The organism is Kitasatospora sp. NPDC001527 (assembly GCF_040298605.1).
In the GTDB taxonomy this organism is placed as follows: Bacteria; Actinomycetota; Actinomycetes; order Streptomycetales; family Streptomycetaceae; genus Kitasatospora.
Genome location: NZ_JBEPAM010000022.1, coordinates 1 through 113,429, shown reverse-complemented (window position 1 = coordinate 113,429; position 113,429 = coordinate 1). Strand labels below are relative to the sequence as shown.

Sequence of the window (113,429 nt, the reverse complement as noted above, 5' to 3'; positions counted from 1 at the left end):
GACCACTTCAATTGGTCAACCATGCGGACGAAAGTCACTCGGTCGGATGACCACCACGCGCCCCGGAGGACCACGGCGCAAGGGCCCGCTTCCCCACGTCACCGACATTCGAGTTCGCCGGGGCGCACTGGGACACTTCCGGGATGCTGTTGACATGGATCGCCGAGGTGGCGGACGAGCCACTGGTGCTGGATCCGGCCGACCGGCCGGTGGAGTGGGAGACCAACACCTGGTGGCTGGGCGGGCAGGGCGACGACCGGCAGGACCTGTCCGTGCCGGAGGTGGTCGCCGCCTTCGAGCGGACCGCCGAAGCCCTCCGGCTCCGCATCCTCGGAACGGGCTACGCGGGGGTGGCGACGTTCTACGTCTGGCACGACGACCGGGCCGGGCAGCTCCGCTGCTCGACCGGGTCGGTGGCCGCGGACGACCTTCCCTTCGGCGGCGCCTACGTGCCGTGCGACGATCTGGGCGCGGTGGTCGAGGGGTTCCTGAGTGACCGGAACCCGGGCGTGGTGGTCTGCTCGGACGTCGAGGAGGAGGACCTGCCCGAGCCGGAGGCCGTGCCCTTCCCCGTGTGGGTTCGCGGCGTCGGGCCGGTCCCGCGCTGACCGGTCCCCCGCCCGCCGGCACGGCCGAGGTCGACGGCAGTGGCGGGGGCAGGGACAGGGGCGGGCCACAGGACAGAATCGAGGGTATGAACGACAGCTTCACGCACCTCGGGACCGTCACCGCCCCCTCCGGCGTCCTCGTCTTCGGGATGTCGCTGTGGGTGGACCACTGGCCGCAGGTCGGCCGGCCGCTCTCCGAGCGGGCCCGGGAGGCGGCGGCGCGGGGTGCCGGGGGCGGGCACCTCATGGAGGATCCGGCGGAGGCCGTGGCCGTCGCCGTCGACCGGACGCGGGCGCTCGCGGTGCGGGCCCGGACGGCGCCGTCGCCGTTCGACGACGAGCCGGCGATCTCCGTGCTGGAGGTCGAGCTCGCGATCCCGTGGCCGGAGGGGCGGGAGGCCCCCGTGCCGCTCGGGGACCTGCCGGTGGACCGGGGCGGGATGCTGCTCGGGGACGCGGTCGGGCTGGACTCCTGGATCGGCCTCGACGGCGAGCCGGCCGACGGGCTCGCCGACGTCACGTACTGGGGGCGCGACGAGGACGAGGCGCACGAGCGGTTCGGCGGTGAGCGGATCCCGCAGTTCGAGGGTGACGAGCGGGGCAGCTACGGACTGCTGGACCTGCCCCTCGACAGGGCGAGGGCGCTCGCCGCCGAGATCGAGAACCACGGCGCGGGCGTGGTCTCCTCCGTCGCCCCGCACACCGACTTCCACCGCCTGGAGTGCGCCGGCCGCACCCGCCCGCTGACCGTCGGCGCGATCGAGGTCGGCGGCTGCCCGGTGCTCGGCTTCGGCTGGTGCCAGGGCGACCACGCCGTTCGGCACCACGGCGAACGGGCCTGGGGCCGGGTGTACCCCGTCACCCTCGACCGCGACGCGAACGGCGGGACGGTGCTGCGCTGGAGCATCCCCGCGTGGGACGAGGAGGACGAGGGAGACGAGGTCGGCGAGGGAGGCCGGGCGGCGTAGCCCTCCTCAGCGGAGAGGGAGCACGGGGCGGGTGGAGAGGCAGTCGGTGAGGTCGTCGCCGTTCTCGCCGAAGACCATCTCGGCGAGGTCGGGGTGCCGGTTGGCGGTGGCGAGCGGGAGCCAGGCGAGGACGGTGCCGTAGCCGCCGCAGACGGACTCGCCGCCGTCTCCGCCGTAGATGGACCCGGGCTCGCTGGTGATCTCCGAGCGGTAGGTGTCATGGGCGATGTGCAGGCCGAAGGCGTTGGGGCCGGCGTGCGGGCCGGTGTCGTCGCCGTACGGGATGCGGTCGAGCGGGCACTCGTCGCCCCAGCGGAACAGCGTGTGCGCGCCGGCGCCGCAGGCGTGCTCCCACTCGTCGGGGGTGGGCAGGCGCAGGCCGTCCTGGGCGAGGACGGCCGGCATCTCGGCGGGCTCCTCGTCCAGCGGCTCGTCCTCGACGGCCATCAGCACCGTCGGCACGGTGACGGTCCGGCGCGGGCTGAGCACCCGGGCGAGGTGGGCGCGCAGGTCCCCGTCACCGAAGCCCTGGCTGACGCTCTCCTCCCGGTAACAGGCGAGGAGTTCGGCGGACGGCTGCCAGCCCGCCGCGTCGAACCCGACGGTGACCCGCCCGCCCGGTATCAGCGCGAACGTCCGCCCGCCGCGCTCGACCAGCACGCGGTGCAGCGGCGCGCCCAGGTGCTCGACCTCCTCGACACGGTCGAGCCGACCGCCCACGCTGCCCGCGACCTGGGCGGCGAGGCGGGCGGCGGCGGCGCGGTCGAAGCGGCGCCAGGCGGCGAAGGTGAGGGTGGCGAGCGGTTCGGGAGCCATGCCGGGAGTCTGGCACGGGCCACCGACAATTGTCCGGCAACGGGCGGGCGACCATCCGAACGGGCTCGGGTCGGCGCACCCCGGGGCGGGCCAAGGTCCCCCCGCCGGTGGCGATTTGACGCGGATGCTCGCGGCCCCGGAACCCGACCTCCTCGGGCCCGTCCTCCCCGACGACTCCCTCGCCCTGCCCCGTGCCTCCATGGGGGTGTGCCGGTTCGTCACATCCGGGATCTCAGCACGTCGACCTCGCAGCCCGGCGCGAAGGGGTCGAAGCCGTGCTCGATCAGCCAGCGGACCGCCAGCAGGCTTCGCAACGACCACCACGCGTGGATCACGTCGAGGTCGATGTCGGCGCCGTATCCGGCGATGACGTCGTCGAGGTGCTCCTCGTGCCCGAGCGTGAACGTGGCGAGGTCGTACAGGGCGTCGCCCCGGCCCGCCTCGGACCAGTCGATGATGCCGGTGACCTCGCCGCCGTCGACGAAGACGTGCGCGATCTGCAGGTCGCCGTGCGTGAACGCCGGGGTCCACGGCCGGAGCGCCGCCTCGGCGACCCGGCGGTTGCGGGTGACCAGGTCGGCGGGCAGGAGGCCGTTCGTCACGAGCGTCCCGCACTCGTCGTCGAGTTCCGCCGCCAGCGCGACGACGCTCCGGCCGGCCCGGCCGGGCCGGGGCGGCAGCGGCGCGTCGTGCAGCCTCCGGATGGCGGCGCCCGCCGCGGCCCACGCCGCCGGTGACCCGGTCGACGGCCCGCCGAGGCGCCCGAGCGTCGTCCCCGGGAGCGCGGCGATCGCGAGCACGGGCGGCTTGCGCCACAGGACCTTCGGGGTCGGGACCGGAGCGAGGGACATCGCCTCGACCTCGGCGTCGATGCGCGCCTGATCGGCGTCCACCTTCAGGAACACGTCGCCGACGCGCAGGGTCGCGCGCTCGGAATGGGCGACGACGACTTCGACCTCATCCATGGGCCACCAGTATCCCGGGAACGACCGCCGGCGTCGCCGGGTTTACCGCCTGGGAGGTCACCCCCCGACGGAGCGGCGAGGGGGCACCGCCGGCGCTGCGGCCGGCGGTGCCCCCTCCGCGGAACCCGGTCCCGCCTACGGCTGCGGGAACTCCTCCTCGTCCACGTCGCTGGTCTTCGCGTTGCCGCCGACCTGCGCGGTCAGTGTGATCGACCAGGTCGAGTAGGTCGTCCGCTTGGTCTCGAAGGCCATCGTCTCGTCGAACTTCGTGTAACTGCAGTTCTGGGTGAACATCTTCAGCGACGGGTCCCAGTCGACGCCGTCGGAGAAGAAGACGTCGTAGGTGCCGTCCTCGATGCCCTGGATCGACGCCTTCTTGCCCTTGCCGACGTACAGCGAGTGCACCGCCTTGCCGTTCTGGGACAGCGAGACGACGGAGTCGGTGGTGCCGTCGGAGTTGTCGACGCTCAGCTCGCCCAGACCGCGCAGCCGGCCCTTGGTGACGAAGGTGTCGTTCTCCTTCGAGCGGGTCTGCAGCGGCGGCGTCTGCGGGACGGTGAAGGTGGTGGGGTACCCCGCGGCGGCCAGCTCGGCGAGGATGGCCGGGATCGCCTTCAGGCCTTCGGACAGGCCGACCTGGGCGTAGGCCGAGCCGGTGGTGCAGAAGGTCTTGGCCTTGATGTCGCTGCGGATCTTGGTCAGGTCGGTGGCGAGCTGCGACAGGGCCGTCGTCAACTGGCGCTTGGTGGTGCCGACGGCCGCCGGGGTGTCGCTGAGGCCGAGCCCGCTGCTCGCGGAGTTGGCGGCGCTGGCCGCCTCCTGGAGGCCGATCATGAAGTTGTTCATGTTGGCGGCCGGGTTGATCTTGCCCAGCGCCGCGCCGACCGGGTCGATGTAGCCGGCGAGCACGGGCCCGTACGGCGTCGGTGTCGGCGTGGGCGTCGGCGTCGGCGTCGGGGTCGACGTCGGGGCGGGCAGGGCGGTGAAGCGGTCCGACGGGCCGGACGAGGACGAGTCGCCGGAGGCGCTCGAACCGCCGGACCCGCCCGAACCGCCACTCGAACAGGCCGCCAGCAGCAGGGCGGTTCCCACCGCGACGCCGGCCTTGGTGAAGGACTTCATTTGCCGCTCCCCCGGGGTGTTCTCTCGGTACCGATGCATGCACACTCCGTGCCATCCGCTGTCCCCGCCGACATGATCCCGATACGACAAAGCACGGTCAACAGGGCGTACTTACAGCGCACTGAAGCGTAGCGGGGGCGTACGACGGAGCGCACGGCGCGGTCCCCGGCGTCAACTACGATCAGGAGGTGCTCAGCCTCACGGGTCTTCCCCTCCAGATCATCGCCTCCGTCATCGCGATCGGCGTCTTCGCCGCCACGATGTGGCTCTGGCCGAGATTCGGTGGCCGCGGCTGGAAGTCCTGGACCGGCCGGATCGGCGCGTTCCTCGCCACCCAGGTCTCGGTGCTCGTCGCCATGGGGCTGATCGCCAACGGCTACTTCGGCTTCTACAGCTCCTGGAGCGACCTGCTCGGCACCAACGGCAAGCCCGGCACGGTGGTCGACCACCAGCCGAACGCGGCCGCCGCGCTCGCCGTCACGGGCGAGAAGAACATGTACTCGGCGCAGGGCTCGGCCCGCGACCGCTCCGGGCTGATCCAGGAGGTCTCGGTCCGGGGCAGCGCCAGCGGCCTGAGCAGCGACGCCTTCGTCTACCTGCCGCCGCAGTACTTCCAGCCGGAGTACGCGCAGCGCAAGTTCCCGATGGCCCTGGTGCTGGCCGGCTACCCGGGCTCGGCGGAGAAGCTGATCACGCTGATGCAGTACCCGGCGTCCGCGCTCACCGCGATCGAGCAGAACAAGCTGCCGCCGACCGTCCTGGTGCTGATGCGCCCGACCCTGTCCGGCAACCGCGACACCGAGTGCATGGACGTCCCCGGCGGGCCGCAGGTGGAGACCTTCTTCACCAGCGACCTGCCGACGGCGCTGGCCGCCAACTACCGGATCGGCACCGACCCGGCCAACCGCGCCGTGATCGGCAACTCGACCGGCGGCTACTGCGCCCTCAAGTTCGCGCTGCGCAAGCCGGACGCCTACCGGTCCGCGGTCTCGCTCTCCGGCTACTACACCGCGCCGATCGACGAGACCACCGGCGACCTCTTCGCGGGCAACGCCCAGCTGAAGCAGGAGAACGACCTGGTCTGGCGCCTGAAGAACAAGCCCGCCGCACCGGTCGCGCTGCTGCTCGCCACCAGCTACGACGAGAACAACTACGAGGGCACGCAGGCGATGGTCAACGCCTTCAAGGCACCGACCAAGCTCTCCACGATCACCCTCGACACCGGCGGCCACAACTTCCACACCTGGACGCGGGAGATCCCGCCCGCCCTGGAGTGGCTCGGCAAGCACCTGACGATGCCGCAGGCCGCGTGACGGCGACGCGGGCCACCTGACCGAGCTCGCGGCCAGGATCACAGGCCGCTCATACGCGGCTCTCACCCTTCTCTCAGCCGGGCGCCCGAACGTAGCGCCCATGACGACGACCAGCCACATCCCACCGGCCGGCGAGCCCTGGCCGGAGGCCGGTGACTACCCGCCCCCGGTCCTGCCGCCCGCCCCTCCGCCGGAGGGAACGGCACCCCGGCGGCCCGCCGAGCCGCCGCTGTACCCGGAGTTCCCGCTGCCGCCGACCGGCCCCGAGGGCCCGGCCTCCTGGGCGCGGCGGCTGCGCACCCTGCCGGGCCGGACCTGGCGCGGGCGCGCCGACGACCCGCGCTGGGTGCGGCCCGCGCTGCTCGCGCTGCTGGCCGCCACGGCCGTGCTCTATCTCCGGGGCCTGTCGGCCTCCGGCTGGGCCAACGCCTTCTACTCGGCCGCCGCCCAGGCGGGCAGCGAGAGCTGGAAGGCCTTCTTCTACGGCTCCTCGGACGCCGGGAACTTCATCACCGTCGACAAGCCGCCGCTGGCGCTCTGGCCGATGGCGCTCTCGGCGCGCCTGTTCGGGCTCTCCTCCTGGTCGGTGCTGGCTCCGCAGGCCCTGATGGCGGTGGCCACGGTGGCCGTGCTGTACGCGACGGTGCGCCGGCGCTTCTCGCCGCTCGCCGGTCTGCTGGCGGGTGTGGTGTTCGCGCTGACGCCGGTGGCGGCGCTGATGTTCCGCTTCAACAACCCGGACGCGCTGCTGGTGCTGCTGCTCACGCTGGCCGCGTACGGCCTGCTGCGGGCCGTCGAGGTGGCCGGCACCCGGTGGCTGGTGTTCACCGGGGTGATGTTCGGGCTCGCCTTCCTCACCAAGACGCTCCAGGCGTTCCTCGTGCTGCCGGCGTTCGCGCTGGTCTACCTGGTGGTGGCGCCGACCGGGCTGTGGCGCCGGGTGCGCCAACTGCTGGCCGGCGGGCTGGCCATGGTGGTCGCGGGCGGCTGGTGGGTCGCGGTGGTCGAGCTGGTCCCCGCCTCGGCGCGGCCGTACGTCGGCGGCTCGCAGGACAACAGCTTCCTCTCGCTCACCTTCGGCTACAACGGGATCGGCCGGCTCAACGGCAACGAGACCGGCAGCGTCGGCGGCGGACCGGGCCGGCTCCCGGCCGGGCTGGAGGGCGCGTTCGGCAACGCGGCCGGCGGCGCGCCGGCCGGGGCCTCGCCCGGCGGGATGCGCGGCGGGGGCGGCTGGGGCCGGACCGGCATCACCCGGCTGTTCGACGGTGACATCGGCGGGCAGATCGCCTGGCTGATGCCTGCCGCGCTGATCCTGCTGGTGTTCGGCCTGTGGGCCACCCGGCGGCTCGCCCGGACGGACACCGCGCGCACGGCCTTCCTGGTCTGGGGCGGCTGGCTGCTCTGCACCGCGCTGACCTTCAGCTTCATGTCCGGGATCTTCCACCAGTACTACACGGTGGCGCTGGCCCCGGCGGTCGCGGCGCTGGTCGGCATGGGCGTGGACGGGCTGTGGCGGGCGCGGCACCGGCTGCCGTACGCGGCGGTGCTGGCCGGCACGCTCGCGGTGACGGCGGTGTGGGCGTACGTCCTGCTCGGGCGCAGCACGGACTTCCTGCCGTGGCTGCGGCCGACAGTGCTGGCGGGCGGGCTGCTCGCGGCGGTGGCGCTGGCGGTGGCCGGACCGCTGGCGGCACGGCCGGCGCGCCGGGCGGACGGGCTCGCGGACGGCGGCGCCCCGGCCGGGCGCTCGCGGCTCGCCGGGCGGCTGACCGCGGTGGCGGGTCTGGTCGGTGCGGCGGCGGCGCTGGGCGGTCCGGCGGCGTACGCGGTGGAGACGGTCGACACCCCGCACCAGGGCTCGATCGTGCTGGCCGGTCCGGCCGTGCAGGGCGGCTTCGGGCCGGGCGGCGGGCGACGAGGCCCCGGTGGCGCGGATGGCGGACCGGTGCTGTGGCAGATCACGCCGCAGCAGGACGGTGCTCCGGACGGCGCCCCGGGCCTCGGCCTCCCGCGGCAGGACGGCGGCCGAGGCGGCCGTACCCCGAACGGCGGCGGCGGGCCGGGCCCGTACGCCTTCACCGGCGGCCCCGTCGGCATGAACGGGCTGCTCAACGGCGCCAAGGTGAGCGACGAGGCGGCCGGTCTGCTGAAGGAGGGCGCCGACGGCTACCGCTGGGCCGCCGCGACCAGCGGTTCGCAGAACGCCGCCAGCTACCAACTCGCCTCCGGCGTCCCGGTGATGGCCCTCGGCGGCTTCAACAGCAGCGACCCCTCGCTCAGTCTGAGCGCCTTCCAGCAGTACGTGCAGGAGGGCAAGGTGCACTGGTTCATCGCCGGCGGCTCGTTGCGCGCCGCCGGCGGCGAGGCGGGCGGCACCGACACCGGGCCCGGCGGCCCGGGCGGCGGGTCGGGCCGGTCGCAGACCGCCGAGATCGAGGAGTGGGTGACGAGCCACTACACCGCCAGGACGGTCGGCGGCTCGACCTTCTACGACCTCAGCCAGTCCCCGACTTCCTGACCGGCGGCGGGGCGCGCCACGGTGGACGACCGTGGCGCGCCCCGCCGCCGTCGGCCCTCCCGCTACTGGGCGGGGTCGCTCGCGCAGCGCGTCCCGGCGGCCGGCGCGGTGCCTTCCAGCAGGAAGGTGTCCACCGCGGTCCTGATGCAGGCGCTCCAGCCGTACCCGGTGTGCCCCTCGCCGTCGCGAGTGAGCAGCACGGCGTTGCCGAGTTGGGCGGCGAGCTTCTCGGCGTTGGCGTACGGCGTGGCCGCGTCGCCGGTGGAGCCGACCACGACGATCGGTGCCTGGGCCTTGGAGGTGATGGCGTGCTGCCGCTCGGTCGAACGGAACGGCCAGGTCCGGCAGTCCGGATCGAAGATGGCCGCGCTCGGCTCGTGCCGGCTGATCAGCGGGGCCTTGGCGGCCAGTTCGGCGTACGCGGCCTGGAGCGCGTCGCCGGCCGGGACGTCGGTCGCCCCGTCGGCGCAGTGGATGGCGGTGTAGGCGTCGGCGGAGACGCTGTAGTGGCCTTCCTTGTCGCGCCGGTTGTAGGAGTCGGCGTAGGCGAGCAGGTGGTCGCCCTTGCCGTTGACCATGGCCTGGGTCACCACGGTCCGCAGCTCGTCCCAGGCGCTCTCGTCGCCGTACAGGCCCTCGATCATGCCGGTCCACGCGGCGGTGGCGGTGACGACGCGGCCGGTCGACGTGGGGAGCGGCTTCTGCTTGAGCCCGTCGAGGAAGTCGGCGAGCTTGCCCGCGGCCTTGTCGGGGTCCTTGCCGAGCGGGCACTGGGCCTTCTTGGCGCAGTGGGCGGCGAAGGCGTTGAGCGAGCGCTCGAACCCGGCGTACTGCTCGATGTTGTGCTGGGCGAGCGGCAGGGACGGGTCGACCGCGCCGTCCAGGACGAGCCGGCCGACGCGGTCGGGGAACTCCTCGGCGTAGACGCTGCCGATGTAGGTGCCGTAGGAGAGGCCGAAGTAGGTGAGCTTCTGCTCGCCGAGCGCACCGCGCAGCACGTCCATGTCGCGCACCGAGTTGCGGGTGCCGATGAAGGGCAGCAGCTTGCCGTACTTGGCCTGGCAGGCGTCGGCGAGCACCTTGCCGTGGTCCGCGCCGGGGTTGTCGGTGCTGACCCAGTCGTCGCGGACCTTGTCGTCGAGGCAGTTCACCGGGGAGGTGCCGCCGACGCCGCGCGGGTCGAAACCGACGGTGTCGAAGCGCTCCCGGACGCCCTTCTGGAAGTAGTCGGAGTTGCGCTGGACGAAGCCGACGCCGGTGCTGCCGGGGCCGCCGGGGTTGACGACGACGGAGCCGATCCGCTGGTCGGGCTTGGTGGCGGGCCTGCGGACCACGGCGACGTCCAGGGTCTCGCCGGCCGGGTTGGCGTAGTCCAGCGGGACCTTGAGGGTGGTGCACTGCACCGCCGACTCGTCGATCTTCTCGGTCTTCGGGTCGTCCTTGCAGGCCGCCCAGCCGAGCTGCTGGCCGTAGAAGGCCTGGAGGGCCGGGTCCGCCTGCCCGGTGGGCTTCACGGTCGGCGTCGGCGTGGGCGTGGCGGTCGGGGTGGGCGCCTCGGTCGCGCCGGGCGAGGGCGCGGTGGTCGCGGCGGTGGACGGCGCGCCGGAGGCCGCGCCGGTGGTGCCGCCCGAACTGCTGCAGGAGGCCAGCAGGGTGACGGCGGCGACGGCGGGCAGGGCGCGTCGCGAGAACCGGGTGATCATCGAATGCACCGCACACGAATACCACCTGACGATCACACGGTTGACGGCGCCCCAGCCGCCGCGCCCCGCCCGCCGCGCACACTTCGTGACAAAGAGCGGCGAACCCTCCGGAGAATCGATTCCTCAGCCGCCCGTCAGCCGCCGCACTGCTGCAGCATCGCCTTCTTGTCCGCCTCCGTCACCGGCAGCTGGTACTTCAGCGACACCTGCGCGAAGCGCACCGCGTACGCGCAGCGGATCTCCGGATCGGCGGGCAGCCAGGCGGACGGGCCGGAGTCGCCCTTGGAGGCGTTCTGCGAGCCGTCGGCCGGGATGAGGTTGAGCGGGTCGTTGGCGATCTGCACCCGCTTCAGCTTCTCCCACTTGCTCGCGCCCATCTGCCAGTCGTAGGAGAGCGGCATCACGTGGTCGATCTGGATCTTCGAGGCCTGCTGCTTGTTCCACTGCACCGCCTTGCCGGTGTACGGGTCGTGGATGGTCATCGAGGTGACCGTGCACTTCGAGCCGTCCTTGTACTCGACGGCCGAACCGTCGCGGGCCAGCAGGTCGTTGCGGGTGTCGCAGCTGTTGTGGCCGCCGGGTATGCCGTCCACGTTGTCGGTCCAGGCCGGGCCGAACTCGTTGCGGTCGTAGCCGTCCTTGGGGCCGGCCGCGGCGGTGGCGACCTTGGCGATCAGCGCGCGGCCCGCCTTCTGCTCCTCGGGCGTGGCGAGCGGCGCCAGACCGGGCTTGGTGCCGTCGGGGTTCTCCAGGGGGCTGGTGCCCCGGCCCGCGGCGCCCGCCGCCCCGGCCCCGGTGGAGGCGGCGCCGCCGTCCTTCTTCCCGTCGTCCGAGCAGCTGCTCAGCACCAGGGCGGATATCAGGAAGACGGCGGCGGCGGACAGGGTGGTGCGACGGGCGGGCACGGGGACTCCCCAGGTGGGCGGGCGGCTGACGGCGCACCAGCAGACCAGCCGCCCCGCAGGGGGTCAAGACACCACAACAGGGACCATTTCGATCATGGCGAAGCTCACACCCGCAGGTCCCGGACGATCTCCTCGACCACCGTCTCCAGCGGCGTCGCCGCCACCCCCAGCACCTCCCGGGTGACCGCCGAGTCGAGCAGCAGCGGCCGGTCGTAGAGGTAGCCCATCTCCTCGACCTCGGCGAGGATCTCGTCCCCGGACCGGGCCAGCTCCGCCGACGCGAGCGCGGTGAGCGCCGGCTCCGGCGCGCCGGCCGCCTTCGCCAGCAGCCCGGCCAGCTCGCGGGCGGACTCCTCGCCGGTGCTGGGCACGTGCCAGGCCCGGCCCCAGGACGCCTCGTCGCGCGCCGCGGCGACCAGGGTGTCGGCCACGTCCCCGACGTAGCTCCAGCTGTGCGGCGCGTCCAGGTCGGCGGGGTAGCCGACCGGCTCGCCCGCCACCACCGCGGGCGCGACGGTGAAGGCGAACAGGGAGGTCGCGGTGCGCCCGAGGAAGTCGCTGGCCCGCACCTCGGTGACCCGCGCCCGGCCCGCCTCGTGGGCGGCCAGCGCGTCCGCCCACAGGGCCGCCCGCAGCGCGCCCTTGCGGCTGCTCGGGGCGGCCGGCAGGTCCTCGGTGAGCGGGCCGTCCACCGGGCCGTAGCCGTACACGTTGCCGAGCATCACGTAGCCCGCGCCGGTCCGTTCGGCGGCGGTCAGCAGGGCCGCGGCCAGCGGCGGGAACTCGGTCAGCCAGCGGTGGTACGGCGGGGCGGCGCAGTTGATCAGCGAGGCCGCGCCGTCGACCAGGGCGGTGAGGGCGTCGGCGTCGGTGGCGTCGGCGGCGACCCGCTCGACGGCCGGGTGCTCGGGGCCGGTGCCGCGCCGGGTGACGAGGCGCACCCGCTCACCCGATCCGGCCAGGCGCAGGGCGGTGGCGGTGCCGGTCGGGCCGGCGCCGGTGACGACGTGGAAGGACATGGAAGGCTCCTGGGTTGGCCGAGGGGTGGTGGCGTCCGACGGGGCGGCGCCGTGATCAACTCTCGGCCAGGGCCCGGCCGCACGGCAGGGCTCCGGCTGCCAAGGTTCCGGAGGTTCTGGCCATGTCCCCAGCCGCGCGCCCGCCCGCCTGCGCCCACCGCGCCGACGACGTCGTCCGCGTCGCGGACGTCCACCGGGTCGCGGTCGTCGCCGTGCCCCCGGTGACCGCCTTCGACCTCACCATCCCCGAGATCGTCTTCGGCTCCGCCGAGCTGGACGGCCGCCCGGCCTACGAGGTGCGGGTCTGCACGATCGAGCCGGGCCCGGTGGCGAGCACCAGCAGCCTCCAGGTGATCGTCCCGCACGGTCTGGAGGCGATCGCCACGGCCGACACCGTCCTGGTGACCGGATCGGCCTCCCGCGCCGACGCCGACGAACGGATCCTCACCGCCCTGCGCACGGCGGCCGAACGGGGCGCCCGGATGGCCTCGATCTGCACCGGCGCCTTCGTCCTGGCCCAGGCCGGGCTGCTCGACGGGCACAGCGCCACCACCTACTGGGTGCAGGCGGGCGCGCTGGAGCACCGCTTCCCCAAGGTGCGGGTGCTCCCGCAGGCGCTGTTCGTCGACGACGGCCCGGTGCTCACCTCGGCCGGGCTCACCGCCGGCATCGACCTGTGCCTGCACATGGTCCGCACCGACCACGGCGCGGCGGTGGCCAACGCGGTGGCCCGGCTGGCGGCGCTCTCGGCGGTCCGCGACGGGGGCCAGGGCCAGGTCCTGCCGTCCCCGGTGGCCGCCCCGGACGGCAGCTCGCTCACCGCCACCCGCGCCTGGGCCCTCGCCCGGCTCACCGAACCGCTCACCCTGGCCGCCCTCGCCGCCCACGCGGGGGTGAGCGTGCGCACCCTCAACCGCCGCTTCCAGGCCGAGACCGGGACCACCCCGCTCCAGTGGCTGCTCACCCAGCGCCTCGAACAGGCCCGGGAGCTGCTGGAGTCCACCGCCCTGCCGGTCGACCAGGTCGCCACCCGGACCGGCTTCGTCACCCCCGACTCGCTGCGCCGCCACCTCCTCCAGCGCGTCGGCATGACCCCGCGCGCCTACCGCGCCCACTTCACCCGCCCCACGCCCCGCGGGAAGGGCTGACGGCCACCCGGACCGGACGGCCCCCCGGACCGGACGGCCGAACGGACCGGACGGCCGAACGGCCGGGCGGGCTGCGCGGCGGCGGCCGGGGCGGGCACGCTGGGCGCATGGGACGAAGCGATGCGGTGGCCGCCCTGGTGCTGGCCGCCGGGGGCGGGCGGCGGCTGGGCGGGCGGCCGAAGGCGCTGCTCCGGTACCGGGGCCGGCCGCTGGTGGAGCACGCGGTGGCGGTGGCCCGGGCGGGCGGCTGCCGGGAGGTGACGGTGGTGCTGGGCGCGGACCGGGAGCGGGTGCGGTCGACGGCCCACCTGCCGGGCTGCCGCCTGGTCGCCAACCCGGACTGGGCGCGGGGCATGGGCTCCTCGCTGCGGGCCGGCCTGGCCGCGCTGCCGGCCCGGTCCTCGGCGGCCCTGGTGATGCTGGTCGACACACCGGGGGTGAGCCCGGCCGCGGTGGCCCGGCTGCTGGCCGCCCACCGGGCCGGGGCGCAGCTGGCCGCCGCGGCGTACAAGGGGCGGCGCGGGCACCCGGTGCTGATCGGGGCCCGGTACTTCGCCGAGGCGGTGGAGGGCGCGCGCGGGGACGCGGGGGCGCGCGCCCTGCTGGCGGCGCATCCGGACGACCTCATCCTGGTCGAGTGCGCCGACGTCGCCGCCCCGGACGACCTGGACACCCCGGACGACCTCGCCCGGTGGGGCGCGGAGTGACTCACGGGCCGCACCGGGCCGCAGGTGTCCGCCCCGTCCGACCGGGTCGGGGATCCGCATCCCACGCAAGGGGGAGGCCTCTCCTCCTCACCGCCGATCGGTCGAGCGCACACCCCTGATTCCTCCCTGAGGATTGCCGCATTCCGCGCCGCGCCTCCCGGGTTTCGGGGAGCATGGAACGCGTCACCCACCCCCGACTCGAACGGACGGTGCCCGCGATGCCCGGACTGCCCGACGACTTCACCGGACACGACCCGGCCGGCCGCGGCCCGGGGGCGGCGGGTGGCGCCCGGGCGATCCGCTGCCCCGCCTGCCGGCGGGAGCACCTGTACGAGCCGCCGTCGCTGCCCTGCCCGTGCGGTGCCTCGCTCAAGGTGCCGCTGCTGCGCGGCGGGGTGCCGGTGCAGGTGCGCTTCCGCTCCTGGGAGGACTCCTGGCTGAGCATGCGCTGCCCGCACTGCGGGCGCTCCGACCAGTGGCCGCAGCCCGAGTTCACCTGCAACTGCGGGGCCACCGTGCGGCTCCCGGTGGACCGGACGACCCGGCTGGGCGGCGGCTCCACCGCCGGTCCGCTGGGCGCCACCGCCGGTCCGCGGGCCTCCCACCCGTACCCGGCGCGTCCCGCGCAGTCGCTGGACGCGCCCGCCGCGGCGCCGCCGGTCGCGGGGGCGGGGGCCGGCGCCCCGTCGGCACCGTGGCGGCGGCGCGCGCCGTTCCGTCCGCACCCGGTGCGGACCTCGCAGGACGCGGTGTTCACCGCGGCCCGCTACCTGGAGTGGCTGGGCTTCGACGACCTGGAGCTGACGGAGGCCCAGGAACGCGACGGGGTCACCCTGTTGGGCAGCCGGATGGTCGCGCAGGTGGACACCTGGACCGAGCCGGCCGACGTGAAGTCGGTCGAGTGCCTGTGGCTGCAGACCCTGCACGCGGAGGAGATGGCCGCCGCGATGTTCACTCTTGCGGGCTATTCGCACCAGGCCACGGTGCGCGGCGAACAGCTGCTGGTGGCCCTGTTCAGCCTGGACCTGGCGGGGGTGCCGCAGCCGGCGAACGGCGCCGCGGAGGCTCTGATGGAGACCGGCTGGACGTCCTGAGGCCCCGCCCCGGGCCCGTCCGGCCGGGCGCTGATCGTTTAGACGAAAACCCGCCCGGGCGCAACAACCTCCGCTCGTGATCTGGTGCACAAGCTCGCCCCCGTGTTGAATTGCCGCCACAGCGCGGGCCTGTGGCGCGTCATGCCACGTCCGGGGAGGGGCCCGCTTCCTGCTGGATGGCGCGCACAAGGAGGTGGCGTTGTCGGAGCACGGATGGGGCCCTAGTGGCCGGGACGCACGGGGGCCGGCGGCGCCCCCGGAGCCGGGGGACACCGTGTGGCGACTGCGGTCCCGGGCGTGCTGGCGGGAGGCCGCGGAGTTACTGCGGCCGGCCGCCGAACGCGATCCGGCGGCGGCGCTCGTCAGAGCCGAACTACTGATCGAGCAGTGCCTGTTCACGGCCGCCCACTGGGGCCAGGCCGAGCAGGCGCTGCGCCTGGCCGAGGCGGTCGCGGCGACCACCGAACAGCGCGCCTCGGCCGCCTGCGCCCGGGGCTTCCTGGCCTACGTGGCCAGCGTGCTCGGCGCCCGCGACCGGCTGGACGAGGCACAGGCCGCGCTCGGCCGCACCTCGGCCCTGCTGCCGCCGGACGCACCGGGCCGGCCCCTGCTGGACTTCCGGCGGGGGCTGGTCGCGGAGAACCTGCTGCGCGACCCGACGGCGGCCTGGATCGCCTACCGGCGGGCGCACGAGGGCGCGGCCGAGCGGGGCGACGAGCTGCTCCGCTCGTCGACCTGGCGGCACCTGGCCGCGCTGGCGCTCGCCGCCGGGGACCGCGAGCGGGCGCGGGAGGGCTTCGACGCCTCGCTGCGGCTGCGCGAACAGCTGGGGTTCACGGTGGGGGTGGCGCCGGCGCTGGCGGCGCTGGCCGAGGTGTCCGAGCCGGCCGAGGCCGCCCGGCTGCGGGCGGAGGCGGCCCGGCTGGTGCAGGCGCTCGGGGGCGTGCCGGTCTGGCTCGCCCGGCAGCTGGGCGCGGCCCGCGCGTCGGGCGCGCCCCCGGACGAGCGCGTCGAGAGGCAGGCCCAGGGCCCGATCAGCTAAGGTGACCCTAACCTGGCCGGGTCGAGCAGTGCCCCGGCCAGGTTCACCTTGCCGGTTCCGGACTCCGCCGGCCCCCGGCCGGCGGGCCCGGACGTTCCGCTCGACGGCGCCACCGTTGCGCCGGCGCGCCGGAGTGCGCGCCCTTCACGCCGGGCGGCGGGTTCACCGCCCCGGCGTCCGGCGCCCCGGCGCACCTCGGACACTCCGGGCGCCGCCGGACCGGCCGTCGCCTCGTCCACCCCCGCCGCGGCCCCCGGAATTCCCGCCTCCCCTTTTCCCCATACAAATACGACGATGAGATTTATCCCTCGTCAGAAATCCCTCTCGCCGGTGCATTGACAGGAAATCAGCCATCCTCCGGCCGGGCATCCGCCATGATGGTCCCCGCCATCACGACGCAGGAATTGCGGCGCAGGAAAGCGAGGCTGGTCCAGGCGATGAAATTGTCCGACATACCGCTGGGTTGGGCCGTCACCGGCGTTGCGGTGCTGCTGGTCAGCGCGCTCCTGGTGGCCCTGGCCCGGAACCGGGGCACCACGGGCGGCGGGAGCGCCGCGGATTCCTGGGAGCGCTCGGAGGAACGCCGCCGCCGCAAGGAGTCCCTGTACGGCGGGGCCTCGTACACGCTGCTGTTCTGCTGCGCGGCCGTGGCCGCCGCGCTCTCCTTCCACGGCCTGGTCGGTTTCGGGGTGCAGAACCTCAACCTGTCCGGCGGCTGGGAGTACCTGGTCCCGTTCGGCCTGGACGGGGCGGCGATGTTCTGCTCCGTGCTCGCCGTCCGCGAGGCCAGCCACGGCGACGCGGCGCTCGGCTCCCGGCTGCTGGTCTGGCTGTTCGCCGGGGCCTCGGCCTGGTTCAACTGGGTGCACGCCCCGCGCGGCTTCGGCCACGCCGGCGCGCCGCAGTTCTTCGCGGGGATGTCGCTCTCGGCCGCCGTGCTGTTCGACCGGGCGCTCAAGCAGACCCGCCGGGCCGCGCTGCGCGAGCAGGGACTGGTCCCCCGCCCGCTGCCGCAGATCCGGATCGTCCGCTGGCTGCGCGCCCCGCGCGAGACCTACGCCGCCTGGTCGCTGATGCTGCTGGAGAACGTGCGCAGCCTGGACGAGGCGGTCGACGAGGTCCGCGACGACAAGCGCGAGAAGGCCCGGGAGAAGGAGCGCCGCAAGCTGGCGGGGCGCCGCGAGCGGGCCGAGATCCGGGCGATCAACCGCACCAACAGCGTCTGGCGCCCGCGCGGCGGCGGACCGCCCCCGGCGCCGGCCGCCCGGCAGCTGGAGTCCGGCCCGGAGTCCGCCATAGCGACCGCCCCCGACGGCGGCGCCGGCGGCCCCGGAGCCGACCGGCCCGCCGTCGAGGGCACCGTCACCCAGCCCGGCCTGCCGGCCAGGCCCGAGCGGCGCACCATCGACCTCACGACGGAGGACGACACCGTGACCCTGCCGCGGCTGGAGGACCTGGAGCGGAAGCTGAAGGACCTGGAGCAGCAGTTCGGCTGACGCCCGGGCGGTCACAACTCGACGGTCACACCTCGACGGTCACCGCCGGACGGTCGTCCGCGGGCGTCACGCTGAGCTCGAACCACATCCGCTTGCCCGACCCCCGGGGCTCCACGCCCCAGCCGTCGGCCAGCGCCTCGACCAGCATCAGCCCACGCCCGGAGGAGGCCTGCTCCCCCGGCGTGCGGCGGGTCGGCCAGAGGTCCGACTCGTCCTCCACCTCGACCCGCAGCCGCGCCCGGCCGCCGTCCGCGGCCGGCTCCCGGTAGAGCCGGGCGGTGAACATGGCGTCCCGGTCGGTGTGCCGGATGGCGTTGGTGACCAGCTCGGAGGAGAGCAGCTCGGCGGTGTCGATCAGCTCGGCGACCCCCCAGCGGCGCAGCGCGTCGCGCAGCTCGGCGCGGACCTCGGAGATCCGGGCGAGGTCCGCCTGGCCGATCCGCCGGCGCAGCTGCTGGGCGGCCAGACCACCCTCGGGGCCGTCCCAGCGCAGCAGGAGCAGCGCTATGTCGTCCTCGCGCTCGCTGGAGTCGGCGGCCTGCGAGGCGATCCGGTCGGCGAGCTCGTCCAGCGGGTCGCGGCCGGTCTCGGCGGGGTCCGCGAGCGGTTCGGAGAGCACCGAGGTGAGCCGGGCGATGCCCTCGTCGAGGTCCATGCCGCGCGCCTCGACCAGGCCGTCGGTGCAGAGCAGCACGGTCTCGCCGGGATCGAGGCTGAACCGGGTGACCCGGTACTCCTCGTCCGGGGCGATGCCGAGCGGCAGCCCGCCCGCCACCGGGACGGCGGTGGCGGTGCCGTCGCCGCGCCGCACCACCGGGTCGAGGTGGCCGGCCCGGACGGCGTAGACCACGCCGTAGTCGACGTTGACCTCGGCGTAGGTGCAGGTGGCGAAGTGATCGGTGTCGAGGTCGGCGAGGAAGCGGGAGGCCCGGGCCATCACCGCGGCGGGCGGGTGGCCCTCGGCGGCGTAGGCGCGCAGGGCGATCCGCAGCTGGCCCATGATGCCGGCCGCGTGCACGTCGTGGCCCTGGACGTCGCCGATCACCAGGCCGACGTGGCCGCCGGGCAGCGGCACCACGTCGTACCAGTCGCCGCCGATCTGCAGACCGGAGCCGGCCGCCAGGTAGCGCACCGCGGTGGTGACGCCGGGCACGGACGGCACGGTGCGCGGCAGCATGACGCGCTGGAGGCCGGCCGCCAGCTCGTGCTCGGCGTCGTGCAGCCGGGCCCGGGCCAGTGACTGGGCGACCAGGCCGCCGAGGGTGGAGAGCAGGGTGCGCTCGTCGGCGTCGAGCCGGCGGTCGTCGTCGAAGCTGACCACGCAGACGCCGATCGCCCGGCCGCTGGCGACCAGCGGCAGGAAGGCCCAGGAGCTGCGGCTGGTGCGGCGGGCCTGTTCCCAGACGTCGGGGTAGCGCTCGCGGTACTCCTCGCGGCTGGTGCAGAACACCGGGGCGCGGCCCCGCAGCGCCTCGGCGGCGGGGTGGCTGGGCGGCAGCACCGAGCGGTCGTAGCCGGCCAGCTCGTCGGTGCGGTAGCCGGAGGCGCCGAGGATCTGCACCCGGCCGGCCTCGTGGGAGGCGAGCACCAGGCCGTCCGGCGGCAGGCCGGGCAGCGGCAGCTCGGTGAAGACCCGGGCGACGTCCCGCACGGTGACCGCCTCGGAGAGCGCGCGGGCGGCCTCCTTGATGAAGCGGGAACGCTCCTCGCGCAGCAGGGCGAGCCGGTCGGCGCGGTCGCGCTTGTGCAGCTCGACGGTGGCGTCCCAGACGAAGCCGACCATCCGGGAGGCGCGGCCGAAGGCGTCGGCGAGGACCCGGCCGCGGAAGCGGACCGCCCGCATGGCGCCGCCCTGGCCGACCGTCCGGTAGTAGGCGCCGCACTGGCCGAGCTCGGCGACGGCGCGTTCCACCCGGCGGCGCACCACGGGGGCGTCCTCGGGATGGAGCAGGGCGAGGAAGGAGGCGGAGGAGCGGTCGAAGCGGCCCTTCTCGACGGCGTCGAGGCCGACGATGGTGCAGGCGCGCTGGTCGCCCTCCAGGATGTCGCGGCGGATGTCCCAGTCGAACGAGCCGATGCCGTTGGCGGCCATCGCGGGCTCCAGCCAGTCCGGCGTGGAGTCGCCCGGGGAGAGCGGCAGACCGCCGGAGAGCATCGGCGCGAGCCGGCCGGCCGCGAGGCCGGGAGCGGTGCGCAGCGAGTGCCGCCGGGCCGCCTGCGCGGGCGGTCTGGCCCGCCCGGAGCCGGTCGTGGACGGACCGGCTGGGAGGGCCGGCCCCGGTGACTCGGGCTCTGTGGGCATGCTGCTCCTGCCGCTGCCGTGGCGGACCGCGCCGACCGTCCGGACGGGCCGCGTGGCGGGTGATGGGTGGTGCTCGACGGTCGCGCGCCAACGGGCGGTCATCGGTCGAGGTGGTCATTCCCCGCCGCTTCTCGCACGTGGGCACACATTCCCACCATCCTGGCCAATGTTCGGCCGAGCGGCAATGGCAACGGGCCGGGAATCTTGCCTTCCGCCTTCGCTTCCGGGCATCGTTCGGCAGCGAACGGTGCTCGTACGACAAACGGCGGCCGAGTGCGCCGGACGGCCTCAGGCGCCGACGGTGGCCAGTTCGAACCAGGTGACCTTGCCGTCGCCGCGCAGCTGGACGCCCCAGGAGTCGGCGAGCGCCTCGACCAGCTGCAGTCCGCGGCCGGAGGTGGCGTACTCGGCCTCCGGTTCGCGGCGGCGGACGGGCAGCCGGGCCGTGCCGTCCTGGACCTCGATGCGCAGCCGCTGGTCACCGGTGATCACCGCGTCGAAGACCGCGCCCTGGCCGGTGTGCTGCAGCGCGTTGGTGACCAGCTCGGAGGTGAGCAGCTCGGCGGTGTCGGCCAGCTCGGGCACGCCCCACAGGCCGAGCGCGGCGCGCAGCCGGCGGCGGACCGCGCCGACGGCCACCAGGTCGGCGGCCTCCAGGGCCAGGTGGAGCCGGCGGTTGAGCGCGCATCCGGGCGACGGTGCGCCCGGCCGGGTGACGCCCGCCGGGTTCACGTGTCCGGCGCCGGGGGCCGCCGTGCCCGCCGGAGCCCCCTGGCCGGTTCCGGTCACCCGGAAGGCTCCTCCCGAACTTGTCCGCTGCCGCGGGAATCGCGACTGACCGTCCATCACCCCTGCCCCCGCCCTCGTTCCGGGCCGCCGGTCCGGATCCCCCGCCGGCCGGTCGGCCCCCTTGGTACTGACCAATCTTCGTCATGCCCAGCTTTCGGCATTTGGAACAGTGCCCAGGCGATCACCTGGGGTGAAAGGGGCACGGGACGCTTCACGTGATCCAACTGCCCGCGCCGGACGGGTTTGCGAAGCGTACGGGCGGTTTTCGACCTCCGGCGCCACCGCCCGGGCCCGTCGACGGGCCGATCGCCGCGGGAGCGGCAAGGCTGGACAGGGCGGGCGGCTCCGGGTTCAATGGCCGGAGATGTTTGAACGCCGTTCTAACAACCCTCACCCCCCTCTCCCGGCGACCGCGAGCGAGGAACCGTGCGACTGACCCCCACCGAGCGGGACCGGCTGCTGATCTTCACAGCAGCCGAGCTGGCCCGCGCCCGCCGCGCCCGAGGCGTCCGCCTCAACATCCCCGAGGCGACCGCGCTGATCGCCGACGCCGTCTGCGAGGCCGCCCGGGACGGCCGGCGCCTGGCCGAGGCGATCGAGGCCGGCCGCTCCGTGCTGACCGCCGACGACGTGCTGCCCGGCGTGCCCGACGTGGTCACCGTGGTGCAGGTCGAGGCGGTCTTCGACGACGGCACCCGGCTGGCCGTCGTCAACGACCCGTTCAGGGGCGCCGGCTCGCTCGGCGACGAGGCCCCCGGCGGGGCGCTGCTCGGCGACGGCGCCGGCTACGACCCGGTCGAGGAGACCGTCGTCCTGCCGGTCCACAACACCTCCGGGGTGCCGATCTCGGTCACCTCGCACTTCCACTTCTTCGAGGCCAACCCGCGCCTGGCCTTCGACCGCGCCGCCGCCTACGGCACCCACCTGGCGATCCCGGCCGGCTCCTCGGTGCGCTTCGACCCGGGCGCCACGGTCGAGGTCGGCCTGGTGCCGATCGGCGGCGAGCGGGTCGCCATCGGCTTCGCCGGCCTGGTCGACGGCCCGCTGGACGCCCCCGGCGCCAAGGAGGCCGCCCTGGCCAAGGCCCGCGCCACCGGTTACCTCACCCAGTTCGACGACGCGGAGGTCGAGTCGTGACGTCCATCACCCCCCACGACTACATCTCCGTGCACGGCCCGCGCGCCGGCGACCGGATCCGGCTCGGCGACTCCGGGCTGATCGTGCGCGTCGAGTCCGACTCGCAGGCGCCGGGCGACGAGTTCCTGGCCGGCTTCGGCAAGACCGCCCGCGACGGCCTGCACCTCAAGCCCGCCGCCGTCCGCGACACCTGCGACGTGGTGATCAGCAACGTCCTGGTCATCGACGCGATCCAGGGCATCCGCAAGACCTCGATCGGCCTGATCGGCGGCCGGATCGCCGCCATCGGCCGGGCCGGCAACCCCGACACCCTGGACGGCGTCGACGTGGTCGTCGGCACCGGGACGACGATCGTCTCCGGCGAGGGCATGATCGCCACCGCCGGCGCCATCGACACCCACGTCCACCTGCTGTCGCCGCGGATCATGGAGGCCTCGCTCGCCTCCGGCGTCACCACCATCATCGGCCAGGAGTTCGGCCCGGTCTGGGGTGTCGGCGTCAACTCACCGTGGGCGCTGCGGCACGCCTTCAACGCCTTCGACGCCTGGCCGGTCAACATCGGCTTCCTCGGCCGCGGCTCCTCCTCCGACGAGGCCCCGCTGATCGAGGCGCTGGCCGAGGGCGGCGCCTCCGGCTTCAAGGTGCACGAGGACATGGGCGCGCACACCCGCGCCCTGGACACCGCGCTGCGGGTCGCCGAGGAGTACGACGTCCAGGTCGCCCTGCACACCGACGGCCTCAACGAGTGCCTGTCCGTCGAGGACACCCTGCGCGTCCTCGACGGACGCACCATCCACGCCTTCCACATCGAGGGCTGCGGCGGCGGTCACGTGCCCAACGTGCTGAAGATGGCGGGCGTGCCGAACGTCATCGGCTCCTCCACCAACCCCACCCTGCCGTTCGGCCGGGACGCGCTGGGCGAGCACTTCGGCATGATCGTCTCCGCGCACGACCTCAAGGTCGACCTGCCCGGCGACGCCGCGATGGCCCGTGACCGCATCCGGGCCGGCACGATGGGCGCCGAGGACGTCCTGCACGACCTGGGCGTCATCGGCATCACCTCCTCCGACGCCCAGGGCATGGGCCGGGCCGGCGAGACCGTGCGCCGCACCTTCGCCATGGCCGGCAAGATGAAGGCCGAGCTCGGCCCGCTCGGCGGAGGCTACGGGACGACCGAGGGCGGCGACGACAACGAGCGCGTGCTGCGCTACATCGCCAAGCTCACCATCAACCCCGCCATCGCCCACGGCCTGGCCCACGAGGTCGGCTCGATCGAGATCGGCAAGCTCGCCGACATCGTGCTGTGGCGCCCGGACCACTTCGGCGCCAAGCCGCAGCTGGTCCTCAAGGCCGGCTTCCCCGCGTACGGCGTGGTCGGCGACCCCAACGCCTCCACCGACCGCTGCGAGCCCCTGGTGCTCGGCCCGCAGTTCGGCGCGCACGGCGCCACCGCCGCCGACATCTCGGTGGCGTTCGTCGCCCAGGCCGCCGCCGACGGCGCCTACCTCGACCGCCCCGCCGACGGCCTGCCCACCCGGCGCCGGCGCGTCGGCGTCCGGGGCACCCGCGGCATCGGCCCGCGCGACATGGTGCGCAACGCCCGGGTCGGCCAGGTCGAGGTCACCGAGACCGGCCTGGTCTCGCTCGACGGCGCCCCGCTGCGCTCCGAGCCCGCCGAGAGCGTCTCGCTCAGCCGCCTCTACTTCCTCTGACCCTCCCCGCCCACCGAAGGACGCCGCGATGACCACCCCCACCCCCGCCTCGCTCGGCTACCGGATGCCCGCCGAGTGGCATCCGCACGACCGCACCTGGATGGCCTTCCCGACCGACAACCCGACCTTCGACACGCCCGAGCACCTGCACGCGGCGCGCGAGGCCTGGGCGAACGTCGCCAACACCGTCGTCCGGTACGAGCCGGTCACCCTGATCGTGAACACCGGTGAGAGCGCGGAGGCCCGCAAGTACGTCGCCGACGCGGTGGAGATCGTCGAGCGCCCGCTGAACGACGCCTGGATGCGCGACATCGGCCCGAGCTTCCTGGTCGACGGCGAGGGCGGGCTGGCCGCCGCCGACTGGATCTTCAACGGCTGGGGCGCGCAGTCCTGGGCCCGCTGGGACAAGGACCAGCACATCGCCGAGCACATCGGCGAGCTGACCGGGGTCCGGCGGTTCGCCTCGAAGCTCATCAACGAGGGCGGCGGCATCCACGTCGACGGCGAGGGCACCGTGCTCGTCACCGAGACCGTCCAGCTCGGCGAGGGCCGCAACGCCGACTGGACCAAGGAGCAGGTCGAGGCCGAGCTGCACGCCTTCCTCGGCACCACCAAGGCGATCTGGCTGCCGCGCGGGCTCACCCGCGACTACGACGAGTTCGGCACCCGCGGGCACATCGACATCGTCGCCTCCTTCGTGCGCCCCGGCGTCGTCGTCGCCCACGTCCAGCCGGACCCGGCTCACCCCGACCACGAGGTGTGCAAGGAGCTGGTGGCGATCCTGCGCGCCTCCACCGACGCCCAGGGCCGCCCGCTGGAGGTCGTCGAGCTGCCCGCCCCCACCGTCCTGCTGGACGAGGAGGGCGAGCCGGTCGACTACTCGTACATCAACCACTACGTGGCCAACGGCGCCGTGGTGCTGTGCGCCTTCGACGACCCGCGCGACCAGGAGGCCGCCGCGATCCTGGCCGAGGCCTACCCCGGCCGCACGGTCGAACTGGTCGACGCCCGCGAGATCTTCGCCAACGGCGGCGGCATCCACTGCATCACCCAGCAGCAGCCGAAGGCCTGATCCCGCCCGGACCCGCGGGCGGCCGGCGGCCGGTGCTACCGGTGGTACCTCCCCAGGTCGTCGGTGGTGAGTCCGTGGGAGCTGTGCATCGCGATCGAGCTGTAGGAGGAGCGCAGGGCCCGCAGCTGGGCGAGCCGCTCCTGCTCGGCCAGCACCCCGTCGAGGTTCTCGGTCGGGCCGCTGCGGCGCCGGTGCAGGTGCACCGTCAGGCCGGTCACCAGGACGGCGAGGCCGGCGAACAGGGCGATCATCGTGGCCATGGCCACCCCCTCGGGTCGGCGGCGTTCCAACCGGTTCGTACCCGCAGGAGCGGGGCGCCGAACCGTCCGGCGTCCCGCTCCGTGGCCGCCCGGCCACGGCCGGTATCGTGAAGGCCCCCTTGAACCCGGAGGAGCAGCACCGATGGCCGACGCCCGCCCGCGCCGACCGGCCCGCCCCCGCGAGGAGGTCTTCGCCACCGCGCGCGCCGCGATCGCCGAGCACGGGCTCGCCAAGCTCACCATGGCCGGCCTCGGCAAGCAGCTCCAGATGAGCGCCGGGCACCTGCTCTACTACTTCGGCAGCAAGGACCAGCTGCTGCTGGAGACCCTCCGCTGGAGCGAGGAGCAGCTCGGCGCCCGGCGCCGGACGGTGCTCGCCGACGGCGGCCGCGACGTGCGGCAGCGGCTGGACGCGTACACCGCGCTCTACCTCCCGGAGGGCCCGGGGGACCCGCGCTGGATCCTCTGGGTCGAGGTGTGGGGGCGCTCCCCCGCCAGCGAGGAGCTGCGGCAGGGGCAGCTGGAGATCGAGGCGCCCTGGCAGGCCGACCTGGTCGCCCTGATCGAGGAGGGCACGGCCACCGCCCGGTTCGCCCCCGGCGACGCCACCGAGCGCGCCATCCAGATCCGCGCCCTCCTCGACGGCCTCGCCGTCCCCCTCGCCCTCGGCCTGCCCGGCGCCGACCGCCCCCGCGCCCACCACCTCGCCGCCACCGCCTGCACCACCCTCCTCGGCTCCGACGGGGATTAGGCGGCTATCCCTGCGCCGGATTGCCGAGCAGCTTGCGCCGTTCTCGGCGGTTGGGGTGGCGGACGGTCACGCCCGCCATGCCGCCGGACCCGGTCAGCCGGATCAGTGGAGTCCCCGGGAGCCGGTCGGGAGTGGTCTTGTCCTTCAGGCCGCCGATACCGGGATCCATGCCGCCGGTGTCCACGGCCCAGGCGTCCGGGACGACGATCGTGACGCCGGCCATCTCCCCGTAGGCCTCCACCACGACCTCCGTGAGGTGGCACTCGACCCGGGTGAAGTCGAGCTTCACACCCCCGAGACCTCCGCGCGCGATCACGTGCCCGGGGACCTCCCAGCGCCCGGGGCCGTACGACACGCCGGACATGCCGCCCTTGAGCACCAGCGGCTGCCGGCCCTCCCCGGGATTCCGGCCGGGCAGGTCGGCGGTCAGCACGGCCAGCTCGCCGTGGGTCCTCGACTTCAGCGCCCGCTCCAGGCGGTCGTCCAGTTCCTCCAGATCGATCCGCCCCTCGGCCGCCGCGTCGCGCAGGCGCGCCACCACGGCCTCCCGGTCGTCGTGGGAGGCGCGGATGTCGCCTGGGGGCACGGGGCCCGGAGAGCTCTCCGGAGGCTGGACGGTCATGGCCGCAAGGATAAGGAGCCGGGGGGCTACTCGGTCCAGATGGCCGCGGCGGTGCGGTCGTCGGTGTAGCCCTTGGCGCGGACCTGGACCTGGCGCAGGAAGTCGACGGTGCCCGGCGGGTGGGGGTGCGCCCAGTGGGAGGCCAGGAAGTGGGCGACGGCCGGTTCCTCGGCGACCGGGCGGGCCAGCCCGGGGGTGCAGAGCAGCAGGATGTCGCCCGGGGTCGCCGGGACCATCCGGAAGCGGAACGGGCGGGGATCCGCCGGGGTCTCCGGCGCCGGCGGCTGACCGTCGGGCTGGTGCAGCAGCCGGGCCGCGTACGCGTCGATCCAGTGGCCCGAGCGCAGCAGGTACAGCCCGCCCGGGCCGACCCCGAACGCCGCCCGGTAGCCGGCCCGCGGATCGAGCGAGACCAGCAGGCAGTGCAGCGAGGCCGGGGACGGGTCCGCGTCCGCCGCGTCCGCCGCGCCCCCCGGGGCCAGCGCGCGGAGCGGGGCGACGGCGCTCAGCGCGAGCCGCTGGAGGCCGTAGCGGAGCCGGTCCCGGGCGCCGTCGCGCAGGTCGGCGGAGAGGCTCTCGCGGCTGCGGCCGACGGCGCCGGCGAGCTGGCGGCCGGCCTCGGCCGCCGCGGTGGCGACCGCCTCGGCGGTCGGGCCCGCGTGGTCGAAGCCGCCGAGCACCGCGAGCAGCACGCCCTCCGCCCCGTCGCCGAACCGGGTCACCAGCAGGGAGTCCCGCCGGGGCTCGCCCCGGTGGCGGGCGGAGTCGCCGCGGACGGAGACCGCCCGCAGGGTGGTGGCGGCGTACTGGGCGCCCTCCAGCACGGTGTCGGCGACCACGCCGCCGAGCGCGCCGGGGTCGGCCTCGGGGACGGCGGTCGGCTCGGGGCCGTAGGTGGGCGGGCGCTCGCCGACGTGCGGCACGGCGGGCGCGGCCTCGGCCCGCCCGGGCCGGGGCGCCGGGCGCGGCGCGGGGGGCGGCGCGGGGGGCTCGACGGGCGCCGGTTCGGGGGCGGCCGGCTCGGGCTCGGCCTCCTCGGCGGCGGCCGGTTCCGGTGCGGGAGCGGGCTCGGGAACCGGCTCGGGCTCGGGCTCGGGTTCCGGCTGCGGCTGCGGCTGCGGCTGCGGAGCGGCCTCGGCCACGGGCTTGGGGCGCGGTTCCGGCACCCGGGCGTCCGCCGCCCAGGAGGGGGCGGGGAAGCGGTGCGTCTCGTCGGCGGCCGGGGCCTCGACGGCCGGAGCTTCGGCCGCCGGGCCCCGCGGGGAGATCACGCCGACGGCGGTGTCGAACCAGTCGTCGATGCTGTCCCGCCCCGGCACCTCCTCGCCGCCCCCGTCCTGCGGCACCTCCTCCGCCACCGCCTCGGCCGCCCCGGCCACCGCCTCCTCCTCGGGCGCGCCGCGCTGCTGCCCGATGAGTCCGGCCGCCGTCTCGAACCAGTCGTCGACGCTGCCCTCCCCCGACTCGGCGTCCGGGGTGTCGGGGAGGGTGCCGGCCGGGCCCGCGTAGACCGTGTCCCACCAGCCGTCCTCCGGCCGGTGCTGCTGCTGCGCGGGTGCACCCTGCTTGGTCATCTGGCGGCTCCTGGTCGCTGGCTCGACGTCATTGTCCCCAAGCGCCGCGGCGCTGTCCGGGTTTCGGCGACAACCGCGCGCACATCGGCCGATATCGATCACCGGGTTCGCCGCCCGTTTCGTTTCTGTTCCTCCCGCAGTCGACCGAACCGCCCCGACCAGGGTGTTTCCGGGGTATTCCGGTAACTCCGCACCGGAAAATGAGGACCGAGGAGGGGGCTCGCTTCACTCGTTCGGCTGATTAAATGTGCGCATGACCGCGTCGGCCCCCAGCAACCCCCGACCGGGGAGGGCCGCACTCGCGGTCCGCCCGGTGGGCGCGCTGTGGATCCTGCTGCTGGTCGGGCTGCTGATGGCGCTGCCGTGCGCGGCGCACGCCAAGGCGGCCACGGCCGAGCGGCCGGGCTTCCCGGTGACCGTCCCGGCCGACCCCCCGGTCGGTCCCCCGACGGGTCTCGTCGCCGACCTCGCGGCCGGCGCACCGGTCCACCCGCACGGCTCCGCCGCCACCGGTCCGGCCACCGTGCCGCAGACCCTCGGCGACCGGATCCGGGCGGAGAGCCACCGGCACTGGACCTGGTGCTCGGTCGACGGCGATCCGCCGCACCGCAACAACGGCTGCTCCAGCCACCCGTACTGCGCCCAGGACGCCCAGCTCCCCAACCCGCCGCCGCACCCGCAACCCGCGGCGGCGCCCCTGACCCCGACCCCCGAGGCGCTGCCCCGGGTGGTGCCCGCCGGGCTGCTGGTCGGCCCGCACCCCGCGCCCGACCTGCACGAACTCCAAGTACACCGGTCCTGAGTGGAACCCACCGCCGGCCCTGACCCAGCGCCCGCCGACCACCGCGTCGCCGGGCGGACGGGACCGACGGATCCGCCCCTTCCCACCACTTCTTCAGACCGCCGCGCCCGATGCGCGGTGGGGACAAGGACACCGCATGGGTTCCGCCTCCAAGCAGTCGAACAAGTCGCAGGGCAACAAGCCGAGCGGCAAGCAGGCGAGCAACGACCGCCGCGCCCGGATCGCCGAGCTGCGTGCCGCCGAGCAGCGCCGCGACCGCCGCAACAAGATCATCGCCGGTTCGGTGGCCGGCGTGCTGGTGATCGCGGCGATAGCCACCGGCACCTGGATCGTGGTCGACGCCAACAAGGACAAGAAGGCCAAGCAGGCCGCCGCCGCGGCCCCGATCGACGGCGTGCAGACCTTCGGCGACCTGAGCCGCAACCACGTCAAGGAGAAGGTCACCTACCCGCAGACCCCGCCGGTCGGCGGCGACCACAACGCGATCTGGGCGGACTGCATGGGCACCGTCTACGACCAGCCGGTCGAGAACGAGCGCGCCGTCCACTCGCTGGAGCACGGCGCGGTCTGGGTGACCTACAACGGCAAGGCCACCCCGGAGGACATCAAGACCCTCTCCGACAAGGTGAAGGCCACCCCGTACTCGCTGATGAGCCCGTACCCGGACGAGCAGGGCACCATCACCCTGAGCGCCTGGTCGACCCAGCTCACCGTGGACAGCGCCAGCGACCCCCGGGTGAACCAGTTCTTCACCAAGTACGTCCAGGGCAAGCAGACCCAGGAGCCGGGCGCCTCCTGCAGCATGGGGTCGATGTGACCGCCGCCGAGGAGACCCCGGCCGAGGCCGGCTCCGCGGACGCCACGGACGCCGCGGAGGGGGCGGACCGCGCGGCCTCGCGCCGGCGGATCTGGTGGCCGGCCGCGCTGGCCGCCGCGCTCGCCCTCGCGCTCGGCGTGCCGGCCCTGGTGGCGGGCGGGACGTCCGCCTCCGGGTCCTCCTCGTCGCTCAGCGCGCCGGCGGACGACTCGCCGGAGGCCGGGTTCGCCCGCGACATGTCGACCCACCACCAGCAGGCGGTGGACCTGTCGTTCATCGTCCGCGACCGGACGTCGGACGAGCCGACCCGGACCCTGGCCTTCGACATCATCAACACCCAGGCCAACCAGCGCGGCATGATGATGGGCTGGCTCGACCAGTGGGGGCTGACCCAGCACTCCCCGGCCAAGCCGATGGCCTGGATGGCGATGGGCGGCCACGGCCACGGCGCCGACTACCAGGCGCACGACGGCTCGCTGATGCCCGGCATGGCCACCACCACGCAACTCGCCAAGCTCCGGTCGCTGAGCGGGCGGGACGCCGAGGTGTTCTACCTGCAGCTGATGCTGGAGCACCACAAGGGCGGCGTGGAGATGGCCCAGGGCTACGTCGACGTGGCGCGCAACCCGGCGGAGAAGCGGCTCGCGGAGTCGATGGTGGCCGGCCAGACCTCGGAGATCGGGCTGATCACCGACATGCTCAAGGATCGCGGCGCCGCCCCCGGCGTGCCCGCCTCCTGACCCGCGCACCTCGCACGGCACCCTCACGGCCGGGGCGGTGGACGGAGTTCCGTCCACCGCCCCGGCCGTTGCCGTCCGCCCGTCGCCGGCCGACGCCCCGGCCGCCCGGCCGCTCAGCGCCGCCGCACCGGCCGGGTGAGCAGCACGGCCAGGGCCGCGACGGCGGCCAGCGCCAGCAGCACCCCTCGGCCAGCCGGCACCGGACCGGCCAGGTGGACGCCGAGCACCGGCAGCGCGGTGCCGAGGGCCGTGCCGAGGCTGCGGGCCATGTTGACCATGCCGCCGCCCACCGCCGAGCACTCGGCCGGGATCGCCCGCATCACCAGGGCGTTGTTGGCGGGCAGCAGCAGGCCGAGGCCGAAGCCGGCCACCAGCAGCGGGACCGCCGCCGCCAGGGCGGGCGCGCCCGCGGCGGGCAGCAGCGCCCAGCCCAGCAGCCCGGCGCCGGCCAGCGCCGCGCCGAAGCGGCAGCGGGCGACGTCCGACCAGCCGCGCGGCAGCAGCACGCCGCCGGCCGTCGCAGCCACCGCGAAGGCCGCCGGGAGCACGGTGATCACCAGAGCGGCGCGCCCGGTGGACAGGCCCGCCTCGGCGAACAGCACCGGGCCGAGCACCAGCGGGCAGAACAGCAGCAGGTAGCCGATCAGCGAGACGGCAAGGCCCGGGCGGACACCGGGGGTGTTGACCAGGCCGGGGGCGAGGATCGGCCGCGCGGCGCGGCGCTCCTGGCGGACCAGGCCGAGCCCGCTCAGCACGGAGGCGAGCAGCAGGGCGGCGACGGCCCAGCCGGGCAGCGGCAGGCCGGAGGCGGCGGAGAGGGCGAGCAGCAGCGCGGTGGTGGAGCCGGCGAGCAGCAGCAGGCCGGCCAGGTCGAAGCGTCCGTCCTCCGGGTCGGGCCGGGCGGCCCCCCGCCGTCGGGGCAGCGGGCGCGGCACCGGGCGGGCGTCCGGGCCGGCGTCGGGGCGGTGGGTGCGGGGCAGCAGGAACCACCCGGCCAGCAGGCCGACCAGGGCGACCGGCACGTTGATCCAGAACACCCAGCGCCAGGAGGCGTGCTCGACCAGCAGCCCGCCGAGGCTGGGACCGAGCGCCAGGCCGAGGCCCTGGGCGGCGGCCTGGATGCCGAGCGCCCGGCGCATCGCGTGCTCCGGCACGCCGCGGGCGACCAGCGCGACGCTGTTGGCCTGCATCATCGCGCCGCCGACGGCCTGCACGGCCCGGCAGGCGACCAGGGTGCCGAGGTTCCCGGCGAACCCGGCGCCGAGCGAGGCGAGGCCGAAGAGGGCGAACCCGCCGAGGTACACGGTCTTGCGGCCGACCAGGTCGGACAGCCGGCCGACCGGCGCGAGCAGCGCCACCAGGACCAGCAGGTAGGCGAGGGCGACCCATTCGACGGCGGCGAAGCCGGTGCCGAAGTGGCGCTGGAGCGCCGGGTAGACGAGGGCGGTGACGCTGGCGGTCAGCTGGCCGAGGAAGGCCCCGAGGCAGACCGTGCCGACGGCGAGCCAGTGGGCGTACCGCCGGCTGGCTATGCCGCGCGGCCGGGGGCGCTCGGTGAGCAGCCGGGTGGCGAGGGTCGACGGCGCGTTCATACAAGGAAATATATCGGATACAGATATGTTCTATCTACGATCTGATCTGCATCCGAGCGGCCCGCCCCGCGCTCGGGCCGTTCGCCCCCGACCCGTCCCCGGCGTTCGGGCGGTGTCCGGACCAGGCGCTACGCTGTCGGCCATGCCGTCGTCACCCTCTGTTCCCGAACCCGCTGCCGATCCGCAGGCTCCGGAACCGGACGCGATCGAGCGCGCCCGGCGGCTCACCGACGCGGTCACCCGGCTCCGCCGGGCGCTGCGCAGCAGTATCCGCACCGACTACCCGTGGGAGTCCCTGCCGATGGCGCAGGTCGAACTCCTCCAGACGCTCGCCGCCGCCCCGCTGCGGGTCGGCGAGCTGGCCACCCGGCAGCGGCTCGCCCCCAACACCGTCAGCGGCCTGGTCGGCAAACTGCTGGACGCCGGGTTCGTCGACCGCCAGGCCGACCCCGGGGACCGCCGCACCGCGCGGATCGCGCTCACCCCGGCCGGGCGGCGCCAGCTCGACGACTGGCAGCGGGCGCACGAACGCCGGATCGCTTCCGCGCTCGACGCCCTCTCCCCCGCCGACCGCGACGCCGTGGTGCACGCGCTGCCGGCCCTGGAGAACCTGGCCCGCGCGCTCGGCGGGACGGCCAACGGCTGAGCGGCCGCCGGCTGGACGGCGGACGGCCGAGCGGCCGCCGGGCGGGGAAAACCGGTACCGCGCCGGACACCGGTCCGGCTAGCGTCCCGCCATGGACCCCGCGCTGATCCGCCTCGAAGCCTGGACCGACGCCGACCTCGCCCTGCTGCGCCTGGTCAACACCCCGCAGATGCGCCGGCACGTCGGAGGCCCGGAAAGCGAGGAGCGGACGCTCCTGCGGCACCGGCGCTACCTGGACTTCGTCCCCTCCGGCACCGGCCGCATGTACCGCGTCGTCCTGGAGCCGGCCGGCGTGGCGGTCGGCACGGTCGGCTACGCCGAGCGCGAGTGGCGGGGCGGGACCGTCTACGAGATGGGCTGGAACGTCCTGCCGCCGTACCAGGGGCGGGGCATCGCCGCGGCCGCGGCCCGGGCCGCCGTCGGGGCCGCCGCCCGCACGGCCCGCCACCGGTACCTGCACGCCTTCCCCTCGGTGGGCAACCCGGCCTCCAACGCCGTCTGCCGCCGGGCCGGCTTCACCCTCCTCGGCGAGACCGACTTCGAGTTCCCGCCCGGCCGTCCGATGCGCAGCAACGACTGGCGGGTGGACCTGCGGGCGCTCCCGGACGGCCCGACCGGGAGCGCCTGACCCGGAGCGTGCGCGGGCGAGGGGACGCGGGTGACGCGGCGGCGGCTCAGAACAGCGAGGTGCCGCGCTCCAGGTCCAGCAGCCGGCGCTTGTTGTCGACGCCGGCGGCGAACCCGGTGAGGGAACCGTTGGCGCCGAGCACCCGGTGGCAGGGGCGCACGATCAGCAGCGGGTTGGCGCCGACCGCCCCGCCCACCGCGCGCACCGCGCGCGGGGACTCCCCCGCCAGGTCGGCGAGCTGCCCGTAGCTGACGGTCTCGCCGTAGGGGATCTTGTCGAGGACGGCCCAGATCCGCCGGCGGAACTCGGTGCCGACCGGGGCGAGCGGCAGGTCGAAGCCGGTGCGCTCGCCCGCGAAGTACTCGGTGAGCTGGGTGACCGGCTCCGCGAGCGCCTCCGGGTCGTGCACCCAGTCGTCGGCGGGCTCGGCGAGCGCGTAGCGCTGGCCGGGGGCGGTGACGGTGGCCAGCGCGGCCGGGCCGCCGCCGTCCGGGACGATGCCGCTGAGCATCAGCCGGCCGAGCGGGCTCTCCATGAAGGTGAAGACGGTGGTGCTCATACTGGGGTGTTCTCCGTTCCGGTGCTGGGGTCGGCGGCCGCGGCCGCCCAGAGGCGGTGCACGGCGTAGGAGCGCCAGGGGGCCCAGGCCTCGGCCGCGAGGGCGGCGGACTTCGGGTCCCCCGGGGCGCCGAGCCGGATCAGTCCGTGCTTGACGCCGATGTCGCTCGGCAGGAAGACGTCGGGGTCGGCGAGGGCGCGCATCCGCAGGTAGCCGACCGTCCACGGGCCGATGCCGGGCAGGGCGAGCAGTCGCGCGGCCGCCTCCTCCCGGTCGACGCCGCCGTCCAGCCGCACGACGCCCTCGGCGAGGGCGGCGCACAGGCCGGTGAGGGCGCGGCGCCGGGCGGCCGGCATCGCGAAGTCCTCCGGGTCGGCGGTCGCCAGGGCGGCGGCGGCCGGGAAGAGCAGCCGCAGCCCCCCGCTGGGTTCGGGCAGCGCGGTGCCGTACTTCTCGGCGAGCCGGCCGGCCAGGGTGCGGGCCGCGCCGACGGTGATCTGCTGACCGAGGACGGCGCGCACGGCCAGTTCGTGCGGGTCGACGTGGCCCGGCGAGCGCAGTCCGGGGCGGGCCCGGACGAGCGGGCCGAGCAGCGGGTCGGCGCCGAGCTGTTCGTCGACCGCGACCGGATCGCCGTCCAGGTCGAACAGGACGCGCAGGCGCTGGACGGCGGTCGGCAGGTCGCGCAGGTCGGCGAGCAGCAGCCGGCAGTCGAGCCAGCCGCGGGTGACCGGCGTGCCGGGGGCGAGGCCGTCCACCTCGGCGATGCCGTGGCCGTACGGGAGCGCGAGGGTGCGGCGGTAGGTGCGCACCCCGGGGCGCGGGCCGGGCACGACCTCCTCCACGCCGGGGACGGCGCGCTGGGCGAGGAAGTCGATCAGGTGGTCGCTGTCCAGGGCGCCCCGGTAGGCGAGCCGCAGCGCGAGGCCGCCGGCCGGGGTGGCGGTGCGGCGGCCGGCCGCGACCTCGGCGCGCAGCCCGCTGGGGGTGCGGTCGTAGACCTCGCGGACGGTGTCGTTGAACTGCCGCACGGAGGCGAAGCCGGCGGCGAACGCGATGTCGGTGACCGGCAGCTCGGTGGTCTGCAGCAGCAGCCGGGCGGTCTGGGCGCGGCGGGCGCGGGCGAGCGCGATCGGGCCGGCGCCGAGTTCGGCGGTGAGCTGGCGCTGGAGCTGGCGGGAGCTGTAGCCGAGGCGCTGGGCCAGGCCGGCCACGCCCTCGCGGTCCACCACGCCGTCGCCGATCAGCCGCATGGCCCGGCCGACCAGGTCGGCCCGGTGGTTCCACTCGGGCGAGCCGGGGACGGAGTCGGGGCGGCAGCGGCGGCAGGCCCGGAAGCCGGCGTTCTGCGCGGCGGCGGCGCTGGGGTAGAAGGTGCAGTTGACGCGCTTCGGGGTCACGGCCGGGCAACTCGGCCGGCAGTAGATGCCGGTCGAGGTGACGGCCGTGAAGAAGACGCCGTCGAAGCGGGCGTCCCGGCTGTCCACGGCGCGGTACCGGATGTCGTCGTCGATCACGCTGTCCAGTCTGCGGCACCCGGCGGCCCTCGACTGGCGGGAATCGGACACGGGCGTCATGGACCGGGCGGGCGGAAAAATCGCGCGCCCCGGCGTCCGCCGGCCGGATAGCCTGCGCACGGCCCCGCCCCCCGATCCCAGGAGGTCCCTCCCGTGTCCGAGCAGCCCTACACCGGTGCGGACGACCCGCGGGTGACCGCCCTGCGGGTCGAGGAGTTCGCCTTCCCCGGCCCGCTGCGCGACCGGCTGGTCGACGCCGTGCTGTCCGGCGCGAAGACCAGCACCACCGGTCTGCTCACCGAGTACGAGCGGGAGGGCGAGCCGCTGCCGGCGGCCGGCACCCGCGGGGCGGTGGTCGACTCGGCCGGGCGGGTCGTCGCGGTGACCGAGACCACCGAGGTCAGGGTCGTCCCGCTCGGCGAGGTCGACCTGCGGCACGCCCTCGACGAGGGCGAGGGGTACGCGTCGGTCGCCGAGTGGCGGGCCGGGCACGAGCGGTTCTGGCACAGCGAGGAGCTGCGCGCCGCGCTGGGCGAGCCGGCGTTCACCGTCGACGACACCACGGCCGTCGTCCTGGAGCGCTTCCGGCTGGTGGCCGACTTCCGCTGACGCCAGGTGCGCCGGGGCGCCGGCGGCGGGGCGGGCGCCCCGCCGCCGGCGGCCCGGTGGTCACCACTTCACGGTTCCGCCCGCCGCGCGCATGGTCTTGGTGATGGTCTTCCACTTCTTCACCCGGGCCGAGGCCAGCCGGGCGTCCGAGCGGGAGGCGATCCACTCGTTCTCCCGCTGGAGCTTGCGGTAGCTCTCCATCCGGCGCTCCGGCAGCGAGCCGTCCGCGAGCGCCTCCCGCACCGCGCAGCCGGGCTCGCTCTCGTGGTTGCAGTCGTGGAAGCGGCACCGCTCGGCCAGCTCCTCGATGTCGGCGAAGGCGAGCGCCACGCCCTCGCCGCCGTAGAGGCCGACCTCGCGCAGCCCGGGGGTGTCGATCAGCACCCCGCCGCCGGGCAGCGGCACGAGCTCGCGGGTGGTCGTGGTGTGCCGGCCCTTCTGGTCGCCGGAGCGGGCCTCCTGCACGGCCATCACGTCGACCCCGGCGAGCACGTTGGTCAGGGTGGACTTGCCGACGCCGGACTGCCCGAGCACGGCGGTGGTGCCGGGGGTGCAGGCGCGCAGCACGTCGATCCCCTCGCCGGTCTCGGCGCTGACCACCAGCACGGTGACGCCGGGCGCGGCGGCCTCGACGTCGGCCCGGATGAAGTCGGCGTCGTCGACCAGGTCGGCCTTGGTGAGCGCGACCAGCGGCTCGGCGCCGGACTCCCAGGCCAGGGCGAGGAAGCGCTCGATCCGCCCGAGGTCGGGCTCGGCGGCGAGCGAGGCGGCGACCACCACGGTGTCGACGTTGGCGGCGAGCACCTGGCCGTCGGAGCGCTTGCCGGCGACCTTGCGGATGATGGCGGTGGAGCGCGGCAGCAGGGCGGCGACCGCGGGCATCGGCAGCCCGTCGGAGAGGTCGACGGCGGCCCAGTCCCCGGTGCACGGGCAGTTGATCATGTCGGCGTCGCCGACCTGCCGGGTGTCGGCCCGGACGGTGCGCAGCTCGCCGGTCGCGGGATCGGCGAGCACGACGTCGCACTGGCCGCGGTCGACCCGGACGATCCGGGCCGCGGCCAGCCCGGCCTCGGCGAGCGGCGCGAACAGCTCGTCGAGCTCGGCCGTCCAGCCGTAGCCGGCGAGCGGGGAGACGGCGTCCGGAGAGCCGTCGGTGGAAAGGGGGGAGGAAGACGGAACGGAGGCAGCGTTGAACAACGCAGTGGGCCCTTCGGGAGGAAATGATCCCGCCGGGCTGCTGCGGCTGCGTGCGCGAAGGGCTACGTCAGCCGGCGGCCGGCAGGGAGAGGAGGACGCGGGTGCTGCCCAGGGCAGCCGTCATGACAGTCGTGGTCACGAGGCTCACCTCCTGCTTTCTCTCCTCGGCGCGGCGCCGACGCCGCCCGAACCGGACGCTCACACGCTAGCGGGCCCGCGCGGTGCTGCCAACCGGTTTTTCACCCGCGGTTCCTTCCGCCCCACGGCTCAGCGCTGGTCCCACGGGGGCCGCGGCGGGCGGGTCGGCAGGGGGTACTCGGGCGGCGGCGCGGTGGGGCGGTCGCTGTCCGGCGGCGGCGGGGCGGGGCGGTGGTGCGGTCCGCCGCCGCGGGCGGTGAGGCGGCCGCGGACGTTGTCGGCGGCGAGCACGTCGGCCCACCGCTCGGGGTACTCGGAGGGCACGTCGACGTCCTCGCCCTCGTCCTCCCAGTACTCCTCCTCGCCGCCCTCGGCCAGGCCCAGCTCGCGTGCCCGGCGGGCCCGCTCGACGGCGCGCCGGGCGGCCACCTCGCGGACCACGGCGGCGGCCGCCTCCTCCTGGGCGCGCTCGTTCTCGGCGCGGGCGTCGGCGGTCTCCAGGGTGGGCCAGCGGCGGTCTATGGCCGCGTTCATGGCGGCGCCGATGAGCACCGCGAGCGCCACCACGAAGATCCACAGCAGCACGGCCACCGGCGCGGCCAGCGAGCCGTACACCGAGTGGCCCTCGATCGAGCTGACCAGGTACAGCCGCAGCGCCACGCTGCAGAAGACCAGCACCACCAGGGCGACCAGGGCGCCGGGGATGTCCTCGCGCCAGGGCGTGGAGACCGGCACCGCCAGGTGGTAGAGCGTGGTCAGCGAGACGATCAGCAGCAGGATCGCGAACGGCCAGTAGATCGCGTTGAGCAGCCCGGCGCTCTCCGGCACGGCGTTGGTCACCAGTTCGGGGCCGGTCATCAGCAGCGGCAGCACCAGCGAGCCGATCACCAGCGCGCCGAGGTAGAGGCCCAGCGACATCAGCCGGGTCTTGACGATGCCGCGCCGGCCGTCCAGCCCGTACATCACGGTGATGGTGTCGATGAAGATGTAGAGCGCCCGCGAGCCGGACCAGAGCGACAGCAGGAAGCCGATCGAGATCAGGTCCGGCCGGGTCTGGTCGAAGACCTGCCGCAGCAGCGGCTGGACGACCTCGGTGATGGAGGAGTCCGAGAGGACCGTGCCGGCCGCCCTGACGATGTCGGCCTTCAGCTTGTCGATGGTGCCGGCGCCGAGGAAGTCGTCCAGGTAGCCGAGCGTGCCGGCCAGGCAGAGCAGCAGCGGTGGGATGGAGAGGAGGGTGAAGAACGCCGCCTCCGCGGCGAGTCCGGTGACCCGGTACTCGACGCAGGTGTTGGTGGTGTCCTTGACCAGGGCCCAGGCGGTGGTCCGCCAGGTGATCTGCTTGGCCGCCCTCCGGGAGCCCTTGCCCCGACGACGGGAGGGCCGCTCGGGGTTCGGCCTGGTCGTTTCGCCTGCTGCTTGCACAGGGGTAACGGTATCGGGCCGGAACCGGTCGGCCGATCTCCCGGGGTCCGCACGCCGCGTGGAGGTCCCGCGGGGCCCGGATCGGCGGGAGCGGCGGGAACGCTCGGGCATCTCATGATCCGAAACCAGGGCATCCAGAATACGGACGTTAGTGGACCGCGAGTCGTGCGCCGTGCGAATCTCTTGCCATGCCGAGCGCCGGAACCACCCTAGTAGGTCGACTCCACGTCGATCTCCTTCGCGTGTCCAGCGCCATCTGTCCGGTGACCTGAGCCCGACCCCGCCGCCTCCCACGCACCCGGCGCCACCTCCCCCCGCCATCCCCGCCGAAGCGGATGCGCAGGCGCCCGCCCGGCCACCGCCACTGCTCGTCCGGCCTTGAGAAATCCGCAGGTCACAGCAGCACCGCACCGCCGAGCACGCCCCGCGACCCACCCGGCGTCAGAGCCACCTGCCCCGAAGGACTTCACCATGGCCACCACCCCCGAGACCGCCGAGCCCACGGCCGACAGCGCCCCCGCGCGCCGCCCCGCCGCCGCTCGCAAGGTGACCCGTCACCGCGGCGAGGGCCAGTGGGGCATGGGCCACTACACCCCTCTGAACGCCAACGAGCAGTTCAAGAAGGACGACGACGGTCTCAACGTGCGGACACGTATTGAGACGATCTACGCGCACCGGGGCTTCGACTCGATCGACCCGGCCGACCTGCGCGGCCGGATGCGCTGGTGGGGTCTGTACACCCAGCGCAAGGAGGGCATCGACGGCGGCAAGACGGCGATCCTGGACCCGCACGAGCTCGACGCCGAGTACTTCATGCTCCGCGTCCGGATCGACGGCGGCCGGCTGACGGTCGCCCAGCTGCGCGCGATCGCCGAGGTCTCCGAGCAGTACGGCCGCAACACCGCCGACCTGACCGACCGCCAGAACGTCCAGTACCACTGGATCCGGATCGAGGACGTCCCGGCGATCTGGCAGAAGCTGGAGGCCGTCGGCCTGTCCACCACCGAGGCCTGCGGCGACACCCCGCGCGTCATCCTCGGCTCCCCGGTGGCCGGCATCGCCGAGGACGAGATCATCGACGGCACCTCCGCCATCGAGGAGATCCAGCGACGCTTCATCGGCAACAAGGACTTCTCCAACCTGCCGCGCAAGTTCAAGTCCGCCGTCTCCGGCTCCCCGCTGCTGGACGTCGCCCACGAGATCAACGACGTCGCCTTCGTCGGCGTGGTCCACCCCGAGCACGGCCCGGGCTTCGACCTCTGGGTCGGCGGCGGCCTGTCCACCAACCCGAAGCTCGGCGTCCGGCTCGGCGCCTGGGTCCCGCTGGACGAGGTCGCCGACGTCTACGGCGGCGTCATCGGCATCTTCCGCGACTACGGCTACCGCCGGCTGCGCAACCGCGCCCGGCTGAAGTTCCTGGTCGCCGACTGGGGCAGCGAGAAGTTCCGCCAGGTGCTGGAGGACGAGTACCTCAAGTACAAGCTGATCGACGGCCCCGCCCCCGAGGAGCCCAGCGGCCGCTGGCGCGACCACGTCGGCGTGCACCGGCAGAAGGACGGCAACTACTACGTCGGCTTCGCGCCGCGGGTCGGCCGGGTCGACGGCGCGCTGCTCGGGCGGATCGCCGACCTCGCCGAGGCGCACGGCAGCGACCGCCTGCGCACCACCGCCGAGCAGAAGATGATCGTCCTCGACGTCCCCGGGGACCGGGTCGAGTCGCTGGTGGCCGGCCTGGAGGAGCTGGACCTGCGGGTCACCCCCTCGCCGTTCCGCCGCGGCACCATGGCCTGCACCGGCATCGAGTACTGCAAGCTCGCCATCGTCGAGACCAAGGAGCGCGGCCGCACCCTCATCGACGAGATGGAGAAGCGGCTGCCCGACTTCGACGAGCCGCTGACCATCAACATCAACGGCTGCCCGAACGCCTGCGCCCGCATCCAGGTCGCGGACATCGGTCTCAAGGGCCAGCTGGTGACGGACGAGCAGGGCAACCAGGTCGAGGGCTACCAGGTGCACCTGGGCGGCGCGCTCGGCCTGGAGGCCGGCTTCGGCCGCAAGGTCCGCGGCCTCAAGGTCACCAGCGAGGGCCTGCCCGACTACGTCGAGCGGGTGCTGACCCGGTACCGGGAGGACCGCGCCGAGGGCGAGCGCTTCGCCCAGTGGGCGGCCCGGGCCGGCGAGGAGCAGCTGTCGTGAGCGAGCGTGCGGCCCCCTTCTTCTGCCCGTACTGCGGGGACGAGGACCTGCGCCCCTCCGAGGCCGGGCACGGCGCCTGGGAATGCCACGGGTGCCGCCGGGCCTTCCAACTGAAGTTCCTCGGCCTGCTGTCACCGACCAACGGGGGTAACCGGAGTGACCGGCACGACGACTGACCACGAGGAGCTGGCCACCCGGGCCGGCCGTGAGCTGGAGGAGGCCACCCCGCAGGAGATCCTGCGCTGGGCCGCCGACACCTTCGGCAAGCGCTTCTGCGTCACCTCCTCCATGGAGGACGCGGTCGTCGCCCACCTGGCCTCCTCGGTCTTCCCCGGCGTGGACGTGGTCTTCCTGGACACCGGCTACCACTTCGCCGAGACCATCGGCACCCGGGACGCGGTGGCGGCGACCATGCCGGTCAACGTCATCACGCTCACCCCGGCGCTGACCGTGGCCGAGCAGGACGCCCGGTACGGGCCGCACCTGCACGACCGCGACCCGGACCTGTGCTGCTCGCTGCGGAAGGTCGAGCCGCTGAACCGCGGCCTCGGCGGCTACGACGCCTGGGCCACCGGACTGCGCCGCGACGAGTCCCCGACCCGCGCGAACACCCCGGTGGTCGCCTGGGACGCCCGGCGCCGCAAGGTCAAGATCGCCCCGATCGCCCGCTGGACGCAGGAGGACGTGGACGCCTACGTCGCCGCCAACGGTGTGCTGCTCAACCCGCTGCTGTGGGAGGGCTACACCTCCGTCGGCTGCTCCCCGCTCTCCTGCACCCGCAAGCCGGGCGAGGGCGAGGACGCCCGGGCCGGACGCTGGTCCGGCTCCGGCAAGACCGAGTGCGGCATCCACCTCTGAACCTGGACGACCCGCACCGCCCGCACGGCCCGCACCGCCCGAACACCCGTCAACCCCGTTCTAAGGACTTCAAACGTGACGACAGCCGACACCCTGGCCGCCGCCGGAGCCGCAGAGGCGGCCCGCGCGGCCGGCCCCTGCGAGCGCGGCGCCACCGTGTGGCTGACCGGGCTGCCGAGCGCGGGCAAGACCACGCTCGCCTTCGCCCTGGCCGAGCGGCTGCGCGCCGAGGGCCACCGGGTCGAGGTCCTGGACGGCGACGAGATCCGCGAGTTCCTCTCCAAGGGCCTCGGCTTCAGCCGCGAGGACCGGCACACCAACGTCACCCGGATCGGCTTCGTCGCCGAGAAGCTCGCCGCCAACGGCGTCAAGGTGCTCGCCCCGGTGATCGCGCCCTACGCCGACTCCCGCGCCGCCGTGCGCGAGCGGCACGCCGAGCACGGCACCGAGTTCCTGGAGATCCACGTCGCCACCCCGGTCGAGCTGTGCGCCGAGCGCGACGTCAAGGGGCTGTACGCGAAGCAGGCGGCCGGCGAGATCTCCGGCCTCACCGGCGTCGACGACCCCTACGAGGCCCCCGAGCACCCGGAGCTGCGGCTCCAGACCCAGGGCCGCGCGGTCACCGAGTCCGCCGCCGAGCTGCACGCCTTCCTGACCGAGAGGGGCCTGGCATGACCACCGCGACCCAGAGCCTGGTGCAGGCCGAGGACCCCAACGGGAATTCCGGGGGGCCCTTCGCGCTGTCCCACCTGGACGCGCTGGAGGCCGAGTCGGTGCACATCTTCCGCGAGGTCGCGGGGGAGTTCGAACGCCCGGTGATCCTGTTCTCCGGCGGCAAGGACTCCATCGTCATGCTGCACCTGGCGCTCAAGGCCTTCTGGCCGGCCGCCGTCCCCTTCTCGCTGCTGCACGTCGACACCGGCCACAACTTCCCCGAGGTCATCGCCTACCGGGACCGCGTGGTGGCCGAGCACAACCTGCGGCTGCACGTCGCCTCGGTGCAGGACTTCATCGACCGCGGCGTGCTGCGCGAGCGCCCCGACGGCACCCGCAACCCGCTGCAGACCGTCCCGCTGCTCGACGCCATCGAGAAGGGCCGCTTCGACGCCGTCTTCGGCGGCGGCCGCCGCGACGAGGAGAAGGCCCGCGCCAAGGAGCGCGTCTTCTCGCTGCGCGACGAGTTCGGCGCCTGGGACCCGCGCCGCCAGCGCCCCGAGCTGTGGTCGCTCTACAACGGCCGGCACGCCGTCGGCGAGCACGTGCGCGTCTTCCCGCTCTCCAACTGGACCGAGCTGGACGTCTGGCAGTACATCGAGCGCGAGAACATCGAGCTCCCCGGGATCTACTACGCCCACGAGCGCGACGTCTTCGCCCGCGCCGGCATGTGGCTGACCGCCGGCGAATGGGGCGGCCCCAAGGAGAACGAGCCCGTCGAACGGCGGCTGATCCGCTACCGCACCGTCGGTGACATGTCCTGCACCGGTGCCGTCGACTCCGACGCCACCACCATCCAGGCCGTCATCGCCGAGATCGCCGCCAGCCGCCTCACCGAGCGCGGCGCCACCCGCGCCGACGACAAGCTCTCCGAGGCCGCGATGGAAGACCGCAAGCGCGAGGGATACTTCTAATGAGCACCACCCAGACCGGCACGCCCCAGACCGGCACCGCCACCTCGCTGCTGCGCTTCGCGACCGCCGGCTCCGTCGACGACGGCAAGTCCACCCTGGTCGGCCGCCTGCTGCACGACTCCAAGTCGGTGCTGGCCGACCAGCTGGAGGCCGTCGAGCGCGTCTCCCTGGGCCGCGGCCAGGACGCGCCCGACCTCGCGCTGCTCACCGACGGCCTGCGCGCCGAGCGCGAGCAGGGCATCACCATCGACGTCGCCTACCGCTACTTCGCCACCCCCAGGCGGCGGTTCATCCTCGCCGACACCCCCGGGCACGTGCAGTACACCCGGAACATGGTCACCGGCGCCTCCACCGCCGAGCTGGCCGTCGTCCTGGTCGACGCCCGCAACGGCGTGGTCGAGCAGACCCGCCGGCACGCCGCCGTCGCCGCCCTGCTGCGGGTGCCGCACGTGGTGCTGGCCGTCAACAAGATGGACCTGGTCGACTACGCCGAGCCGGTCTTCGCCGCCATCGCCGCCGAGTTCACCGCCTACGCGGCCTCGCTCGGCGTCAAGGACGTGGTGGCCGTCCCGATCTCCGCGCTCGCCGGGGACAACGTCGTCGAGCCGTCCGCGCACATGGACTGGTACGGCGGCCCCACCCTGCTGGAGCACCTGGAGACCGTGCCGGTCGGCAGCGACCCGAGCGTCGAGCCGGCCCGCTTCCCGGTCCAGTACGTGATCCGCCCGCAGACCGAGGAGCACCCGGACTACCGCGGCTACGCGGGCCAGCTGGCCTCCGGCGTGCTGCGCGTCGGCGACGCCGTCACCGTGCTGCCGTCGGGCCACACCACCACCGTCACCGGCATCGACGCCCTCGGCCGCGCCACCGACCTCGCCTGGGCCCCCCAGTCGGTCACCGTGCGCCTCGCCGACGACATCGACATCTCCCGCGGCGACCTCATCGCGGCCGGCGCCGCGCCCGTCCCCACCAAGGACATCGAGGCGACCGTCAGCCACCTCAACGAGCGGCCGCTGCGGGCCGGCGACAAGGTGCTGCTCAAGCACACCACCCGCACGGTGCGCGCGATGGTCAAGGAGATCACCTACCGGATCGACATCGACACCCTCGAACAGCGCTCCGGCGCCGAGGGGCTGAACGTCAACGACATCGGCCACGTGGTGCTGCGCACCGCCGAGCCGCTGGCGCTCGACGCCTACACCGACAACCGCCGGACCGGCTCGTTCCTGCTGATCGACCCGGCCGACGGCACCACCCTCACCGCCGGCATGGCGGGCGAGGCCTTCGAGACCGTACGCACCACCGACGCCAACGAACCCGACGAGGAGGACTGGGTCTGATGCCCAGCGAGGCGTTCTCGGGCATGGACAAGGAAGGCGGCCGCATCGGCAGCGGCGTCCTCGGCAGTGGCCAGGGCGGCCTGACGCGATGTGTGGGCCGACAGGGCTGAGAACGCCCTGTCACCGGGCCGACGCAGCTGTTCCGCCCCCCACAGCAGGCGCAGCAGCGCCCCGGCCCGGCTTGCCCGGCACCCCGCACGGTGCCGCAAGCACGACCTTGACCGAACGTCCGCCCGGGACCGCTTCCTGACGGTCCGTCCGCGAACAGGACTCACCATGGCACCGAACCAGGCACTTCCGCATACCTCCGCACGCCCCGGCGCCGGCCGGATCAGACGCTCCGCCGCGACCGCCGTGGCCGGCCTCACCGCCGTCGCGCTGCTCTCCGCCTGCGGGTACGGCTCCAAGGACGACGACAAGAAGTCCAACACCGCCGCCCCCGCCGGTGATTCCGCCTCCGGCGCCAAGCTGTCCGCCGACACCGTGAAGATCGGCTACTTCGCCAACCTGACCCACGGCACCCCGCTGGTCGGCCTCCAGGACGGCATATTCCAGAAGGAGCTCGGCTCCACCCAGATCAAGACCCAGGTCTTCAACGCGGGCCCGGCCGAGATCGAGGCGCTGAACGCCGGCTCCATCGACATCGGCTGGATCGGCCCCTCCCCGGCGATCAACGGCTACACCAAGTCCGAGGGCAAGTCGCTGAAGATCATCGGCGGTTCGGCCTCCGGTGGCGTCAAGCTGGTGGCCAACCCGGACAAGGTCGCCTCGCTGGACGACCTCAAGGGCAAGAAGATCGCCACCCCGCAGCTGGGCAACACCCAGGACGTGGCGCTGCTCAACTACCTGGCCGGCAAGGGCTACAAGGTCGACGCCCAGTCCGGCGCCGGCGACGTCAGCGTGGTGCGCAGCGACAACAAGGTCACCCCGGACGCCTACAAGCAGGGCTCCATCGACGCCGCCTGGGTGCCCGAGCCGACCGCCTCCAAGCTGGTCACCCTCGGGGCGAAGGTCCTGCTCAACGAGAAGGACATCTGGCCGGACAAGAAGTTCGTGATCACCAACATCATCGTCTCGCAGAAGTTCCTCACGGAGCACCCCGACGTGGTCGAGGCCGTGCTGCGCGGCTCGGTGAACACCAACGCCTACATCAAGGCCAACCCGGAGAAGGCCAAGGCCACCGCCAACGAGGCGATCAAGAAGGAGGCCGGCAACGCGCTGGAGCCGGCCATCCTCGACCCGGCCTGGGCCGACATCGACTTCCTGGACGACCCGCTGGCCGCCACCCTGCAGACCGAGGCCGACAACGCCGTCACCGCCGGCCTGCTCAAGAAGCCGAACCTGAACGGCATCTACGACCTCACCCTGCTCAACAAGGTGCTCAAGGACAAGGGGCAGAGCCCCGTCGCGGACGCCGGTCTCGGCGCCAAGTAGCGCCCACAGGACCGCACCACCGCGCCCGGAACCCCGCGGTCCGGCCCCCGCCCCGCCCGAACCGATGCCCGCTCGATGCCCCGAGCCCGGGCCGGGCGGGGGCCCGGACCCCGGCCCCTCTCCCTGACACCAGATGCCAGACCACACCACGCAGGAGGTGCCCGGAATGACTCCGGCACTGACCACCTCGGACGACGCCCCCGGCGTCGGCACTCGCGACGGCTCCCCCGCCGTCCGGATCTCGCACGTCCACAAGTCCTTCGGCCGCCCCGGCGCGCAGACCCACGTCCTGGACGACATCAGCCTCGATGTCGCCCCCGGCGAGTTCGTCACGCTGCTCGGCGCCTCGGGCTGCGGCAAGTCCACCCTGCTCAACCTGGTCGCCGGCCTCGACAAGCCCAGTTCGGGCAGCATCGAGGTGCCCGGAGGACGCCCCGCGCTGATGTTCCAGGAACACGCGCTCTTCCCCTGGCTCACGGCCGGCAAGAACATCGAACTCGCCCTCAAGCTCGCCGGCGTCCCCCGCCCCGAGCGCCGCCCCGAGGCCGAGCGGCTGCTCGAACTCGTCCGGCTCCAGGACTCCTACGGCAAGCGGGTGCACGAGCTGTCCGGCGGCATGCGCCAGCGCGTCGCGCTGGCCCGCGCGCTCGCCCAGGGCAGCCAGGTGCTGCTCATGGACGAGCCGTTCGCCGCGCTCGACGCCATCACCCGCGACGTACTGCACAACGAGATCACCCGGATCTGGGCCGAGCGGAACCTGTCGGTCCTCTTCGTCACCCACAACGTGCGCGAGGCCGTCCGGCTCGCCCAGCGCGTGGTGCTGCTCTCCTCCCGCCCCGGCCGGGTCGCCCGCGAGTGGCGCATCGACCTCCCGCAGCCCCGCCGGATCGAGTCCTCCGGCGTGGCCGACCTGTCCATCGAGATCACCGAAGAACTGCGTGGGGAGATCCGCCGCCATGGCCAGCACTGACACCACCACCAAGACGGCGTCGGCCCACGGCGGCACCGTCGCCGACTTCGCGAGCGTCGGGTCGGGCCTGGACGCGCTGGACGCGGTCGTCACCCAGCGCAACTCCACCACCGAGACGCTGCGGCAGAAGGTCCTGCCCCCGCTGCTCGGAGTCGTCCTGGTGCTCGCCCTGTGGCAGGGCGCGTACAGCCTGCACGTCACCAGCGAGTACAAGCTCCCCAGCCCGCTGGACGTCTGGCGGGCCGCCGAGGACCTCTGGTACCAGGGCACGCTGTTCTCGATCATCTGGACCAGCGTCTGGCGCGGTCTGTCCGGCTTCCTCGTCGCGCTCGTCATCGGCACCCCGATCGGCCTGCTCGTCGCCCGGGTCAAGCCGGTGCGCGCCGCGCTCGGCCCGGTGCTCTCCGGCCTCCAGTCGCTGCCCTCGGTCGCCTGGGTGCCCGCCGCCGTCATCTGGCTCGGCATCAACGACTCGATGATGTACGCCGTCATCCTGCTCGGCGCCGTCCCGTCCATCGCCAACGGCCTGGTCGCGGGCATCGACCAGGTCCCGCCGCTGTTCCTGCGGGCCGGCCGCACCATCGGCGCCACCGGCCTCACCGGCGCCCGGCACATCCTGCTGCCCGCCGCCCTGCCCGGCTACCTGGCCGGACTCAAGCAGGGCTGGGCCTTCTCCTGGCGCTCGCTGATGGCCGCCGAACTCGTCGCCTCCTCCCCCGACCTGGGCCTGGGCCTGGGCCGGTTCCTGGAGAACCAGCGCGAGTTCTCGGACATGGCGGGCGTGCTGCTCGGCATCATCCTCATCCTGTTCGTCGGCATCGCCATCGAACTGCTCGTCTTCACCCCGGTCGAGCGCCGGGTGCTGCGCAACCGCGGCCTGCTGGGCACCGGTAAGTGAGGCTCCCCGCATGACCGAACGCCGGCTGCCCGCCGCCCCCGCCACCCCGGTGGCGGCGGGCAGCCCCGCCCTGCTGCTGATCGCCCACGGCAGCCGCGACCCGCGGCACGCCGCGGCCGTCGCCGCGCTGGTCGCCCAGGTGCGGGCGCTGCGGCCCGGCCTGGACGTCGCCACCGCCTACCTCGACCACTGCGCCCCGCGCATCCCGCAGGTGCTGGACCGGCTGGGGCCGGGCGCGGTGGCCGTGCCGCTGCTGCTCAACCGGGCCTTCCACGCCAAGCACGACATCCCCGCCGCCCTGCGCGCGGCCGGCGCCGACCTGCCGGTGGCCGATGTGCTGGGGCCGTCGCCGCTGTTGCTCGCCGCGCTGGACCGGCGGCTCACCGAGGCCGCGCCGGAGCTCGCCTCCCCCGCCGCGCGCGCCCGCACCGGCGTCGTGCTCGCCGCCGCCGGCTCCTCCGACCCCGCGGCCGACGCCGCCACCCGGGCGGTCGCCGCCGAGTGGCGCCGCACCCGCGGCTGGGCCGCCGTCGAGGTCGCCTACGCCTCCGCGAGCGGCCCGCGGGTGCCCGACGCCGTCTCCGCCCTGCGCCGTTCCCCCGCCGTCGACCGGGTCGCCGTCTCCCCCTACCTGCTCGCCCCCGGCCTGCTCCCCGACCGCATCGCCGAAGCCGCCGGGGCGTCCGCCGCCGACCACCTCGCCGCCACCCTCGCCCCCACCCCCGACCTCGCCCGCCTCCTCCTCACCCGCTACGACGAGGCCCACGCGGCGGCCAGGACCACCCCGGCCCTCACCGCCTGAACACTCAGGAGGCCCTGCGGTGCTGGTACTCCGCCACCGCCGCGGTGATCACACTGAGCGGGACCACCGCCTCCTGGTCCGCAACGGCCGCCTCGATCCACTCCCGCATGATCACCGTCGGCTTGATCCCCCGGGCCTGCGCCCGCCGCCGGACCTCGTCCATCACGGGCTTCGGCAATCTGAGCGAAGTCGTGATCATCACCGACTCGGCGGGCAGCGGCTCCGCCGGCTCGGCCGCCATGATCTCGTCCTCGGTCAGTTCGTGCGTCTCGTAGAACTCGGCCAGCGCTTCGAGGTCCGCACCGCTGTCCGTCATCTGCCACCCTCAACTCGTCCGCTTGAGGAACAAGCGCCGCTCGGAGCCGGTCATGTCCCGCGCTGTGACGCAGTACCGTCCGGACCTCACCGCGGCGCTCACCACCAGCACCACCACCAGGTGACGCCCGGCATCCGTCACCCCGAGGCAGAGCGTCGTCCCTTCACGCCCCGAGGTGAACCACCTCGGCCGCGTGAACAGCGAGCGTGTCTGAAAGATCGTGTAAGTCCGTGATGTGACAGGCTGGCCGAGGCTCGGTCTCGGGTCTTGGCCGGCCGGAACGGACGGACATGACTACTGACAGCGAGAACCCGGTCGTCGAGACGGTCGGGGACGAGTTGGTGGACGAGGTCGTCGAGCGTCTGATGGACCGGGCCGATGCCTCCGGGGCGGCCCTGCTCGGCGAGGGTGGCCTGCTGACCCGGGTCACCAGGACCGTGCTGGAACGGGCCCTGGAGGCCGAGATGACCGAGCACCTGGGCTACGAGAAGCACGACCCGGCCGGCCGGGGCTCGGGCAACAGCCGTAACGGCACCTCGACGAAGACCGTGCTGACCGATGTCGGGGCGGTGACGGTCGCGGTGCCCCGGGACCGCAACGGGGACTTCGAGCCGCTGCTGGTGCCGAAGAACGCGCGGCGGCTGGCTGGGTTCAACGAGCGGATCCTGTCACTGTACGCGCGCGGCATGAGCGTGCGCGACATCCGCTCCCACCTGGCCGCCATCTACGGCGTCGAGGTCAGTCCGGACCTGATCAGCAAGGTCACCGACGCCGTCACCGACGAGCTCGCCGCGTGGCAGAACCGGCCGCTGGACGCGGTCTGGCCGATTATCTACATCGACGCCCTGTGGGTGAAGATCCGCACCGGCTCGGTGAGTTCGAAACCGGTCTACCTCGCGGTCGGGGTGGACATGGACGGGCGCAAGGACGTACTTGGGCTGTGGGCCGGTTCCGAGGGTGAGGGCGCGACCACGTGGATGGCCGTGCTGTCCGAACTGCGCAACCGTGGTGTCGAGGACGTGTGCATCGTCGCCTGCGACGGGCTGAAGGGCCTGCCCGAGGCGGTGACCGCGACCTGGCCCCGTGCCACGGTCCAGACGTGTGTGATCCACCTGATCCGGGGGTCTCTCAGGCTGGCGGCCAAGCGGGACCATCCCAAGCTGGTGCCGGCGCTGAAGGCCGTCTACACGGCCGCGACCGAGCAGGCCGCCGAGCACGCGCTGGAGGAGTTCGCCGATTCCGAGCTCGGCGCCCGCTACCCGGCGATCGTCCAGACCTGGCAGCGGGCCTGGCCCGAGTTCACGCCCTACCTGGCGTTCCCGCCCGCAATAAGGAAGGTCGTCTACTCGACGAACATGGTCGAGTCGATCAACTCCCGACTGCGGAAGGCCACCCGCAACCGCGGCCACTTTCCCTCCGAACAGGCCGCGTTGAAGGTGCTCTACCTCGCCGTCCGAGAGCTGATCGCTCCCCGGGCACGCGACGTCAACCACGTCGCCGCACACTGGAAGGAGGCGCTGAACCAGTTCTCACTCTTCTTCGAGGACCGGCTCAGCATCCAATGACCACAAGGGGCTTACACAAGATCCCTTACACGCCCTGAACAGCCTGCTCCACTTCGTCCGGAGTCACCCCGTGCCTGGCGATGTGCTCCTCGGACCGGTCGGTCCAGTAGGTCTCGGCCTGTACGACAAAGAGCGTGTTGCAAACGCATTGCATTCGGCCAATCGGTGTCACCCTGGCGGGCTACGCGCGCGCATGCGTTCGACCGGCGCGCGGTGGGTTCGCGCGCCGGTCGGCGGCCGTCGCACCGTTCCCCGGGGTCGTGGCGCGACGTGGGTCCCGGGGTGCCGGCGCGGCGGGGTCAGGGGGTGGTGGTGCCCAGGTGGACGGTGATGAGGCCGGCGGTGATCAGGGTGAGGCCGGCCAGGGCGGTGAGGGACGGGACTTCGTGGCGGACGGCGAGGGCGGTCAGGACGGTGCCGATGGTGCCGATGCCGGTGAAGACGGCGTAGGAGGTGCCGACCGGGAGGTCCTGGAGGGCGCGGGAGAGCAGGTAGACCGCACCCAGCATGAGGACGAGGCACAGGGCGGTCTGCGGGAGCCGGGTGAACCCGCGGGTCGGCTCGATGGACTGCGCCCAGGCCACCTCCACCACCCCGGCCAGCAGCAGCCAGATCCACGGCACGGCGCTCAGTCCTCCCTCGGGATGCGGTAGCCGACCAGCTTGGTGCCCAGCTCGCCGGCCCGGTGCAGCGCGTCGGCGAGGGACTCCCGGTGCTGCCCGACCCGCCCGGCCAGGGCGGGGTCGACCAGGGAGTTGACGAGCTCGGCGGCGATCACCTCGGTATCCTCGACCGCGTAGTGGCCGCGGACGAAGTCGCTCAGGTAGCGGCCGTTGTGGTCGTAGGGCTCGCGCGGGGTGCCGGGCCCGTAGGCGCCGCCGCGCGCGGCGACCACCACGAACTTGCGCGGGGCGAGCACCATCTTCGGGAAGGTGACCTGGTCGATCCAGGCCTTGAGCGCGGCGGGGATGCCGAAGTTGTACATCGGCGCACCGATCAGCACCGCGTCCGCCGCGACGAGTTCGTCGAGCAGCGGCCGGACGACCGCCCAGGCCTCGCGCTCCTCCCCGGTGCGGACCGCCTCGCCGTAGCGGGCGATGTCGGTGATGCCCTCGCGCAGCAGGGTGTCGCAGATCCGGGTCCAGCCCTCGCGGATCGGCGGCAGGGGGTCGGCGGCGAGGTCGCGGTGGGTGACCTCGCCGCCGCCGGCCTCCCAGGCGTCGGCGAAGGCCGCGCCGAGGCGGCGGGTGAAGGAGTCGGTGCGCGCGCTGCTGTCGAGGTGCAGGAGGTGGGACACGGTGAACCCCCGGGAACGGTTGGGCGGGACGGAGCCGCCGAAACAAGCGGACATCACGTCCACTTGCTGGCACCGCCTACGCTAGAGGGAAGTGGACAGCATGTCCACTTCCCTCTAGTGCCCACTTCCCTCTACCGTTGCTCCCCATGACGACGGAACTCCCGCTGGCCGACGGCCCGCCGCCCCGCGAGCGGGCCGACGCGGCCCGCAACCGGGCCAAGGTGCTCGCCGCCGCCGAACGGCTCTTCGCCGAGGGCGACCCGACCGCCGTCACCATGGACGACATCGCCCGGACGGCCGGCATCGGCCGCGGCACGCTCTACCGCCGCTACCCGGACCGCGCCTCGATCGCCCGCGCCCTGCTCGACGAGCACGAGCGCGCCCTCCAGGAGCGGCTGCTGCGCGGCGCCCCGCCGCTCGGCCCCGGCGGCGCGGACGGCGCCGCGCCCGCCCCGGCCGAGCGGCTGGCCGCCTTCTACGCGGCGATGGTCGAGCTGCTGGAGACCCATGTGCACCTGGTGCTCGGCGCGGAGACCGGCGCCGCCCGCTACCGCACAGGCGCCTACGCGTTCTGGCGGCTGCACGTCACCCACCTGGCGCGCGAGGCCGGCCGGCCGGACCCGGAGGTCCTGGCCGACCAGCTGCTCGCCCCGCTCGCCCCCGAGCTCTTCCGCCACCAGCGCGACGGCGGCCTCACCCCGGAACGGATCACGGCGGCCCTCGCCGCCCTGGCACACGGCGTGCTGGGCCGGGACTGAACGGATACCGGACGGCAGCCGGACCGCTGCCCGACGGGTCAGGCGGGCACGTGCCAGACCTGGTTGGCGGCGCCGTTGCAGTCCCAGATGCCCAGCTGGTTGCCGTTGGCGGTGGAGAAGCCGAGGTCGTCCAGGCAGCGCCCGGACTGCGGGTTGAGGATCGAGCCGTCGGCGCGGACCTGCCACTGCTGCGCGCCGGTGCCGTTGCAGGTGTACAGCTGGATCTTGGTGCCGTTGGCGGTGTTGCCGCCGGAGACGTCCATGCACTTGTTGAAGGCGCGGACGGTGCCGTCCACCGCGATCTTCCACTGCTGCGCGTTGGTGCCGTTGCAGTCGTAGATCTGGACGGGGGTGCCGTCGGAACTGCCGGCGCCCTTCACGTCGACGCACTTGTCCGCGTAGCCGGTGATCTGCCCGACCGGGCCGGCGGGCTGGGTGGGCAGCCGGCCGCCGTAGACGACGTGCGGGAAGACGACGGTGTCGTTGATGCCGCAGGAGCCGACCGACGTGCCGTCGCCGGCCACCGCGTAGCCGTTGACGGGCCGGGAGAACTGCACCGTGTGGTCGGCGTTCCAGTACTGACAGGTGGCGGTGACCCACCAGACCTGCAGCGGGTCGATGCCGGAGCAGACGCCGTAGGCGTTCCAGCTGCCGGTGTAGGTGTAACAGCCCCCGGCCGCCTGGGCGCTGACGGCCGGTGTGGCGAGGGAGGCGGCGGCGCCCAGCAGCGCGGCGGTGGAGAGGAGGGCGGCGGTACGACGCATCGGAAGGTCCTTCCGGAGACGGGGGAACCGGACGACCCGCATGACAGGGAACCGTGATGACGGTGCGACAGTTGTGCGGGCCGCGTGAAAGCGTCGGGGGATGCCTGGCCACGGTCAACAACGCGGGGGAACGATCACGCCAACGGTCCGTCCACGGAGGGAGGCCGGAGCGGGCGGGCGGGCGGAGACAGCGGCAGGCCGGGGCTCCGGGCGATCCGGCCGGAAAGCACCGCGGCCCGGCTCCCCCGTGCGGGGGAACCGGGCCGTCGGACGTCAGGCCGTGCCGGTCGCTCAGTCGGCCTTGCGGCGCTGGCGGCCGGTGCCGTAGTTGGCGCCGGACTTGGAGCCGCTGCCCGGCTTCGCCCGGCCCGCGGAGCGGCCGATGAAGCCGGCCGCCTGGCGCGACGCGCCGCCGCCCTGGCCGCCGGCCGCGCCGCCGCCACCGCCACCGAGGCGCTGCTTGGGCCGGGGGCGGCGCGGGTTGCCGTTCATGTCGACGTCCGCCGGCAGCGCCGAGCGCTTGCCGGAGCGGCGGCGCTGGCCGCCGGAGGTCTTCGCCTGGCCCGGCTCCTCGCCGGCCGGGGCCGCGGTGGCCGCCGGGGCGGGCACGGTCAGGGCGACCGGCACGCCGCTCGGGGTGCGGGCGCCGGTGATCCGGCTCAGCTCGGCGTCGCCGGGGCGGACCTTGGTGGTGGTCGGACGGATCCCGGCCACCGTCATCAGCCGGCCGACCTCGCGCCGCTGGTCGGGCAGCACCAGGGTGACGACCGTGCCGGACTCGCCGGCCCGGGCGGTGCGGCCGCCGCGGTGCAGGTAGTCCTTGTGGTCGATCGGCGGGTCGACGTTGACGACCATGTCCAGGCCGTCGATGTGGATGCCGCGGGCGGCGACGTTGGTGGCGATCAGCGCGGTGACGTGGCCGTCCCGGAACTGGTCGAGCACCCGGTTGCGCTGCGGCTGGGACTTGCCGCCGTGCAGGGCGGCGGCCTTCACGCCGTTGGCGAGCAGCTGCTTGGCGAGCCGGTCGGCGCCGTGCTTGGTGTGCACGAACATGATCACGCGCCCGTCGCGGGAGGCGATGTGGGCGGTGGTGGACGCCTTGTCGGCCGGGTCGAGCTGGAGCACGTGGTGGTCCATGGTGGTGACCGCGCCGGCCGAGGGGTCGACGGAGTGGGTCACCGGGTCGCTCAGGAAGCGCTTGACCAGCCGGTCGACGTTGCGGTCCAGGGTGGCGGAGAACAGCATCCGCTGCCCGCCCTCGGCGACCTGCTCCAGCAGCTTGGTGACCTGCGGCAGGAAGCCCATGTCGGCCATCTGGTCGGCCTCGTCGAGCACGGTGATCGCGACGTCGGAGAGCCGGACGTCGCCGCGGCCGATCAGGTCGTCCAGCCGGCCGGGGGTGGCGACGAGGACCTCGGCGCCGCGCCGCACCGCGTTGGCCTGCCGGGTGATCGACATGCCGCCGACGACGGTGGCGATCCGCAGGTTGACGGCGGTGGCGTAGGGGGTGAGCGCCTCGGTGACCTGCTGGGCCAGCTCGCGGGTGGGCGTCAGCACCAGCGCCAGCGGGTGGCGGGCGTCGGCGCGCTTCCCGGCGGTGCGGGCGAGCAGCGGCAGGCCGAAGGCGAGCGTCTTGCCGGAGCCGGTGCGGCCGCGGCCGAGCACGTCACGGCCGGCGATCGAGTCGGGCAGCGTGGCGGCCTGGATCGGGAACGGCTCGGTGACGCCCTCGCGGGTCAGCGCGGACAGGATCGCCTTGGGCATCTCCAGCTCGGCGAAGCTCGCCGCCGGCGGCCGGGCCGGGGTGCCCTGGACGACGGTGAAGTCGGCGGGCTCGGCGACGCGCGGGGTGGTGCGGCGCGGCGGCCGGGAGGACGCGCCGGCGCGCGGGGTGCCGGCGCGCGGGGTGGCGGCGCCGGTGCGCGGGGCGCCGGAGCGGCCGCGGGGCTTGCGGGTACGGCCGCCGTCGCGGGCCGGCTGGGCAGGGGTGGTCACAGGGTTTCTCCGTCTGTAGCACGGCAGCCCCGGTCGGGGCTGGTCGGCCGTCGGGAGGAAGTGCGCCGCCCCGGCCGTTCGGCGGCATGGGCGAGGGCCCGCACCGTGCGGTGCGGGCCCTCGCTACGCGAGATCGCGAGTCAGCTCGGAGGCTGGACTCAGATGACGCGGATGTTCTCGGCCTGCGGGCCCTTCTGGCCCTGGGTGACGTCGAACTCGACCTTCTGGCCCTCGACGAGCTCACGGAAGCCCTGCGCGACGATGTTCGAGTAGTGCGCGAACACGTCCGGGCCGCCGGTCTCCTGCTCGATGAAGCCGAAGCCCTTCTCGCTGTTGAACCACTTCACGGTGCCGGTAGCCATAACCGTCTCCTCTAACTGGGGCATCGGAGCCCACACCTCGTGGACCCCAAGTAGCCGCGATCCCCATCCGGAGACTGAAACACCGGACAAAACAAATGCGCCTGTTGGTTGGGACCAGCAGGCGCACACAAGCGTTCATGGGAACCAAAACTGCAACTGACTCGACTGTAGCACGGCCGCACCCCGATTGACCGGGGATTTTCTGCCCGACAGATCACGTTTGCGGGCCCCGCGGAACGGGCAGACGGCGCCCGCCGAAGCGGGCGCCGTCCATGGCGGCACCGGGGTGTCGCCCTGCCGTCACCGGGGTGGCGGAGCGGTCAGTGCCGTCCGGCCGACTCCGGCAGGCCGTGCGCGGTGTACGGGCTCGCCGGCGCGCCGGCCGGGCCGCCGTGGCCGCCCGTCGCGTCGCCGCCGTGGCCGGGCCACCAGGCGGCCTTGCCGACCAGCGCGGTGAGCGCCGGGGTGAAGAACATCGCCATCACGAAGGCCGCCAGGAAGATCCCGAAGGCCATGCCGAAGCCGAACTCCAGCATGAAGATGTTGCCCGCGAGCATGAACGTCGCGAACGACACCGCCAGGATGAAGCCGGCCGCCGCGACGGTCGGGCCGCCGTGGCGCACCGCCTCGCGGGCCGCCTCGCGCGGGTTGCGGCCCGCGCGGGCCTCCTCGCGCAGACGGGCGATGATCAGGATGTTGTAGTCGGTGCCGATCGCCACCACGAAGAGGTAGATGAGGATCGGCAGCATGAACATCATGCCGTGCTCGCCCTTGATGTTCTGGAACAGCAGGGTCGAGGAGCCCAGGGTGGCGGTGAAGCCGAGGCCGACCGAGGCCATCAGGTACCAGGGGGCGACCACGCTGCGCAGCTGGAGGGCCAGGATCAGCAGGATCAGCAACCCCGCGATCGGGAACACCAGCTTGTAGTCGTGGCTCATCGCCAGGTTGATGTCCTTGTAGATCGCGGTGATGCCGCCGACCTTGGCCTCGCTGCCGGACGGCGCCTGGTCGTGGGCGACCTTGCGCAGCTCGGTGACGGTGTCGATCGCCTCGTTGCCGGACGGCTCGCTCTTGAGCAGGACGGTGAAGTCCGCCGTCATGCCGTCCTTGCTGACCTGCGGCTCGGCCTCGGCCTCGGCGACGCCAGGGACGGCGCCGAGCTTGGCGGCGTAGCCGGTGAACGCGCTCTGGTCGAGCTTGGCGCCGCCGGTGGAGGTCAGGTAGACGTGCGTCGGGTCCGCGGCACCGGCCGAGAACGCGCTGACCATCTTGTCCTGGACGACCATCGACTCCTTGGTCTTGGGCATGGAGCTGCCCGCGAGGTCGAAGGTGCCGTTGTAGCCGAGGGCGCCGGCGGTCAGCGCCAGCAGCACGCCGCCGGAGGCGACGGCCACCAGGGCCGGGCGCTTCTCGACCACGCGGCCGAGCGCGGCGAACCGGGCGTCGCTCGGCTCGCGCATCCACTTCTTGCCGGGCCAGAACACCCCGCGGGCCGGGATGACCGTGAGCACGGCCGGGGCCAGGGTGAGCGAGGCGAAGGCGGTGACGACGACCGCGATGGCCAGCGCCGGGCCGAGCGCCTTGAACATGCCGAGGCTGGAGAGGACCAGCACCGCGAAGGCGACGGTGACCGCGCCGGCCGCGGAGGCGATGGCCTCACCGACCCGGCCGACGGCGTTGACCACGGCCTCCTGCCGGGTGTCGCCCGCCCGCAGCCGCTCGCGGTAGCGGAAGGCGAGGAACAGGAAGTAGTCGGTGCCGACGCCGAGCACCACGACGATCAGGATCGCCGAGAGCACCGGGGTGGACTTCAGGTCGAAGGCCTTGGTGGCGTAGGCGATCAGGCCGTTGGCGGTCGGCATGGCGATCACCAGCGAGAGCAGCACCGGCAGCAGGCCGGCCAGCACGCTGCGGAAGATGATGCCGACGATGATCGCGACCAGCACGACGCTGCTGATGCCGATGACGGCGTCGGCCGCGCCGGAGGACTCCTGCTGGTCCAGCTGCTGGGCGGCGGAGCCGCCGAGCTGGAACTTCAGGTCGCCGCCCTGGGCGAGCGCCTTGCCCTCCTCGCGGACCTTCTTGGCGACCTCGCCGAACTTCTCCGAGTTCTGGGTGGTCTTGTCGATCGCGATCGGCGCCAGCGCGTACTTGCCGTCCTTGGACGTCGACTGGTCGCTGAGCGGGACGATCTGCTCGACGTGCTCGATCTTCTTGTCGGTGAGCCCCTGGATGATCTTCGCCGCGGCGGCCTTGTCGCCGGCCGTCAGCGGGCCGCCGTCGTTGCGCTCGAACAGGGCGAGCGCGGACGGCGTGAAGCTCGCCGGGAACGCCTCCTCCTGCAACTGCGCGGCCTGGATGGACTCGTAGTGCTTCGGGAGGAACGCGGCCTCGTCGGTCTGGGCAGTGATCTTCGGCGCCGTGACCGCGATGGCGAGCATCGCGACGATCCAGCCGGCGATCACCCACCAGGCGCGACGGACGACGAATTGTCCTAGTCGGTGGAACATGCTCGTAATGCCTCCTGGGCATGGTTCACCGCAGCCCTTGGGGGACGGGACGCCGGGCGACGGATCGAGGATCGGCCCGGCCGGTGCGGGGGCACTGGCCTAGCCGGTCGGCAGGTAAGTACGTGAAGGGGGCCCATCCTACGGGCACTTGCTAGCCGACCGGCAAGCAGTTTTCCCCTGACCCCGTTGCCGCAGGCCGACCCCCCGGGGACGCCGTGAAGCGACCCTGACCCATCTTCGCGCCCGCACGACCCCCGGGGCCTCGTGCTGGGGGTGGATCCGGCTCCCCCTCAGGGTGGAGTCCGCGCCCCGATCCCCAGGAGGAGATATCAGGGTAGGCGGGTAGGGAAAACCCCACCCCGCCCCCGAGGAAGACCACAGGGAGGACTCCCCCGCCAGCCGGATACCCCGTCACCTGCGGCTTCCCTAGGGTCATTCGCGACGCCGGGCCGCACCCCGGTGTCCCACATCCCGGCGGCCGACCACCGCCGTAGGCCCGGCCCGCGCCCGCCACCGATCCCGGCGCCGGCCGCATTCCCAGGGGGAAGCGTGAAGAGCAAGCTCGGCATGGCCGCCGCCATGGGCGCGTGGAGCGCCCGGCACAGAAAGACCGCCGTCTTCGGCTGGCTGCTGTTCGTCGTCCTCGCCGCCGTCCTCGGAGGCATGCACGGCAGCACCAAGGTCACCGACGCCGAGGCGATGCCCGGCCAGGTCTCCCGGGCCGCCGAGATCCTCGACCAGGCCGGCCTCAAGCCCCCGTCCACCGAGACCGTGCTCGTCCAGAGCACCGGCCTGACCGCCGACGCCCCCGCCTTCCGGGCCGCCGTCGACCAGGTCGTCGGCGCGGTCAACGGCACCGGCAAGGCCACCGACGTCCGCTCCCCCTACGACACCGGGGCGCTCTCCGCCGACGGCCGCTCCGCCCTCGTCCAGCTCACCGTGAAGGGCGAGCGCGAGGAGGCGGTGAAGAACGTCACCGCCGTGGTCGACGCCGTCGCCGCCGTCCAGAAGCAGCACCCCGACCTCACCGTGGTCGAACTCGGCGACGCCAGCTCCGGCAAGTGGATGGACGAGCAGTTCGCCGACGACTTCGCCCGCGCCGAGTGGACCGCCGTCCCGCTCGCCCTCGGCATCCTGCTGGTCGCCTTCGGCGCGCTGGTCGCCGCCGTACTGCCGGTGGTGCTCGCGCTCACCGCCTTCATCGCGGCCGGCGGGCTCGTCGCGCTCAGCAGCGGCCTGCTGCACACCAGCAACAGCGCCAGCTCGGTGATGCTGCTGGTCGGCCTCGCCGTCGGCGTCGACTACTGCCTCTTCTACCTGCGCCGCGAGCGCGAGGAGCGGGCCGCCGGGCGCGACCTGGAGACCGCCCTGCGGATCGCCGCCGCCACCAGCGGCCGGGCGGTGCTGGTCTCCGGCGTCACCGTGGTGATCGCCATGGCCGGCATGTTCCTCACCGGCATCGCCGAGTTCGAGTCCATGGCGTACGCCACCATCGTGGTCGTCGTCACCGCGGTGCTCGGCTCGCTCACCGTGCTGCCCGCCCTGCTCTCGATGCTCGGCGACAAGGTCGGCAAGGGCCGGGTGCCCTTCCTCGGCCGGCTGCGCCGCCCCGACGCCGCGACCACCGGCGGCCGGTTCTGGAACGCCGTGCTGACCCCGGTGCTGCGCCGCCCGCTGGCCGCCACCGTGCTCGCCGTGGCGGTGCTGATCGGCCTGTCCGCCCCGCTGCTCACCATGCACACCGCCAACCTGACCTTCCAGCAGCAGCTGCCCAAGGGCAACGAGCTGGTCGCCGTCTCGCAGAAGATCGAGGCCGCCTTCCCCGGCAGCCCGGCGCCCGCGTCCGTGGTCGTCAAGGCCGCCGACATCGACTCCCCGGCGATGACCGCGGCGATCGCCGACCTCAAGGCCCGCGCCCTGGCCAGCGGGCAGATGCACGGACCGGTGGACGTCACCGTCCACCCGCGGCAGAACGTCGCCACCGTCGACATCCCGCTCAACGGCACCGGCAACGACAAGGTCAGCAACACCGCGCTGAAGACCCTGCGCGAGCAGCTGGTGCCCGCCACCGTGCTCACCGTGCCCGGTACCGAGGCCCCGGTCACCGGCCGCACCGCCGGCTCGTACGACTTCAACGCCAAGATGACCGGCTCGATGCCGCTGGTCTTCGGCTTCGTGGTGGCCTTCGCCTTCCTCCTGATGCTCACCTCCTTCCGCTCGCTGGCCGTCGCCGGCACCGCCGTGGTGCTCAACCTGCTGTCGGTCGGCGCCGCGTACGGAGTGCTGACGCTGGTCTTCCAGCACGGCGTGGGGGCCTCGCTGCTGGGCACCGAGGGCGTCGGCGCGGTGGAGTCCTGGGTGCCGCTGTTCCTCTTCGTGATCCTCTTCGGCCTCTCGATGGACTACCACGTCTTCGTGGTCTCCCGGATCAAGGAGGGCCGTGACCGCGGCCTGCCGACCCGGGCCGCGATCGCCCACGGCATCCGCTCCACGGCCGGGGTGGTCACCAGCGCCGCGGTGATCATGGTGGCGGTGTTCGCGGTCTTCGGCACGCTGTCCATGCAGGCCATGAAGCAGATGGGCGTCGGCCTCGCGGTCGCGGTGCTGGTCGACGCGACGATCATCCGCGCGGTGCTGCTGCCCTCGGTGATGACCCTGCTCGGCGAGCGCAACTGGTACCTGCCGCGCTGGCTCGGCTGGCTGCCCGACCTCTCGCACGGCGAGAGCGTCCCGCCGCTGGGCGCCGCCGCCGCGGGCCAGGCGCCGCCGGCCCCGCAGACCGGGCAGGAGCCGCGGCCCCACCAGGCCCGGCACCGCCGGATCGAGGTCTGACCCTTCCCCCGCGGTCCCCGGACCCGCAGACCTCGCACGACGCCGGGCCCCGCGTGACGCGGGGCCCGGCACCCGTTTGCCAGAATGATCGCCCACCCTCACCCGGCTGTCATGCAAGGAAACGGACACCCCCATGCTCCCCTTCGACGAGGGGCGGGCCCGGCTGCTGCTCGCCCACGCCTGCGAGTCGGCCGGCCTGCCCGGCCCCGGCGACGCCCGGCTGCTCGCCCTCGGCGAGAACGCCGTCTTCGACCTCGGCGACCCGGCCGTGGTCGCCAAGGTCGGCCGCGCCCCGGAACTGTACGAGCGCGCCCGCCGCGAGCTCGCCGTCGCCGACTGGCTGGCCGGCCACGGCGTCCCGGTGGTCCGCCCGTACGACGCGGTGCCCGTCGAACCGCAGGCCGCCCACGGCCACCCCGTCACGTTCTGGCACCGGCTGGCCCCCTCCGAGCGGCCCGCCCGCCCGGTCGACCTCGCCCCGCTGCTGCACACCCTGCACCGGCTGCCCGAGCCGCCGTTCACCCTCGGCCGGCGCGACCTGCTGGCACCCGTCGAGCGCTGGCTCGCCTCCGCCGAGGGCCACGTCGACCCGGCCGACGTCGACTTCCTGCGCCGGCGCCGGGACGCCTTCGCCGACGAGGCGGCCGCGCTGGTCCCGCGCCTGCCGACCGGGGTGATCCACGGCGACGCGCTGCCGCGCAACGTCCACGTCGGGCCGGACGGGCCGGTCCTGCTCGACCTGGAGTTCGTCGCCGACGACCTGCGCGAGCACGACCTGGTGGTGCTCGCGCTCGCCCACGACCGGTACGGCGTGCCGGGCGAGGAGTACCGGGCGTTCACCGAGGCCTACGGCTGGGACGTGCGCGAGTGGCCCGGCTTCGCGGTGCTGCGCGGCGCGCGGGAGACGGCGAGCGCCTCCTGGGTCGCGCAGCAGGCGCCGGGCAACCCGGCGGCGCTCGCGGAGTTCCGGCGGCGGGTGGACTCGCTGCGGACGGGCGCCACGGAGGTGCGCTGGTACCCGTTCTGACGCCGTCCCCACCGGCTGGTGCCGACAGGCACCGGCCGGTGGGGGTGCCGGGGGCGGGCGGCGCGCACGGCGTTCCCCGTTGCCCGGGCCGTCACCCGGGCGCCCTACACTCCGCCCCATGGCCACCGATCACACCACCGCCCTCGGACCGCGCCTGAGCAGCGGTCGGATCATCGGACTCGTCATCGTCGCCGGGTTCACCGCGGCCGCCGGCTGGCTCACCGCCACCGGCTTCGTCCACGCCTACGGGACCGACGCCTGCGGCCCCGAACAGCGGTGCAACGGCTTCGGCACCGCCGGGTACCTGGCCGGTGGCATCCTGCTCTGGCTGCTGTCCCTGGTGTCCGCCGCCACCACCGCGCACGGCGACGCCCCCACCACCGAGCCCTCGGCCACCTCCGACCGGGGCGTCCTGCTGGGCTGCGTCGCCCTCGGCCTGCTCGGCGCGGCTCTCGCCAACGGCTCCTTCCACCCCTGGCCGCTGGTCCCCGTCCTCCCGCTCGCCCTGCTCACCGCCGTCCTCGACCGGCACGGCGCCCGCCGCTGGCGCGCGTTCCGGCTGGAGGCCCGGCGCCGGGCCGACCGGCAGGGCCGCCTGGAGCAGTACGGCGTCACCGTCCCCGGCCGGATCACCGGCCTCACCCCTACCGGGACCACCTCCAACGACTGCCCGGAACTGCGGCTCACCGTCGAGTTCACCACGATCGACGGAGCGCGCCGCACGACCACCGTCACCGACGCCTTCCCCGCCTTCGACGCCCCGCGCCGGGGTGCCCTCACCGAGGTCCGCTACGACCCCGCCGACCCGGAGAACGTCCACGCCTCCCTCACCGCCGGGGCCGTCCCGGACGCCCCCGCCCTCGACCTGATCGCCGCCCTGGAACGCCTCACCGCCCTGCACCGCGACGGCGCCCTGGACGCCGCCGAGTTCGCCGCCGCCAAGGCCCGCCTGCTGGGGACCGGCTCCGCCTCCGTCCACCCGCCGCATCCCCCGCAGGACGCGGTCGTCCACCGGACCGCCCGCCCGGGAACGGACGGCCCGCGTTAGCCATCCGCGCTCAGGCGCCGAGGGCCGGGCTCAGCGCAGCGGCCAGCGGGGGTCGATGACGGCCTCGGGGTCCTTGCCGCGGCGCAGCCAGGACTGGAGGCCCTCGGCCCAGTCGCGGTACCACTCGACCTGCCGGGCGTGGAGGTCGGCGACCGGGACGCCGCCGACCCGGTCGGGGTAGCGCTCGGCGAGGGCGACCGCGACCCGGACGGCGGCGAGGGCGTCGCTGCCCGCCTCGTGGGCGTCGGTCAGTTCGACGCCGTACACCTCGCAGACCCGCTGGAGGGTGCGCGAGCCCTTGCGGTACTTGTCCACCGCGCGGTCGATGACCAGCGCGTCGAGCACGGGCGCCACCGGCCCGCCGAGCCGCTCGGCGAGCACCGGCAGACCGTGCCGGCGCAGCTCGGCGTCGAGCAGCGAGAGGTCGAAGGGCGCGTTGAAGGCGACCACCGGCCGCCCGGCGGCCAGCCGTTCGCACAGCGCCGCGGCTATCTCGTCCACCGCCTCCTTCGCCGGCCGCCCCTCGGCCCGCGCCAGCCCGTCCCCGATCCCGTGGATCGCCTCGGCCTCGGCGGGAATCGGCACCCCCGGATCGATCAGCCACCCGGTGGCACCCAGCCGGCGGGCCCCGACGGTGTCCACGAGGGCGGCCGTGACGATGCGGTCCACGGCCGGGTCGGTGCCCGTGGTCTCCAGGTCGAAGCCGACCAGTGGCTGCTGCCACCAGCTCATAAGGGTGTGTCCTTCCGTCCTCCGGTGCGAAGCAGCCCCTATCATCACCCGCCCCACCGACAATCCGGCCGGTGGGGGGCTCGCCCCCGTGCGGCAGATCCTTCACGGAACCGCTCAGTAGTCATACTCGTCGTACTGCTTCGGTATTGTCACGACTACACAGCGCATGCACGGGTGGGCCTTCTCACGAGGCGGCCCACCCGTTCACGCGAAACTTCGCTCCGGGGGGAGACGCAGTGGCCGATGTCACCATCAATACGGGAGAGCTGAGCGCCTCCGCCAACCTGGCGAGCGCCCTCGCCCAGGAGTTCGCGAAGCCGGTCCAGACCGCGCTGACCGCCGCCACGACGGCATCGGGGCAGCTCGCCGGCTGGTCGATCGCGGGCGGGCTCCGGCAACTCGGGAACGACTGGGCGGCCCCGCTCGGCGCGCTCCGTCAGCGCCTCGCGGACACCGCCGCGAACCTCCACGCCAACGCCGCGTCGCACGCGAGCAACGAGCAGGCCGTCGCCAGGGCCTGGAGCGCACCCCAGGGGGCGAAGTGAGCAGCGCGTACGAACTGCTGATGAGGTTCGACCCGCAGGGTCTGCGTGAAGCGGCGAAGGGCTGGAAGGCCCTCGCCCATGCCTCTGAGAGCACCGGCAACCGCCATCGCCTTCAGGTCAACGGACCGCTGCACGCGCACTGGAAGGGCACCAACGCCGACGCGGCGTTCCCGTTCATGGCCCGGACCGAACAGCAGTTGGACATCGTCCGGGTCGAAGCGGAGTCGGTCGCACTCACCTTGAACACGGTCGCGGACCGGATGTACCAGGCGCAGACGAACCTGACGAACGCCGTGCACCGGGCCCAGGACTCCGGCCTGACCGTGTCGGCGGACGGCGTCGTGGGTCTGCCGCCCGAGGAACCCGGGGACCGCAACGACCCGGACACGCAGGCCGCACGCCGCACCCTCATGGGCCTCAGGGGCGAGATCCAGACGAGGATCGACACCGCGCTGAAGGACGCCCAGCGGGCGAGCGACCAGGGCAACACCGCCCTGGGCCGCCTCGGCGCCGACATCCTCACCACCCAGCGGGCGAGCGGCGCCATGGCGGAGACCGGTACCGACGCGGCGGACGTCATGAAGGACCTCGGTCTGGCGGACGCGTACGTCCCGGACGGCAAGGACCCGAAGCAGAACGCCGAATGGTGGAAGGGACTGTCACCGGAGCAGCAGGAGACCTACCTCGCGCTGAACGCGGCGAAGATCGGAAGCATGGACGGCCTGCCGGCCACCGCCCGGGACGAGGCGAACCGCCTCGTCCTGGACCAGAAGCTCGACGCGCTCCAGGCCGGCACCCCTGCCGCCTTCGGCCTCTCCCAGTCGGACTACGACAAGCGGAAGGCGGCGCTCCAGACCATCAAGGACAAGCTGGCGGAGACCGCCGACGCCCGGGACGAGCAGCACCAGATGTTCCTCCTCGGCATCGACCCCGAGAGGTACGGTGGCGACGGCCGCGCGATCGTCGCCACCGGCAACCCGGACACGGCCAAGCACACCGCGGTGTTCGTCCCGGGGACGGACACGGAGTTCCCCGGCGTCCCGGGGCAGATCGACCGGATCCGACAGATCCAGGGCTACGCGACAAGGGTCGCGAACACCGGAGAAACGGTGTCGGTGATCTCCTACCTGGGCTACGACACCCCCGAGAGCATCCCCGAGGCGGCGAACCCGCGCCGGGGCATCGACGGCGCCGAGGACATGCGGCGCTTCTCGGACGGGCTCCGGGTCGCACACGGCGAACCCAAGAGCCACCTGACCTACATCGCCCACAGCTACGGCAGCTACGCCGTCGGCGTCGCGGCCAGGGGAGGTGACGGACTGCACGCCGACGACATCGTCACTCTGGGGAGCCCCGGCATGGGCGTCGACCATGCGAAACAGCTGCAGATCGATCCCAGCCATGTCTGGATCTCCGAAGCCGAGGACGACCTCACCCGGTTCGCCGGCGGACTGACCCTGGGCCCCGGTCCGCACACCGTCGGGTTCGGCGGCAACAACCTCTCCACCGACACGTCGGGCCACGGCGGGTACTGGGACGACGGATCGCAGAGCCTCTGGAACCAGGCACAGATCATCGTCGGGAAGCCGCCGGAGGTGGAACCCAAGGAAATCAACATCGGCGGGTTCATTCCCGTCTGGCACTGAGCCTCCCCGGGAGAACACCCATGATCCGTCCGTCCGTTCGCCGGTCCACCGGCAGGAATCGGCTGAGCCGCCTGGTGGCCACGGCGCTCATGACCGCGACGCTTGGAGCCTGCATGTCCAGTCCCGGAACCGGGAAGAACGACCCCCTGCCCGTCAAGTCCCGTCAAGAGGCGCTGGACTGGGCCCGCCAGCTCATCGCGCACGTGGCGCAGACAGCCGGCATCGAGATCAACAGCGAGCCGGAGCAGATCCTCTTCAACCCGTGCGTCGGCCGGAAGGGCGAGTCCGCGCCCGACGACCGCTACACCCTGCTGTACAGCGTCCACAGTGACGTCCAGGGCATCGCCCGGCACAACGAGGTCATTCGCAGTGCCCGGGACCTGTGGACGAAGGAGGGCCTGAAGATCAGCGACTTCCGTGAGGCAACGGAGGCGACGCCGTTCGCCGCGCTCGGCGCCCGTCACCCCGGGAGCCGGTACTTCGCCACCGTCGACAGCACCGGCGACAAGAGGATGGCGCTGGGTGTCACCACGCCGTGTCTGATGCCCCCGTCCGCTTCGCCCTCCGCCGGTTAGCCGGGGGCGAGGAGGGTGCGGCCGAGCCAGTCGGCGGCGTCGCGGGCGCCGGGGAGGACGTAGAAGTAGCCGCCGCCGGTGGGGCGGAGGAAGCGGGCGAGGGGTTCGTGGGCCAGGCGGGTCTGGACGGCCTCGAACTGGCGGGCGAGGTCCTGCTGGTAGCAGCAGAAGGCGAGGCCGAGTTCGGGGACGCCGGTGGTGTCGAGGCCCCGGTCGTAGTTGAAGGCGCGGCGCAGGATGCGGCTGGCGCGGGTGGCGTCGGTGCGCGGGTTGGCGAGGCGGATGTGGGAGTCGAGGGCGATCACGGCGCCGTTCGGGTCCTGGGTGTAGTCGGGGGCGTCGTTCTCGCCGGCACGGCCGAGCGGGGCGCCGTCGGCCTTGCGGCGGCCGATCATCCGTTCCTGGTCGCGCAGCGGCACCTCGTCCCAGGAGGCGGTCAGGGTGCGCACGGCGCGGATCACCTGGTAGCTGCCGCCGGCCGCCCAGGCCGGCTCGCCGCTGTTCGCGCCGACCCAGACCAGCTCGTCCATCTGCCGGGCCGAGTCGGTGTCGGGGTTCTCGATGCCGTCCTTGAAGCCGAGGAGGTTGCGGGCGGCGCCGCTCGGACGGGCGCGGTTCTGGTGGCCGTCGAGCTGCCAGCGCGGCCCGAGCGCCCGGCCGGCGACGCGCAGCAGGTCGCGGACCGTGTGCTGGACGGTGTCGCGGTCCTCGGCGCAGACCTGGAGGGAGAGGTCGCCGTGGCACTCGGCGGGGCGCAGGGCGTCGCCGGGGAAGGCCGGCATCGCGGTGAGCCGGGTGGGGCGGGCGTCGGCGAGGCCGTAGCGGGCGTCGAAGAGCGAGGCGCCGACGCCGACGGTGACGGTGAGGTCGTCGGTGGGCAGGGCGTCGGGGCCCAGGGTGCCGCTGTCGGCGGGGGCGGCGGCCGGGCCGAGGTCGGGCGGGGTGCCGCCGCCGGTGAGGAAGCGGATCCGGTCGGTCAGGGTGCGCAGCAGCTTCTCCAGCGCGGCCCGGTCGGCGACGCGCACGTCGAGGGCGAGGAAGGTGCCGTGGCCGGGCGGCGGGTTGAGGATGCCCGCCTGGTGGACGCCGTGGAAGGGGATCCGCCCGGCGGTGGCGCGCGGCGCGGCGGCGGCCGGGGCGGGGCCGCCGGGGCCGAGGGCGATCGCCCCGGCGCCGAGCGCGGCGCGGACGAAGCCTCGGCGCGAGGCGCCGGGGCGCCCGGGCGTGCCCGGGCCGGTGGTGTGCTGGCTGGTCAACGGCGGGCCTTCCGGGGCGGCGGAACGGGAGGGCGCGGGCCCGGTACCGGGCCGCTGATCAGGAACCCGACGCTAGCAATCCGCACCCCGCCCCACCCCCGCGTGCCCGCCCCGGCCGCCGGTGACCATCCGTCCGGCGCAGCGCACGAGCCGTCCGGGACGGCGTCCGGGACGCGGCGCGCGCCCCAGGTCGGCACCGTCCGGCCGTCCGGGACGGCGCCGGGCGGTTGAACCGGACCGGGCGGCCCGGATTCGGTGGCACCAGGCATCCGCTCCGCCACCCGGCGGACGACGAAGGGACAGGCCCATGCGCATCCGCCTCCTGCTCTCCGGCGCGGCCCTCACGGCCGCCGCCCTGCTGGGCACCACGGCCGCCACCGCCCACGCCGCCCCGAGCGGCGGCACGGGCTCCGCCGTGAGCGTCGCGGCGGGCTACTGGAAGAAGATCGGCCGCTACTCCTACGCGGACTGCGTCGATCTGCGGGACTCCTACGCCGGCGAGGCGCAGTGCCGCTCGGCCGGCGGCGGCAGGTACGACCTGTGGATCTGGGTCCCGTAACCACCTCCGGGCCCGGCAACCCCGGGCGGCCCGGCGGGCGGGCATCCGCCGGGCGGGCCCGGGCGCCGGGCCGCCCGGGCGGGCTGGAACACTGCGGGGGTGACCGACACGACCGACACCCCGGCCTGGACCCTGCGCCCGGGCAGGCTCGCCGACGTCGAGCCGATCGCCGAGCTGCGCGCCGAGGTCATGCGCCCCGACCTGGTCCGGCTCGGCCGCTACGACGAGCACCGGGTCCGCCGGCGGCTGCGGGACACCTTCTCCACCCGGTACACCTCGGTCGTCGAGGTCGGCGGCGTCCTGGCGGGCTGCGTCACCGTCCGGCCGCACGAACGGGGCGGCCGGCTGCTGGAGCACTTCTACCTCTCCCCCGCGCACCAGGGCCGGGGCCTGGGGACCGCCGTCCTGCGGCACGTCCTCGCGCAGGCCGACGCCGTGCCGGCCGAGGTCCGGCTGGTGGTCGTCCAGGGCAGTGCCGCCCGCCGGCTGTACGAGCGGCACGGCTTCGCGGTGGAGGCGCAGGACCCGGTCGACGTGTACCTGCTCCGCCCGGTCGGGGGCGGGCCGGTCAGCCCCGGACGGTGAAGCCGCCCCGGACGGCGCCGAGGTCCTGACCGGTGTCGGCCGGGATCCGGCAGGGGGCGGCCACGGGCGGGGCGTCCACCGTCCTCGGGATGCCCGTCCAGGCGATCCGGAACCCGCCCCGGCCGTCCGGACGGAAGGCGAAGGCCACCTCGGGGTGCCAGCCGCTCGCCACCGGCGGCACCGGTTCCAGGGCGGGGCCGGCGGTGTACGTCACCGAGTCGGCGGTGCCGGTGAGGACGACGGTGCCGGCCGTCTCGGTCAGGCAGTCCACCCGGACCTCGACCCGCGCGGTGAACTGGCGGTCCGTGCCGCGCTCGAACACGTGCTGGATGGTGGCGTGACCCCGGCCACCGTGGGCGGCGACGCCCAGGGTGAGCAGTTGGGTCGGATCGGGGACACCCCCGAGCGGGGCGAGCGCGGCCCACCCGTGCAGGCGCGTGGACGCCGGACCGGCCGAAGCGGCCGGGGCGGCGCAGAGCGCCAGGATGCTCGCGAGCGCGGCGGCGCCCAGCAGGTGCTTGCGCATGATCGGACCTCGTTCCTCGAAGGCGGCCGGACCGGTGCCGGCCCGCTGCCTCCACCCTCCCGGCCGCCCCGGGGCCGCCGCCTCCGCCGCGAGGAGGGACCGCGTCCCCCTCCCGGGGGAGCCCCGGTTCAGGAGACCGGCCGGGAGTCCGCCCAGACGCCCTCGAACTCCTCGCGGTAGACCTCCAGCAGCCCGGCGTCCGTGCCGCCCGGCTGCTGGCCCGCGCCGCCGCGCAGCACCAGGGCGGGCGACTCCATGCCGCGGGCGCGCCGCAGGTAGGGCTGGACGACGCCGAGGTCGCGGGTCTGGCGGCGCCCGCCGGGGGCCGGGGCGGCGGAGGGCGCGCCCTCGACCAGGTAGGCGGTGAAGCGCGGGGTCTCGTCGAACACCCGGATCTCGAAGCCGCCCTGGTCGCGCAGCGCGGCCCGGACCCGGCGCACGTGCAGGATGTTCATCTGGATCGAGCGGCCCAGCTCGCCGCGCCCGATGCCCAGTTCGCGCTCGCGGCGGCGCACGGCGCTGCTGGCCGGGTTGAGGAAGAGCAGCCGCACCCGGCAGCCGTCGGTGGCGAGGCGCACCAGCCGCTTGCCGGTGTAGTTCTGGCAGAGCATGCCGAGGCCGATGCCGAGCGCGTCCAGCCGCCGGGCGCCGTCGAGCAGGTCCTCGACCGGCAGGTCGCGCTGGAGCCGGACCCGGTCGGGGTGGACGGCGACGACGTCCGCGTACCGGCCGGCGACCAGCGATTCGACGACGTCGGCGGGCACGGCGCCGGCGCCGCCGTCGAACAGGGCGAGCAGCCGGGCGGCGGCCCGCTCGGTCTGGGCGAGGACGGTCGGGGTGAGGACGCGGTTGCGGGAGACGACGTGCCGGGCGACCTCCAGCTCGTCGAGGGCCAGCTCGATCTCCCGGCGGTCGGCCAGGTAGGGCTCGAAGCACGGCCAGTGCTGGATCATCAGCTCGCGCAGCTGCGGCAGGGTGAGGAAGACCAGCGGGTCGTCGTCGGCCGGGTCGAGCAGGTAGCCCTTGCGCCGGCTGACCTCGCGCACGGCGCCGGCCCGGTGCGCCCACTCCTCGCCGGCCGGGCCGGCCGCCGCGGTGACCCAGTCCTCGCCGTGGGCGGGCGCGTAGATCGGGTGCAGCACCTCGTCGACGAGCGAGCGCAGCCGCTGCTCGACCAGATTGAGCCAGACGTAGGCGCGGCCGGAGAGCCGGACCCGCTGGTAGGCGTCCTCCCACTCGGCGCCGGACCAGGCCAGCGCGGGGACCTCGACCGGTCCGCCCTGGGCCGGGACGAGCGAGCGCCCGCCAGTCAGCGCGGGCCGCATGACCACCGTCGGCGCCTCGCTGCGGGCGCCGCCCCGGTCGGGGCCGCCGGGCCCACCGCCACGACCGCCGGCGGGGAACACCATGCGCCACCTCACCTGGTTCCTGCTGGGAGCCGCCGGGGCGGCCGCTCGGAGCTGTCTGCCTGCTGCCCGGCCGGTCGGCCGCACGGCGTCCCGCCCGACGCACCGGCGGTTCGCCGCCGGTTCGCCTGATCGACCGCCACGAGCCCCGGGCGGGCCGGACGATCAAGGGTACTGCCCGCCGCGAACCGCCCGCAGCCGGTTGGACCACGGCGCCCGCCGGGCCCGGGGGTGCGCCCCAACCGTCTCACCCGCCCCGCGCACCACGGAAGCCCCGCGACGGGGCCGGGCCCCGTCCCGCAGACGCCGCCGCGCCGGATCCGGGGCGTTCCGCGGCCGCCCCCGGGCGGCCATGGGGACACCCGTTCGGGCGAACACGGCACAAATGGCCCCGCCGTCGGGGAAAGCGTCGGGGAGTATGCGGTCTGTGCCGCCCGTGCGCCGTACGTCACGGCGCCCGGCCGGCACGCGCGCCCGCCCGCCCGGCCGGGTGCGACGCGTGCCCCCGCGGTCCGGGCCCCGACCATCGGACGGTCCGTCAGTTCTCCTTCTACGCAAGGAAGGCGAGGAACCATGCAGGTCTGGCCAGGGACCCCCTACCCGCTCGGCGCCACCTACGACGGGGCCGGCACCAACTTCGCGGTGTTCTCCGAGAGCGCCGACCGGATCGAGCTCTGCCTGCTCGCCGAGGACGGTTCGGAGACGGCCGTCGAGCTGCGCGAGACCGACGCCTTCGTCCGGCACGCCTACCTCCCCGGCGTCCAGCCCGGCCAGCGCTACGGCTTCCGCGTCCACGGCCCGTACAACCCGGGCCTCGGCCAGCGGCACAACAGCGCCAAACTGCTGCTGGACCCGTACGCCAAGGCGATGAGCGGCCACATCGACTGGGACGAGTCGGTCTACGGCTACCACTTCGGCGCCCCCGAGTGCCGCAACGACCTCGACTCCGCCCCGCACACCATGCACTCGGTGGTGATCAACCCCTACTTCGACTGGGGCACCGACCGACCGCCGCGCACCGACTACCACCGCACCGTGCTCTACGAGGCCCACGTGAAGGGCCTGACCAAGCTGCACCCGGGCATCCCCGAGGAGATCCGCGGCACCTACGCGGGCGTCGCCCACCCCGCCGTCATCGAGCACCTCGCCAAGCTCGGGGTCACCGCGATCGAGCTGATGCCGGTGCACCAGTTCGTCCGCGACCACCGGCTGCGCGACCTCGGCCTGGCCAACTACTGGGGCTACAACACCGTCGGATTCTTCGCCCCGCACTCCTCCTACTCCTCCACCGGCGACCGGGGCCAGCAGGTGCAGGAGTTCAAGTCGATGGTGAAGGCGCTGCACGCGGCCGGCATCGAGGTCATCCTCGACGTCGTCTACAACCACACCGCCGAGGGCAACCACCTCGGGCCCACACTCTCCCTGCGCGGCCTGGACAACGTCTCCTACTACCGCCTGGCCCGGGACCAGCGGTTCTACGAGGACACCACCGGCACCGGCAACAGCCTGCTGATGCGCAGCCCGCACGTGCTCCAGCTGATCATGGACTCGCTGCGCTACTGGGTCACCGAGATGCACGTGGACGGCTTCCGCTTCGACCTCGCCGCCACCCTCGCCCGGCAGTTCCACGAGGTGGACCGGCTCTCCTCGTTCTTCGACCTCGTCCAGCAGGACCCGGTGGTCTCGCAGGCCAAGCTGATCGCGGAGCCCTGGGACCTCGGCGAGGGCGGCTACCAGGTCGGCAACTTCCCGCCGCTGTGGACGGAGTGGAACGGCATGTACCGGGACACCGTCCGCGACCTGTGGCGCGGCGAGAACGCCGCGCTCGCCGAGTTCGGCTCCCGGCTCACCGGCTCCTCCGACCTCTACCAGGACGACGGCCGCCGTCCGATCGCCTCGATCAACTTCGTCACCTGCCACGACGGCTTCACCCTGCGCGACCTGGTCTCCTACAACGAGAAGCACAACGAGGCCAACGGCGAGAGCAACCGGGACGGCGAGTCCTTCAACCGCTCCTGGAACTGCGGCGTCGAGGGCCCCAGCGACGACCCGGCCGTCGAGGAGCTGCGGGCGCGCCAGCAGCGCAACTTCCTCGCCACCCTGATGCTCTCCCAGGGCGTGCCGATGCTCTCCCACGGCGACGAGTTCGGCCGCACCCAGCAGGGCAACAACAACGCCTACTGCCAGGACAACGAACTCACCTGGGTGCACTGGCCGAAGGACGACGGGGCGCGGACCCGGCTGCTGGAGTTCACCCAGCAGATGGTCTGGCTGCGCCGCGACCACCCGGTGTTCCGGCGCCGGCGCTTCTTCCACGGCCGCCCGGTCCCGGGCCGGGCCGCCGGGGAGGGCGGGGGCGGCGGCGAGTACGAGGACCTCACCGACATCGCCTGGTTCACCCCCGGCGGGGAGGAGATGACCAAGCGCAACTGGGGCGCCAGCTACGCCAAGTCGCTCACCGTGTTCCTGAACGGCTACGCCATCTCGGAGCCGGACCGGCGCGGCGGGCGGATCGTCGACGACTCCTTCCTGCTGATGTTCAACGCCCACTTCGAGCCGCTGGAGTTCACCGTGCCGGCCGGGCACGGGCAGGAGTGGCAGGTGGTGGTGGACACCGCCCGGCCCCGGCTGCCCGCGCCCGGCGCCGAGGCCCGGGTCAAGGCCGGGGACACCCTGTGGCTGACCGACCGCTCGCTGATGGTGCTGCAGCGCCCCGCCTGAGCAACGTCCGCGCCGGGCCGCACCGGTGTCCCGGTTCGCCGACGGATCTTGCGCACCGGCCGTCGCGCGGGCCACGGTGGTTCCCGGAAGCACCGGGGAGCACCGGGGACCGAGGGGGCGGCTGGCATGGCGGGCGATCGTCCGAGCGCGACGGAGTTCTTCCTGGGGACGCTGCTCTCCGTCCCCGGCCGGATCGCCGACGCGACGATCCGCCGCCCGCCCCCGTACCGGTGGGTGCTCTCGCGCACCCGCACCCCGCGGGCGCGGGCCGCCCGGGCCGCCGAGCACGCCGTCGTCGAGGGGCTGATCGGGCGGCTCGGCGCGGTCGACGGGGTGGTCCACGTCGTCACCCAGCTGGACGACCGCCGGCTCGGCCCCGGGCTCGGGCTCGACCCCGGCCGCCGCCTGGAGCTGGTCTGCCAGCTCGCCGCGACCGCCTACTTCGCCACCGCGCTGGAGATCCCGGAGCTGCTGCGCCGCATCGACGCCGCCGGGGTCGCCGACTGGGGCAGCGGGCTGCGCCACGACCCCCGGCAGCCGCACCCGCCCGGCTCGGTCGCCGACGCGCTGGCGTACTACCGGCACGGCGGCCGCCACCCGGACGGCTCGCCGCGGAACACCCCCGCGCTGTACGCCCTGGGGACGACCCTGTCCTGGGACGAGCCGGGCCGGCCGCCGGTCCCCGAGCCGAACGCGACGATGTTCAACAGCTCGATCTCCCAGTACACCGGGGACCCGGCGGCCCCCGGCCTGGTGGCGGCCGCCCGCGCCGAGCACGGGGTGATCCTGCGCCTGTCCCGCTCCGGGGCCGGCGGCCCGCAGCGCCCGGGCTACTTCACCGTCCCCCGGGGGTGGCGGCGCCGGGGCCACTGAGCGTCCCCGACGCCCACCGCTCACCTGTTCGGGCCAGCAGCGGGTCTTGCCCCCGCGCCCCGCCGGGTAGGCATGGAGGCATGACCCACGCCGCCGAGCCCGCGCAGCCCCGCCCGGCCGCCTCCGTCCCGTCGTTCGATCCCTCCCGCCGCCCGACCACCCCCCGGAGCGTCGCCCCCCGCAGCGTCCCGACCGCCTCGTACCGGCTCCAGCTCCAGCCCGGCTTCACCCTGCGCGACGCCACCGCCGCCGTCCCCTACCTGGCCGCCCTCGGCGTCTCCCACCTGCACCTCTCCCCGCTGCTGGAGCCCGTGCCCGGCTCCGCCCACGGCTACGACACCGTCGACCACGGCCGGATCGCCGAGCAGCTCGGCGGCGAGCCGGCCCTGCGCGCCCTGGCCGCCGAGGCGCACCGGCACGGCCTGCGGCTGATCGCCGACGTGGTGCCCAACCACATGGCCGTGCCCGCGCCCGAGCACCTCAACCGGCCGCTCTGGCAGGTGCTGCGCGACGGCCCCGACTCGCCCTACGCCCGCTGGTTCGACATCGACTGGACCGCCCAGCCCGGCCCGCCGGACGCCCCCGGGCGCGGCCGGGTGCTGCTGCCGCTGCTCGGCGACCGGCTCGGCGCCGTGCTCGACCAGCTCGCCGTGGACGGCGACACGCTCCGCTACCACGACCACGTCCTGCCGCTGCGCCCCGGCACCGAGCGGCTCGCGCTGCCCGAGCTGCTCGCCCGGCAGTGGTACCGGCTGGCGTGGTGGCGGCTGGCCCGCACCGAGCTCAACTACCGGCGGTTCTTCACCGTCAACGAGCTGATCGCGGTCCGGGTCGAGGACCCGGAGGTGTTCGAGGCCACCCACGGCCTGCTGCTGCGGCTGCACGGCGAGGGCGTGCTGGACGGCTTCCGGATCGACCACCCCGACGGGCTCGCCGACCCGCGCGGCTACCTGGAGCGCCTGGCCGAGGCCACCGGCGGCACGTACACGGTGGTCGAGAAGATCCTCACCGGCGAGGAGCGGCTGCCCGCCGACTGGCCGTGCTTCGGCACCACCGGGTACGACGCGCTGCGCCGGATCGACGGGGTGCTCACCCACCACGCGGGCGCCTGCCGGCTGGCCGGCGCGTACGAGGCGTTCCTCGCCGGCGCTCCCCCGGGCGGCGAACCCTGCGCCGACCCGCACCCGGCGCTGGCCGCCGCCCGCCGGGGCCGGGCCGACATGACCGCCCCCGAGGGCGAGCTGGCCGCCGAGGTGGAGCGGCTGGTCCGGCTGGCCGTCCGGCTCGGCGCCGCCGACCCCGCCTACGCCGACCACCCGCCGTGGCGGCTGCGCGCCGCGCTGCGCCGGCTGCTCACCGGATACCCCGCCTACCGGCCCTACGTACGGCCCGGGGAGCCGCTGCCGGAGGCCTCTGCCGCGCAGTTGCACGCGGCGCTCGCCGCCGACGACGGGCCCACCGACGCCACCGACCGCTTCGTGGCCGGCCTCGCGGAGGGCGCCCTGGGCCGCGGGCCCGAGCAGGACGAGTTCGCCGTCCGCTTCGCCCAGACCGCCGCCGCGGTCGCCGCCAAGGGCGTCGAGGACACCGCCTTCTACCGGTGGAACGCGCTGCTGAGCCTGAACGAGGTCGGCGGCGAGCCGGACCGTCCCGGGCTGCGGCCGGAGGACTTCCACGCCTGGTGCCACTACGTGGAGCGGCACTGGCCGCACACCATGACGGTGCTCTCCACCCACGACACGAAGCGCAGCGCCGACGCCCGCGCCCGGCTCGCCGTGCTGGCCGAGCAGCCGGAGGCCTGGGCCGCCGAGGCCGCCGCCTGGTCCGCCGCGGCGGGGCACGGGCCCGCCGGCCGCTTCGACCCCGACAGCGACTGGCTGCTCTGGCAGACCATGGTCGCCGCCTGGCCGGCCACCCCCGAACGGCTGGTCGCCGCCGTGCTCAAGGCCGCCCGGGAGGCCAAGGTCCACACCTCCTGGACGACCCAGAACATCCGCTTCGAGCGCGCCCTCGCCGACCGCGTGCACGCCGTCTTCGGCAACCCCGGGCTGTTCCCCCGGATCGAGGGGTACGTGGCCGCGCTCGCCCCGTACGCCCGTGCCAACACCCTGGCCGCCGCACTGCTGCACCTCACCGTGCCCGGCGTGCCGGACCTCTACCAGGGCAGCGAGGAGCCGCTCTACACCCTGGTCGACCCGGACAACCGGCGCGCCGTCGACCTCGGGGCGCTGGCCGTACGGCTCACCGACTCGCCCGTGGCCCGCCCGGGCGACCTCGCCCGGGAGAAGCTGCACCTCACCACCACCGCCCTGCACCTGCGCCGCACCCGCCCGCTGGGCGCCCACCGCCCGCTCACCGCCGTCGGCCCGGCCGCCGGCCACCTGCTCGCCTTCGGCCGCGGACCGGACGTCCTCACCGCCGTCACCCGCCTGCCGTACGGGCTCGCCCGCGAGGGCGGCTGGCGCGGCACCGAACTGCACCTGCCCGACGGCGGGGACTGGACCGACGAGCTGACCGGCCGCCCCTTCCCCGCCGGGCCCGTGCTGGTCGAGGACCTGCTGGCCGGCCTCCCGGTGGCCCTGCTGACCAGGAGCGGCGCATGAGGTACGAGGTGTGGGCACCGTACGCCGCCGAGCGGGTCGAGGTGGCCGTCGGCGGCGCGCGCCACCCGCTGGCCCGCGACGACGCCCGCCCCGGGTGGTGGCACGGCGAGGCGCCCGCCGGGGACTACGCGTTCGTGCTGGACGGCGGCCGCCCGCTGCCCGATCCGCGCTCTCCCCGCCAGCCGCACGGCCCCGACGGGCCCAGCCGCGCCGTCGACCACGCCGCCTTCACCTGGTCGCGCACCGGCTGGCGCGGCCGCCCGCTCGCCGGTGCCGTGCTGTACGAGCTGCACGTCGGCACCTTCACCGCCGCCGGCACCTTCGACGCGGCCGCCGGCCACCTGGACCACCTGGTCGAGCTGGGCGTCGACTTCGTCGAGCTGATGCCGGTCTGCCCGTTCCCCGGCAAGCACGGCTGGGGGTACGACGGCGTCTCGCTCTGGGCGGTGCACGAGCCCTACGGCGGGCCGGAGGGCCTCAAGCGCTTCGTCGACGCCGCGCACCGCAAGGGCCTGGGCGTCGTCCTCGACGTGGTCCACAACCACCTCGGCCCGGCCGGCAACCACCTGCCGCAGTTCGGCCCGTACTTCACCGACCGCCACCACACCCCGTGGGGCTCGGCCGTCAACCTGGACGCTCCCGGCTCGGACGAAGTGCGCGCCTACCTGATCGGCAGCGCCCTCGCCTGGCTGCGCGACTACCGGATCGACGGCCTGCGGCTGGACGCCGTGCACGCCCTCGCCGACGACCGGGCCGTGCACTTCCTGGAGGAACTCGCCCGCGAGGTCGACCGGTTGGCGGTGGCCACGAACCGTCCGCTGTTCCTGGTCGCCGAGTCCGACCTCAACGACCCGCGCACCACCACCCCGCGCGAGGCCGGCGGACAGGGGCTCGCCGCCCAGTGGAGCGACGACTTCCACCACGCCCTGCACTGCGCCCTCACCGGCGAATCCCAGGGCTACTACGGGGACTTCGCCGCCGCCCCGCTCACCGCCGTCGCCAAGGCCCTGACCCGGGGGTACTTCCACGACGGCACCTGGTCCTCCTTCCGTGGCCGCCACCACGGCCGGCCGTTCCCGCCCGCCCACGGGCACCGGCTGCTCGGCTACCTGCAGACCCACGACCAGATCGGCAACCGGGCACTGGGCGACCGGATCTCCACCGGCCTCTCCCCCGGCCGGCTCGCCTGCGGTGCCGCGCTGGTGCTCACCTCGCCGTTCACCCCGATGCTGTTCATGGGCGAGGAGTGGGGCGCGAGCACGCCCTGGCAGTACTTCACCGACCACACCGACCCCCATCTCGCCGAGGCCGTCCGCCGGGGCCGGCGACGGGAGTTCGCCGAGCACGGCTGGTCGGCGGACGCGGTGCCGGACCCGCAGGAACCGGCCACCGTGCTGCGCTCCGTCCTCGAATGGACCGAGCCCCGGCGCGCTCCGCACGCCGGACTGCTGAACTGGTACCGGAGGTTGATCAGGTTGCGGCGGGAGCACCCGGAGCTGTCGGACCCGGACCTGGCGGCGGTGCGGGTCGAGTCGGACGAGGCCGCCGGGTGGCTGCTGGTGCACCGGGGGCCCTACCGGGTGGCGGTCAACCTCGGTGCCGCGCCTGCGGCGTGGCCGCTGACGGGCGAGGTGGTGGCGGCCTTCGGGGAGCACTCCGCCGCCGGGGGGCGGTTCACGCTCGGGCCGGACTCCGTTGCGGTTCTCCGGGTGTGACGCCACGTCACCAGACGAAGGAGCCGATCCGCTCGCGCAGCGCGTGCGCGTCCAGGCCGTAGGCGGCGAGGTGCTCCGGGACGGACCCGTACTGCCGGTGCTCGGCGCGCGGCACGCCGAGGGCCAGCACCCGGTGCGGACGGTCGGCGAGCGCCTCGTGCGCGTCGTTGGCGGAGGTGCCGGCCAGGTACGGCTCGACCAGCACCACGTCCGCGTTCCGCTCGGTGGCGGCGCGCAGCGCGGCGCCGTCGAACGGCCGGACGGTGGCCGCGTACAGCACGGTGACGTCCAGGTTCTCGCTGGCGGCGAGCACGGCGTCCAGCATCGGGCCGACCGCGACCACGGTGCCCCGGGTGCCGCGGCGGACGACGGTGAACCGGCCCGGCTCGACGTCGACGGCGTTCTCGTTGCTGTGGACGGAGAGGCGGACGTACACCTTGCGGTCACCGTCCGCCACCGCGTGCCGCAGCAGCCGCTCGGCCTCGTCCGCGTGACCGGGCACGTGCACCGTCCAGTCGGGCAGGGTGTCCAGCAGGGCGACGTCGCCCGGCGCCATGTGGGTGCGGCCGCCGGCCGGCCAGTCGTAGGAGCCGGCCGCGCTCACCAGCACGGCGCCGACGCCCTGGTGGCCGAGGTCCAGCTTCACCTGCTCGAAGGGGCGCTCGACGAGGAAGCTGGCGAAGGTGTGGGCGATCGGGCGCAGGCCGGTGAAGGCCAGGCCGGCGGCGGTGCCGATCAGCAGTTGCTCGCGGATGCCGACGTTGATCAGGCGGTCCGGGTGCCGTTCGGCGGCCGGCCGGAAGCCGGCGGCGCTGATGTCGGCGAGGACGAGGGCGAGGCGCGGGTCCTCGTCCAGCAGGCGGGAGGTGGTCTCGATGAAGCGGTCGCGCATGGCGTCCATGGGGTTCGGGCCCTTTCCGGTTCAGGGGTTCTTCGGCGCAGGCGCTCTTCGGCGCAGGGGTTCCTCGGCTCGGGAGTCCTCGGGCTCAGGAGTCCTTGGGCTCAGGAGTCCTTGGGCTCGACGCGGGCCACCACGACCCGCGGCCGCCCCGGGTGCTCGGCGGTGTACGCCGCGTACAGCGCGTCGTGGTCGCGGCCGTCCACCGTCTCGACCGACCAGCCCTCGGCCGCGAAGCGCGCCGCGATGCCGCCCTGCCAGCCGTGCGTGGCCGAGGAGTTGTCGACCACCAGGACGTGCAGCCGGTCCAGCCCGTAGGCCCCGGCGAAGGCCACCGCCTCGAAGTTCGACCCCTCGTCGAACTCGGCGTCGCCGACCAGCACCCAGACCGCCGGGCCGGTCAGCCCCTGGGCACGCAGCCCGAGCGCCGTGCCGACGGCGATCGGCAGGCCGTGGCCGAGCGAGCCGGAGCTGATCTCCACCCCGGGGATCAGCAGCCGGTCCGGGTGGTGGCCGAGCGGCGAGTCGTAGGCGCCGAAGCTGGGCAGCACGACCGGGTCCAGGAAGCCCTTGGCCGCGAGAACGGCGTAGTACGCCATCGGGCCGTGGCCCTTGGAGAGCAGGAAGCGGTCCCGGTCCTGGTCGTCGGCGGTGGCCGGGGTGACCCGCAGGACCCGGTCGTACAGCACCCAGAGGGCGTCCAGCGTGGAGGTGGCGGCCGGGCCGTGCTTCTCGTCGCCGGTCATCAGGGCCATCAGGCCCGGCAGCTCGGCGTAGCCGGCGAGGGCCGGGATGCGGTTCGTCATGCCGTCGATGGTGCAACCTGAAGTCGACTTCAGGTCAAGCGCTACAGTGACCCCCATGAGCGCCCACGCCCCCAGCCGGCACGACCTCCTCACCATCGGCCAACTCGCCGACCGCAGCGGCCTGGCCGCCTCCGCGCTGCGGTACTACGAGAAGCTGGGGCTGATCCACGCCACCCGCACCACGGGCAACCAGCGCCGCTACACCCGCGGCACGCTGCGCCGGATCGCCTTCGTCCGGGCCGCCCAGCGGGTCGGCCTGTCCCTGGACGAGGCCAGGACCGCCCTGGACCGCCTCCCGGAGCACCGGGCCCCGAGCGGCGCCGAGTGGGACGGCGTCGCGCAGTCCTGGCAGAGCCGGATCGACGAGCAGATCGTCGAGCTGGAGCGGCTGAAGGCCAAGCTCACCGGCTGCATCGGCTGCGGCTGCCTCTCGCTCACCCGCTGCGGCCTCTACAACGCCGCCGACCGCGCCGGCGCCGCCGGCCCGGGCGCCCGCTACCTCCTCACCCGCGACCCCGCCACCGGCCCCGAACCGGCCGGCGGCGACTTCACGGAGTGACGAAGGGCCCCGACCGCGGGGGTCGGGGCCCGGGGCCCGAAGGGGTCAGTCCCAGGGGTTCGCGGGCTGGTCGTCGATCGCCGTCCAGAAGCGGACGTTCGGGAGGGTGCCGTTGGCCCAGAACGACCAGCCGCCGCCGTTGTGGAACTCCGCCATCCGCCAGTTGGTGCCGCCGAGGCTCGATGCGCAGATCTCGTCGCCCCTGGCCCGGCTGGTCAGCTCGGAACCGGCGATCGGCGGGGTCAGCTTGACCTCGCCCCAGGCCCACGCGTCCGTACTGCTGAGCGGGAGCCAGGACGGCGCCGCGCGGCCGTCACGGTAGCGGCAGAGCACCGGGAGCTCGGTGCTCGGATAGGTGTCGCCCTTGTAGGGGTTGGTCCGGCTGTCGGAGCCCACGTGCACGATGTTGTCCGAGCGCTGTTCGAGCACGCGCCAGGTCATGCCCGAATGGCCCTCCGTGGGGGCGGTCTGCCCGAGGCCGGCGAACGCCTCGCGGGTGATGTCCCACTGCTGGTAGGGGCCGTCGTTGCAGGTGAACAGATAGATTCGCCACCCGCCGAAGTTCCGCGTGGTGTTGTCCAGGCAGAGACCGTTGGCGACGCTCTTCAGACGGACGCCGACGAGATCGTAGGGCGCGTCCGCGACCTGGAACGGCGTGACGATCCACTCCTGCACGGGCGAACGGTCGCAGGAGTTGGTGGTGACGCGCGAGGCGACGACCTCAAGGCAGTAGTTGACGATGCGGTCGTCGAGCTTGAGGGTCTTGTGGTCCGCCGGGGCGCCGGGAACCGCGTTGAACTGCCAGGTTCCCGGGCGGTGGCCCGGGTCGCACACGATGGGGTTCTGGGTGTTGCCCGCCGTCCCGTCCGGACAGCGGGCGGACGCCTGGTTGAAGAGGACGGTGTAGGGCGGCGCCGGGTCCGCCGAGGCGGTGCCGGGTGCGGCGATCAGGGCCGCGACGGCGGCCAGCACGGCGAGGAGCATCACGCGGGCGCGGCGTTCGATTCGATTCACACGTTGACCTGTCTTCTCGGTGTCGGTGTCGGTGTCGGTGCGGGGCGCGGGTGCGCGCCCGACCCGGCGGGCCCGCGCCGGCACCGGCAGACCGGGGGCGGGCCCCGGCCATCATCACGAGAAGCCCTGCCGCGGCGGTATCCCACCCTTCTGGGGGGTGGGTTGAGCCGGTCGCGCGCCGCGTCACCCCACCGGGTCCACCAAGCGCAGGCGCGACCGGAGATCCCGGCGGAGGGCTCCGGCGGGCCGGCGAACTCCCCACCCGGCCCTGAACACCCCGGCGTCCGTCACGAGCTGATCGGCGCGTGATCCGCGGACCTTCCCGGGCGGCCGCGGCCCTCGCCGGCGATGCCGATGGTGCCGTCGGGGAAGGTCCGCACCGATCGCACGCCGGGCAGCAGGTTGAGCAGCAGGCAGGGGGTGCCGATGAGGGCTGCGGCGGTCAGCAGGGTCGTCCGCATCCCGAGGAACTCGGCGGCCGGAGCGGCGACGGCGACCGCCGCCGACGCGCCGGACCGGTGCTCGGCCTGGGCGAGTCCCAGGGTCACCGCCATCACGGTCACGGTGGCGTAGACCCGTTCCTTGAGGCGTTCGGCGACCACCATCGGGGACGCCGGCGGGCGGCTCGGCCCGCTCGCACTCTCATCGGCCACGGGTCGACCGTACGGCCGGCGCCGCCGCCGGCCGGGCAGGCACCACCGGAGACCGCGAACCGGCCGACGCCCACGGGCCGGGCGGAGGCGGGAGGGACGTCTGTTCGTCAGCCGCCGGTCCGGCGGACACACCTTCGGGTGGGCGGACACGTGCTCGGCTCGCGGGGTGGCCGGACTCTCCTTAGCGTGGATCAGACGTTCCGCGCGCCAGGGCGGCGCCGGGGGAAGGGGAAGCGCGATGGAGAGTCTGCTGGCGGACAGGACGGCGGTCGTCTACGGGGCCGGGTCGGTCGGAGGCGCGGTGGCCAGGGCCTTCGTCAGGGAGGGTGCCCGGGTGTTCGTGGCGGGCCGTGGCGAGGCCGCGCTCAAACAGCTGGCCCACGACGTGGAGTCCGAGGGCGGCTCGCTGGTGACCGCGCGGGTGGACGCGCTGGACCGGGAGGCGGTCGACGGCTTCCTGGACTCCGTGGTCGAGCGGACCGGCGGGCTCGACGTCTCCTTCTGCGCGACCTCCACCCGGCGGCCGGGAGGGGAGCAGGGCGCGGCTCTGGGCGAGCTGTCCTTCGAGGACTTCTCGCTGCCGATCATCGACTTCACCAAGGCGCAGTTCACCACCGCCAACGCGGCGGCCGCGCGCATGCTGCCGCGCGGACGGGGCGTCGTCATGATGATGACCGCCGCGCCCTCGCGCGTCCCCTTCCCCTACACGGCCGGGTTCGGCCCGGCCTGGGCGGCGGTGGAGGCCTTCGCCCGTACCCTCGCGGCCGAACTCGGGCCGCAGGGCGTACGGGTGCTCTGCCTCCACTCCGCCGGATCGCCGGACGCGGCGAGGAGCGTGGAGAGCACGCTGGCGGCGGGCCGTCCCGAGCTGCCGGACCGGATGGCGGGCTGGCAGGACCGCTCCGCGGCCCGCAACCTGCTGGGCCGCTGGCCCTCGCTGGCGGACGTCGGCAACATGGCGGCGTTCATGGCCTCGGACCTGGCCGCCGTGTCCGCGGGGACGACGGCCGACCTGACCGGCGGCATGGTGGGCCCCTGACGAACAGCGGGCCCGGGCCCGGCGCCCCGGTCGCGGAGCGGCGGGCCCGGCCGCGCCTCGGTCGCTCAGATGTACAGCGTGTTGGCCTCCAGGCCGCACAGGGCCCGGCCGTAGAGCTCCGCGTTGGTGTCCGGGTTGATCAGGGCGTGCAGGGCGACGGCCTGGATGTCCCGGGCGATCCGCTGGAGCGGCACGTCGAGGAAGATCGAGGTACCGCCGCTGATGCTCATCAGGAGGTCGACGGCGTGCTTGGCGAGCCGCGTCGCCTCGCCCTGGTCGTTGCGGACCTGGGCGCGCTCCTCCAGCTTCCACGCCTCGCCGGTGGCGGCCTTGGCGTCCACGGTGGCCGCGGCGCGGCGGGCGTGGAACTCCGCCTGGTCGATGCTGTTGACCGCCTCGGCGACCCGCAGGTGGGTGATGGGTGCCTCGTTCTGCGCTTCGTAGTCGGTGTACGTGATCTTCCGGCCGGGCAGCCGCTCGAAGAAGACCTCCCGGGCCGCCTTGGCCAGGCCGACCGCCACGCCGACCCCGGAGGCCGCCGCGACCAGGGCGGCCGGGGTGCGCCACACCGGGGACCCGGCGTTGGCCCGGGACAGGCCCTGCGGCCGCATGGAGGCGCTCATCGGGATGACGCGGTGCTCCGGGATGAAGAGCTCCTCGGCCACCGTGGTGACACTGCCCGTACCGCGCAGGGCGCTGGTGTGCCAGTCGTCGACGAGCTTGAGGTCGGCCATCGGGACCAGCGCCATGATGGGCTCGGGCTCGGCGTCCGGACGGATCAGGATCGCGGCGATCTCCTGCCAGCCCGCGTGCCAGGCCCCGCTGACGAACTTCCAGGAGCCGTTGACCACGATGCCGCCCTCGGCCGGCACGGCCGTGCCGGTGGGGCTGTTGGTGCCGCAGACCCGGGGGGCCTCGGACGTGAAGACCTCGTCCTGGGCGCTGTCCTGGAAGAGACCGGCGAGCCAGGTCGGGATCCAGAGGACCGAGGAGGTCCAGGCGATGGCGCCGTCGGCGCGGCCCAGCTCCATGGCCACCTCCACCAGCGTGGCGGTGTCGCACTCGTAGCCGCCGTAGCGCACCGGCGTCCTGAGCCGGAAGACGCCGGCCTCGGCGAGGGTCGCGATCGTCTCCTCGCTCAGCCGGCGGTTCTCCTCGGACCAGACCGCCTGCTCCCGGAGGACCGGCACCAGCGCGGCGACCCGCTCGACGATTTCTTCCCGGGTCGGTATTCCAGTGGACGACATCATTTCCTCCTGGACGGTTCGGTTGAGTGGTGACCGGACCGGATCTCCCATTCGCACGGTCACCGGGAAACGATTTCACCGGGCGGGCCGTCGGAACATCTTCTGAATTGCCGGATCCCGGCGGCCGGCTTTTCGCGTTGAGCAATCGCGAGGAAGGACGCGGGTCGCGCGCCTGCCAACCTGGTGCCAACATCGTTCCCGCCCGTCGCTTCCCCGGCGGCGGCGGCACCGCAGCCAGGAGGCCAGAGTGGAACTGTCGCCCATCGTCAGCAGGGACGAGTGGCTCACCGCCCGCAAGGAACTGCTGGAGCAGGAGAAGGAACTCACCCGCGTGCGCGACGCGGTCTCGGCGGCCCGCCGCGCGCTGCCGCGGGTGCTGGTCGAGAAGGACTACGTGTTCGAGGCTCCCGGGGCCTCGCCCACGCTGCTCGACCTCTTCCAGGGCCGGCGGCAGCTGGTCGTCCGTCACTTCATGTTCGACCCGGCCTGGGACGAGGGCTGCCCCGGCTGCTCGATGCAGGCCGACTCGGTGGGGCACCTGGCCCACCTGCACAACCGCGACACCTCGTTCGTCATGGTGGCCCGGGCGCCGATCGCCAAGATCGAGGCGTTCCGCGTGCGGATGGGCTGGGACCTGCCCTTCGTCTCCTCCCACGGCAGCGACTTCAACCGCGACTTCAACGTGACCACCGACAAGGGCGAACTGCCCGGCGTGAGCTCCTTCCTGCGCGAGGGCGACCAGGTCTACCACACCAACTCGGTGTACGACCGGGGCAGCGAGGTCACCCTGAACACCTACAACTACCTGGAGATGACGCTGCTGGGCCGGCAGGAGGAGGGCCTGGAGCACCCCTGGGACTGGTGGCGCCTCCACGACCGCTATGACGACGCCGCGGCCGAGGGGCCCGGGGAGAACTGGTGGAACGGCCAGGACAAGTTCAGCTCCTGACCGTTCGCACGAAGGAGGAAACGGCCCGGGTGGCCGGCCCTGGCGGCCGGCCACCCGGGCCGTTCCGGCGTACCGCCGCTCAGAGTTCCCCGGCCAGGAAGCGCAGGATGAGGCTGTTGACCTCGGCGGGCCGCTCGACGAGCCCGACGTGGCCGGCCCCCTGGACCACCTCGGCGTGCGAGCCCTCGGGCAGGCCCTCGACGATGGCCGCCAGCGTCGCGTCGGTGATCTCGAAGCTGGGGTCCTCCGAGCCGAAGAGGTTGAGCGTCGGCCGGCTCGGCGGGGCACCCCAGACGGCGGCGTGCTCCTGCGCCCACTCCGGCGTGCCGAAGCGGTCGGGCGGGAAGGCCGTCCGGTAGAGGGCGAGGGCCGCCGCCAGGTTCTCCGGCGCCCGGAGGGCGTCCTTGGCGTGCTTCAGGTCCTCGGTGGCGTCGAAGCCGTCCGCCGTGAACTTCCGGTAGATCCAGTCGAGGTAGGCGAGGTCGTCCGCGGCCACCACCTGCTCGGCCACCGCCGTCTGGAAGAACCAGAAGTGGCTCAGCGCGTCGGTGCCGCGGGGCGTGAGGACCATCGGCCCGAACACCGCGAACGGCGGGACGTCGCAGACGACGAGCTTCGACCAGCGGTCCGCGTCCGCGCCCGCCCCCCACACCGCGGGGGCGCTGAAGTCGTGCCCCACCAGGACGGCGTCGCCGTCGCCGCCGAGCGCCTCGTGCAGGCCGTTCATGTCGGCCACCAGGTCGGCGATCGCGAAGGCGCCGTCCGGCGGCTGCGCCGAGGGCGCGAAGCCGCGCAGGTAGGGGGCGACGGCGCGGTAGCCCGCGTCGGCGAGCGCCGGCATGAGGTAGCGGTAGGTCGCCGGGGACATCGGGAAGCCGTGCATCAGCAGGGCCAGCGGCCCGTCGCCGAGTTCCAGGTAGGCGAAGTCGATCCGGTTGACGGTGATTCTCTTGACAGCCACAGTCGGGTCCATTCCTCGCGGCGGGAAGGAAAATGCGCGCGGCGGCCGAATCGAATTCGTCCGCGCGGCGCGGCGGACGGCGGAGCGGAACCCGCGGGAATTCCGCCGGGCCGCTCCGCCGGTCGCTCTCCGATGATCCCGGGGACGACCCCGGACCTCTTCTCCGTGGCTGCCGTATTCGGGGGGCCGGCCGTCGCGCGGCCCGCCCGCCGGACGCTCAGCGGCTCGCCACCTGCTCGCCGACCTCGAACTGCGGGTCGGCCGCCGCCTTGGGCAGCGCCTCGGAACGGGCGCGCAGGCCGAACCACACGAGGGCCACCGCGAGGAGCGTGACGACCACGTCGACGACGAGCGCGAGCCGGATGCCGTCCAGCTGCACGGTGCGGGTGGCGGCGACGGCGCTGAGGACCGGGATGCCGATCGTGACGGCCACCTGCTGGCTGAGCGCGGCGAGGCCGGTCGCGAGCCCCTGCTCGGAGTCCGGGAGGCCGGAGGTCGCGGTCACGGTGTAGGCGACGATGGAGGTGACGTGTCCGAAGAAGCCGATGAACAGGGCGGGGAGCAGCACCGCCAGCATGACCCGGTCGGTACCGAGCAGGATCAGCGGCGCGGTGGCGAGCCCCTGCACCGACAGGCCGGCGGTCAGCACGGTCCGGGTGCCGAAGCGGCCGATCGCCCGGCCCGCGATGACACCGGCGGCCACGGCCGCGAGCCCCGGCACGCCGAAGATCAGACCGGTGGTCAGCGGGGCGAAGTGCAGCACGTCCTGCAAGTACAGCGTCATGAGGAAGATCAGCGCGCTCTCCATCGCGAACACGACGAGCCCGGCGAAGTTCCCCCACTTGACGCTGGGGCGCTTGAGGATCCGCACGGAGGCGAGCGGCGCGGGGGCGCGCAGCTCGATCGCCCAGAACACGCCGAGCAGCACCACGCCGATGGCGGCGATCAGCAGGCTCTTGTCGATGATGCCGTAGGTGAACGCGAGCAGACCGGCCGTCACCGAGACCGCGCCGGGCACATCGAGCCGGACCTTCTCCGGGGCCCGGCTGTCGGCGATCAGCCGCGGCGTCGAGATCAGGATCGCGATGGCCACCGGGACGTTGATCAGGAAGGCCCAGCGCCAGCTCAGCAGGCCGACCAGGGTGCCGCCGACCAGGGCGCCCACCGTGAACCCGCCGGACAGCAGCGCGCCGTTCAGGCCCAGCACCCGCTCCCGCATCGCGCCCTCGGAGAACGAGGTGGTCAGCAGGGACAGGGCCGCCGGGGTGGCCATCGCGGTCGACAGACCCTGCAGGACGCGGGCGGTCAGCAGCGGCGCCCCGCTGTCCGCCACCCCGCCGAGCACCGACGCCACGGTGAGCAGCGCGATGCCCGCGAGGAAGAGCCGGCGGCGGCCGAACAGATCGGCGATCCTGCCGAACAGGAGGGTGAAGCCCGCGGCCGGCAGCGCGTACGCCGACGCCACCCACGGCAGGTCGTCGGAGGATATCCCGACCCCGGAACCGATCTGGGGGAGCGCGACGTTGAGGATCGAGAAGTCGACGGACAGCATGAACTGCGCGCCCAGCAGGATGAACAGGGTCATCCTGAGCCGGGTGCTCATGCGGTTCCGCGAGTCGGGAAGCGTGGTCATGCTCGCAAGGGTGGGAGATCGCCCGCCGGCTAGCCAGACACCTGCCGTTCGTCTCACTGGGAAGGCTAGGCTTGGCAGTCCTACTTTCAGCATAATGAGACTCATGGATGAGCTCGGGAAATTCCTCAAGTCCCGCCGTGCCAGGCTCCATCCGGCTGACTGCGGACTCGGCCGCTACGGAGAACGCCGCCGGGTGCCGGGCCTGCGCAGGGAGGAGCTCGCCCAACTGGCCGGCGTCAGCGCCTCCTACTACGCCCGGCTGGAGCAGGGGCTGGGACAGAACGTCTCCGACGCCGTCCTCGACTCGCTGGCCCGGGCGCTGCGCCTGGACGACACCGAGCACGCCCACCTGGTCGCGCTCGCCCGCCCCAACCGGTCGGCGACCGGCCGCGCGCCCCGGGTGGCCCGTCAACTTCCGGCCGGGCTCAGGCGGCTGATGGCGATGATGGGCGACGTGCCCGTCATGGTGCTCTCCCCGACGGCCGACGTGGTCGCCTGGAACCCGCTGGCGCGAGCGGTGTTCGGAGGGCACCACGAGGGCCTGCCCAACATGACCCGGATGATCTTCCTCGACCCGGCGACCCGGGCGCTGTTCACCAACTGGGAGGTCAAGGCCAGGTCCGTGGTCGCCCACCTGCGGATGGTGGCGGCGAGGTTCCCGGCCGACGGGGGCGTGCGGGCGCTGATCGGTGAACTGCTCTCCTCCAGCGCCGAGTTCGCCGCCCTGTGGGAGGACCACTCGGTGGCCAACTGCGACTCGTTCACCAATGTGCTGCACCACCCCCAGGTGGGCGAGCTCACGCTCTTCCAGGAGGTCCTGCGGACCGAGGAGCCGGAGCTCATGCTGGTGGCCTTCACCGTGGAGCCGAACTCCCCGTCGGAGACGGCGCTGCGGCTGCTCGGTACCCTGGCCGCGGAGCACGCGGACCGCCGGGTGACCGTCTCCTGAACGCCGCGGGCCCGCTCCCCGCGACGGGGAACGGACCCTGCGCGCCAGAGCTCGGGCGCCCCCGTCAGCCGCCGGCCGGCAGGGTGGTGCGCCGGGTGGCCGGCCGGGCCGGCCAGGTGGTGGGGGCGGCCCGTGCGGCGGGCCTCGCCGTCGCCCGGCTCCGGTTCCCCGTACGGCGCCCGCCCGGGCCGTCCACCGGGGCGCGCCGCCAGGCGTCCGGCGCGAGGCCGTTGCGGGTGCACCGGTGGCCACCGTCGCGCCCCTTCCGGCCGTCCGATCCACCGCGCGACAAGGCGGGGGCCGCCCGATGTCGGTGGGGTGTGCCACGCTGCACGGGCCGGAGCGAGCGGGTAGCGCCCGCGGCCACCGCCACCGAGCCCAGGGAGACCGCCGCCATGCCCTCAGCCGCCGAGATGCTCAACCCGGACACCGTCGCCGGACTCGCCCGGTGCCTGGCCCGCGCCGGCCAGGGCGTCGGCACCGAGGCCCTGCGCGCGTGCGGCGCGTCCCTGGACGGGCTCGGCTTCGGCCAACGCGTCGCCGCGATCCGCGACGCCGTGCTCGCCGATCTCCCGGCCGGCTACCCCGCGTTCGAGCGGGTGCTGCGCGAGGCCCTGCGCGACGAGGAGTTCGCCGGGTGGATGACCTACCCCGTGGGCGAGGCCGTCGCCGTGCGCGGGCTGGACGCCTTCGAGCCGGGGCTCGCGCTGCTCGCCGCGCTCACCCCGCGGCTGACCTCGGAGAGCGCCGTCCGCCCGTTCCTGCGCGCCGACCAGGAGCGCGCGCTGGCCGCCATGACGCCGTGGACGGCCGACCCGGACCCGCACGTGCGCCGCCTCGCCAGCGAGGGCACCCGGCCGAGGCTGCCGTGGGCGCCCCGGCTCCCGGCGCTGATCGCCGATCCGGCGCCCGCCCTGCCCCTGCTGGACGCGCTGTACCGGGACGCCTCGGAGTACGTCCGCCGCTCGGTCGCCAACCACCTCAACGACATCAGCCGCGACCACCCCGCCACCGCCGTCGAGACCGCCGCCCGCTGGCTCGCCGACCCGGCGCCGACCACCCTCCCACTGGTCCGGCACGGTCTGCGCACCCTGATCAAGGCCGGCCGCCCCGAGGCGCTGGCCCTGCTCGGGCACCGCCCCGACGCCCCGGTCACCGTCGAGGGCCCGCACGTGCGCACCGCCGAGATCCGGCTCGGCGAGGAGCTGGTGTTCGAGTACGCGGTGACCAACACCCACGACGAGCCCGCCAGCGTGGTCGTCGACTACGTCGTGCACCACGTGAAGGCCAACGGCGGCCGCACGCCCAAGGTCTTCAAGCTCACCACCCGCTCGCTCGCCCCCGGCGAGACCTGGCGGGCCACCCGCCGGCACGCCGTGAAGCCGATCAGCACCCGGCGCTACCACGCGGGCGTGCACCTGCTGGAGCTTCAGGTCAACGGCCGCCGCCACGGGGAGGGGTCGTTCACCCTGCACCTCTAGGGTCCGTCCTCGAACCCCCGCCTGCCGGGCGACGCCCGGGCACGCACCTCGCCGCGAGGACGGCGTCCGCCAGCTCCTCGGCCGTGCGGCCGTGCCCGGCGTCGAGCCGGTCCAGTCCGAGCCGGTCCAGGTCCTCCAGCATCAGCTCCTGGTAGCGGACGCTGCGGGCGAGGAACGCGTCCATCAGGTACCGCCCGTCCTCGTCCGCCTCCGTGTACCGCCCGCCGCGCCGGATCCGGTCCCGGAGCACGGCCTCCTCGGCGGTCAGCCACAGCGCGGCGGTGCCCGGGCCGACCAGCCCGGCCACGGCGGCGGGCCACAGGGCGGAGCCCTCCAGGACCAGGCCGGGCCCGTCGCCGTCCGCCACCCGCCCCGCGACCAGCTCCTCGATCCGGGGCCGCAGCCGCGCGTAGTGGCCGAGCACCGAGGCGATCAGCTCCTCGACCGACAGCGTGCGGTAGTGATCGGCGACGTGCGGCGGCAGCTCCCACCCCGGCACCGGCCACGGGCGGCCCGGGTGCCGCGCCAGGGTGTCCGTCGACCGGCACTCGAAGCCGAGCCGCTCCGCCACCACCCGGGCGAGCGTCGACTTCCCGGTGTGCGACGTCCCGCCGATCAGCACCACCCGCAGCATCTCGCCCGTCATGCCGCCGACTCTACCGAGCCGCGGATCGAGACCGAACCTTGATCTCGACCGCCTGTTCCGCCACCCCGGCCGCGCCGTCAGGAGGCCCCTTCCCGGCCGTCCGCGACGGCGCCACCACCCTGCGGCCCACCCCCGCGGGGGACGCGCCGAAGCGCCGCCGGCCGCACCGAGAGCACCCCTCACAGGCCCTTCGCGGCAGGCCACTTGGAGGTGAGAGCGCGCCCGCGAACTCCTAGGCTCGGGGGTACCGATCCCCCTCCCGGAAGGGCCGCCCTTGAACCGCTCCGTCCGCTCCACCGACGACGTCCTCGCCCTGCTCGACGGGCTCTTCGCACCCGCCGCCGACCGCTGGACCGACCGGGCCGCCGACTGGTGGGACGACTTCTACGCCGACCGCTCCTCCGGCCGGCCGTTCTTCGTCGACGCCCCGGACGAGAACCTCGTCGCCCACCTCGACCGCGGCCTGCTCGCCCCCGGCGCAAGGGTGCTGGACGTCGGCTGCGGGGCGGGCCGCAACGCCGTCCACCTGGCCGGGCGCGGGTTCGAGGTGGACGCCGTCGACCTCTCCGCGACCGCCCTCGCCTGGGCCCGCGAGCGCGCGCAGGCGGCGGGCGTCTCCCCCCGGTTCCACCACGGCAACATCTTCACCGTCGAACTCCCCCTCGCCCGGTACGACTTGGTGTACGACTCGGGCTGCCTGCACCACCTGCCGCCGCACCGGCGGGTCAGCTACCTCGCGCTGCTGGAACGCGTCCTGGCGCCCGGCGGGCACCTCGGGCTGACCTGCTTCGCGGCCGGCGCGATGGGCTCGGAGCTGCCCGACGCGGAGCTCTACCGCACCGGGCGGCTGGACGGCGGACTCGCCTTCGCCCCGGACGAACTGCGCTGGATCTTCGGCGGCTTCACCGAGGCGGAGATCCGCCCGATGGTGCCGCAGGAGCCCGGCTCGCCGCTGTTCGGCCTGCCCGTGCTGCTCACCGCGCTGTTCCGCAGGCCGCCCGCCGGCTGAGGCTTGCGCCGGCGCGGGCCCGGGGTAGTAGTAGGGGCGGGGTGGCCGGCCGGCCAGTGGAGCAGGCGACGAGAGGGGACGGGACGCGATGTCCGCCGAGGAGACACCGTGGGAGGCCGCCGTCGGGCGCGCACTGGGCTTCCTGCACGGGGCGCTGGGGCCCGACGGGCTGCCGTCCGCCCGGCCCGGCACCGACCCGGAGCTGCGCGCGCCGCTCACCGGCGCCGACGCCCGCCGGCACCTGCTCACCCGGTACGGGGTGGACCTCGGGTTCGACCCGGACCGCGAGGGCCTCTCCGCGATGTGGGGCCTCGCACTGCTGCGGCCGGGCGGCGAACGGCCCGAGGAGCGCGCACTGGTGGCCGCGCTGGCCCGGCAGCTCCAGCCCTACGCCCACCCGCAGCGGCCGCGGTACCGCCTCTTCCCGGCCGGTGTGCCGTTCGCCGCCGACACCGGCAGCACCGCGCTCGCGCTCTCCGGGCTCGCCCGGCACGGACTGCTCGCACCGGACCGACAGGACTCCCTCGTACGGGAGCTGCTGGACACCCGGATCGGCCCGGACGACGGCCCGATACCGGCCTACTGGGAGGACACCGACCGCACCTCCTCGCGCGGCCGCCGCTACGACGCCGTCATCGCCGCCGACGTCCTCTTCGCCCTCCACCTGCCGGGCGCGGCGCACCGGTTGCCGCACCCGGCGGCCGAGGCGACGCTCCGGTACGTCCAGCAGCACCTGAACGGCCCGCGCACCGGCACCCGGTACCACGCCTCCCCCGAGGCCTTCCTGCACGCCGCCGCCCGGGCGTCCACCGTGGTGCCCGCACTCGCCGCACCGGCACGGCGCGCGGTCGAGCACGTGACCACCCAGTTCGCCGACACCGCGCTCGAACTGGCGCTGCTGGTGCTGGCCGGCGAGTACACGGGCGCCGCCGTGGACCTGCCCGCGCTGCGCCGGCGGCTCGCCGACGCGCAGCTTCCGGACGGCTCCTGGCCGGCCGCCGGCTACTTCCGCACCGGGAGCGTGCCGCTGTACTTCGGCTCGCCGCACCTCACCACCCTGTTCGCGGTCCGGGCCCTGCGCCCCGAGACGGCGCCGGGACGCTAGACCGCCGGCACCCCGGACGCCCGTACGGACGTCAGTGGACGAGGCTGAAGTCGCCGCCGACCGGGGCGGCGATCCGGTCGGCCGGGGCCAGGTCGGCGAGGGCGGCCACCGGGGTGCTGCTGTCGGCCGTGCCGCCGTTGCCGAGCTGGCCGGAGCCGTTGCCCCCGCAGGAGCGGACCGCGCCGTGGGCCAGCAGCACGACGGTGTGCTCCCGGCCGCCGGCCACCAGGCGCACGCCGGTCAGGCCCGGGACCGGCACGGGGGTGGTCCGGAAGGTGGTGGTGCCGTCGCCGAGCTGTCCCGAGGTGTTCTGCCCCCAGGCCGTGAGCCGGTGGTCGTCGCCGCTGACGGCGAGGCTGTGGTGGCCGCCGGCCGCGATCCGCACGACCCCGCCGGACCAGCTCCCCCGGGTGGGCACGGGGGTGTAGCGGTTGATCGTGGTGTTGTCGCCGAGCTGACCGGCGGCGTTGAAGCCCCAGGCCTTCACGGCGGTGCCGCCGCCCGCAGCGGTGCCGCCAGTCACGGCGAGGCTGTGGTGGGCGCCGGCCGCGATCCGGGTGACCGCGCCCAGACCGGGGACCCGGGCCGGGACGCTGCGGCCGGCCGAGGTCCCGTCGCCGAGCTGGCCCTTGGCGTTGTGGCCCCAGGCCCACACGGTGCCGTCCTCGCGCAGCGCCAGGTTGTGGTGGAGGCCGGCGGCGATCGCGATCACCCGGTCGAGACCCGCGACCCGGACCGGGACACCGCTGCCGGTGCCGCTGCCGGTGCCGAGCTGCCCGTGGGCGTTGTCGCCCCAGGCCCACACCGTGCCGTCCTCGTGCAGGGCCAGGCTGTGCGCACCGCCGGCGGCGACGTCGGTGACGTCGACCAGGTGGCGGACCGGGCCGGGCGCGTTGTGACCGAGCAGGGTGCCGTCGCCGAGCTGACCCGAGCCGTTGGCGCCCCAGGACCGCACGGTGCGGTCGGTCAGCAGCGCCAGCCCGTGCCCGGTGGCCGCACCGGCCCCGCCGGCGGCGATCCCGAGCACCTCGGTGCCGGTCAGCCCGAGCACGGCGGTCGCCCGGGTGTGCTGGGCGGCCCAGGAGCCGTCGCCGAGCTGACCGGCACGGTTGTTGCCCCAGGCCTTGAGCCGCTTGTCCGCCACTTCTTCTCCCGACGTGTGCGTGGGCGGGCCGCAGCGCCGCGCCGACGGATACCGACGCGAGGACCGCGTCCGCTCCGTAGCCAACCAGACACGGGGCGTGCCCGGCCGCCCATCCGCGCGGGTCGGGCCTCACGGCCCCGGCGAGGCGGCGCCGCCGTCGCGCAGGCGGCGCAGGAGCCCGTCGAGGTCGAGGTGGGCGCGTTCCCGCCCGGTCGGGACGAGGCGCTCGGTGCGGGCCAGGAAGACGCGCACGCGCTCGGCGTGGGCGTGCAGGTCGACGCTCCCGCCCTCGCCGGCGAGGGTGATCCGCACCGAGCCGGCGGCCCCGGCGGACCCGCCGGAGCCGGGGCGCACCCGGACGCTGCCGAGGCCGCAGGGGCCGAGCAGGCCGGCGGCCAGCAGCTCCCGGGCGAACACCCAGGTGATCGGCGCGGCGAGGTCGGTGTGGTTGTCCAGGAAGACGGCGTACGGGTCGGCGGTGCGGTAGCGCAGCCGGGCGGGAACGGAGATGGTCAGGCCGGGCCAGACGGTGACGCGCAGATCGAGCGCGACCGCGCAGCCGCCCTCGGCCCCGCGCTGCGCGGGGACGCGCGGATCCTCGTCCGTCATGACCGCCCCCGGGCGCGCAGAATCGTTTCTCCACAACCGCCCGGGGCGGCGAAGTCAGGTCTCACGGCAGGAACAACGAGCCACCCCGGCTTCGGCAACCCGCCCCGCGCGGCGATCACCCTCGCCACGCCGGACGGACCAGTCCGGCGGGCGGGTCGCCGGGCCGCGGCCTAGGCTTCCGGAGCGGAACCCACCCCGGCGGCCTCGGAACGGAACCCCCATGCACCCTGCGCTGCGCATGCACCCCGTCCTCCGCGGCGCCGGAGCACTGGGACTGGCCGTGGCCCTGGCCGGCGGCGGCGCGTGCCAGAGCGGCGCCACGGCGGGCTCCGCCAAGGTCGAACCGTCCACCCCCGCGACCACCCTCGCCTCGCCGGCCACCACCGCGACCGCCGCCCGGACCGTCCCGGCGCTGCCGGCCTCGCTCACCGGCCAGCAACTCGACTGGCACGCCTGCCCCGCGCCCTCCACCGCCCAGGGCGGCGGCGAGGCCCCGGGCGCGCCGTGGGAGTGCGCCGCGCTGAAGGCCCCGCTGGACCACGCCGATCCGAACGGGCGCACGATCGACCTCGCGCTGATCCGGATGCGGGCCCACAGCGGGCAGCCGAGGATCGGCTCGCTGATCTACAACTTCGGCGGCCCGGGCGCCTCCGGCGTCGCCACCCTGCCCGCCCTCGCCCAGGACTACACCGACCTCAACACCCGCTACGACCTGGTGGCCCTCGATCCGCGCGGGGTCGGCGACAGCGCGGGCGTGCGCTGCCTGGACGACGCCGCCACGGACGCCTCGGCCGGCGTCGACGGCTCGCCGGACGACACCGCCGAGGTGCGGGCGCTCGACGAGGCCAACGCCGCCTACACCTCCGCCTGCCAGCAGAACTCCGCCGGCGTCCTGCCGTACGTCGACACCGTCGCGGCCGCCCGCGACCTCGACCTGCTGCGCCAGGTGCTCGGCGACGACACGCTGCACTACTTCGGCTTCTCCTACGGCACCGAACTCGGCGGCGTCTACGCCCACCTGTACCCGGACAGGGTCGGCCGCCTGGTGATGGACGCCGTCGTCGACCCGACCGAGGACCCGCTGCAGGGCGCGCTCGGCCAGACCAAGGGCTTCCAGCTCGCCCTGGAGAACTTCATGAAGGCCTGCGCCGAGCAGGTGGGCGCCGAGTGCCCGACCGGCCCGGGCGGCGAGCGGGGAACTCAGCGGATCACCGCCCTGCTCCAGGGCCTGGACGCCACCCCGCTGCCCGCCGGCGGCGGCCGCACGCTCACCCAGGACCTCGCCGTCACCGGCATCGCCGCCGCGCTCTACAGCGAGGCGAGCTGGAACGCCCTCGCCATCGGCCTCCAGGAGGCGATGCAGGGCGGCGGCGGCACCACCCTGCTCGCCCTCGCCGACGCCTACCTGGGCCGCGACGCCCAGGGCCACTACAGCAACCTGATCGCCGCCAACCGGGCCATCACCTGCGTCGACGACCGGCCGCGCTACACCTCCGCCGACGTGCAGGAGCAGCTGCCGGTGTTCCGTCAGGCCTCGCCGGTGTTCGGCGAGTTCGCCGCCTGGGGCCTGACCGCCTGCTGGCCCTGGCCGGTGCCCGGGCAGAGCGAGCACCCCGACGTCAGCGCCCCGGGCGCGGCGCCGATCGTGGTCATCGGCAACACCGGCGATCCGGCCACCCCCTACGAGGGGGCCCGCGCGATGGCGCGGCAGCTCGGCACGGGCGTCGGGGTGACCGTCACCCTGCGCGGGCAGGGCCACGGCGGCTACGACACCGGCAACAGCTGCCTCAAACAGGTCGTCGACCAGTACCTGCTGGACGGCGTGGTGCCCGCCGACGGCACCACGTGTACGTAACAAGCCGCCACCAACCTTCCACCCCGGTCGAGGACTTCGCGGAACGACGCCCTACCGTGGGCCCCGGAAAGGGGACCACATGACCGCCAACACGCCACGGCTGCAAGGAAATAGCTGCCTCCTCGACCCAGCGCGCCCGTTCTCCGAACGGGTCACCCGGCTGGTCCGGGCCTGGGAGGACGACGGGCGGGCCGACTACCGCCTGGTCGACGGACGGGCGTTGCTCGCCCTCTACTGCTGGCACCTGGACGCCACCCGGCGCGGCACCACCGACGACAACCCGGCCACCACGGCGTACGTCGCCGCGGCCTTCGCCGCCAACGGGGGCGCCGACGGCTGGGACAGGCTGCTGCGCGAACGGGCCGAGTGCACCTGCCACGGCCAGAGTTGGCGGCTGGAGAACATCTCGGTCTGCCTGGGCTGCCTGCGCTACGTCTGCTACCAGGTGGACGGCCCCTGCTGCCCCGGCGCCCGCATCGTCGGCTGATCCCCGCCCGGCAGGCCCTCCCGCACGCCGTCCGCACCCCCGGCCCGCTCCCCCGCCAGCAGGCGGGCCAGCAGCGCGGCGGGCCCCTCCGGCAGGGCGCCGTGGACGAGTTCGGTGCGGTGCACCAGCCGGGGCGACCGGACCGGGACGGCCGCCACGCCCGGCGCGTCGGCCAGGACGGCGGCGGGCAGCAGGGCCAGCCCGTGCCCGGCGGCGACCAGGGCGAGCAGCCCCCGCACGTCGGTGCCCAGGTAGCGGACGGCCGGCCGGTAGCCGTCGACGGCGGTGGCGGCGCGCAGCCGGGCGCCGGTCGGGGCGAGGCCCGGGGCGTCCAGCCAGCGGGCGGCGGACAGGTCGGCGAGCGCCTGCCCCGGGCGTCCGGCGAGCGGATGGCCGGCCGGCAGGGCCACGGCGAGCGACTGCTCCGCGACGGCGACGGTGACCAGCGGGCCCACGTCGGGCAGCGGGAGCGGATCCGACGGGGCGGCCGGACCGTCGACGAGCGCCAGGTCCACGGCGCCGGTGGCGACCTCGGCCGGGAGGGCGTCCTGACCCAGCACCCGGACCGTCAGGTCGACCGCCGGATACAACCGGCGCACCTCGGCGAGTGCACGCCCCACCTGCGCCCCGAGCGCCAGCGGCGTGGCCCCGACGGTGAGGCGGGCACTGGGAGCACCGGCCAGGCGCGCGATGTCGGCGCGCGCCGCGTCGATCCGCAGCAGCAGCGCGGAGGCGTGCTCCATCAGCCGCGCGCCCGCCTCGGTCGGGCCGACCGGACGCCGGTGCAGCAGCGCCGTGCCGAGGTCCGTCTCCAGCGCGGCGATCTGCTGGGAGACCGCGGACTGGGTGTAGCCGAGCGCGCGGGCCGCCTCGGAGAACGAGCCCAGCCGGACCACGGTGACGTAGGTGCGCAACTGCTGCGGCTCCACGTGCCATCAGCTCCACTGATCGAGGAGTAAGGAATCATCGTTGGCGCTGATCCCGCGCCGCCGGTCAGGATAGCCGTATGACGCACCCCACCCCCCGCCTCGCCCTGGTCGGCGACCGCTCGGCCGCCGTCCGCTCGCACACCCGCGTCCCCGCCCTGCTGGACGCGCTCGCCGACCGCGACCAGCTCGTGCTGGACGCCTACTGGATCCCCACCGGGGACGCCGCCGCCCCCGGCGCGCTCGACGGCTTCGACGCCGTCTGGCTGCTCCCCGGCAGCCCCTACCGCAGCGAGGAGGGCGCGGTGGCCGCCGTCCGCACCGCCCGCGAGCGGCGCATCCCCTTCCTCGGCACCTGCGCCGGCTTCCAGCACGCGGTGCTGGAGTACGCCCGTCACGTCTGCGGCATCGGCACCGCCGCGCACGGCGAGAACGACCCCGGCGAGGCCGACCTGGTGATCGTCCCGCTCAGCTGCTCCCTGGTGGGGCACGAGGGGGCCGTCCGGCTGACGCCCGGGTCGCTGGCCGAGCGCGTGCTCGGCGCGCCGCGCACGGTGGAGCGCTACCACTGCGCGTACGGGCTGAACGACGCCTACCTGGAGCGGTTGCGCGCGGGCGGCCTGCGGTTCACCGGCGCGGACGACTCCGGGGAGCTGCGGATCCTGGAGCTGCCGGCCGAGGCGCACCCGTTCTTCCTGGCCACGCTGTTCCAGCCGGAGCTCGCCGGGGACGGCACCCGGGCCCACCCGGTGATCCGCGGCCTCGCCGCCGCCGCGACCGCCCGCACCGCGACGGCCGCGGCGGCCGGGGTCAACGGCGGGCGGTGAGCTGCTCCCACACCTCGGCGACCCGCGGCGCGAGCTCCTCCAGCGGGCCGCTGTTGTCGATCACCAGGTCGGCGATCGCCAGCCGCTCGGCCCGGCCCGCCTGGGCGGCCATCCGGGCCCGGGCCTCCTCCTCGGTCATGCCGCGCAGCCGCACCAGCCGCTCGATCCGCACCTCGTCCGCCGCGTCGACCACGACCACCAGGTCGTACAGCGGCCCGAGCCCGTTCTCGGCGAGCAGCGGGACGTCGTGCACCACCACCGCGTCCGGCGCGGCCGCCGCCTCCAGGTCGGCGGACCGCGCCCGGACCAGCGGGTGGACGATCGCGTTCAGCGCCCGCAGCCGGTCCGGGTCGGCGAAGACGACCGCGCCGAGCGCCGGCCGGTCCAGCGAGCCGTCCGCGGCGAGCACGCCCTCGCCGAACTCGGCGACCACGGCATCGAGGCCCGCCGTGCCGGGGGCGACCACCTCGCGGGCGATCACGTCGGAGTCCACGATCACCGCGCCGTGGGCGGCGAGCAGCCGCGACACCTCGCTCTTGCCCGCGCCGATGCCACCCGTCAGTCCGATCTTCAGCATGGCGCCAGGCTACCGGCGCGGCTCACCGCGCGGTCACCCCAGGTCGAGGCTCTCCCCCTCGCTCAGGGTGCGCAGCTCCGCCCCGGTGCCCGGGCCACCGGGGCCGAGCAGCCGGGTGTGCACGGCGAGCCCGATCGGGCTGAGCACCGCGTCGTGCACCGGGACGGCCTGCCGGGGCCCGGCCTCGCGGACGTAGTCGACCAGCTCGGCGACCTTGGTCCAGGGCGCGGCGACCGGCAGCAGCAGGGTGTCCACCGGGTCCGGCGGCACGGTCAGCGCGTCGCCGGGGTGGAAGAGCCGCCCGTCGAAGAGGAAGCCGAGGTTGCGCACCCGCGGGATGTCCGGGTGGATCACCGCGTGCCACTCGCCGTGCACCGTGACGCCGATCCCGCCGATCTCGAAGGCGTCGTCCTCGCCGACCGCGGTGACCCGCCGGGCCACCCCGTCCAGCTGCCGGGCGACGTCCGGGTTGGTCCACACCCGCAGCCCCGGGTCGGCCTCCAGCGCGGCCCGCAGCCGGGCCTCCTCGAAGTGGTCGGCGTGCTCGTGGGTGATCAGCACGGCGTCCGCGCCCGCCAGGGCGGCGGGGTCGGTGAACGCCCCGGGGTCGACCACGACGGTCGTCCCCTCGTGCTCCAGGCGTACGCAGGCATGTCCGAACTTGGTGATCCGCATGCCTCAGCACGGTACTCCCGATCGGTTACGGCGCGGTGGCGGCCAGCTCCTTCTCCGCGACGGGCCGCTGGGCCGGCAGCACCGCCGGCCGGATCTCCGGCAGCTCGACGTGCTCGCTCAGCCCGAACCGGTCGTGCAGCCGGCGCAGCGGCGCCGGCGCCCACCAGTTGAACTCGCCGAACAGGCTCATCGCGGCGGGCACCAGCAGGCAGCGCACCAGGGTGGCGTCCACCGCCACGGCGACCGCCAGCGCGATGCCCATCTGCTTGACCATCAGCATGTCGCCGAGCGCGAAGCCGGCGAAGACGATCACCATCAGCAGCGCCGCCGAGGTGATGATCCGCCCGCTGCGCTGGACGCCCAGCTCCACCGCCCTGGTGCAGCTGTGCCCCTTGTCCCGCAGCTCCTTGATCCGGGCGAGCAGGAAGACCTCGTAGTCCATCGACAGCCCGAAGGCGAAGGCGAAGACCAGCACCGGGATGAACGTCTCCAGCCCGCCGGTCGGACTGAAGCCGAGCAGTCCGCTGAACCAGCCGTCCTGGAAGACCAGGGTGAGCGCGCCGAGCGAGGCGCCGAGCGAGAGCAGGTTCATCAGCAGGGCCTTGACCGGCATCACCACCGAGCCGGTCATCAGGAAGAGCAGGATCAGCGTGCCGAGGGCGACCAGGCCGAGCGCGATCGGTCCGCGGGTGAGCAGTTCGTCCTGGAAGTCGACCACCGAGGCCGCGCCGCCGGTCACCTCGGTGGTGAGCCCGCCGCGGTCGGCGCGCAGTTCCTCGACCACCTGCTTGGCCTGCCCGCCCTGCGGGTCGCCGTGCACCAGCACGTCGATGGTGGAGACGGTGTCGCTCACCGGGGTGACGGCGCGCACGCCGCTGACGCCCGGCAGCTTGGCCACCACGTCGTCCGCGTAGGCCTGGGCGACGGTGGCGCCGCTCTCCACGACCACCGTGATCGGGGCGGCGGAGGCCTGCGGGAAGCGCTGGTCGATCGTCTCGGCGACCTGCCGGCCGGCCGAGGAGGCGGGCAGCACGGCGGCGCCGGAGCTGCGCATGTCGGCGTGCAGGAACGGCACACCGGCGGCGACCAGCAGCGCGGTGCAGGCGAGCGCCACGGGAACCGCCCGCTTGCCGACCCGGCGCACCGTCCGGCTGAAGAAACCCTCGTCGGGGACGGGCGCGGCGGGGGCCTTGATCCGGCTCCCGGCGAAGCCGAGCAGCGCGGGGATGAGGGTGAGCGCGGCGGCGACCGCGATCACCACGACGCTCACCCCGGCCGCCGAGACGGCGGCGAGCACGGGACTGCTGAAGACGAACAGGCCGGAGAGCGCGACGGCGACGGTCAGTCCGGAGAAGGCGACGGTGCGCCCGGCCGTGGCGGCGGTCCGCTCGACGGCGGCGGCGATCGTGGCGCCGTGGCCGCGTTCCTCGCGGAATCGGTTCACCATGAGCAGCGCGTAGTCGATCGACAGGCCGAGGCCCAGCACGGTGGCGATCGGCAGCACGCTGGTGTCGATGTCCATGATCCTGCTGAAGCCGAACATGGCCAGCAGGGCGCCGCCCACCGAGGCGACGGCGCCGATCACCGGCAGGCTCGCGGCGGCCAGTCCGCCGAAGACCAGGACCATGACGATCAGGGTGAGCGGCAGGGTGACGATCTCGCCGAAGCGGGTGTCCTTCTCGGTCTGCTTCTTGACCTCGTCCTCGAGCACCAGGTCCCCGCCGACGGTCACCTTGCCGCCGTCGGCCCGGACGTCGGCCTGGATGGCGGAAAGCCGCTCGGTGACGGCGGTGGTCTGGGCGGAGGTGCTGGTGTCGGCCATCCGCACCGAGACCAGGCTCGCGGTGCCGTCGGCCGAGCGGAGCGCGGCGGCGCCCGGGCCGGGGCCGTAGGCGTCGGTGGCCGAGGAGACCCCGGGGAGGGCGGCGATCTCGGCGGTGGCGCGGGTGACGGCGTCCCGGACGGCCGCGTCGTCCACCGGCCGGCCGTCCACCACGGCGGTGACGGTGCCCCTGGCCGGGTCGGCGGCGGTGACGACGGCGCTGCCGCGGTCCGCCTCGGAGGCGGAGGAGGAGGCGCCGGCCACCGAGCCCTCGAAGACCCGCCCGCCGATCAGCACGCCTATCACCAGCACGACCGCCCAGAAGCCGAGCACCCAGCGCCGCTGCCGGTAGCAGAACCGGCCGAGGGCGGCGAGGCGCCCGCCGACCCGCGGATCGGCGGACGTGCTGGGGGAGGCAGGGGACACGGCGGAGCGAAGGCTCATGTGCGGGGGGTGCCTAGCGTGCGGGGCCGGGTGAGCGGCCCATCGGGCAACTCCCCCCAAGGTAGGCCCTAGGTCCCGAATCGCCCATACGTATTCGATGAGCCCCTAATCACAAAAATCCCATAGATAAGGAATAAATAATGAAAGCCGGAAAACAATGAACCCCGCCCGGAAACCGAGCGGGGTTCATCGATGACGCTATGCGCTAGTCACGCACCAGCGGGGCAGAGCTTCAGCTCTGGCCGCCGGCCAGCTTCTCGCGCAGGGCGGCCAGGGCCTCGTCCGAGGCCAGGGCGCCGGAGCCCTCGTCGCTGCTGGACGAGTAGGAGCCACCGGCGGCGGCGGCGACGGCGTCGCCACCCTCGGCAGCGGCCTCCGCGTCGGCCTCGCGGCTCTTGATGACCTGGGCCTGGTGCTGCTCGAAGCGCGCCTGGGCCTCGGCGTACTGCCGCTCCCACTCCTCACGCTGCTTCTCGAAGCCCGGCAGCCAGTCGTTGGCCTCGGGGTCGAAGCCCTCCGGGTAGATGTAGTTGCCCTGGTCGTCGTAGGACGCGGCCATGCCGTACAGGGTCGGGTCGAACTCGACCTCGGCCGGGTTGGCACCCAGCGCCTCGTTGGCCTGCTTCAGCGAGAGGCTGATGCGACGGCGCTCGAGGTCGATGTCGATGACCTTGACGAAGATCTCGTCGCCGACCTGGACGACCTGCTCCGGGATCTCGACGTGGCGCTCGGCCAGCTCGGAGATGTGGACCAGGCCCTCGATGCCCTCGTCCACGCGGACGAACGCACCGAACGGAACCAGCTTGGTGACCTTACCCGGAACGACCTGGCCGATCTGGTGGGTGCGGGCGAACTGCTGCCACGGGTCCTCCTGGGTCGCCTTCAGCGACAGGGAGACACGCTCGCGGTCCATGTCGACGTCCAGGACCTCGACCGTGACCTCCTGGCCGACCTCGACGACCTCGGACGGGTGGTCGATGTGCTTCCAGGACAGCTCGGAGACGTGGACCAGACCGTCGACGCCACCCAGGTCCACGAAGGCACCGAAGTTGACGATCGAGGAGACGACGCCGGAGCGCACCTGGCCCTTCTGCAGGGTGGTGAGGAAGGTCTGGCGGACCTCGCTCTGGGTCTGCTCCAGCCAGGCACGGCGGGACAGGACCACGTTGTTGCGGTTCTTGTCCAGCTCGATGATCTTGGCCTCGAGCTCCTTGCCCACGTAGGGCTGGAGGTCGCGGACGCGACGCATCTCGACCAGCGAGGCCGGGAGGAAGCCGCGGAGGCCGATGTCGAGGATGAGACCACCCTTGACGACCTCGATGACGGTACCGGTGACGATGCCGTCCTCTTCCTTGATCTTCTCGATCGTGCCCCAGGCACGCTCGTACTGAGCGCGCTTCTTGGACAGGATGAGACGACCCTCCTTGTCCTCCTTCTGGAGAACCAGGGCCTCGATGTTGTCGCCGACGGCGACGACCTCGTGCGGGTCGACGTCGTGCTTGATCGACAGCTCGCGGGACGGGATGACGCCCTCGGTCTTGTAACCGATGTCGAGGAGAACCTCGTCACGGTCGACCTTCACGATGACGCCCTCGACGATGTCGCCATCGTTGAAGTACTTGATGGTCTCGTCGATCGCGGCCAGGAACGCCTCGGCGTCGCCGATGTCGTTGAGCGCGACCTGCGGGGTGGTGCTGAGGGAGGAGTCGGTGGGGCTCGTCATTAGGAAAAGGGCTCCGGTACGGACATGAAAGTCGTAGGTAATGCCACGCGGAGGGCCCGTATCGCTCCCACCGAAAGCCGGACAGCCAAGAACACGGAGCACCGGTATTCCCGTGACAACGGGAGATCGGCGTCCGTCTTGCGACCGTGGGGTCTTCGACAGATGCGAGCGCGACCTGCTCCGTCCGAGGCGCGCAGGCCCGCAGCGCAACTTGTAGCATACGGGGACGGCCAGGCACGGTCAACGCCAGAAACGGCAAGACGGTGGAGCCCGGTATGGAACAGGCCATATCCTCCGATTGCGCACCTCAACGGGTGGCGGCCGCAGGGAGGCCCTTCCCCGGATGCCACCGCCGGGACACCGGGCCTCTCGGTCCGGTTCGCGGCAGCGGCGCTTCCGCAGACGACACCCTACGCGATGGGCCTTCTCACCGTGACCGGCACCCCCCTCCCCGACCCCATTGATCTTGACGAGGACGACGACGACGCGGTAAGGCGCTCCGCCGGCACCGGCGAGAGCAGCCGCGCCAGCCGCCACTGGTGGGACCGAAACGCCGACGAATACCAGGACGAACACGGCGAGTTCCTCGGCGACGACCGGTTCACCTGGTGCCCCGAGGGCCTCGACGAGGCCGACGCCCGGCTGCTCGGCGAGGTCGCCGGCCGCACCGTCCTGGAGATCGGCGCCGGCGCCGCCCAGTGCTCGCGCTGGCTGGCCGGCCGCGGCGCCCGCCCCGTCGCCCTGGACATCTCGCACCGCCAGCTCCAGCACTCGCTGCGGATCGACCTCGCCCGCGGCGCCGCGCCCGTGCCGGTCGTCCAGGCCGACGCCGCCGTGCTGCCCTTCGCCGACGCCTCCTTCGACCTCGCCTGCTCCGCCTACGGCGCCGTCCCCTTCAGCGCCGACACCGCCGCCCTGATGCGCGAGGTGCACCGGGTGCTGCGGCCCGGCGGCCGATGGGTGTTCTCGGTCACCCATCCCATCCGCTGGGCCTTCCCCGACGAACCCGGCGTCGAGGGGCTCACCGCCGTCGCCTCCTACTTCGACCGCACCCCCTACGTCGAACAGGACGAGCGGGGCCGGGCCACCTACGTCGAGCACCACCGCACGGTCGGCGACCGGGTCCGCGAGCTCGTCGCCGCCGGCTTCCGGCTGCTCGACCTCGTCGAGCCCGAGTGGCCGCAGGGGCACGAGCAGGAGTGGGGCGGCTGGTCGCCGCTGCGCGGCCGGCTCATCCCCGGCACCGCGATCTTCGTCGCCGAGCGGGACTGACGCGCGTGCACCCGTCCTGGCGCGAGCTGCCCGTCCGCACCGCCCTGCCCGCGCTGCACCGGGCGCTCGACGGCCACGGCGCGGCGGTCCTCGCCGCCCCGCCCGGCACCGGCAAGACCACCCTGGTGCCGTTGGCGCTGGCCGGACTGCTCGGTTCCGGACCCGTTCGCCGTGTCCTCGTCGCCGAACCGCGCCGGCTCGCCGTCCGGGCCGCCGCCCGGCGGATGGCCTGGCTGCTCGGCTCGACGGTGGGCGCCGAGGTCGGCTTCACCGTGCGCGGCGAGCGGCGCGTCGGGCCGGACACGGTGGTCGAGGTGGTCACCACCGGTGTGCTGCTGCAGCGCCTCCAGCGCGACCAGGAACTGTCCGGGGTCGACGTCGTCGTCCTCGACGAGTGCCACGAGCGGCACCTGGACGCCGACACCGCGCTCGCCTTCCTGCTCGACGTGCGCGCCGCCCTGCGGCCCGAGTTGCGGATCGTCTGCGCCTCCGCCACCTCCGACACCGCCGCCTGGGCGGAGCTCCTCGACGGCGCGCCGGTCGTCGAGGCGCACGGCGTCTCGCACCCGGTCGAGGTGGTGTGGGCGCCGCCGCCGCGCGCCGTGCGCCCCGCGCACGGCACCCGGGTGGACTTCGCGCTGCTCGACCACGTCGCGGCCACCGTCCGGCGGGCGCTGAGCGAGCGGGAGGGGGACGTGCTCTGCTTCCTGCCCGGGGTCGGCGAGATCGCCCGGGTCGCGGGGCAGCTCGGCGGCGTGCCGGCGGAGGTCCTCCACCTGCACGGCCGCGCCCCGCAGGCCGTGCAGGACGCCGCGCTCACGCCGTCCCCGCAGCGCCGCGTCGTCCTGGCCACCGCCGTCGCCGAGTCCTCGCTCACCGTCCCGGGTGTACGGATCGTCGTCGACGCCGGGCTCGCGCGCGAACCGCGCACCGACCACGCGCGCGGCCTCGCCGCCCTGGTCACCGTGCGCGCCTCGCTGGCCGCCGCCCGCCAGCGGGCCGGCCGCGCCGGGCGCGAGGCCCCGGGCACCGTCTACCGCTGCTGGCACGAGGCCGAGGACGCCCGCGCCGCCCGCTTCCCCACTCCCGAGATCGCCCTCGCCGACCTGACGTCCTTCGCCCTCCAGGCCGCCGTCTGGGGCGACCCGGACGCCACCGGGCTCGCCCTGCCCGACCGGCCCCCGGCGGGGGCGATGGCCGCGGCCCGGGAGACCCTGCTCGCCCTCGGGGCGGTCTCCTCCGACGGCCGGGCGACGAAGCGCGGCGTCCGCCTCGCCCGGAGCGGCCTCCACCCGCGCCTCGCCCGCGCCCTGGTGGACGGCGCGCCCGCCGTGGGCGCCCGCCGGGCGGCCGAAGTCGTCGCCCTGCTCTCCGAGGAACCCCCGCGTGCCCTCGGCGATGACCTGGGCGCGGTGTGGCGGCTCGTCCGCTCCTCCAACGACCCCTATGCCGGACGCTGGCGCGAGGAAGTCCGCCGCCTCCTGCGCACCACCTCCGACGAACCCGCCACCTCCCTGACCGACGCCACCGCCGTCGGCCTGGTCGTCGCCCTGGCCTTCCCCGAACGCATCGCCCGCGCCCGGGTGGAACGTCCCGCCCCTGGCGAGCGCAGCCCGTACCTGATGGCCTCGGGGACGGCGGCCGAACTCGCCCCCGGCACGGCGTTGGGTTTCCTCTCTTGGCTCGCCGTCGCGGTCGCCGACCGCCCGGCCGGCTCGCACTCGGCGCGGATCCTGCACGCCGCCGCCCTCGACGAGGACACCGCTTGCCAGGCCGGCGCACCGCTGCTCACCACCCGCGCCGAGGTCCACTGGGACACCCGGCGCAGCGAGGTCGTCTCCCGCCGGGTGGAGTCCCTCGGAGCCATCGAACTCGCCGAGAAGCCACTCAACCGCCCCGACCCTTCACTCGTCCGCGCCGCCCTCCTCGAAGGCCTCACCCGCGAGGGCATCAGCACCCTCCTGGCGTTCCCCTCCAACCTCCGTGAGCGCCTGGCTTTCCTCCACGCCGTCATCGGCGCCCCCTGGCCCGACGTCAGCGACGAGGCCCTGCTCAACCGCGCCGACGAGTGGCTGGAACCCGAACTCTCCCGCGCCCGCCGCCGCGCCGACCTGGCCCGCATTGATACGACAGCCGCCCTCCAACGCCTCCTCCCCTGGTCCACCGGCGAGGCAGGCCGCTTGGACGAACTCGCCCCCGAGCGCATCACCGTGCCGTCAGGATCGAAGATCCGAGTCGACTACACCACCGACCGCCCGGTGCTGGCGGTGAAGTTGCAGGAACTCTTCGGCTGGAAGGCCGCTCCCGCCTTGGCCGGCGGAAGAATCCCCCTCACCGTTCATCTCCTCTCCCCCGCCGGCCGCCCCGCCGCCATCACAGGAGATCTGGCGTCCTTCTGGCACAACGGCTACCCCGCCGTCCGCGCAGACCTCAGGGGCCGCTACCCCCGCCACCCCTGGCCCGAAGACCCGACAACGGCAGAGCCGACGAAGCGCACCAACGCCCGGAAGCAGTAGGCGAGAACTCCGCCACCCGTCGATCGGGTAGCGGAGCCTCCGACAAGGGTCAGGCCGCCTTCGCCATCGGCCGAGCACGGTCATACAGGTCACGCGCGTACCGATTTCCCTGGTAGGGCTTGATCACGGCCATCATCGAGCGGAACCGGTCGTCGGCCCGTCCGGATTGGATGGTCGGGTAATCGTCGAGAGCCCGATGCCAGTCCACGCAGGCTTCTTCGAGTCGGCCGGCCTGCAACTTCCACTCTGCGAGCATGCCGGTCATCCGCACCCGATTGCGGACGTAAACGGAGTACCGCAGACGGTCCGATGTCTCCATGGCGGCGATGGCACCAGACTTGTCGCCGAGTTCCCACCGGACCTTGGCCTCGTGGTACGCCAGGGAGGACGGGTCGTAGGAGCCGAACGCCTTGGCCTTGGACTCGGCCTGCTCCATCGCGACCTCCGCTAACCCCAGGTGGTACAGGGCTCCGGCCTTGTCGCCGGTCTGGGCTGCGGAATGGGCCTGCTGCCCGGCGAGGAAGGCCCGCATCCGAGGGCCGGCCTGCGGTGAGGCTGCTGAGGCGGCGTCCGCGAACCGCATGGCAGTGCTGCCGTGGCCGAGATCGACGGCCTGAACGCTCATGCCACGCAGGGTGGTGCAGTACGTGAGGTGGTCGCCTGCGTGTCCTGCCAGCTCCAGGGCCTTCGTGTAGTAGCGCTGTGCCAGGGCATCGTGGCGTTCATCCATGGCCATGTAGCCGGTCAGGTAGCAGTGGTCGGCTGCGGCCGACAGCATCGCCTTACGAACATCCTCGGTGGCGTCCGCCTGTAGGTACGGGGCGATGGTGTTCACCAGGAACGAGGCGGCCATCGGGCGGGCCATCCGGCCGCCGAACTGGTCGTCCAGATCGCTGATCCGCTCGGTCATCGCCATGACCGAGCGGACCTCCGCCATACCGATCCGCGTGTGCGGGTTGGTCCGCAGCAACTCGAACCGGCCGACCAGGTCGGGCCAACCGGGGATGCCGAGGGCCACCGAGTACAGGCTCGCCGTGAGGACTCCCCGCCGCGATGGGTCCATGTCCGCACTCCCCAAGTCGATCAGTCCCGACACCGTATCCGTCGACTGCTCGGCGGTGGCCGATTTGTCGGAGAATCCGGCCTCGAAGGCTGTGATCGGCCGTTTGAGCCTCCGCGCCAGCGCCTCCAGGACCACCGGCAGGGCCCTCACCGCAGGCGAGGTGCCGGCGAGCCAGTGAGAGACGGCCGAGGCGTCGTACTTGAGCCGTTGCCCAGTCTCAGTGCCGGTCCGGTTGACGGCCCGCGCCAACTCGCCATTCCCCCAAGTGGCTTCGATCATCAACGAGGCGAGCTTGCAGTTCGGCACACGGTCGGTTCGCACGACAGTTCCCCCTTGCAAACGGGTTTCAAGGGTTTCAACTTCCCGGCTCATCTCGACCATAGCCGACGGCAGGCCGAGCTTGTTGACTTTTCGTTACCAGTCAATCACCAGCAGTGGTGCGACTTGCCCCTCCCTTGTTCTTTCGAGGTACCCCATGCTCACTTCCCGCCACCCCCGCACGTTCGCCGCCCGCCTCGACTCGCGAACCGAATCCAACCAGCTTGCCAGGCACTTGCTCCGCGCCTACCTCGCCGCCCTCCCGACCGGCGACCACTACTCCGGCATCGCCGAACTCCTCCTCAGTGAGCTGTTCGCCAATGCCGTCCAGCACTGCGACGCCCCTATCGACCGCCTCGTCGAGATCCGCATCGCCCTCATCAATCACCGCCTGCGCCTCGAAGTCCACGACGCCGGCAGCGGCCGCCCGTCCCTGCGCTCCCCCTCCCCCGACGACGAGCACGGACGCGGCCTCTTCCTCGTCAACGAGCTCGCCGAACGCTGGGGCTGCTGCCCGCGAGCCGGTGGCATCGGCAAGTTCATCTGGGTCCTCATCGCGCCTTCCCTCACCACCGCCGACGAACTCCTATCCACCACCCCCAGCCCCCGAGACCACCACGGACGAAAGGTCCAGGCATGAACAAGGTGCTGATCACCGGAGGTGCGGGCTTCATCGGCTCGCACTTCGCCAGGCGGCTGCTGCGGTGTGACGATGTGGCCCAGGTGACCGTGCTCGACGCCCTCACCTACGCCGGGAGCGTGGAGAACCTGGGCGAGGCGATGTTGTCGCCCAAACTCGCGTTCGTCCCCGGCAACATCCTCGACACCCTGCTGGTCGAACGGCTCGCCCAGGAGCACACCGCAATCGTCCACTTCGCCGCCGAGTCGCACGTGGACCGGTCCTTCTTCGACACAGGGAACTTCCTCTCCACCAACGTCCTGGGCACATACACGCTCCTGGAGGCTGCCAGGAAGACCCACATCCGCCGCTTCGTCCACGTATCCACCGACGAGGTCTACGGGCCGTTGACGACCGGTCAAGCCGTCGAAGCGGACCCGGTGCGGCCGAGCGTGCCGTACGCCGCGTCGAAGGCCGCCAGCGACCTCGTGGCGCTGTCCTACTTCCAGACGTTCGGCGTACCGGTATGCGTGACCCGCTCCTCCAACAACTACGGGCCGCGCCAGCACCCCGAAAAGATCATCCCGCTTTTCATCACCCGCCTCCTCAAGGGTCAGGAACTCACCCTCCACGGAAACGGCCAGCACGTGCGCAACTGGCTCCACGTCGAGGACAACTGCCACGGCATCGAACTCGTGCTCCGCGACGGCACCCCCGGCGAGGTCTACAACATCGGCGGCGGCACCGACCTGTCCAGCAAGGAGTTGACCGGCATCCTTCTCCAGATGTTCGGCGCGGACTGGGACCAAGTGCGTTACATCCCTGACCGGGCCGCCAACGACCTGCGCTACGCCATGGACTGGTCCAAGACCGCTGCCCTCGGTTACCAGCCCGGCAAGGACCTGGTGAACGGCCTCGTGGAGACCGCCGACTGGTACCGGAACAACCCCGACCGGTGGGCGCCGCTCTTGCGCACCCCCACCGAGGCCTCCAAGCCCTTCCACCATCCCGTGTGAACTCCCCGCTCGCGACAACGGAACGGACAATGCCTTGAACAGCAGCACCCCCGAGTACCGGCGCAACGCGACCCCCTTCCTCCACGGCCAGGAGGCCGAGGCGGTGGCCCGCGTGCTTGCGGCTGGCCAGTACGGACACACCGAGGTCACCGAGGAATTCGAGCGGAAGGTCGCCGCGTTCCTCGGCGTGCCGGACGCGGTTGCCGTCACCTCCGGCACCGCCGCGATGCACACCGCGCTCCTGGCGGCGGGCATCGGCGCCGGGCACGAGGTGGTTGTCCCCTCGCTGACCTTCTGCGCGACCATCCAGGCGATCCTGGCCTGCGGTGCCGCACCGCGCTTCATCGAGGTCGCCCCCCACACCCTGTGCGTCGAGCCGGACGCGGTGGCGGAGGCGATCACCCCCGCCACCCGGGCCGTGATGCCCGTTCTGTTCGGCGGCCGGGCCATTGACCTCTCCGGTATTCGGAGCACGCTCGACCGGCAGGGCATCGCCGTCATCGAGGACGCAGCCCACGCCTTCGGCTCCTACAGCGGTCCTGCCCGGGTCGGCGGCACCGGACATCTGACGTGCTTCTCCTTCGGTCCGGTCAAGAACCTGACGTGCGGCCAGGGCGGGATGGTCGTCCCCCGTACGCCCGAGGAAGCCGCCACGATCCGCAGGCTGCGGCTGCTCGGCGTCGTCGCCTCGCAGGCCGAACGGCAGGCCGCCACGACCTACCGCGTGGAGGGATTCGGCCTGCGCTACCAGCTGTCCTCGATCAACGCGGCGATCGGGCTGGCCCAGCTCCCCGGGTTCAAGACCGCCGAGGTCAAGCGTCAGCGGCTGTGGCGGGCCTACCGTACGGCCCTGCACGGCGCCAAGGGCGTCACCCTGGTGGACGTGGACGTGGACCACACGGTGCCGCACCTGTGCGTGGTGCGGGTCGCCGACCGGGAAGTGGTCTTCCGACGGATGCTCGCCGCAGGAATCGCAGTCGGCGTCCACTACCCGCCCAACCACCTCCAGCCCGCCTTCGCTCAGTGGCGGCGAAGCCTTCCGGTCACCGAACAGCTCGGGAGGGAGATCCTGTCGCTGCCGTTCCACCAGCACATGACCAAGGACGACATCCACCACGTCGCCGCCACCCTCAAGCGCGCCACCGGGAACGGACGGTGAGGCGCGCGGCCGTCCTCGGGAAGGGGGCCCTCGCCGCGCATGCGTGCGAGACGATCGCCGCTCTGACCGGCACCACACTGGACACGGTGATCCCGAACGCGGTCGAGCCGGACTGGGACATGCGGCTGTCCGACTACGTCACCGAGCGCTGGCCGGCCACCCGCGTCCTACGCTCGGGCGACTGGCGGGACCTGGAGCCGGGCCGCTGCGACCTGGTGTTCAGCGTTCTCTATGACAAACTCATCGGCCCTGAGCTGATCGACGCCACCGAGCACATCATCAACTGCCATCCTGGCCGTCTGCCCGGCTACCGGGGCGTGCGGCCGGTCAACTGGGCGCTGCGCAATCGCGAGCACCTGCATGGCATCACGATCCACGTCATCGACTCCGGGATCGACTCCGGGCCGATCCTCGCCGAAGCGGTCTTCTCCATCTGGCCGGACGTGGACGAGGTCAAGGACGTGTGGCGGCGGGCCATGGAACACGGGCGGCTGCTCATCTCGGACACGCTGCCCAAGCTGGAGCGTATCGTGCCCCGGCCGCAGGAGACATCTGCGGCGGTCACCCACTTCAGCCGTGACAACGCCGGACTCGGCGAACGCAGCAACTGGACACGGGCGGAATCCACAGGCGGGAGCAGCGTCCACGGCGTCTGAGAGGGCGTTCGATACTGAATTAGGCCGCCGCAGGCGGTTTCGGGCGGAGGTATTGCCCGACTTTGTCGGGGCTGGCGGTCAGGCGGGTGGTCATGGAGTTGACCATGGCCCAGT

At 74.0% G+C, this 113,429-nt stretch carries 103 protein-coding genes; 60 read left to right on the top strand and 43 right to left on the bottom strand.

From position 1 onward, the window contains the following. The first annotated feature begins 143 nt into the window (after positions 1-143). Positions 144-608 carry a hypothetical protein gene (locus ABT238_RS21100; protein WP_350774302.1) on the top strand — a complete coding sequence of 155 codons (465 nt, stop codon included), beginning with the start codon at positions 144-146 and terminating at the stop codon, positions 606-608. A gap of 86 nt (positions 609-694) precedes the next feature. After that, positions 695-1,576, top strand: coding sequence for a hypothetical protein (locus tag ABT238_RS21095; RefSeq protein ID WP_350774293.1), 882 nt, complete (start codon positions 695-697; stop codon positions 1,574-1,576). A gap of 6 nt (positions 1,577-1,582) precedes the next feature. Here ABT238_RS21095 and ABT238_RS21090 read toward each other — a convergent pair whose 3' ends face one another. The 3 genes from ABT238_RS21090 to ABT238_RS21080 form a co-directional block, all read right to left on the bottom strand. Then, positions 1,583-2,392 carry a hypothetical protein gene (locus ABT238_RS21090; RefSeq protein ID WP_350570620.1) on the bottom strand — a complete coding sequence of 270 codons (810 nt, stop codon included), beginning with the start codon at positions 2,390-2,392 and terminating at the stop codon, positions 1,583-1,585. 218 nt (positions 2,393-2,610) lie between these two features. Beyond that, on the bottom strand, positions 2,611-3,357 hold the full coding sequence (locus ABT238_RS21085) for a phosphotransferase family protein (protein ID WP_350570621.1): 747 nt from the start codon (positions 3,355-3,357) through the stop codon (positions 2,611-2,613). Between the two features lie 135 nt (positions 3,358-3,492). Next, positions 3,493-4,479, bottom strand: coding sequence for a hypothetical protein (locus ABT238_RS21080; protein WP_350774261.1), 987 nt, complete (start codon positions 4,477-4,479; stop codon positions 3,493-3,495). A gap of 188 nt (positions 4,480-4,667) precedes the next feature. Between ABT238_RS21080 and ABT238_RS21075 the strand changes: the two genes are divergently transcribed. Beyond that, positions 4,668-5,792 carry an alpha/beta hydrolase gene (locus ABT238_RS21075; protein WP_350570624.1) on the top strand — a complete coding sequence of 375 codons (1,125 nt, stop codon included), beginning with the start codon at positions 4,668-4,670 and terminating at the stop codon, positions 5,790-5,792. A gap of 100 nt (positions 5,793-5,892) precedes the next feature. Beyond that, positions 5,893-8,313 carry an ArnT family glycosyltransferase gene (locus tag ABT238_RS21070; protein ID WP_350774230.1) on the top strand — a complete coding sequence of 807 codons (2,421 nt, stop codon included), beginning with the start codon at positions 5,893-5,895 and terminating at the stop codon, positions 8,311-8,313. Between the two features lie 62 nt (positions 8,314-8,375). Here the strand turns inward: ABT238_RS21070 and ABT238_RS21065 are convergent, their stop codons facing one another. The 3 genes from ABT238_RS21065 to ABT238_RS21055 form a co-directional block, all read right to left on the bottom strand. Continuing rightward, the gene (locus tag ABT238_RS21065; protein ID WP_350774221.1) at positions 8,376-10,016 is read right to left on the bottom strand and encodes an alpha/beta hydrolase; all 1,641 of its coding nucleotides are present in this window, start codon (positions 10,014-10,016) and stop codon (positions 8,376-8,378) included. A 134-nt stretch (positions 10,017-10,150) separates the two neighbouring features. Continuing rightward, the gene (locus ABT238_RS21060; RefSeq protein ID WP_350570628.1) at positions 10,151-10,921 is read right to left on the bottom strand and encodes an HNH endonuclease family protein; all 771 of its coding nucleotides are present in this window, start codon (positions 10,919-10,921) and stop codon (positions 10,151-10,153) included. A gap of 104 nt (positions 10,922-11,025) precedes the next feature. Then, positions 11,026-11,940 (bottom strand): NAD-dependent epimerase/dehydratase family protein, encoded by a 915-nt coding sequence (locus ABT238_RS21055; RefSeq protein ID WP_350774198.1) that lies wholly within the window; start codon positions 11,938-11,940, stop codon positions 11,026-11,028. A gap of 122 nt (positions 11,941-12,062) precedes the next feature. On the opposite strand from ABT238_RS21055, the gene ABT238_RS21050 reads away from it, so the two are divergent. The 5 genes from ABT238_RS21050 to ABT238_RS21030 all read left to right on the top strand — a co-directional run bounded on the left by ABT238_RS21050 (position 12,063) and on the right by ABT238_RS21030 (position 17,427). Then, entirely contained in the window at positions 12,063-13,088 is a 1,026-nt protein-coding gene (locus tag ABT238_RS21050; protein ID WP_350774186.1) for a GlxA family transcriptional regulator, read from the top strand. A gap of 107 nt (positions 13,089-13,195) precedes the next feature. Then, the gene (locus tag ABT238_RS21045; RefSeq protein ID WP_350570633.1) at positions 13,196-13,795 is read left to right on the top strand and encodes a nucleotidyltransferase family protein; all 600 of its coding nucleotides are present in this window, start codon (positions 13,196-13,198) and stop codon (positions 13,793-13,795) included. Between the two features lie 173 nt (positions 13,796-13,968). Beyond that, a complete protein-coding gene (locus ABT238_RS21040; RefSeq protein ID WP_350570634.1) occupies positions 13,969-14,889 on the top strand; it encodes a hypothetical protein in 921 nt (306 codons plus the stop codon). 274 nt (positions 14,890-15,163) lie between these two features. Then, positions 15,164-15,931: a hypothetical protein gene (locus ABT238_RS21035; RefSeq protein ID WP_350570636.1), complete on the top strand. Its 768-nt coding sequence runs from the start codon at positions 15,164-15,166 to the stop codon at positions 15,929-15,931. Positions 15,932-16,368: 437 nt separating this feature from the next. Then, positions 16,369-17,427, top strand: a complete 1,059-nt coding sequence (locus tag ABT238_RS21030) for a DUF2637 domain-containing protein (RefSeq protein ID WP_350570638.1) — start codon at positions 16,369-16,371, stop codon at positions 17,425-17,427. 25 nt (positions 17,428-17,452) lie between these two features. Here the strand turns inward: ABT238_RS21030 and ABT238_RS21025 are convergent, their stop codons facing one another. Together ABT238_RS21025 and ABT238_RS21020 are read right to left on the bottom strand one after the other, a co-directional pair. Then, a complete protein-coding gene (locus tag ABT238_RS21025) occupies positions 17,453-19,729 on the bottom strand; it encodes an ATP-binding SpoIIE family protein phosphatase (RefSeq protein WP_350774149.1) in 2,277 nt (758 codons plus the stop codon). A 288-nt stretch (positions 19,730-20,017) separates the two neighbouring features. Continuing rightward, a complete protein-coding gene (locus ABT238_RS21020; protein ID WP_350570642.1) occupies positions 20,018-20,518 on the bottom strand; it encodes an ATP-binding protein in 501 nt (166 codons plus the stop codon). 426 nt (positions 20,519-20,944) lie between these two features. Here ABT238_RS21020 and ABT238_RS21015 point away from each other — a divergent pair, with 426 nt between their 5' ends. Genes ABT238_RS21015 through ABT238_RS21005 form a run of 3 tightly spaced genes read left to right on the top strand, consistent with a single transcriptional unit; the run spans position 20,945 to position 24,439 of the window. Beyond that, positions 20,945-21,655: an urease subunit gamma gene (locus tag ABT238_RS21015; RefSeq protein WP_350570643.1), complete on the top strand. Its 711-nt coding sequence runs from the start codon at positions 20,945-20,947 to the stop codon at positions 21,653-21,655. Next, complete coding sequence (locus ABT238_RS21010; RefSeq protein WP_502884374.1) at positions 21,652-23,367, top strand: urease subunit alpha; 1,716 nt, start codon at positions 21,652-21,654, stop codon at positions 23,365-23,367. The genes ABT238_RS21015 and ABT238_RS21010 overlap by 4 nt, the downstream gene beginning before the upstream one ends. 28 nt (positions 23,368-23,395) lie before the next feature. Then, on the top strand, positions 23,396-24,439 hold the full coding sequence (locus tag ABT238_RS21005; protein ID WP_350774119.1) for an agmatine deiminase family protein: 1,044 nt from the start codon (positions 23,396-23,398) through the stop codon (positions 24,437-24,439). Positions 24,440-24,474: 35 nt separating this feature from the next. Here the strand turns inward: ABT238_RS21005 and ABT238_RS21000 are convergent, their stop codons facing one another. Beyond that, on the bottom strand, positions 24,475-24,699 hold the full coding sequence (locus ABT238_RS21000) for a hypothetical protein (RefSeq protein ID WP_350774109.1): 225 nt from the start codon (positions 24,697-24,699) through the stop codon (positions 24,475-24,477). A 142-nt stretch (positions 24,700-24,841) separates the two neighbouring features. On the opposite strand from ABT238_RS21000, the gene ABT238_RS20995 reads away from it, so the two are divergent. Further along, on the top strand, positions 24,842-25,450 hold the full coding sequence (locus ABT238_RS20995; RefSeq protein WP_350570649.1) for a TetR family transcriptional regulator C-terminal domain-containing protein: 609 nt from the start codon (positions 24,842-24,844) through the stop codon (positions 25,448-25,450). A 4-nt stretch (positions 25,451-25,454) separates the two neighbouring features. Here ABT238_RS20995 and ABT238_RS20990 read toward each other — a convergent pair whose 3' ends face one another. Together ABT238_RS20990 and ABT238_RS20985 are read right to left on the bottom strand one after the other, a co-directional pair. Beyond that, positions 25,455-26,072 carry a DUF1707 SHOCT-like domain-containing protein gene (locus ABT238_RS20990; protein WP_350570651.1) on the bottom strand — a complete coding sequence of 206 codons (618 nt, stop codon included), beginning with the start codon at positions 26,070-26,072 and terminating at the stop codon, positions 25,455-25,457. Positions 26,073-26,098: 26 nt separating this feature from the next. After that, on the bottom strand, positions 26,099-27,646 hold the full coding sequence (locus ABT238_RS20985) for a PP2C family serine/threonine-protein phosphatase (protein WP_350774079.1): 1,548 nt from the start codon (positions 27,644-27,646) through the stop codon (positions 26,099-26,101). A 253-nt stretch (positions 27,647-27,899) separates the two neighbouring features. On the opposite strand from ABT238_RS20985, the gene ABT238_RS20980 reads away from it, so the two are divergent. The 3 genes from ABT238_RS20980 (at position 27,900) to ABT238_RS20970 (ending at position 30,005) form a co-directional block, all read left to right on the top strand. After that, complete coding sequence (locus ABT238_RS20980) at positions 27,900-28,448, top strand: hypothetical protein (RefSeq protein WP_350570655.1); 549 nt, start codon at positions 27,900-27,902, stop codon at positions 28,446-28,448. 136 nt (positions 28,449-28,584) lie between these two features. After that, positions 28,585-29,265, top strand: coding sequence for a thioredoxin-like domain-containing protein (locus ABT238_RS20975; RefSeq protein WP_350774060.1), 681 nt, complete (start codon positions 28,585-28,587; stop codon positions 29,263-29,265). Continuing rightward, the gene (locus tag ABT238_RS20970) at positions 29,262-30,005 is read left to right on the top strand and encodes a DUF305 domain-containing protein (protein WP_350570658.1); all 744 of its coding nucleotides are present in this window, start codon (positions 29,262-29,264) and stop codon (positions 30,003-30,005) included. Before ABT238_RS20975 ends, ABT238_RS20970 begins: the two co-directional genes overlap by 4 nt. A gap of 113 nt (positions 30,006-30,118) precedes the next feature. Here ABT238_RS20970 and ABT238_RS20965 read toward each other — a convergent pair whose 3' ends face one another. Continuing rightward, the gene (locus ABT238_RS20965) at positions 30,119-31,597 is read right to left on the bottom strand and encodes an MFS transporter (RefSeq protein WP_350774036.1); all 1,479 of its coding nucleotides are present in this window, start codon (positions 31,595-31,597) and stop codon (positions 30,119-30,121) included. Positions 31,598-31,739: 142 nt separating this feature from the next. Between ABT238_RS20965 and ABT238_RS20960 the strand changes: the two genes are divergently transcribed. Together ABT238_RS20960 and ABT238_RS20955 are read left to right on the top strand one after the other, a co-directional pair. Next, positions 31,740-32,243 carry a MarR family winged helix-turn-helix transcriptional regulator gene (locus tag ABT238_RS20960; RefSeq protein WP_350570662.1) on the top strand — a complete coding sequence of 168 codons (504 nt, stop codon included), beginning with the start codon at positions 31,740-31,742 and terminating at the stop codon, positions 32,241-32,243. A 91-nt stretch (positions 32,244-32,334) separates the two neighbouring features. After that, a complete protein-coding gene (locus ABT238_RS20955; RefSeq protein ID WP_350774004.1) occupies positions 32,335-32,871 on the top strand; it encodes a GNAT family N-acetyltransferase in 537 nt (178 codons plus the stop codon). Between the two features lie 46 nt (positions 32,872-32,917). Here the strand turns inward: ABT238_RS20955 and ABT238_RS20950 are convergent, their stop codons facing one another. Continuing rightward, the gene (locus tag ABT238_RS20950; protein WP_350570664.1) at positions 32,918-33,430 is read right to left on the bottom strand and encodes a methylated-DNA--[protein]-cysteine S-methyltransferase; all 513 of its coding nucleotides are present in this window, start codon (positions 33,428-33,430) and stop codon (positions 32,918-32,920) included. Beyond that, positions 33,427-34,947, bottom strand: a complete 1,521-nt coding sequence (locus tag ABT238_RS20945) for a DNA-3-methyladenine glycosylase 2 family protein (protein WP_350570666.1) — start codon at positions 34,945-34,947, stop codon at positions 33,427-33,429. The genes ABT238_RS20950 and ABT238_RS20945 overlap by 4 nt, the downstream gene beginning before the upstream one ends. A 192-nt stretch (positions 34,948-35,139) precedes the next feature. Here ABT238_RS20945 and ABT238_RS20940 point away from each other — a divergent pair, with 192 nt between their 5' ends. Beyond that, positions 35,140-35,556 (top strand): ASCH domain-containing protein, encoded by a 417-nt coding sequence (locus ABT238_RS20940; RefSeq protein WP_350570694.1) that lies wholly within the window; start codon positions 35,140-35,142, stop codon positions 35,554-35,556. A gap of 60 nt (positions 35,557-35,616) precedes the next feature. Here the strand turns inward: ABT238_RS20940 and rsgA are convergent, their stop codons facing one another. Further along, entirely contained in the window at positions 35,617-36,753 is a 1,137-nt protein-coding gene (gene rsgA, locus ABT238_RS20935) for a ribosome small subunit-dependent GTPase A (protein ID WP_350570668.1), read from the bottom strand. A gap of 267 nt (positions 36,754-37,020) precedes the next feature. Beyond that, on the bottom strand, positions 37,021-38,316 hold the full coding sequence (locus tag ABT238_RS20930) for a YihY/virulence factor BrkB family protein (protein ID WP_350570670.1): 1,296 nt from the start codon (positions 38,314-38,316) through the stop codon (positions 37,021-37,023). Positions 38,317-38,504: 188 nt separating this feature from the next. On the opposite strand from ABT238_RS20930, the gene ABT238_RS20925 reads away from it, so the two are divergent. From ABT238_RS20925 to ABT238_RS20875, 11 genes are all read left to right on the top strand, one after another. Beyond that, the gene (locus ABT238_RS20925; RefSeq protein WP_310593185.1) at positions 38,505-38,588 is read left to right on the top strand and encodes a putative leader peptide; all 84 of its coding nucleotides are present in this window, start codon (positions 38,505-38,507) and stop codon (positions 38,586-38,588) included. Between the two features lie 199 nt (positions 38,589-38,787). After that, on the top strand, positions 38,788-40,512 hold the full coding sequence (locus ABT238_RS20920; RefSeq protein WP_350570672.1) for a nitrite/sulfite reductase: 1,725 nt from the start codon (positions 38,788-38,790) through the stop codon (positions 40,510-40,512). After that, positions 40,509-40,688, top strand: coding sequence for an eL43 family ribosomal protein (locus tag ABT238_RS20915; RefSeq protein ID WP_350570673.1), 180 nt, complete (start codon positions 40,509-40,511; stop codon positions 40,686-40,688). The genes ABT238_RS20920 and ABT238_RS20915 overlap by 4 nt, the downstream gene beginning before the upstream one ends. Continuing rightward, entirely contained in the window at positions 40,669-41,370 is a 702-nt protein-coding gene (locus ABT238_RS20910; RefSeq protein ID WP_350570675.1) for a phosphoadenylyl-sulfate reductase, read from the top strand. Before ABT238_RS20915 ends, ABT238_RS20910 begins: the two co-directional genes overlap by 20 nt. A 93-nt stretch (positions 41,371-41,463) precedes the next feature. Continuing rightward, positions 41,464-42,045, top strand: a complete 582-nt coding sequence (gene cysC / locus ABT238_RS20905; RefSeq protein ID WP_350570696.1) for an adenylyl-sulfate kinase — start codon at positions 41,464-41,466, stop codon at positions 42,043-42,045. Next, a complete protein-coding gene (cysD, locus tag ABT238_RS20900) occupies positions 42,042-42,998 on the top strand; it encodes a sulfate adenylyltransferase subunit CysD (protein WP_350773919.1) in 957 nt (318 codons plus the stop codon). The genes cysC and cysD overlap by 4 nt, the downstream gene beginning before the upstream one ends. Next, positions 42,998-44,338, top strand: a complete 1,341-nt coding sequence (locus ABT238_RS20895; RefSeq protein ID WP_350773899.1) for a sulfate adenylyltransferase subunit 1 — start codon at positions 42,998-43,000, stop codon at positions 44,336-44,338. Before cysD ends, ABT238_RS20895 begins: the two co-directional genes overlap by 1 nt. A gap of 276 nt (positions 44,339-44,614) precedes the next feature. Continuing rightward, positions 44,615-45,772, top strand: a complete 1,158-nt coding sequence (locus ABT238_RS20890; protein WP_350773883.1) for an aliphatic sulfonate ABC transporter substrate-binding protein — start codon at positions 44,615-44,617, stop codon at positions 45,770-45,772. A 166-nt stretch (positions 45,773-45,938) separates the two neighbouring features. Further along, the gene (locus tag ABT238_RS20885) at positions 45,939-46,742 is read left to right on the top strand and encodes an ABC transporter ATP-binding protein (protein WP_350570681.1); all 804 of its coding nucleotides are present in this window, start codon (positions 45,939-45,941) and stop codon (positions 46,740-46,742) included. Beyond that, a complete protein-coding gene (locus ABT238_RS20880; protein ID WP_350570682.1) occupies positions 46,729-47,640 on the top strand; it encodes an ABC transporter permease in 912 nt (303 codons plus the stop codon). Before ABT238_RS20885 ends, ABT238_RS20880 begins: the two co-directional genes overlap by 14 nt. 10 nt (positions 47,641-47,650) lie before the next feature. Beyond that, positions 47,651-48,442, top strand: a complete 792-nt coding sequence (locus ABT238_RS20875) for a sirohydrochlorin chelatase (RefSeq protein ID WP_350773853.1) — start codon at positions 47,651-47,653, stop codon at positions 48,440-48,442. Positions 48,443-48,446: 4 nt separating this feature from the next. On the opposite strand, the gene ABT238_RS20870 is transcribed toward ABT238_RS20875, so the two are convergent. Beyond that, positions 48,447-48,758, bottom strand: coding sequence for a CopG family antitoxin (locus ABT238_RS20870; protein ID WP_350773843.1), 312 nt, complete (start codon positions 48,756-48,758; stop codon positions 48,447-48,449). Between the two features lie 290 nt (positions 48,759-49,048). On the opposite strand from ABT238_RS20870, the gene ABT238_RS20865 reads away from it, so the two are divergent. Further along, positions 49,049-50,323, top strand: a complete 1,275-nt coding sequence (locus tag ABT238_RS20865; RefSeq protein ID WP_350773833.1) for an IS256 family transposase — start codon at positions 49,049-49,051, stop codon at positions 50,321-50,323. A gap of 299 nt (positions 50,324-50,622) precedes the next feature. Here ABT238_RS20865 and ABT238_RS20860 read toward each other — a convergent pair whose 3' ends face one another. Together ABT238_RS20860 and ABT238_RS20855 are read right to left on the bottom strand one after the other, a co-directional pair. Next, positions 50,623-50,946: a DMT family transporter gene (locus ABT238_RS20860; protein ID WP_350570688.1), complete on the bottom strand. Its 324-nt coding sequence runs from the start codon at positions 50,944-50,946 to the stop codon at positions 50,623-50,625. Positions 50,947-50,951: 5 nt separating this feature from the next. Then, on the bottom strand, positions 50,952-51,620 hold the full coding sequence (locus ABT238_RS20855) for an FMN-dependent NADH-azoreductase (RefSeq protein ID WP_350773814.1): 669 nt from the start codon (positions 51,618-51,620) through the stop codon (positions 50,952-50,954). Positions 51,621-51,766: 146 nt separating this feature from the next. Between ABT238_RS20855 and ABT238_RS20850 the strand changes: the two genes are divergently transcribed. Then, positions 51,767-52,378, top strand: a complete 612-nt coding sequence (locus ABT238_RS20850; protein WP_350773797.1) for a TetR/AcrR family transcriptional regulator — start codon at positions 51,767-51,769, stop codon at positions 52,376-52,378. Positions 52,379-52,416: 38 nt separating this feature from the next. Here the strand turns inward: ABT238_RS20850 and ABT238_RS20845 are convergent, their stop codons facing one another. From ABT238_RS20845 to ABT238_RS20830, 4 genes are all read right to left on the bottom strand, one after another. Beyond that, a complete protein-coding gene (locus tag ABT238_RS20845) occupies positions 52,417-53,142 on the bottom strand; it encodes a ricin-type beta-trefoil lectin domain protein (protein ID WP_350563487.1) in 726 nt (241 codons plus the stop codon). Positions 53,143-53,433: 291 nt separating this feature from the next. Beyond that, on the bottom strand, positions 53,434-55,137 hold the full coding sequence (locus ABT238_RS20840) for a DEAD/DEAH box helicase (RefSeq protein WP_502891455.1): 1,704 nt from the start codon (positions 55,135-55,137) through the stop codon (positions 53,434-53,436). Between the two features lie 158 nt (positions 55,138-55,295). Continuing rightward, on the bottom strand, positions 55,296-55,499 hold the full coding sequence (locus ABT238_RS20835; RefSeq protein WP_327676217.1) for a cold-shock protein: 204 nt from the start codon (positions 55,497-55,499) through the stop codon (positions 55,296-55,298). Positions 55,500-55,819: 320 nt separating this feature from the next. Further along, positions 55,820-58,009 carry an MMPL family transporter gene (locus ABT238_RS20830; RefSeq protein WP_350563489.1) on the bottom strand — a complete coding sequence of 730 codons (2,190 nt, stop codon included), beginning with the start codon at positions 58,007-58,009 and terminating at the stop codon, positions 55,820-55,822. Positions 58,010-58,576: 567 nt separating this feature from the next. Here ABT238_RS20830 and ABT238_RS20825 point away from each other — a divergent pair. The 3 genes from ABT238_RS20825 (at position 58,577) to ABT238_RS20815 (ending at position 62,916) form a co-directional block, all read left to right on the top strand. Beyond that, a complete protein-coding gene (locus ABT238_RS20825; RefSeq protein WP_350774337.1) occupies positions 58,577-60,841 on the top strand; it encodes an MMPL family transporter in 2,265 nt (754 codons plus the stop codon). 133 nt (positions 60,842-60,974) lie between these two features. After that, positions 60,975-61,868, top strand: coding sequence for a phosphotransferase enzyme family protein (locus tag ABT238_RS20820; protein ID WP_350563491.1), 894 nt, complete (start codon positions 60,975-60,977; stop codon positions 61,866-61,868). Between the two features lie 118 nt (positions 61,869-61,986). Further along, positions 61,987-62,916 carry a DUF3592 domain-containing protein gene (locus ABT238_RS20815; RefSeq protein WP_350563493.1) on the top strand — a complete coding sequence of 310 codons (930 nt, stop codon included), beginning with the start codon at positions 61,987-61,989 and terminating at the stop codon, positions 62,914-62,916. A 30-nt stretch (positions 62,917-62,946) separates the two neighbouring features. Here ABT238_RS20815 and ABT238_RS20810 read toward each other — a convergent pair whose 3' ends face one another. Continuing rightward, positions 62,947-63,648, bottom strand: coding sequence for an exonuclease domain-containing protein (locus ABT238_RS20810; RefSeq protein ID WP_350773733.1), 702 nt, complete (start codon positions 63,646-63,648; stop codon positions 62,947-62,949). Between the two features lie 236 nt (positions 63,649-63,884). Between ABT238_RS20810 and ABT238_RS20805 the strand changes: the two genes are divergently transcribed. The 3 genes from ABT238_RS20805 (at position 63,885) to ABT238_RS20795 (ending at position 66,414) form a co-directional block, all read left to right on the top strand. Then, the gene (locus tag ABT238_RS20805) at positions 63,885-64,193 is read left to right on the top strand and encodes a hypothetical protein (protein WP_350773717.1); all 309 of its coding nucleotides are present in this window, start codon (positions 63,885-63,887) and stop codon (positions 64,191-64,193) included. After that, positions 64,190-65,839, top strand: a complete 1,650-nt coding sequence (locus ABT238_RS20800; protein ID WP_350773702.1) for an alpha/beta hydrolase — start codon at positions 64,190-64,192, stop codon at positions 65,837-65,839. The genes ABT238_RS20805 and ABT238_RS20800 overlap by 4 nt, the downstream gene beginning before the upstream one ends. A 113-nt stretch (positions 65,840-65,952) precedes the next feature. Then, a complete protein-coding gene (locus tag ABT238_RS20795; protein WP_350773691.1) occupies positions 65,953-66,414 on the top strand; it encodes a hypothetical protein in 462 nt (153 codons plus the stop codon). Here the strand turns inward: ABT238_RS20795 and ABT238_RS20790 are convergent. Further along, a complete protein-coding gene (locus ABT238_RS20790; protein WP_350563497.1) occupies positions 66,411-67,670 on the bottom strand; it encodes a Dyp-type peroxidase in 1,260 nt (419 codons plus the stop codon). The two genes, ABT238_RS20795 and ABT238_RS20790, sit on opposite strands and share 4 nt — an antisense overlap. A 307-nt stretch (positions 67,671-67,977) precedes the next feature. Between ABT238_RS20790 and ABT238_RS20785 the strand changes: the two genes are divergently transcribed. Both ABT238_RS20785 and ABT238_RS20780 read left to right on the top strand, forming a co-directional pair. After that, positions 67,978-68,229 carry a hypothetical protein gene (locus tag ABT238_RS20785; protein WP_350563499.1) on the top strand — a complete coding sequence of 84 codons (252 nt, stop codon included), beginning with the start codon at positions 67,978-67,980 and terminating at the stop codon, positions 68,227-68,229. A 99-nt stretch (positions 68,230-68,328) separates the two neighbouring features. Next, positions 68,329-68,814: a GNAT family N-acetyltransferase gene (locus tag ABT238_RS20780; RefSeq protein ID WP_350773662.1), complete on the top strand. Its 486-nt coding sequence runs from the start codon at positions 68,329-68,331 to the stop codon at positions 68,812-68,814. On the opposite strand, the gene ABT238_RS20775 is transcribed toward ABT238_RS20780, so the two are convergent. Then, positions 68,798-69,340: a hypothetical protein gene (locus ABT238_RS20775; protein ID WP_350773643.1), complete on the bottom strand. Its 543-nt coding sequence runs from the start codon at positions 69,338-69,340 to the stop codon at positions 68,798-68,800. The genes ABT238_RS20780 and ABT238_RS20775 overlap by 17 nt on opposite strands. Before the next feature lie 128 nt (positions 69,341-69,468). Then, the gene (locus ABT238_RS20770) at positions 69,469-70,749 is read right to left on the bottom strand and encodes a DUF5919 domain-containing protein (protein ID WP_502884214.1); all 1,281 of its coding nucleotides are present in this window, start codon (positions 70,747-70,749) and stop codon (positions 69,469-69,471) included. Positions 70,750-71,319: 570 nt separating this feature from the next. Here ABT238_RS20770 and glgX point away from each other — a divergent pair. From glgX to treZ, 4 genes are all read left to right on the top strand, one after another. Continuing rightward, positions 71,320-73,467: a glycogen debranching protein GlgX gene (gene glgX, locus ABT238_RS20765; protein ID WP_350773636.1), complete on the top strand. Its 2,148-nt coding sequence runs from the start codon at positions 71,320-71,322 to the stop codon at positions 73,465-73,467. A gap of 126 nt (positions 73,468-73,593) precedes the next feature. Further along, on the top strand, positions 73,594-74,340 hold the full coding sequence (locus tag ABT238_RS20760; protein WP_350773618.1) for a hypothetical protein: 747 nt from the start codon (positions 73,594-73,596) through the stop codon (positions 74,338-74,340). 80 nt (positions 74,341-74,420) lie between these two features. Continuing rightward, on the top strand, positions 74,421-76,943 hold the full coding sequence (gene treY, locus ABT238_RS20755; protein WP_350773610.1) for a malto-oligosyltrehalose synthase: 2,523 nt from the start codon (positions 74,421-74,423) through the stop codon (positions 76,941-76,943). Then, complete coding sequence (treZ, locus tag ABT238_RS20750; protein ID WP_350773596.1) at positions 76,940-78,658, top strand: malto-oligosyltrehalose trehalohydrolase; 1,719 nt, start codon at positions 76,940-76,942, stop codon at positions 78,656-78,658. Before treY ends, treZ begins: the two co-directional genes overlap by 4 nt. Before the next feature lie 7 nt (positions 78,659-78,665). Here the strand turns inward: treZ and ABT238_RS20745 are convergent, their stop codons facing one another. Both ABT238_RS20745 and ABT238_RS20740 read right to left on the bottom strand, forming a co-directional pair. Continuing rightward, positions 78,666-79,559, bottom strand: coding sequence for a transketolase family protein (locus ABT238_RS20745; RefSeq protein WP_350563514.1), 894 nt, complete (start codon positions 79,557-79,559; stop codon positions 78,666-78,668). 101 nt (positions 79,560-79,660) lie between these two features. After that, positions 79,661-80,362 (bottom strand): thiamine pyrophosphate-binding protein, encoded by a 702-nt coding sequence (locus ABT238_RS20740; protein WP_350563516.1) that lies wholly within the window; start codon positions 80,360-80,362, stop codon positions 79,661-79,663. 55 nt (positions 80,363-80,417) lie between these two features. Between ABT238_RS20740 and soxR the strand changes: the two genes are divergently transcribed. Then, positions 80,418-80,921 carry a redox-sensitive transcriptional activator SoxR gene (soxR, locus tag ABT238_RS20735; RefSeq protein WP_350563518.1) on the top strand — a complete coding sequence of 168 codons (504 nt, stop codon included), beginning with the start codon at positions 80,418-80,420 and terminating at the stop codon, positions 80,919-80,921. 45 nt (positions 80,922-80,966) lie between these two features. On the opposite strand, the gene ABT238_RS20730 is transcribed toward soxR, so the two are convergent. Both ABT238_RS20730 and ABT238_RS20725 read right to left on the bottom strand, forming a co-directional pair. Continuing rightward, positions 80,967-81,935: a ricin-type beta-trefoil lectin domain protein gene (locus ABT238_RS20730; protein WP_350773545.1), complete on the bottom strand. Its 969-nt coding sequence runs from the start codon at positions 81,933-81,935 to the stop codon at positions 80,967-80,969. A 287-nt stretch (positions 81,936-82,222) separates the two neighbouring features. Then, the gene (locus ABT238_RS20725) at positions 82,223-82,588 is read right to left on the bottom strand and encodes a hypothetical protein (protein WP_350773539.1); all 366 of its coding nucleotides are present in this window, start codon (positions 82,586-82,588) and stop codon (positions 82,223-82,225) included. 238 nt (positions 82,589-82,826) lie between these two features. Between ABT238_RS20725 and ABT238_RS20720 the strand changes: the two genes are divergently transcribed. Further along, positions 82,827-83,627, top strand: a complete 801-nt coding sequence (locus ABT238_RS20720; RefSeq protein ID WP_350563524.1) for an SDR family NAD(P)-dependent oxidoreductase — start codon at positions 82,827-82,829, stop codon at positions 83,625-83,627. Between the two features lie 65 nt (positions 83,628-83,692). On the opposite strand, the gene ABT238_RS20715 is transcribed toward ABT238_RS20720, so the two are convergent. Beyond that, positions 83,693-84,874, bottom strand: a complete 1,182-nt coding sequence (locus tag ABT238_RS20715) for an acyl-CoA dehydrogenase family protein (protein ID WP_350773510.1) — start codon at positions 84,872-84,874, stop codon at positions 83,693-83,695. 247 nt (positions 84,875-85,121) lie between these two features. Between ABT238_RS20715 and ABT238_RS20710 the strand changes: the two genes are divergently transcribed. Beyond that, on the top strand, positions 85,122-85,823 hold the full coding sequence (locus ABT238_RS20710) for a DUF899 domain-containing protein (RefSeq protein ID WP_350773493.1): 702 nt from the start codon (positions 85,122-85,124) through the stop codon (positions 85,821-85,823). Between the two features lie 79 nt (positions 85,824-85,902). Here the strand turns inward: ABT238_RS20710 and ABT238_RS20705 are convergent, their stop codons facing one another. Next, a complete protein-coding gene (locus tag ABT238_RS20705) occupies positions 85,903-86,784 on the bottom strand; it encodes an alpha/beta fold hydrolase (protein WP_350563530.1) in 882 nt (293 codons plus the stop codon). A 217-nt stretch (positions 86,785-87,001) separates the two neighbouring features. After that, complete coding sequence (locus tag ABT238_RS20700) at positions 87,002-88,417, bottom strand: MFS transporter (protein WP_350773459.1); 1,416 nt, start codon at positions 88,415-88,417, stop codon at positions 87,002-87,004. Between the two features lie 103 nt (positions 88,418-88,520). Between ABT238_RS20700 and ABT238_RS20695 the strand changes: the two genes are divergently transcribed. Together ABT238_RS20695 and ABT238_RS20690 are read left to right on the top strand one after the other, a co-directional pair. Then, positions 88,521-89,366 (top strand): helix-turn-helix transcriptional regulator, encoded by an 846-nt coding sequence (locus ABT238_RS20695; protein ID WP_350773443.1) that lies wholly within the window; start codon positions 88,521-88,523, stop codon positions 89,364-89,366. Between the two features lie 395 nt (positions 89,367-89,761). Further along, the gene (locus ABT238_RS20690; RefSeq protein ID WP_350563536.1) at positions 89,762-90,847 is read left to right on the top strand and encodes a DNA alkylation repair protein; all 1,086 of its coding nucleotides are present in this window, start codon (positions 89,762-89,764) and stop codon (positions 90,845-90,847) included. Here ABT238_RS20690 and ABT238_RS20685 read toward each other — a convergent pair. Beyond that, positions 90,831-91,493, bottom strand: a complete 663-nt coding sequence (locus tag ABT238_RS20685) for a hypothetical protein (protein ID WP_350773425.1) — start codon at positions 91,491-91,493, stop codon at positions 90,831-90,833. The two genes, ABT238_RS20690 and ABT238_RS20685, sit on opposite strands and share 17 nt — an antisense overlap. 274 nt (positions 91,494-91,767) lie before the next feature. On the opposite strand from ABT238_RS20685, the gene ABT238_RS20680 reads away from it, so the two are divergent. Together ABT238_RS20680 and ABT238_RS20675 are read left to right on the top strand one after the other, a co-directional pair. Continuing rightward, positions 91,768-92,502 carry a class I SAM-dependent methyltransferase gene (locus ABT238_RS20680; protein ID WP_350773419.1) on the top strand — a complete coding sequence of 245 codons (735 nt, stop codon included), beginning with the start codon at positions 91,768-91,770 and terminating at the stop codon, positions 92,500-92,502. 88 nt (positions 92,503-92,590) lie between these two features. Further along, on the top strand, positions 92,591-93,607 hold the full coding sequence (locus tag ABT238_RS20675; RefSeq protein ID WP_350563542.1) for a hypothetical protein: 1,017 nt from the start codon (positions 92,591-92,593) through the stop codon (positions 93,605-93,607). Between the two features lie 31 nt (positions 93,608-93,638). Here ABT238_RS20675 and ABT238_RS20670 read toward each other — a convergent pair whose 3' ends face one another. After that, a complete protein-coding gene (locus tag ABT238_RS20670; protein WP_350563544.1) occupies positions 93,639-94,751 on the bottom strand; it encodes an RCC1 domain-containing protein in 1,113 nt (370 codons plus the stop codon). Positions 94,752-94,880: 129 nt separating this feature from the next. Then, a complete protein-coding gene (locus ABT238_RS20665; RefSeq protein ID WP_350563546.1) occupies positions 94,881-95,360 on the bottom strand; it encodes an SsgA family sporulation/cell division regulator in 480 nt (159 codons plus the stop codon). A 220-nt stretch (positions 95,361-95,580) separates the two neighbouring features. On the opposite strand from ABT238_RS20665, the gene ABT238_RS20660 reads away from it, so the two are divergent. Both ABT238_RS20660 and ABT238_RS20655 read left to right on the top strand, forming a co-directional pair. After that, on the top strand, positions 95,581-97,215 hold the full coding sequence (locus ABT238_RS20660; protein WP_350773386.1) for an alpha/beta hydrolase: 1,635 nt from the start codon (positions 95,581-95,583) through the stop codon (positions 97,213-97,215). Positions 97,216-97,294: 79 nt separating this feature from the next. Continuing rightward, positions 97,295-97,702: a hypothetical protein gene (locus tag ABT238_RS20655; RefSeq protein ID WP_350563550.1), complete on the top strand. Its 408-nt coding sequence runs from the start codon at positions 97,295-97,297 to the stop codon at positions 97,700-97,702. Here the strand turns inward: ABT238_RS20655 and ABT238_RS20650 are convergent. Continuing rightward, complete coding sequence (locus ABT238_RS20650; RefSeq protein WP_350773361.1) at positions 97,654-98,631, bottom strand: LysR family transcriptional regulator; 978 nt, start codon at positions 98,629-98,631, stop codon at positions 97,654-97,656. The genes ABT238_RS20655 and ABT238_RS20650 overlap by 49 nt on opposite strands. Before the next feature lie 77 nt (positions 98,632-98,708). Between ABT238_RS20650 and ABT238_RS20645 the strand changes: the two genes are divergently transcribed. Then, positions 98,709-99,455: a CTP synthase C-terminal region-related (seleno)protein gene (locus ABT238_RS20645; protein WP_350563554.1), complete on the top strand. Its 747-nt coding sequence runs from the start codon at positions 98,709-98,711 to the stop codon at positions 99,453-99,455. On the opposite strand, the gene coaE is transcribed toward ABT238_RS20645, so the two are convergent. The 4 genes from coaE to rpsA form a co-directional block, all read right to left on the bottom strand. After that, the gene (gene coaE / locus ABT238_RS20640) at positions 99,439-100,032 is read right to left on the bottom strand and encodes a dephospho-CoA kinase (protein WP_350563556.1); all 594 of its coding nucleotides are present in this window, start codon (positions 100,030-100,032) and stop codon (positions 99,439-99,441) included. The genes ABT238_RS20645 and coaE overlap by 17 nt on opposite strands. Positions 100,033-100,065: 33 nt before the next feature. Then, positions 100,066-100,707: an MBL fold metallo-hydrolase gene (locus ABT238_RS20635; protein WP_350563558.1), complete on the bottom strand. Its 642-nt coding sequence runs from the start codon at positions 100,705-100,707 to the stop codon at positions 100,066-100,068. Positions 100,708-100,732: 25 nt separating this feature from the next. Next, positions 100,733-102,973: an MMPL family transporter gene (locus tag ABT238_RS20630; RefSeq protein ID WP_350563560.1), complete on the bottom strand. Its 2,241-nt coding sequence runs from the start codon at positions 102,971-102,973 to the stop codon at positions 100,733-100,735. Between the two features lie 232 nt (positions 102,974-103,205). Further along, positions 103,206-104,696 (bottom strand): 30S ribosomal protein S1, encoded by a 1,491-nt coding sequence (gene rpsA / locus ABT238_RS20625; protein ID WP_350543883.1) that lies wholly within the window; start codon positions 104,694-104,696, stop codon positions 103,206-103,208. A 417-nt stretch (positions 104,697-105,113) separates the two neighbouring features. Here rpsA and ABT238_RS20620 point away from each other — a divergent pair, with 417 nt between their 5' ends. Together ABT238_RS20620 and hrpB are read left to right on the top strand one after the other, a co-directional pair. Next, complete coding sequence (locus ABT238_RS20620; RefSeq protein WP_350563562.1) at positions 105,114-105,968, top strand: class I SAM-dependent methyltransferase; 855 nt, start codon at positions 105,114-105,116, stop codon at positions 105,966-105,968. 5 nt (positions 105,969-105,973) lie between these two features. After that, positions 105,974-108,484 carry an ATP-dependent helicase HrpB gene (gene hrpB, locus ABT238_RS20615; RefSeq protein ID WP_350773277.1) on the top strand — a complete coding sequence of 837 codons (2,511 nt, stop codon included), beginning with the start codon at positions 105,974-105,976 and terminating at the stop codon, positions 108,482-108,484. A gap of 49 nt (positions 108,485-108,533) precedes the next feature. Here the strand turns inward: hrpB and ABT238_RS20610 are convergent, their stop codons facing one another. Next, positions 108,534-109,868, bottom strand: coding sequence for an NsdA family TPR-like regulatory protein (locus ABT238_RS20610; protein ID WP_350773259.1), 1,335 nt, complete (start codon positions 109,866-109,868; stop codon positions 108,534-108,536). A 154-nt stretch (positions 109,869-110,022) separates the two neighbouring features. Here ABT238_RS20610 and ABT238_RS20605 point away from each other — a divergent pair, with 154 nt between their 5' ends. The 4 genes from ABT238_RS20605 to ABT238_RS20590 are packed head-to-tail and all read left to right on the top strand — an operon-like array spanning position 110,023 to position 113,315. Continuing rightward, on the top strand, positions 110,023-110,505 hold the full coding sequence (locus ABT238_RS20605) for an ATP-binding protein (RefSeq protein ID WP_350773251.1): 483 nt from the start codon (positions 110,023-110,025) through the stop codon (positions 110,503-110,505). Then, the gene (gene rfbB, locus ABT238_RS20600; RefSeq protein ID WP_350773233.1) at positions 110,502-111,500 is read left to right on the top strand and encodes a dTDP-glucose 4,6-dehydratase; all 999 of its coding nucleotides are present in this window, start codon (positions 110,502-110,504) and stop codon (positions 111,498-111,500) included. Before ABT238_RS20605 ends, rfbB begins: the two co-directional genes overlap by 4 nt. Before the next feature lie 34 nt (positions 111,501-111,534). Beyond that, positions 111,535-112,659 carry a DegT/DnrJ/EryC1/StrS family aminotransferase gene (locus tag ABT238_RS20595; RefSeq protein ID WP_350773219.1) on the top strand — a complete coding sequence of 375 codons (1,125 nt, stop codon included), beginning with the start codon at positions 111,535-111,537 and terminating at the stop codon, positions 112,657-112,659. Continuing rightward, entirely contained in the window at positions 112,656-113,315 is a 660-nt protein-coding gene (locus ABT238_RS20590) for a formyl transferase (protein WP_350773201.1), read from the top strand. The genes ABT238_RS20595 and ABT238_RS20590 overlap by 4 nt, the downstream gene beginning before the upstream one ends. Positions 113,316-113,429 lie beyond the last annotated feature (114 nt).

Coding starts and splice junctions, on each gene's coding strand:
- ABT238_RS21100 (WP_350774302.1), top strand. CDS start 144: ATGCTGTTGACATGGATCGCCGAGGTGGCGGACGAGCCACTGGTGCTG.
- ABT238_RS21095 (WP_350774293.1), top strand. CDS start 695: ATGAACGACAGCTTCACGCACCTCGGGACCGTCACCGCCCCCTCCGGC.
- ABT238_RS21090 (WP_350570620.1), bottom strand. CDS start 2,392: ATGGCTCCCGAACCGCTCGCCACCCTCACCTTCGCCGCCTGGCGCCGC.
- ABT238_RS21085 (WP_350570621.1), bottom strand. CDS start 3,357: ATGGATGAGGTCGAAGTCGTCGTCGCCCATTCCGAGCGCGCGACCCTG.
- ABT238_RS21080 (WP_350774261.1), bottom strand. CDS start 4,479: ATGAAGTCCTTCACCAAGGCCGGCGTCGCGGTGGGAACCGCCCTGCTG.
- ABT238_RS21070 (WP_350774230.1), top strand. CDS start 5,893: ATGACGACGACCAGCCACATCCCACCGGCCGGCGAGCCCTGGCCGGAG.
- ABT238_RS21065 (WP_350774221.1), bottom strand. CDS start 10,016: ATGATCACCCGGTTCTCGCGACGCGCCCTGCCCGCCGTCGCCGCCGTC.
- ABT238_RS21055 (WP_350774198.1), bottom strand. CDS start 11,940: ATGTCCTTCCACGTCGTCACCGGCGCCGGCCCGACCGGCACCGCCACC.
- ABT238_RS21050 (WP_350774186.1), top strand. CDS start 12,063: ATGTCCCCAGCCGCGCGCCCGCCCGCCTGCGCCCACCGCGCCGACGAC.
- ABT238_RS21045 (WP_350570633.1), top strand. CDS start 13,196: ATGGGACGAAGCGATGCGGTGGCCGCCCTGGTGCTGGCCGCCGGGGGC.
- ABT238_RS21040 (WP_350570634.1), top strand. CDS start 13,969: ATGGAACGCGTCACCCACCCCCGACTCGAACGGACGGTGCCCGCGATG.
- ABT238_RS21030 (WP_350570638.1), top strand. CDS start 16,369: ATGAAATTGTCCGACATACCGCTGGGTTGGGCCGTCACCGGCGTTGCG.
- ABT238_RS21025 (WP_350774149.1), bottom strand. CDS start 19,729: ATGCCCACAGAGCCCGAGTCACCGGGGCCGGCCCTCCCAGCCGGTCCG.
- ABT238_RS21005 (WP_350774119.1), top strand. CDS start 23,396: ATGACCACCCCCACCCCCGCCTCGCTCGGCTACCGGATGCCCGCCGAG.
- ABT238_RS21000 (WP_350774109.1), bottom strand. CDS start 24,699: ATGGCCACGATGATCGCCCTGTTCGCCGGCCTCGCCGTCCTGGTGACC.
- ABT238_RS20995 (WP_350570649.1), top strand. CDS start 24,842: ATGGCCGACGCCCGCCCGCGCCGACCGGCCCGCCCCCGCGAGGAGGTC.
- ABT238_RS20990 (WP_350570651.1), bottom strand. CDS start 26,072: ATGACCGTCCAGCCTCCGGAGAGCTCTCCGGGCCCCGTGCCCCCAGGC.
- ABT238_RS20985 (WP_350774079.1), bottom strand. CDS start 27,646: ATGACCAAGCAGGGTGCACCCGCGCAGCAGCAGCACCGGCCGGAGGAC.
- ABT238_RS20980 (WP_350570655.1), top strand. CDS start 27,900: ATGACCGCGTCGGCCCCCAGCAACCCCCGACCGGGGAGGGCCGCACTC.
- ABT238_RS20975 (WP_350774060.1), top strand. CDS start 28,585: ATGGGTTCCGCCTCCAAGCAGTCGAACAAGTCGCAGGGCAACAAGCCG.
- ABT238_RS20965 (WP_350774036.1), bottom strand. CDS start 31,597: ATGAACGCGCCGTCGACCCTCGCCACCCGGCTGCTCACCGAGCGCCCC.
- ABT238_RS20960 (WP_350570662.1), top strand. CDS start 31,740: ATGCCGTCGTCACCCTCTGTTCCCGAACCCGCTGCCGATCCGCAGGCT.
- ABT238_RS20955 (WP_350774004.1), top strand. CDS start 32,335: ATGGACCCCGCGCTGATCCGCCTCGAAGCCTGGACCGACGCCGACCTC.
- ABT238_RS20950 (WP_350570664.1), bottom strand. CDS start 33,430: ATGAGCACCACCGTCTTCACCTTCATGGAGAGCCCGCTCGGCCGGCTG.
- ABT238_RS20925 (WP_310593185.1), top strand. CDS start 38,505: ATGCCGAGCGCCGGAACCACCCTAGTAGGTCGACTCCACGTCGATCTC.
- ABT238_RS20920 (WP_350570672.1), top strand. CDS start 38,788: ATGGCCACCACCCCCGAGACCGCCGAGCCCACGGCCGACAGCGCCCCC.
- cysD (WP_350773919.1), top strand. CDS start 42,042: ATGACCACCGCGACCCAGAGCCTGGTGCAGGCCGAGGACCCCAACGGG.
- ABT238_RS20895 (WP_350773899.1), top strand. CDS start 42,998: ATGAGCACCACCCAGACCGGCACGCCCCAGACCGGCACCGCCACCTCG.
- ABT238_RS20890 (WP_350773883.1), top strand. CDS start 44,615: ATGGCACCGAACCAGGCACTTCCGCATACCTCCGCACGCCCCGGCGCC.
- ABT238_RS20885 (WP_350570681.1), top strand. CDS start 45,939: ATGACTCCGGCACTGACCACCTCGGACGACGCCCCCGGCGTCGGCACT.
- ABT238_RS20880 (WP_350570682.1), top strand. CDS start 46,729: ATGGCCAGCACTGACACCACCACCAAGACGGCGTCGGCCCACGGCGGC.
- ABT238_RS20875 (WP_350773853.1), top strand. CDS start 47,651: ATGACCGAACGCCGGCTGCCCGCCGCCCCCGCCACCCCGGTGGCGGCG.
- ABT238_RS20870 (WP_350773843.1), bottom strand. CDS start 48,758: ATGACGGACAGCGGTGCGGACCTCGAAGCGCTGGCCGAGTTCTACGAG.
- ABT238_RS20865 (WP_350773833.1), top strand. CDS start 49,049: ATGACTACTGACAGCGAGAACCCGGTCGTCGAGACGGTCGGGGACGAG.
- ABT238_RS20850 (WP_350773797.1), top strand. CDS start 51,767: ATGACGACGGAACTCCCGCTGGCCGACGGCCCGCCGCCCCGCGAGCGG.
- ABT238_RS20845 (WP_350563487.1), bottom strand. CDS start 53,142: ATGCGTCGTACCGCCGCCCTCCTCTCCACCGCCGCGCTGCTGGGCGCC.
- ABT238_RS20835 (WP_327676217.1), bottom strand. CDS start 55,499: ATGGCTACCGGCACCGTGAAGTGGTTCAACAGCGAGAAGGGCTTCGGC.
- ABT238_RS20830 (WP_350563489.1), bottom strand. CDS start 58,009: ATGTTCCACCGACTAGGACAATTCGTCGTCCGTCGCGCCTGGTGGGTG.
- ABT238_RS20825 (WP_350774337.1), top strand. CDS start 58,577: ATGGCCGCCGCCATGGGCGCGTGGAGCGCCCGGCACAGAAAGACCGCC.
- ABT238_RS20820 (WP_350563491.1), top strand. CDS start 60,975: ATGCTCCCCTTCGACGAGGGGCGGGCCCGGCTGCTGCTCGCCCACGCC.
- ABT238_RS20815 (WP_350563493.1), top strand. CDS start 61,987: ATGGCCACCGATCACACCACCGCCCTCGGACCGCGCCTGAGCAGCGGT.
- ABT238_RS20810 (WP_350773733.1), bottom strand. CDS start 63,648: ATGAGCTGGTGGCAGCAGCCACTGGTCGGCTTCGACCTGGAGACCACG.
- ABT238_RS20795 (WP_350773691.1), top strand. CDS start 65,953: ATGTCCAGTCCCGGAACCGGGAAGAACGACCCCCTGCCCGTCAAGTCC.
- ABT238_RS20785 (WP_350563499.1), top strand. CDS start 67,978: ATGCGCATCCGCCTCCTGCTCTCCGGCGCGGCCCTCACGGCCGCCGCC.
- ABT238_RS20775 (WP_350773643.1), bottom strand. CDS start 69,340: ATGCGCAAGCACCTGCTGGGCGCCGCCGCGCTCGCGAGCATCCTGGCG.
- ABT238_RS20770 (WP_502884214.1), bottom strand. CDS start 70,749: ATGGTGTTCCCCGCCGGCGGTCGTGGCGGTGGGCCCGGCGGCCCCGAC.
- glgX (WP_350773636.1), top strand. CDS start 71,320: ATGCAGGTCTGGCCAGGGACCCCCTACCCGCTCGGCGCCACCTACGAC.
- ABT238_RS20760 (WP_350773618.1), top strand. CDS start 73,594: ATGGCGGGCGATCGTCCGAGCGCGACGGAGTTCTTCCTGGGGACGCTG.
- treY (WP_350773610.1), top strand. CDS start 74,421: ATGACCCACGCCGCCGAGCCCGCGCAGCCCCGCCCGGCCGCCTCCGTC.
- treZ (WP_350773596.1), top strand. CDS start 76,940: ATGAGGTACGAGGTGTGGGCACCGTACGCCGCCGAGCGGGTCGAGGTG.
- ABT238_RS20745 (WP_350563514.1), bottom strand. CDS start 79,559: ATGGACGCCATGCGCGACCGCTTCATCGAGACCACCTCCCGCCTGCTG.
- ABT238_RS20740 (WP_350563516.1), bottom strand. CDS start 80,362: ATGACGAACCGCATCCCGGCCCTCGCCGGCTACGCCGAGCTGCCGGGC.
- soxR (WP_350563518.1), top strand. CDS start 80,418: ATGAGCGCCCACGCCCCCAGCCGGCACGACCTCCTCACCATCGGCCAA.
- ABT238_RS20720 (WP_350563524.1), top strand. CDS start 82,827: ATGGAGAGTCTGCTGGCGGACAGGACGGCGGTCGTCTACGGGGCCGGG.
- ABT238_RS20715 (WP_350773510.1), bottom strand. CDS start 84,874: ATGTCGTCCACTGGAATACCGACCCGGGAAGAAATCGTCGAGCGGGTC.
- ABT238_RS20700 (WP_350773459.1), bottom strand. CDS start 88,417: ATGACCACGCTTCCCGACTCGCGGAACCGCATGAGCACCCGGCTCAGG.
- ABT238_RS20695 (WP_350773443.1), top strand. CDS start 88,521: ATGGATGAGCTCGGGAAATTCCTCAAGTCCCGCCGTGCCAGGCTCCAT.
- ABT238_RS20690 (WP_350563536.1), top strand. CDS start 89,762: ATGCCCTCAGCCGCCGAGATGCTCAACCCGGACACCGTCGCCGGACTC.
- ABT238_RS20685 (WP_350773425.1), bottom strand. CDS start 91,493: ATGACGGGCGAGATGCTGCGGGTGGTGCTGATCGGCGGGACGTCGCAC.
- ABT238_RS20675 (WP_350563542.1), top strand. CDS start 92,591: ATGTCCGCCGAGGAGACACCGTGGGAGGCCGCCGTCGGGCGCGCACTG.
- ABT238_RS20665 (WP_350563546.1), bottom strand. CDS start 95,360: ATGACGGACGAGGATCCGCGCGTCCCCGCGCAGCGCGGGGCCGAGGGC.
- ABT238_RS20660 (WP_350773386.1), top strand. CDS start 95,581: ATGCACCCTGCGCTGCGCATGCACCCCGTCCTCCGCGGCGCCGGAGCA.
- ABT238_RS20655 (WP_350563550.1), top strand. CDS start 97,295: ATGACCGCCAACACGCCACGGCTGCAAGGAAATAGCTGCCTCCTCGAC.
- ABT238_RS20645 (WP_350563554.1), top strand. CDS start 98,709: ATGACGCACCCCACCCCCCGCCTCGCCCTGGTCGGCGACCGCTCGGCC.
- coaE (WP_350563556.1), bottom strand. CDS start 100,032: ATGCTGAAGATCGGACTGACGGGTGGCATCGGCGCGGGCAAGAGCGAG.
- ABT238_RS20635 (WP_350563558.1), bottom strand. CDS start 100,707: ATGCGGATCACCAAGTTCGGACATGCCTGCGTACGCCTGGAGCACGAG.
- ABT238_RS20630 (WP_350563560.1), bottom strand. CDS start 102,973: ATGAGCCTTCGCTCCGCCGTGTCCCCTGCCTCCCCCAGCACGTCCGCC.
- rpsA (WP_350543883.1), bottom strand. CDS start 104,696: ATGACGAGCCCCACCGACTCCTCCCTCAGCACCACCCCGCAGGTCGCG.
- ABT238_RS20620 (WP_350563562.1), top strand. CDS start 105,114: ATGGGCCTTCTCACCGTGACCGGCACCCCCCTCCCCGACCCCATTGAT.
- ABT238_RS20605 (WP_350773251.1), top strand. CDS start 110,023: ATGCTCACTTCCCGCCACCCCCGCACGTTCGCCGCCCGCCTCGACTCG.
- rfbB (WP_350773233.1), top strand. CDS start 110,502: ATGAACAAGGTGCTGATCACCGGAGGTGCGGGCTTCATCGGCTCGCAC.